Consider the following 113,808-nt stretch of genomic DNA (forward strand, 5'->3'; position numbering starts at 1 on the left):
CAGACTCCCTGCCCTACGTCATCGCCCAGGTCCAGCTCGACGACGCACCCGGCATCCGCATCCAGACCAACATCGTCCAGGCCGACCCCGCCGACCTCAAACGCGGCGACCCCCTCGAAGCCGTCTACGAACAACGCGGGGACATGACACTGCCCCAGTTCCGCCCCACCCAGCAGAACGGAACCTGAACCGTGGCCATCGGAACCCGTGCCACCGCCGTCGTCGGCGTCGGCTACTCCACCATCCACCGCGAGACGGGAGTCGACTCCCGGCCGCTCGCGGTGACAGCCGCCAAGCAGGCGATCGGGGACGCCGGTCTGACGACGGCCGACATCGACGGGATCTTCGAATACCCGGGACAGGGCACTCAGATCGCCGTCGAGATGCAGCGGATGCTGGGTATCCGCGACCTCGCTGTGTTCGGTGACAACTCGGCCTCGGGCCCCTCAGGCCTCGCGGCGGCGCAGAACGCCGTGATGGCCGTGGCGTCCGGTGCCTGCGAGACCGCCCTGGTGTTCAGGTCGGTGACCCGGGAGTGGGGCCAGCAGAGCGGCAAGGCGGAGTTCCCGCCGGCCGACGGTCCGGCCCAGTTCCTGGCACCGTACGGCGACTACGGCGCGGTCATCCCGTCCATGGGAATGCGCAAGTACCGGCGCTTCGTCGACTTCGGCGGCAGCGAGGAGGACTACGGCCACATCGCCGTCAACGCCCGCCGCTGGTCCGCCCTCAACGACCGGGCCGTCCTGCGGACCCCGATCACCATGGACGACTACCTGTCCTCGCGCTACATCGCGGAGCCGCTGCGCCTGTTCGACTGCGACTACCCGGTGACCGGTGCCTGCGCCACGGTGATCACGTCGACCGAGCGGGCGGCGGACCTGCGCAGGAAGCCGGTCGTCGTCGACGCGATGGCCCAGGGGACGGGCTCCCGCCCGAGCTGGAGCTTCGCCGACGACCTCGTCTTCGGCGGCACCATCGGCTGCGGCAGCCGGCTGTGGGAACGCTCGTCGGTGACACCCCAGGACGTCAAGGTGGCCGAGCTCTACGACGGCTTCACCCACATCACCATCTCCTGGGTGGAGGCCCTGGGCCTCTGCGGCCTCGGCGAGTTCGGAGACTGGGTGGACGGCGGCCGGACGATCGGTCCGGGCGGCCGACTGCCGCTCAACACCAACGGCGGTCAGTTGGCCGAGGGCCGGCTGCACGGTCTCAGCTTCCTCAACGAGGCGGTCCTCCAACTGCGTGACGAATGCGGCGACCGCCAGGTCGCCGGTGCCGACGTGGCGGTCGTCGCCAACGCGCACGGACCGCAGTGCGGGGCCATGGTTCTCACCTCCTGACGGTGACCGACGAAGAAGGAGGCCGAGTCATGCCGTTCGGTTCGGAAACGGGCAGGCAGGCGCCGGGCTCCGTGGGCGCGCCCGACGGCCGTTCCGCGCCGGGGAGTCCGGCGCCGATCAGTGGCGGCTCGATCCGTCGCACCACCACCGTCGACGCGCGCCCCGACGGCACCTGGCACGCGGGGACACTGATCGACGCACGGGGCAGGGATCTCGTTGCCGATGGCGGGGGACACACCCGCGAACACGCCACCCACCGGTTCCGTGCCCGGGTGGACCAGGACGGCACGTTGCGGGACGCCGACGACACCACGGGTGACGCGGCCGACGGCCGGTTGCCGGCCGAGCTGGTCGGGATCGACTCCCGTCGCGGGTTCCGCCGCGCGCTCACGGCGCACTTCGGTCCGGCCGGCGGCGTCGGCCTCCAGGCCGCCCTGCTCGACGACCTGCCGGGTATGCGGATCATCTCCGGCTACGCACAGGTGCAGCAGTTCGCACCCGCGCGGCCCGCCGACCGGCGGCCATCCCCGGTCATCGGGGTGTGCGTGGGCTGGGCCGCCGACGGCACCGCGGCCACCTCCGACGATGCGCTCCCCGGCATGCTCACGTCGCGTCCGCCCGCCCCCGACCTCGTCGGTGGGGACGAACGGGTCTGGCACACCGACCCCCCTCCGCCCCGGGCAGGGATGCGGCGCCGGCGCCTCATCGAGGTGACCCCCGACACGGTCACCGGCGTGTACGGATACTTCCGCGACACGTACTGCCGCCCGGACGGCATCGAGGTCGTCGTCCACGAGTACGAGATCACGGCGACCGTCGCGGCCGGGGTCGGCGGCCTCCCGGTGGTGCGGGAACTGACGGCACGTCCCGGCGCCCTGCCGTTCCCGGAATGCCCGGCAGCCGCCGCAACGGCCGTGAGCCTGCACGGAGTTCCGCTCGGCGAGATCGAGCCGGAGGTCCGCCGGAGACTCGTCGGCCCGCACGGCTGCACCCATCTCAATGACCTGCTGAGGACACTCCGCCTGGTCGAGCCGATGACCACCCTCTTCCGTGCCACGCGCGGGGAACCGAACCAGTGACCGAAGGAGCCGCGTCGTGACCACGACAGACGAGCTGCGCCACTACCTCGACGCCCACCTGCCCGCCTTCCGCGAACAGTGGGGCGAGCAACCGGAGTTCGAGGGGAAGCTGGCCTGGCAGCGCATACTGCAGAAGGGCCGCTGGGTGGCACCCCAATGGGCCGAGGAGTTCGGCGGCCGGGGCCTGGACGTCGTGGAGGCGCTGGCCTGCAGCGAAGTCCTGGCGGAGTACGGGGCTCCCGGCACCGCCGGCATCTACGGAGTGGCCAACGTCGGCCCCACCATCGCCCAGTGGGGAACCGAGGAGCAGCGCCGCCACCTGCCCGCCATCCTCGACGGCAGCGAGATCTGGTGCCAGGGGTTCAGCGAACCCGGCACCGGATCCGACCTGGCCGGCCTCCGGACCAGGGCTGTCCTCGACGGCGACGAGTTCGTCATCGACGGCCAGAAGATCTGGACCTCGGACGGTGTGCGCGCCTCGCACATGCAGCTTCTGGTGCGCACCGACCCGGACGCGCCGAAGCACAAGGGCATCTCCGCGCTGCTGATCCCGCTCGACACCCCTGGCGTCGAGCGCCATCCGATCCGGCAGATCACCGGGGAGTCCGAGTTCGCGGAGGTGTACTTCACCGGCGCGCGCGTCCCCGTCAGCAGCCTGCTCGGGCCGCTCAACCAGGGCTGGGGCGTCACCATGACCACGCTCGGCCACGAGCGCAGCGGCGTCGTGACGTACGCCTCCCAGGTCCAGCGGCAGGTGGAGGCCGTAGTGGACTCGCTGCGCTTCGACCGGACCGGACAGGAGCTCTCCCTGCTGCTGCGCGACGAACTCGTGCGGCGCTGGGTGGAGGGCCGGGTCGTGGGCGTCCTGGGGCAGCGGTCCCTGGCGTCGATCCGGGCCACCGGCCAGCCGGGACCGGAGCAGTCGATCATCAAGCTGGAGTGGAGCCAGTTCGGGCAGCGGCTCGCGCAGACCCAGCTCGCCCTCGGTGGACTCGGCGCCGTCGCCGGCCTGGACGACACGCTGATGACGGACTATCTGCGGGCCCGGGCCTCCACGATCGCCGGGGGCACCACCGAGGTGATGAAGAACATCCTCGCCCAGCGCGTCCTCGGTCTGCCGTCCTGACCACGCCCCGCCGACCGTCCCATACCTTACGGAGAACCGATGGATCATGAACTCGCCCCCGAAGTGAGCGAGCTGCGTCGCACCGTGCGGGCGTTCCTCGAACGCAAGGCGCCGGAGAGCGCCGTACGCCGGGTCGTCGACGAGGGCCTCGGCCGCGATGCCGAGGTGTGGGACCAGCTTGCGCAGCAACTCGGCCTGCACGGCCTCCTCGTCCCCGAGGAACTGGGCGGCCAGGGCACCTCGTTCGTCGAAATGGGCGTCGTGCTGGAGGAGATGGGCCGGAGCCTGTTGCCCGGCCCCTTCTTCTCCAACGCCGTCCTCGCCGTCGGCGCGCTGACGGCGTCCGGTGACGACAGGATCGCCGCCGAGCTGCTTACGGCCATCGCCGAAGGCACGACGATCGCGACCGTCGCGTTCTCGGAAGGGCTGACCGGGCGGCCCGGCGAGTCGACGGCAACCGCTCGGTTCGCCGAAGGAACGTGGCGGTTGAACGGTCAGGTCGAGGCGGTGCTCGACGGCCGGGCCGCCGACATCCTCCTCGTCGTCGCCCCGGCCGGGGGCGAGCTCGGGCTGTTCGCCGTGACGGCGGACAGCTCCGGGCTGGAGCGCACGCTGTTGGCCGGGCTCGACCTGACGCGCGAGATCGCCCGGGTCCGTCTCACGGACGTCGAGGCGCGGCGGGTCGGGGGCGATTTCACCTCGGGGCAGCGCCATGTGCTGGCGCTCGGGACGGTCGGCATCGCCGCCGAACTCGCCGGAGCGACGCAGAAGATCCTGGAGATGGCCGTCGACTACGCCAAGCTCCGCGAGCAGTTCGGGAAGCCGATCGGGTCGTTCCAGGCCGTCAAGCACCTGTGCGCAGACATCTTCGTCACCGCCGAGTCCGCCCTCGCGGTCGCCCGGTACGCGGCCCGCGTGGCCGCGGAGGACCAGGAGGGGCTGGCGGAGGCGGCCGCGCTGGCCAAGGCGTACTCCAGCGAGGCGTGCACTCTGGCGGCGGAGCGGAACATCCAGGTCCACGGCGGCATCGGGTTCACCTGGGAGCATCCGGCCCACCTGTATCTGCGCCGGATCAAGTCGGGGGAGTTGCTGTTCGGCGACTCGGCCCACCACCGGGGAGAGCTCGCCGCGCTGCTCGGCCTCACCGCGGGACCCGCCGTGGACCCCGCCGCACGGTCCGCGGTCCGGGCCGGGTCGGCCGAGCCCGTGCGGGTGTGACCATGGACGCCCAGGAAGTGGCGCTCGTCGCGGTCCGGTTGGTGCTGGGCGTCATCATGATCGCCCATGGGTACAACCACTGGCGCGGTGGCGGCCGCATCGCCGGCACCGCGCGCTGGTTCGAAGGCCTGGGCCTGCGGCACGGAAGGCTCCAGGCGTGGGCCAGCGTCGTCACCGAGATCGGAGCCGGTGCAGCCCTGGCGGCGGGATTCCTCACCTCCTTCGCCTGCGCCGCGGTCATCAGCGTGATGGCGATCGCCGGCCTCCTCGCGCACCGGGCGAACGGCTTCTTCGTGTTCAAGGAGGGGTACGAATACGTCCTGCTGATCGGCGTGGTGGCAGTCGCGCTGGCGGCACTCGGACCGGGCACCGCGTCGGTGGACCACTTGATCGGCACGGAACTGACCGGTTGGGGCGGCGGCGGTGTCGCCGTACTGCTGGGAGCCTTCGGCACCGCCACGCTGCTCGCGCTGACCTGGAGGCCCGGCCGGGCGGGCGACGTCTCCTGACGAACCGCCATGGCGCCGTCCCTCAGGGGCGGCGCCGGCGTGTGACCTGGCAGGGAAGCCGGTCAGAACGAGATGCCGACCAGCTTGGTGTCGAGGTACTCGTCGATTCCCTGCGGGCCGCCCTCACGGCCCAGGCCGCTCTCCTTGATCCCGCCGAACGGTGCCGCGGCACCCGTCGGATTGATGTCATTGATGCCCACGATCCCGAACCGCAGCGCCTCCGAGACCCGCAGGGCGCGCGACAGATCGTTCGTGTACACGTAGGCGGCGAGGCCGTACGCGGTGTCGTTCGCCATCGCGATCACCTCCTCCTCGTCGTCGAACGGGATCACTGGGGCGATCGGGCCGAACGTCTCCTCGTAGTAGACATCCATGTCGGGCGAGACCCCGGTGAGCACCGTCGGGGCGAAGAACTGCCCGTCGGCCAAGCCCTCGTCGAGCAGTCGCTCGCCGCCGGCGAGGACCTTCGCTCCCTTGTCCAGCGCGTCGGAGACCTGGCGCTGCATCTTCGCCATCGCGGCGGCGTCGATCAGCGGTCCGATGGTGACGCCGTCGGCCAGCCCGCTGCCCGCCCTCATCGCCCGCACCCGCTCGACCAGCACGTCGAGGAAGTCGTCGAGCAGTGGACGGTGGACGAAGACGCGGTTCGGGCAGATGCATGCCTGCCCGGTGTTGAGGAACTTGACCAGGCTCAGCCCCTTCGCGGCCCGTGCGGGATCCGCGTCGCCGAACACGATGAACGGCGCGTGGCCGCCCAGTTCCAGCGAGACCCGCTTCACCGTTCGAGCCGCCTTGGCGTTGAGCGTCCTGCCGACGTCGGTGGACCCGGTGAACGTCAGTTTGCGTACCTCCGGGGCCGCCAGCAGGGCGTCGGCCACGGGACCCGGGTCGCTCGTGGTGACCAGATTGACCACGCCCGCCGGAACGCCGGCCGCGTGCAGCAGGCCGACGACCGCGGCGGCGCACAACGGCGTCTGCTCGGCGGGCTTGAGCACGACCGTGCAGCCTGCGGCCAGCGCCGGAGCGACCTTGCGGGTGATCATCGACATCGGGTAGTTCCACGGTGTGATCGCGGCGACGACGCCGACCGGCTGGCGCATCGTCAGGAACCGGTGACCGGCGCGGGACGAGGGGATCGTCGTGCCGTAGACCCGCTTCGCCTCCGCCGCGTACCAGCTCAGGAATTCCGCGGCGTAGCGCACCTCGTTGCGGGCCGCCCGGATCGGCTTGCCCTGTTCCCGGGTCATCAGCCGGGCCAGCCGCTCGGCGTCGTCGGTCATCGCACGGTGCGCGCGCTCAAGGACGGCTGCTCGCTCGTAAGCGGTCGCCGTCGACCAGGACGGGAACGCACGGCTCGCCGCCTCGATCGCCCGGCGGGTCTCGGCGGCACCGGCGTCGGCGGCGCGCCCGAGCATGGTGCCGTCGGCGGGGTTCGTCACCGCGAACTCCTCGCCCGAGTCAGCGGCACTCCACGCGCCGTCGAGATAGAGAGTGCTGGCCGAGGGCACGGCGTCGTCGGGCATCTGGAGGACCTCCGCGAGGAATGACGTGTCCGATCGGATCAACCGGACAGAATGATTCGGTACTTCTATGCTTGCCGGGATGCGAAGCCCCGTCACGAGCGGGAACGGCCACCACCAGCGATTCCGGTGCTGTACACGGCGCTACCATGGGCAGCGGAAAAGACGGAAGGGAAGGGCGGCACCCATGGCCAGGATCGCCGGAACCAGCAGGTTGCGGCAGGCCGCGGCGTCGCCGGAACTCCGTCCCGCGGATGTCTTCAAGGCCCTGGGCGATCCGGTGCGTTGGAGCATCGTCTCGCAGGCCGCCGCGGTCGGCGAACTCGCCGCCAGCACCTTGGAGGACACCCTGGAGGTGTCCAAGCCCACGATCTCCTACCACACGAAGATCCTGGTGCAGGCGGGCCTGCTCGCCGTCCGCAAGGAGGGCCGGAACTTCTACTACACCCTGCGGGACGACGTGCTGCACGCTCTCATCGACGACATGCGGGCGCTGACTTCCGGACCCGGCGCCGACGCCGGACAGGGTCCGGGTACGGCCGTGTCGGCCGGTCACGAATCCGACGGAACGCTCCCGACCTGGTAGTGCAGCGTGGATCGGCACCGCGCACGCCACGGCCCCGGGGCGGCTCAGCCGAGTTCCGGCGGGGCGTCGAGGATCGGGTGCCAGGCGTCGACATCGACCCCCTTGTTCACGACGGACCCGGTGCGAGCCAGGTGGACGAGGTGCGCATAGGCCTCGCCAATCGCGAAGCGGCGGGCCGTGCCCTGCATCCGCGACCAGGGCCGACTCCATCGCAGTCCCGCTGTGACGGCGGCCGTGTCCGCGCCGGGCTCGGCGCGGACCACGTCGATCACCTCGGCCAGGCGGTCGGCGTGGTGGCGTCTGAGGTCGTGCACGCGCCGGTTCAGACCGGCGAACCGGTACTCGTGTGCCGGCAGGACCTCGGCGTCGCCGTACTCGGCCAGTAGCAGCAGCGAGGACAGGTAGTCGCCCAGCACGTCGTCCTCGACGCCCGGCAGCGGGCTGATGTTCGGGGTGATCCTCGGCAGGACGTGGTCCCCGGTGAGCATCACGTTCCGCTCCGCGTCGAAGAAACAGACGTGCCCCGGCGTGTGGCCGGGGGTCCAGATCGCCGAGAGCGAGGACCGCGCGCCCAGCGGCCGGTCACCGTCCTGGATCAGCCGGTCGGGCACCACGTCGAACCGCTCGAACATCTCCGGACGCGGTTGTTCGGCGTCAGCCGGTCCGTCGAGCGGCACGCCGCGGCCAGCGAGCCAGACCTTGTGGGCCCGGTCGTAGGCGTCGGGGCCGGTCTCGGCGAACTCCCGTTGCGGACGCGCGTCCGCCTCGTGCATCGCAATCCACGCTCCACTGGCCTCGCGAACCCGGCGGGCCAGGCCGAAATGGTCGGCGTGCCCGTGGGTGACCAACACGGCCCGGACATCGCCGATCTCCCAGCCGGCCTCGCCGAGGCCGGACACCAGTCCGTCCCAGGCGTCCTCGCACGGCCATCCGGTGTCGACGAGCGCGACTCCGCCGGCGTAGTCGACCGCGTAACTCAGCACGTAGCGCAGCGGATTGTTCGGGAACACCGTAGGGATCGACCACAGGCCCGGCCTGACCTGCTCCACGGGGGGCAGAACACGGTCCAGCCAAGCCTGGCGCTGGACCTTCCCGGTGACAGTGACGCTGTCCGGCTCGTGCGGCACGCGTGACCCCTTCGCTCGGTACACCGGACTTCAGATCCGCGGAACCCATCTGGAAGTACGTCGCACGGTTTCCTATCAACATACTTACCGTAAGGCTTTCCGTCCACGCTGCCGAAGCGCCCGGTCTGTCTGTTGCGTCACAGCCTTCGCCGCCGCCCCGGCTGTCGGACCGGGACGGCGGCGAAGAGGTGGGGCGGCCACGTGTCAGTCGGTCACCGCCGCGCCGCCCGTCGCCTGCGCGCGGCCGTGCCGCATGAACACGCTCAGCACGACTGCGATCACGCCGAACACCGCCGCGCCCAGGAAGACGTAGGTATAACCCTTCCCGGCGTAAGCGGGGCTGGCGCCCCCCACCACGTAGAGAGCGAGCACCACGGTTGCCAGCACCGGCACGGCTCCCGACGTGAGCGCGGATGTCGTCGCCTGGAGCCCGCCGCTCACACCGGTGAGACGTGGCGGAACGGCCTCGATGACCAGGTTCACCGTTCCCGCGTAGTAGAAGCCCGACGCGACCCCGAACAGCATCATGCTGATCGCGTACTGCCACAGGTGGTCGTGCGCCAACGCGACGACCACCGAGGCGACGGTCCCGATCGCGGAGCACATCAGGACGACCAGCCGCGGCGAGTGGCGACGGCACAGGTAGCCGCCGAGCGGTCCGCAGATCATCGTCACAACACCCGTGAACAACCCGAACAGGCCGGTGTGGAAGGACGACATGCCCATTCCGTACGACACTCCGTCTCCGGTGCGGCTCTCCAGCATCTGCGGGATCAGGAATCCGGAGGACGACGTGGGGACCGAGGCGAACAGCGCGATGAGCAGTGAGGTCCGCAGCGCCGGACTGGCCAGCAGCTTGATGTCGATCAGCGGTTCGGGCAGGCCGTTCTCCAGGATGACGAACCCGATGAACGACAGCACCGCGATCGCGAAAGGCAGAAGCGTGGCGACCGACGTCCACCCCTCGCTCGAACTCTGGGTGAAGCCGAACAGCAGCATGCCGATGCCGAGGGTGAGCAGGAACGCGCCCCCGACATCGATCCTGTGCTTGTTCCGGCGTCCGACGTCGGGTACGCCGAAGTACAGGACGGGCGCGAGGGCGAGCATGTAGAGGAAGCAGAACCAGAAGACGGAGTGATAGCTGAACGAGCCCACCAGTGCGCCGCTGATGATCGGCCCTATGGCGACGGCCACGCCGATTCCCGTCGCGCTCAGGCCGATCACGATGGGGACCATCCGCTTGGGCAGGTACTCGCGGAAGAACGCGTAGTTGACGCCGGGCATCGCGATGACGGAGGCCTGGAGGACCCGTGCCACCATCATCATCGGGAACGAGGACGTGAGCGCCCCGAGGAGCGAGCCGGCGAGGAAGAGCACCGCCGCCGCCATGAACAGCCGCTTGTAGCCGAACACGTCGGAGAGCTTTCCGGCGAGCGGCTGGAGAGCGCTGCCGACCAGGAAGGTGATGGTCACGATCCATGGCAGCTGGCCCGGGGTGAACGGCGGGATCATGTCGTGCAGGATGTTGGTGAACATGACGGCGGAGAAGACCGTCGCCTCCATCATCAGCATCACCGCGACCGTGACCAGCAGATAGTGCGCTGTGGAACGCTGCTTCGGCTGAGGGGGATCTTCCGCGTCGGGGTGGGTCAGCTTGGCGACATCGGTCATGGCCTCTCCTTTGAGTACATGCGGTGCGGACGGTGCCGGCGGGCCGTACGGGACAGCGGATTCCGCTGAGGAGTGCCGTTTCCCCGGGGCGGACGGCTTCGTGGCGGGGTACGGCGGGGCGTGGCGTGGCAGGTCGGGCACGGGGTGCCGACCGTCGGCAGGGGCTATGAGCCCCGGACGGGCAGGGCGGTCGGCCGCGGGGTGTCCGGGCCGGGCGGGCTGGGGTGCGACGAACTCGGCAGGGGAGGGTGCGCGCCCGGAGGGCGAGGACGAACTCGTTCGGGGCCGCGTGTTCGGTGAGATCACCGGATCCGTGCAGGGATGCCGCACGGAGCGGGATCGGACATCCCCGCATCATTTCGATACTTCGAGAGATTTACGTCGGTGAGGCACAGTATTAGCCCACGGCAGCCGGACGCGCTAGTGTCGTGCGCATTACCGCAAGGCGTCCGATAACTCCGACGAATCGACTCCCGACTCGCGGCCCGCCGGAGGATCAGCCGGTGCGGCCGTGGCGCACGTACGACCGGAGAGGAGTTCCCATGCAGGAGACCGGATCCGCCGCGCAGCCGACCGGCATGGACAACGCCCCGTCAGATCGCCGGGCGGAGCAGGCCGACGGTCACCCGCCCGACCTGAACGGCCTGTTCGACCTGCACCGGTCGTCGCCGTCCGGCTTCCGTGCTGTCGGCGCCAACATCGGCACGGCGCGGCTCTTCGGCGGCCAGACCGTGGCACAGGCACTCTGCGCGGCGGGACGAACGGTCCCCGAGGAGTTCAGGGCGCACAGTCTGCACGCCCACTTCCTGCGCTCCGGCGAGACCTCGGGCGCGGTCGACTACCAGGTGGAGATCGTGCGGAACGGCACCACGTTCGCCACCCGCCGGGTTGCCGCCGTCCAACAGGGGACGGAACTGCTCCAGCTGACCGCCTCGTTCCACCGGCCGGAGCCAGGGCTCACCCACCAGGCGGCGGTGCTCGACGTACCCGACCCGGAGTCGCTGCCCACTCCGGAGGAGTCACTCCCGGACGCGCGGGGGCGGGAGTGGTACCGAGGCATCCGAGCCCGCTTCCCGTTCGACATGCGTTTCGTCGGCGCCCCACCGGGAGTGGCCGCCGGCACCACCGCTCCGCCGCGCCACGGCGTGTGGTTCCGAGCACGCGAACCCCTGGGTGCCGATCCCCTCCCGCACGCCTGCACCCTCGCCCTGGTGTCGGACCTGTTCCTCCTCGCCGCGGCCCTGCCTCCGCACGGTCTTCGGATGGGTACATCGGGGATGCTGGCGGTGAGCCTGGACCACGCCGTGTGGTTCCACGACGCCGCCTTCCGCGGCGACGACTGGTTCTTCTGCGCGCAAGAGGGGTCGTGGGCCGGCGGTGGCCGGGCGCTGTGCCGCAGTACGGTCTTCGACCGCCGCGGCGCCCTTGTCGCGACGGTCGCGCAGGAAGGCCTGATCCGAGTCGGTTCGCAGCCGGTCCGGTAGGCCCCGGTCCGCTTACCGAACGTCCGGAGCGGGCCCCTCAGTCGCCCATGAACAGCGGGTTGCGGTGCTCCCTCTTGGCCCGGATCCCCTCGTGGATGTCCGAGGTCGCCATCGTCACCGGCTGGGCCAGCGCCTCCCACTGAAGCGACGCGGCAAGCCCGTTGGCCGACTGCTCAAGCCCGGCCTTCGTCAGCCGGGTCGCGATCGGCGCGGCGCTCGCGATGCGCCGGGCCACTTCGAGGGAGCGTTCCAGGGCGTTGTCCGCCACTTCGGTGACCAGTCCCCACGCGGCGGCCTCGTCGGCCCGCAGTTCGCGCCCCGTGTAGAGGAGGTCGCGTGCGCGCGGCACGCCGACCGCTTCCTGGAGCAGCCAGGTCGCGGCCATACCGCCATGGGTTCCCAGGTAGACGAACGGTGTGCTGAACCTGGCGGAGGTACTTGCGTACCGTAGGTCGCACGCCAGGGCCAGGCACAGCCCCGCCCCGACAACGGGTCCGTTGACCGCGGCGATTACGGGGAAGGGCAGCTCCCTGGGCGCGAGCCAGGTCCGGTAGAACGGCAGCATCCGCTGCCTCATCCGGTCCGGCGTGTTGTCCCGCGCCGATCCCTGGTCGAGCCAGGAGAGATCGGCGCCCGAGCAGAACGAACTCCCGGCTCCGGTGACCACGAGCACCCGCACGTCATCGTCCTCGATGACCACGGCCAGCGCGTCCGACCAGGCGGCAGTCACCTCGGCGGTCATGGCGTTGCGCACGGCCGGGCGGTTGAGCGTGATCAGCCGTACGCCTGGCGCCGGTTCTCCCAGAAGCACGGCGTCGTCCGAGCTCATCTCGACTCTTCTTTCTCGCGGTTGCCCCGCAGGTGGACGCGTCGCTGACCAGGGGCGGCGGGCCGACCTGCCCGGCTCGGTGCCGCGCCCGCTCAGGCGCTCGGCGCCGGCTCGTACAGGGTCATCACCGGAGGTCGGCTGTCCATCGCCGGCGACATGTCGAGCTTACCGGCGGCCGCCGCCTCCCCGATGGCACCCAGCACCGCGCCCGGGTCCTCGGCCTCGATCTCGTACAGGGCCAGGTGGCGGTGCTCGGCGGGCGGTCCGGCCGGGGAGGCCGTGAAGCGGGTGGCACTCACGATGCCGGGTACGCGCTCCAGCAACTGCGGGATGTGCACCTGCTCGTACCAGGTGTCGAACGCGGCTTCGTGTTCGGGGCCGGCGGCGTTGGTATGGACGAGGAGGATGGCTTTGCGCGGCATCGTCGAATCCTTTGATGGATGTCAATGTATCGACGCAAATCTAAGTGGGGGCTTGCTGTCGCGTCAATGAACCCCTGATTCCGGCGACAAGCAACAGGGCTTCACCGTCGGTGGCAGCTGACCGGAGCACACCGCGCCCCCGCAGAGGTCACCATCAGTGTCCGCGGGGGCCGGGGGAAGGTACGACATGAGCCAGACCGTCCCACCGGCGGCCGCGCGCCGCGTCCCGCCGCCGGTCGTCCCCAAGTCCCGCCGCCCGTGGCGGAGTTCCACCCGCGAGGCGCTGACCGCGTACGGGTTCGTCGCCCCCTTCATGATTCTGTTCTCCGCGCTGCTCGTGGTCCCCCTCGGCTACGCGGGCTATCTCAGCCTGTTCCGGTCGCAGCTGGTCGGCGGCGACGTCTTCGCCGGACTGGGCAACTACCGGCGGGCGCTGGACGATGCGCTGTTCCGGGAAGGCGTGCGACGGTGGCGCGGTTTCTGGTCATCCAGGTGCCGGTCATGCTGGCCGCCTCGCTGCTCTTCGCGCTGGCCCTGGACAGCGGCCGGCTGCGCTTCCCGCGGCTCATCCGGCTGGGCATCTTCGTGCCGTACGCGATCCCGATTGTGATCGCCGCGCTCATGTGGGGCTATCTGTACGGCCCGGACTTCGGCCCGTTCGCCCAACTGGCCCGGGGCGTCGGTCTGGGCACCCCCGCATTCCTCAGCCCGCACTGGATTCTCGCCTCGCTCGCCAACGTCGTGACGTGGGAGTTCGTCGGCTACAACATGATCATTATGTTCGCCGCACTGCAGTCGGTGTCGCCCACGCTGTACGAGGCGGCGGCCGTGGACGGCGCGGGCGCGCTCCGGGTCGCCTGGCACATCAAGATCCCCGCCAGCCGGCCGGCGTTGCTGCTCAGCGTGATCTTCTCGGTGATCGGCACCTTCCAGCTCTTCAAGGAGCCCAAGCTGCTGTCCGCGCTCGCGCCGCAGGCCATCAGCACCTCGTACACCCCGGACATGTACGCCTACACGCTCGTCTTCACCAACCAGGAAGTGAACTACTCCTCGGCCGTCTCCTTCCTGCTCGGCGCGGTGATCGTCGTCGTCTCCTACGTCGTCCAGCTCGCGTCCCAACGGAAGACCCGCCGGTCGTGACCAGCAAAACCGCTCCCGCTCCCGCTTCGGCATCCTCCTCGATGCCCCGCCGCAGCAATTTGCTCACCCTGGCGATGCTGGCGTGCCTGGTGTACTCCTGTTGCCGCTGTTCTGGCTCGTGGTCTCCGCCACCAAGGACAACGGGTCCCTCTTCTCCACCTTCGGGCTGTGGTTCGGCGGCGGCTTCGACCTCTTCGGCAACCTCCGCGACGTATTCACCTACAACGACGGCATCTACTGCCGGTGGCTCCTCAACACCGCGCTCTACGCCGGGATCAGCTCCGTCGGCTCGGCCTTCCTGGCGGCGCTGGGCGGATACGCCTTCGCCAAGTTCCGCTTCCCGGGTCGCAATCTGCTCTTCTCGATCGTGCTGGGCTCGACCATGGTGCCCAGCACGGTGCTGACCTTCCCGGCGTATCTGCTGTTCAGCAAGATCGGCCTGGTCAACACCCCGCTCGCGGTGATCATCCCGATGCTGATCAGCCCCTTCGGCATCTACCTGATGCGGGTTTACGCGGACGGAGCGGTGCCGGACACTCTCATCGACGCCGCACGGATGGAAGGCGCCGGTGCCCTGCGTACCTTCTGGCAGGTGGGGTTCCGGCTGATGCGCCGGGCTTCGTCACGGTCCTGCTCTTCCAGCTCGTGGCCAGCTGGAACAACTACTTCCTGCCGCTGATCATGCTCAACAACCCGAAGCTGTACCCGGTGACCATCGGACTCGCCCAATGGCAGGCCCAGGCAGGTGGGTTGGGCGGCGCCCACGCCCTCTTCTCCATCGTCATCACCGGATCCCTCATCTCGGTCCTCCCTCTCGTCGCGGGCATTCCTCCTTCTGCAGCGCTACTGGCAGGGCGGACTGGCCACCGGCGCCCTCAAGGACTGACCGAGGCGGGGAGATGAGGGGGTCAGCGGACGGCGGACGGATGCCGGGCCAGCGGGGTCACCGTGACGTCCATGTACGGGAAGAGCGGTAGGCCCCACAGGAGTTCGTTGAGCCGGTCGTTGTCGATGACGTCGAAGACGCTGAGGTTGGCGTACTGACCGGCGCAGCGCCACAAGTGCAGCCATTCGCCGGAGTGTTGGAGCTTCTGGGCGTACTCCTTCTCGGTGGCGACGGTCGATGCCTGGAGCGCGGGGTCGAGATCGGGCGGCAGGTTGACGGTCATGTGGACGGCGAAGAGCAAGACGGTCTCCGGTCAGGAAGCGGGATCGAGGACGAGGTCGTGGGTGACCTGGTTGCCACGGTCGCCCGTCGGCTGCGGGTCTATGACAAGTTCAGGCTTGACGGCGGAGGCCACGTCGTCCTCGACGTGTTCGCCGCCGCGGAAGTACAACTGGGCGGTGAGCGTCTCGTAGCCCGGCGCGGAGACCTTCAGGTGCAGATGGGCCGGGCGCCAGGGGTGCCAGCCGGCGGCGGCGATGAGCTTGCCGCAGGATCCGTCGGTGGGGATCTGGTACGGAGCGGGCTGGATGGTGTGCACCGCGAAGCGCCCCTCGTCGTCGGTGGTGATGGCACCGCGGAGGTTCCACTGCGGGATGCCGGGTGCGAACTGCGCGTACAGGCCGTCGTCGTCGGCCTGCCACATCTCCAGCAGGGCGCCGGACAGTGCCTCACCCGAGACCCCCGTGACCTGGCCCTGGAAGAGGAGTGGGGTGCCGGACTCTTCCTTGCGCATCGGCAGGGTGCTGACACTGGGGAGGTCGGGAGCGCCCGGTACGTAGTACGGCCCTTCGATGGTTCCCTTGCTTCCCTTGCGGTCGGCGCTCGCGACCTCCTCGACGACGTGCTCGATCCACACGTCCAGGAAGAGCGGCCACTCGCCGTCCTCTCCGACAGAGATCAGCCACGACTTGAGGGCGTTGTACTCCTTGTACGTCACCTGGTTCCGGCGGATGACGTCGTGCACGGCGGATATCAGTTCGGTGGCAAGGGTGTTGACGCGCTCCGTGTCGGCGACGGGCCGGCCGGTCGAGGTGGCCTTGTCGGTGCGGAAGCGGTCGGTGGCGGAAGCACCGGATGCGGCGGCGGTGGCTTTCAAGGTGGTGTCGGACATGGTGCGCGGCTCCTTTGCCGGTCGGGAAAAAGCGGTTCAGCGGTCCTGGCGGTAGCGGGTGAGCTTGTCCGGGTCGATCGCGACGCCCAGACCGGGCAGGTCCCGCACGGCGAGCGTGCCGTCGGTGATCGTGACCGGTTCGGTGAGCAGGTCGTCGCTCATGTCCAGGAAGTTGGACAGTTCGCCGGCGCGGTGGGAGGCGGCGGCGTACGCGGCGCCGAAGGCGACGGTGCACACCGTGCCCAGCTGGCCGTCGATCTGGTTGCCCATCACCACCTCGGCGCCCATCCCCTCGCACTGGAACAGCACGCGCTGGGACTGGGTGAAGCCGGTGCGGGCGGTCTTGACGCTGATCGCGGTGGCCGCGCCGTCCAGCAGGGAGCGGGTGACCTCCGCGGGAGTGGTGACGGACTCGTCCGCGACGAACGGCACGGGACACTGCCGTACGAGCCGACGGCGTCCCAGCACGTCGTCGGCGGGGCACAGTTCCTCGGCGAGTGTGATGCCGACGGGTTCGAGTGCGCGCAGGGCGGCGGCGGACTCCGAGGCGGTCCAGCCGCGGTTGCCGTCGACGTACAACTCGGCCTCGCCGCCCAGGACGTCGCGGAGCGCCCGGCACACATCGAGGTCGAGCGTGATCGGCCGCCGCCCGACCTTCACCTTGAAGGTGGTGATGCCGTATGTGTCGCGGATGCGCTCGGCTTCGGCGGCCATCCGCTCCGGGGCGTCGAAGCCGAGCATGTGCGAGACGCGCATCCGGTCGGTGTAGCCGCCGAGGAGTTGGGTGACAGGTTGGCCCAGAGCCTGGCCGGCGACGTCCCAAAGGGCCATGTCCACGGCCGACTTGGCGGCCGGATTGCCGACGGTGCGGTGGAGACGGGCGTGCACCTGCTCGCGGGCGAACACGTCCATGCCGATGAGCTGCGGGGCGAAGATCTTCTCGATGACGGCGATCACGGACTGCTGAGTCTCGCCGTAGGTGAAGGGGCGGGGCGGTGCGTCGGCGACTCCGAACAGCCCTTCGTCGGTGCGGACTTGGACGAGCACGTGCTCGGCGCTGTGCACCTCACCGCTGGCGAAGCGAAGGGGTTTCAGATAGGGGATCGAGTACGGGATCGTCTCGATCGCGGTGATCTTCATCGGGTGCCGCCCGAGATTTCCTGGATGACCGCCTCCGTGTGCCGGGCGATGCCGAGCAGGCGGGCCACGCGGTCGCGGTGGCCGATGAGTTGGAGGCCGAGCGGCATACCGTGCGGGTCGCGGTGGCCGGGGACGGTGACGACGGGCAGGCCGAGCAATTGCCACGGGCGGCTGAGCACAGGGGTGCCGGTGGCCTCCAGGCCGAACGGGGCGGGGCCGGGGGCGGCCGGAGCGAGGATCACGTCGACCCGGGTGAGCAGGTCCAGGACACGGGCACGGGCGGTGCGGGCGGTGTCCTGCGCCCTGCGGTACTCGCCCTTGGAGGTCCGGCGACCACGCTCCAGCAGTTCGCGCAGGGGCGTGCTCAGCGACTCCGGGTGCTCCGCCTCGGCGGCCAGGGATCGCGCGGCCTCCCACGCCATGACGGTGGCGTGGGTCTCGGCGAGTTCGGGTGTCCGGACCTGGTCGCCCAGGTCGTTCGTCTCGGCGCCAGCTGCTGCCAGGGCCCTGGCGGTGTGGTTCAGCGCGTCGAGCATCGCCGGGTCGATGTCGGCCAGTTCGGTGCCGGGCCAGACCAACACCCTTATTCTCTCCGGGAGTTCGGCCCTGGTGCCGCCGACTGCCTCGACCACGAGGGCCAGTTCGGTGACTCCGGCGGTGATCAGTCCCGGCGCGTCCAAGCTCGGGCTGAGCCCGGTGAACCCCCGGGTCGACCAGGCGCCGACCGGGGCGACAAACCCGGCGACACCGCAGAAGGACGCCGGCCGGGTCAGCGAACCCGCCGTCTGCGAGCCCAGCGCCAACGGCACCACGCCGGCCGCGACCGCCGCCGCGGACCCACTGGAGGAACCGCCCGGAGTGTGGGCGAGGTTGTGCGGGTTGCGGGTCGGACCCGGTTGGAAGTACGCGAACTCGGTGGTGACCGTCTTGCCCAGCGGTACGGCGCCCGCCCGGCGCAGCCGGTCGACCAGCCAGGCGTCGGATGTGGCGATCCGCCCTCGCCGGAGCGTGGACCCACACTCGGTGGGCAGCCCGGCGACGTCGACGATGTCCTTGACGCCGACCGGCACACCCCGCAGCGGCCCGTTCGTGACGCCCTCGGCCGCCTTGCGCGCACCCTTCGCGTCGACGAGAGCCCAGGCGCGGATGTCCGGCTCGGTCTCGGCCAGGCGCCGCAGCGCGCCGTCGACCGCTTTGCGTGGATCCTCCGCGGCGGAGATCAGTGAGGGCACGTCAACCTGCTTTCGGAGTAGGGATGTTCCTCAACAGGCTGTTTCTCAACAGGCGACCGGCGGCGCCGGGTCCAGCCGGTGGAAGCTGCGGTTGAAGTAGACGAGGCTGTGGCCGCCCGGCCGGGTGCGGATCTGCTCGATCTCGACGAACAGCACGCTGTGGGTGCCCATGGCCTTGGAGTCCTTGATGGTGCCGACTACGGTCACCACCGCGTCCTTGAGCACCGGCACGTTGTGAGTCCGGTCCCAGACGTCCCAGGTGAAGCGCTCGGCCATGGACGCCTCGGTCGCGCCGGCGAAGTGCAGCGCCAGCTCCTGCTGGTCCCCGCCGAGTACGTTGACGCACACGCGGCCGTTGGCGCTGAAGACGTCGTGCATGGCGCTCTTGCGGTTGACGCAGACCAGGACGGTCGGCGGAGCGTCGGTCACCGAGCAGACCGCACTGACGGTGATGCCGCAACGGCCGTTCGGTCCGTCCGTCGTCAGGATGTTGACGGCCGCGGGAAGGTGCGCCATCGCCTCCCTGAAGTCCGCCTGAGTCGCGGCGCGTTGGGTGTCGTACGCGTTCATGGTCGTCTGTTCCTCTCTGCGCCGGTCTCCGGCGCGGCGCATCGCTCGGCGTGCCGGCTCACCACAGCTCGACCACCAACCGAGGTGACCTGGAGCGTGAGACACACGCGGCGATCTGGTCGCCTGCCGCCTTTTCCCTGGCGGTCAGGCAGTGGTCGCGGTGGTCGGGCTCGCCGTCGAGGACCCGTAGGACGCAGGTGCCGCAGATGCCTTCGCGACAGGAGGTGTCGAGTGGGACCCCGTTGTCCTCCAGCACTTCGGCGATGCTCTTGTCGGCGGGCACGGTGTAGACCTCGCCGGTGTCGAGCTCGACCTCGAAGCTCTCGCCGGGGGCGGCGTCCGGCTGGTCCACCGCCTGGAACAGCTCGGAGTGGATCTGGTCCTCCGGGACACTTCGGGCCGCGAGCGCGGTGACCTGTTCCATGAAGCCCTGCGGCCCGCAGGTGTAGACGTGTGCGCTCGCCGGGAGATCGGTGAGCGCGGCGGAGAGCGCTTTGACCGCCGCCTTCCGCCCGTGCCCGAGGTGGAGGACGACCCGGTCGGCGAAGGCGGACTCCTCCAGCCGGTCCGCGAAGGCCGCCTCGGCCCGGCTCCGCGCCACGTAGTGCAGCTTGAAGTCCGCACCGGTGGCGAGGAGTTCGTACGCCATGGCCAGTAGGGGCGTGATGCCGATGCCGGCCGCGACCAGGTGGTGCTCGCTCGCGTCGGCGTCGAGACCGAAGAGTTGTCGGGGTGCGCCAATGCGCAGCTCCGTGCCGGGTTCCGTCTTGTCGTGCAGGGCGTGGGAGCCGCCTCGGGACGTCTCCTCGCGTTTGACGGCGATGGTGTAGGCGCCGGGGTCGTGCGGCGGTCCGCACAGCGAGTAGGGGCGGGTGATCCCGGTCGGTCCGGTCACGTCGATGTGGGCACCGGCCGGGTAGCCCGGGAGCGGGCTGCCGTCGGAGCGGGCCAGCCGGAGGACCTTGACCGCGTCGGTGATGTCGACGGCCTCGGTGACGGTGACTGTGAACATCCGTCTGCCTTCACATTCGGGGCGGAACCAGTAGGAACCCAAGGGGCTGGGGACTTCAACTCATGTAGGGCTTCAGCGCATGAAGAGGCCGCCGTTGGCGTCCCAGCACGCCCCGGTCACCGTGTCCGCGTTGTCCGCCGCCAGCAGCACGGCCATGTCGGCGATGAACTCGGGGCGCCCTAGGCGGCGTACGGGAATCGAGGCCTCTATCTGCGCGAGCCTGTCCGGGTCGACGCTCTCGCGGACGGACGGCAGTTCCTGCGGGCCGGGGGAGATGGCGTTGACCGTCACGCCCTGCGGTCCGAGTTCGCGGGCGAACACCTTGGTCAGTGTGATGACGCCGCCCTTGGCCGAGGCATAGTGCGCGCCGGTCGCCGTGCCGCCGTTCTGCCCGGCGAGCGAGGCGATGTTGACGATGCGGCCGTATCCGCGTTCGGCGAAGTACGCGCCGAGCACCTGGCAGCCGAGGAACGTGCCGTCGAGGTTGGCCGACACGACCGCGCCGAAGCTGTCGGGGGTGATGTCCATCAGCGCCTCGACCTTGGAGAGGCCCGCGTTGTTGACCAGGGCGTGGACGGCGCCCCAGCGTGCAATCAGGTCGTCCAGTATCCGTACGAACGCGGTCTTGTCGCGGGCGTCCAGGCCGAGCCCGACCGCGGAACTCCCGGTCGGGTCCAGGGCGGCGGCGGCCTTGACCGCGGCCTCCTCGTCCAGGTCGGTGACGGCGACGCGGTATCCGCGGTCGTAGAACCGGGAGGCGATACAGGCGCCCAGGCCGCGGGCCGCCCCGGTGACCAGCACGACGCGCGGCTGGTCGTCCTCCCACGCTGCCGGGCTCACAGGAGGAACCCCGACGCCGTCACGGCGTCCTCGGAGTTGATCAGACGGACGACCTTGCGCGCGATCCGGGGACCGTCGGCGGTGAATGCGATGCGGTGCGTGACATCGGCCGCCAGGACGAAGGTCTCACCGCGCTTGTAGCCCACGACCACCTGCGCCGAACAGATCTCGATGGAATCCCCGAACTCGTCACGGGCGGCGACCGTGAAGCGGGAGACGGTACGGACCGTACGGGCCGCGGCCGTCGCCGAGATGGAGAAGCCACCGGTCAGCCGCTCGATGCGCATCCGGCGCATCCGGTCGTCGTCGTACACCAGGTTCAGCGAGCCGGCGAAGTCCGTCGTCTCCGGGTCGATGGGGACGACGTACTCGCCGCCCTCCGCCCACAGCGTGTCCCACTCCTCGTACCGCTTGGCGTCCAGGAGGCGGGCCTCGCGCCAGATCAGGGACAGCGCGGCGAGGGCGCGCGGATCGTCGAGCGGCAGCTCGGCATCCATAACCGCCGTACTGAGAACGTCACCAACTGTCGTACGGAGAACGTCACTTGACATCGGTCATCATCCTTTTCCACATCGCGTAGGCCGCGCGCATGCCGGTCTCGTCGGTCGCGTGGGAGGTCGGCTGGCCCAGGTCGTTGGGCTTCTCCCGGCCGAGGCCCCGGTTGACGAGGATCGGCATGTCGACGCCGCCGGTCACGCCGCGCTGGACGCGGTTCCAGGCCTCGGCGTCGTCGGGGCTGCCGAAGCCGAACGGGCCCTGGAAGTGCTCGTGGATGCGTAGCCGTTCGCGGTTGACGATCTCGGGGCCGCCGTCCAGGCCGAGGGCGACGTGCCGGATCTCCGTCTCCGCGACCGAGATCGGCCGCAGGACCCGGAAGAAGGACATCGACATGGCGACGTTCGGGAACAGGTTGAGGTTGAAGCCGGCGCCGTGCAGCGAGCGCACGATCCGCCGCACGCGCTCCGGAGGCAGGTCCTTCGACAGCTCCTCGATGACATGGCCGAAGCGGTCCTGGAGCTTCTCGGTGCCGTCGTCGACGTCCAGGTCGACGTGCTCGGCGACGGAGACGGACACGCTGTGGCCGTTGCCGAGGGCGTGGGTGACCGCGCTCTCGTCGGTCATGATCGACAGCATGCTCGCGGTCTCGGCGTCCACGGACGACATCCAGGAGCGGTGCACGATCGGGAAGTGGTACCAGTCGGTCGTGTTCTCCAGCTGGATCTTCCAGTTGCCCTGGAATCGGAACTTGTGCTCGCCCTGCACCTTGATCGGGAAGCCGGCGCCCTGCTTCATGAAGCGGTCGATCCACAGCCGCGCCCCGCCGAGGAAGTCCTCCAACGGTTCGATCTGGTCGTTGAAGCTGGCGAAGATCATGCCCGCGTACGTCCCCACCTTGAGGCGTTGCAGCGGCAGGTCCTTCTTCTCCGTTACGTTCTCGTAGCCCTCGGGATAGGGGATGCCGCGCAGCGTGCCGTCCAGGGCGTACGACCACGCGTGGTAGGGACAGGTGAAGCCGTTGCCGTTGCCCTTGGGAACGTCGCAGACGCTGGCGCCACGATGGCGGCAGCGGTTGAGGAGCACGTTGATGCCGCCGCGGCGGTCGCGGCTGACGATGACGGGACGGCGGCCGATCCAGGCCGTCTTGAAGTCGCCCGCCTTGGCGATCTCGCTCTCGTGGGCCACCCACACCCAGGTGCGGTGGAAGATCCGGTCCATTTCCAGCTCGAACAGCTCCGGGCCGGTGTAGAGGGTGCCGGCGACGCGGTCGTCCTCGACGAGCGCGGCGATGTCGGGAATCTCCGGGGACACGGTCATCGGGTGGCCTCCGGCTCCGGCAGCGGACGGCCGACGCGCGCCTCGATTTTCATGTACCGCCACAGCCCGTGCTCGCCGACCTGGACAGTGCGGAAGAGGTTGCAGGCCGCGGCCACCGTCGGCTGGTCGACCACGTCGGCGAGGACGTACGACGTCCAGGGCCAGGAGCCCGAGGGGCCGACCATGTGCTGGTCGTCGTCCATCGTGCCCAGGACGCTCACGCCGGGCAGCTCCCAGAGCTGGGAGAGCATGGTGGTGAAGCCGTCCCAGACCGCCTTGCCCTGGCCGGTGGGCAGATCGAAGAAGTTCTGGTTGACGCCGATGCAGAAGAGCACGCGCAGGGGTTTGCCGCCGGAATCGGGCATGGTGGAGTTCCCGCCTTTCAGGGGTGGGCCGGACAGGGGCTGCTCGGAGATGGCCGGGAGGGGCTAGAGGTAGCCGGGGAAGGGCTCGACGCCCATGAGGACCGCGCCGGCGCCGTCGTACATGCCCTCCTGGAGGAAGGCGTGCTGCGGGACGACGGACGCGTCGCGCAGGAAGCGCTGCATCGGGTGGCCGTCGGTGATGGCCGGGATGCCGCTGAGCTGGTAGGCGGCGCGGACGACCTCGAACGAGTTCTTCGCGAGATGGGCGGAGGCGAGCCGGAGCATGCTGGCCTGCTCGGAGGTCGCGGGGTCTCCGGCCTCGACCGTCGCCCACACCTCGTCGGTGGTCTCGTAGAAGAAGGCGCGTGCGGACCGGAGTTGGGCCTCGGCCTGGCCCACCGCGATGCGGTAGGTGGCGCGTTCGGCGGGCTTCGGGGCGCCGGTGAATCCGGCGCGTCCGCCGCTGGTGATCGCCTGGTCCAGCGCGGCGCGGGCGACTCCGAGACCGACCACGGCAAGGACCTGGGCGGCGTACGGGACGGTCGGGTAGCGGTACAGCGGTTCGTCGACGGTGGGTTGGCCGCCGCGTACGAACGTCCACTCCTCGGGGATGAGCGCTCCGTCGGCCACCAGGTCGTGGCTTCCGGTGCCGCGCAGGCCGATGACGTCCCAGTTCTCGACGATCTCCACCTGCTCGGGGCGCAGCACGGCGGTCAGCGGACGACCGGCGTTCTGCTGACCGGCCTTGTCTCCGTTCGCCTTGATGCCGACACCGAGAACGTCCGCACCCTTGCAGCCGCTGGCGAACTTCCACCGGCCCGACACCCGGTACGTGCCGTCGACGAGTTCGGCCGGCTGTACGGGGAACAGGCCCCCGGCGAAGACCACATCGGGCCCGTCGGCGTACAACTCGGCCTGGGTCTCCAGGGGCAGCGCGGCCAGATAGACGAGGGCCGAGCCGAAGCTGGCCACCCAGCCCGCCGATCCGTCGACCTCCGATATCCGCTCGATGAGCCGCAGGAACTCGGCCGGCGGCAGTGCGTCACCGCCGAAGCGCTTGGGGGCGCCCGCCCGGTAGAGACCGGCTCGCTTGAACTCCGCGATCATGTCCCGCGGAACGTGGCGCTTCTCCTCGAACTCCGCGCGCCGCTCGGCCACTTGGGACAGCACGCGGTCGAAGGCCGCTCGGGTGTCGGAATCGACAGGTGCCGGGGGATCCAGCGACTGCGTCATGGGATGAAACTCCTCGTATTGCCGGGCGGTTGTCGATCCCGCCGTGCTTTCACGCTAGGCGTGGCAGGAGCGGGCCGACAATTGGGAGTTGGCTGGAGTGTGTAGGGGATTCCTTTACCCGGTCCGGGGCGCCAGGAGGCTTTACGTGGGTTCGTTCGCCAGAAGTGCCCAAGGCTCGGCGCCGCCGTGCGGCGCAGGCCCGGTCGGACGGTCGCTACTGGACGAAGTGGAGCTCCACCGGGCCGCGCAGTCCGGAGACGAGTTGGGAGGGGAAGACGAACCGGGTGGGGCTGACCGCGTGGAGATAAGGAGCCAGGGTGTTGTACACCCGGACCACGATGTCGTTCTCGCCCTCCGTCAGGAGTCCGCTCGTGTCGGCGCTCCACGGGCGGCAGAACAGCAGTGCCGCGGATCGGCCGTTGACCAGGACCTCCACGCTGCCGCGCAGCTCACCCAGGCGCAGTTCGGCACGTGCCGACGCCTGTTCGGCGGTGAGCCGGACCCGCGTGCGGTACTCCATGCCACCGCTCCAGGTGGTCAGGCCCAGTGTCGTAGCCCAGTCACCGAGCGGGATCGGCCCCGGGGCGATGTCCATCTCCACCGGGCCGTCCCAGGCGGCACCACCGCGGGCCAGTCCCGCGCCCTCCACCCTCACCAGCAGCTCCGACGAGCTGGTCAGCGGTAGGTCGAGTACCATCTGCCCGTCTTCGCAGGGGAGTTGACGGTCCATCAGCCGTACCGTCGCGGTTCCCCGCACCGGGAGGCGCACACGCGCCGTGCCGACCGGCAGGCGCATGCGGAACCACTGCGGAGCGTCCACGGCCCCCGGAGCCGCGTCGGTGCGCAGCGTCTCGGCGCCCACCGCGGGAGGACCGTTCAGCCAACTGGTGGCGGGCAGCGGATGGGGGCGGGCGATCCGTTGGATCGCGGCCGGCTCGCCCCACTGGCCCCTGTGCAGCCGCACCGGGAACGACTGCCCGTCGACGAAGCTGCGCCAGGAGGCGTCGCTGACCACCGTCCGCACGTCGCCGGCCCGTTCCATCGCCAGGTCCACGAGGACGACCGCGCGCGGATCGGAGCTGTGCAGGACGACTTCCAGGGTGTTGCGGCCGGGGTGCAGCGCCGGGCGGACATCGTGGACGAAGAAGGCGGGACGGGCTCCCCAGTCCGCGTAGTACTCGACCTTGGCCTGGCGGGCCACCGGTTCGCCGTTGACCAGCAAGGAGAGTTCGACTGCCGCGCCCACCAGGGCCTCGGCGAGGTCCGGTACCGCGTCGAGGGTGAACTCGCGGAGGAAGTGGGTCTCCCGGCCGCCCTCCCGGGCCGTGGTGGTCAGGTACTCGGGACGGTCGGGGAAGCCGCCGGGCTCGGCGAGCGCCCAGAACGCGTCGGCGGAGGTGCCCTTGCCCTCGGGCATACCGGTCGCCCGGCTCCAGTCGGCGAGCCGGATCTCCAGCACGTTGCGGGCGCCGGCGGTGACCGGGGCGCGCAGCAGATAGCCCTCACCGGCCCCCGGCTCCGCCTCGGGCGTGACCTCGACCCCGTTCCACCACACGCGCTTCGCCGCTCCCGCGCCGACCAGGAGCTCCACTGTGCCGCGTACGTCGGTGCCGACGACTGTGCGGTATTGCACGCCCTCTCCCGGGGCCGGGCCGGGGAAGGACAGGAACTCCTCGGGGACGCGCCCCTTGGGGCCGAGTGAATGCCGTGGGTCCTTGTGGATGCCGCGGCTGTCGGAGTACTCCACCGGGTACCAGGCGGCCTCCTCCGCGAGGGCGTCCTCGCCCCGGGCCACTGCCGCGGTCCGGTCGGGGAGCAGCGGGGTGGGCAGTTCGGCCAGCGGCGCCGCGGGGTGGGCGAGCCCGTGCGGCCCGAAGGTGGCGTGCACTGTGGACCACGGGCCGTCCGGCGCCTCGGCGGCCTCGAACTCCCAGATCTGCGGCGCGGGTTCGGACCTGTCCGGCTTGGCGACGTCGCCCCGTGCGTTGACCGCGCCCAGGGTGGGCAGCAGGGTGCCGTGCCAGGGCCCCTCGATCGCGAGGGCGCTGGATTCCCCGCCTGCCGATTTCCAGCCCGCGGGCGGCAGGAGCGCGGCGGCCGGTGACGGTTCGTCGGACCAGACGACGAGCTGGGCCGGGGCGCCCGCGAAGTCGACCTCGACCCGGGTCTGCCCGCCCTCCCGGGAGAAACGCGCCGGGCGGCGTTCGCTGGTGGCCGGGTTCCACAGTTCCACGGCGGCGGGCGTTCCGTTCAGCCACAGGGTGGTGGAGTCGGCGTAGCGGGCCGGGTCGAAGTCGTGGTCCTTCCACCACCAGTTGCTGCCGTCGCGCAGGGGGTAGCGGGAGGCGTTGGGGGAGGCGGCCGGGACGAAGGCCACACCCTCCGAGCCCTTCGCGCGGGCCAGCACCGGGACGGAGGAGCGCAGCGGCCGGGTCCCTTCGGCCAGCCGACGGACGAGTTCGGCGGGGTCGTCGGTGGTCAGGACCCGCGGGTGCGCGGCGATCCGCCGGACCAGCTCGTCGTCGCCGCCGCGTTCCGCGGCTGCCGAGGGCGGTTCGCCGAGCAGCGCCACCCGGCCGCCGGCGTCCAGGAGTTCGAGCAGATAGCGGGCGGTCGCGGTCTCCAGGACCGCGCAGCCGGGCAGTACGACCCACCGGTAGCGCAGCGCGTCGATCGCGGTCCATCCGTCCTCGGGGACGGCCCGCTGCAGCGAGTCCTCGTCGACGATGTCGTACTCGACCGCGGCCTCGCGCAGCGCGCCGGGGCGGTGGTGGAACCAGTTGTTCTGGCCGACCAGCTCCAGGTACTGGATCTGGAGCCGGGCGAGGGGGCCGTATTCGGGGCCGGGGTAGGCGGCGTCGAAGTTGTGGTCGACCGGGGCGTCCAGCGGAAGCCGGGCCCGGACCGTGCCCGCCGGATGCAGCACGGCGACGTCGCACACCGGCGTGCCCCAGCTGAGCATCGAGCAGATCCGCGAGACGGCCCGGGCGAAGGGGCCGTACTGCCCCCAGTAGGGCTGGCGCCAGTCGGTGGAGGGCGGCGCCCATTCGAACCAGCCGCCGCGCATGCTGTAGTAGACCGCGTGCGGGTTGTAGAGGGTCGCCCCGGACTGGAAGAAGGGCAGCAGCCAGTCGTAGGTGTCCTCCAGCGTGCCGCCCCAGCCCGAGGAGTGGAAGGACTCGCACCAGACCCGGTCGTGGCCGTAGAGGTGCGCCATCGAGCTGTGCACCTTGGCATCGCCCTCGTGGTCGCTTCCGGCGGCGCCGAACCAGCGGTGAGTGCGGAAGTAGTCGGAGTAGAACTGGGTCGCCTGGATCGGCTGCCCGCCACGAGCCGGGTTCAACTGGTCGGCGCCGACCAGCATTCCGTACTGGGAGTGCCACTCGCCCAGCGGACGGAAGAAGGCCTCCTCGGCGAGCTCCGCCCGGGTGCGGTAGTAGTCGCCGAGCACCTTGGCGCCGTCCTCGGTCGCCTCCGGTGCCCAGAGCGCGGGCAGCACGTCGAGCAGGTCGTAGCCGCAGCGCTTGGTGAACTCCTCGGGCAGCCGCGGGGTCCAGGAGTTGTGCATCGGCAGCTCGTCCTGGAAGCTACCGGCGATCACCCGGCCGAGCCGCTCGGGCATCCGGCGCTCGAACTCGCCGTGCACCAGGCCGCGCAGGGCGTCGCAGGCCGCGGGGGACAGGTAGTCGTAGGCGGTCTGCAGGGTGTAGGCCAGGGTGACCGGGGTCTCGGGGGCGGCTTCCCCGTCGGCCAGGCGCCCGTCGTCGCCGAGGGCGATCCGCTGCCCGTCGGCGTCGTACGCGGCGACCGGAGTGGCCAGCGGCGGTACGTCGACCCGCCCGTCGACACCGACCTGGAGCACGGTGCGGTGCAGCGTGGCACCGGCGTACTCGGGATGATCCTGCGTCAGTCGCCCCTGCAGATTGGCTCCGGAGAACCCGATCTGGTCGTAGAACCAGATCCGCATCCCCAGCCGTTCGCAGACCTCGCAGGCATCCGCGAAGCGGTCCCACCACTCCTCGCTGAACCAGAGCGGGTCGTCGGACGCGGCTCCGACCATGGGGCCGGCCGGAGCGAGGTTGATGACGACGACGTTCTTCACGCCCTGCCCGGCCAGCCGCTCCAACTGCTCGATGAGCCGCTCCCGAGTGACCTTCTCCCCGCTCCACCACCACAACGGCGCGGGGGAGAACTCGGGGGACGGTTCGTCGAACAGCCGGGTGAGCTCGGAGTTCATGCGGTGGCTCCCTTATACGGTCTCGGCGGGGGTGGGCACTTCGGTAGGCAGCCCGGCCTGCGGGGCGATCCTTCTCATAATCGGGATGCCGATGGCGCCGGCCGGGCCCATGGCCACGTAGAACAGCCGGTCCCGCCGACGGGTGTCGGCGAGCGGGACGAGCTCCTCGCATTGCCGGCGGTCCTCCCCGCGGTGCTTTCACGCTAGGCGTGGCAGGAGCGGGCCGACAATGGGGAGTTGGCTGGAGTGTGTAGGGGATTCCTTTACGCGGTCCGGCGCACCAGGAGGCTTACGTGGGTGCGGCGCGCCCGGAGTCGTTACGTGGGCTCGTTCGCCAGGAGTCGTGCGATGCCGGGTGGGCTGAAGATGTCGCGGGTGGCGAGCGCGATCCCTCCGTGGATCCCGGCTGCGGCGCCGAGCTGGGTGGTGGTGATGGTGAGTTTGCGGGTGGCCAGTGGCAGGGCGCGCTGGTAGACGACCGCGCGGACGCCGGAGAGCAGGTCGTCGCGGAGTTCGCTCAGCGGGCCGCCGAGCACCAGGGTGCGCGGGTTGAACATGTGCACCAGCATCGCCACCACCTCGCCGATCTCGGTGGCGGCCTGGCGCAGTGCGTGCAGGGCGGGTGGATCGCTGTTGGCCACCCGCTGTGCCAGTTCGTGGGCGCCGTGCAGCGGGTCCTCGCCGGTCGTCTCGGGGATGCCGAGGCTGCGCAGGATGGCCCGGTGGGAGGCGAGTGCTCCGACGCAGCCGATGTTGCCGCAGGCGCACAGCACGTCGCCGCCGCCGACCGCCCGGATGTGGCCGATGTCGCCGGCCGCCCCGTCGGCTCCGCGGTACACGTCACCGTTCGCGGTGACGATCCCGGCACCGATACCGCTGGCGATCTTGATGCACAGCAGCGGGGTGTCCGCCTCGGCCTGGCCGGCCTCGCCGAGCGCCATGAGGTTGACGTCGTTGTCCACCACGACCGGGCAGCGGAAGGCGGTGCGCAGGTGCTCGGCGACGGCGTAGCCGTCCCATCCGGGCATGCCGGTCGGACGTACCGCGCAGCCGTGCTGGAAGTCGACGGGGCCAGGCAGACCGACCACCGTCTCGCGCACCCGGCCGGGGTCGCGGTCATGCTTCTCCAGCAGGCTCGACAGGCGCTCGGTCACCGCGTCCAGCACCGCCCGGGGGCCTTCGTCGATCCGGATGTCCACGGTCTCGTGCGCGATCACCCGCTGGGTGAGGTCGGCGATGGCGACCTGGCTCGACAGGGTGTCGATGTCCGCGACGGCGATGGTCCCGGCCTGCGGGCTGATCGTCAGGACCCGTGGCGGGCGTCCTCTGACCGACTCCCTGCTCTCCAGCTCCTGGAGTATGCCGCGCGCCACGAGATGGTCGACCTGCTGGCCCACGGTCGAGCGGGCGAGGCCGCTGCGCCGGGAGATCTCCGCACGGCTGGTCGCCTCACCGGAGACCACGAGGTCCAGCACCCTGCGCAGCGCGACCGGCACCGGGGAGGACGGAGCCGTCCCGGCGGTGCGTTCCTCGCTATATCCGTCGCCTTTATGCATTCCAGTGACCTTAATGATGCCATCTTCCGCTCGTCAACGGGGTCTTCAGGTCAGAGATGTCGGGATCATGACGAGATCGTTTCGGCAAGGCCCAGAGATTTGACCGATTTTAGGCCTTGAAGAAAATTAAATGGGGCCTCTTGTGCTTTTCCGGCGAACTAAACGATGGTGATGCGCAACGCGGCGTTCAGGCCGCGGTCGGTCGGAAGACGGCGGAGGTGCACCGGTGAGTGGTTCCCTGCGGGCGGTCGTGGTCGGGACCGGAATGATCGGCGCGGTACACGCCGCGGCGATCCGCTCGGCCGGAGGAGTCCTCGCCGGAGCGGTCGCATCGACTCCCGAGCGCAGCGCACAGGTCGCCAAGGAGTGGGACGTACCCGCCCGGTATCCGGACTTCGATGCCGTACTCGCCGACGAGAGCGTCACGGTGGTGCACCTCTGCACGCCCAACGCCCTGCACGTCCCGCAGGCCGAGGCGGCCCTGCGCGCCGGGAAGCATGTGATCTGCGAGAAGCCGCTGGCCACGTCCGCCACCGACGCCGAGCAGCTGACCGAACTGGCCGAGCGCGCCGGGCTGTTGCTGGCCGTTCCCTTCGTCTACCGCTATCACCCCCTGGTCCGGGAGATCCGCGACCGTCGCCTGCGCGGTGAGTTCGGGGCGTGGCAGCTCATCCACGGCAGCTACCTCCAGGACTGGCTGCTGGCCGAAGACGCGACCTCCTGGCGGGTGGACCCGGCCGAGGGTGGGCCCTCACGGGCCTTCGCCGACATCGGATCCCACTGGTGCGATCTGGTGGAGTGGGTCGCCGGAGTCCGCTTCACCGAACTGACGGCTCGCATCGGCACCACGTTCGGGAACCGGCCCACCGAGGACGTGGCCGCCGTGCTGCTGCGCACCGATGACGGTGTCCTCGGAACGCTGACGGTCTCCCAGGTCTCCGCGGGCCGCAAGAACCGGCTGTGGTTCGAGCTCGACGGCGCCGACGGCAGTGCGGTTTTCGACCAGGAGAATCCCGAGACCGCCTGGCTGGGCGCCCAGGACGGCGCACGGATTCTCGTGCGCGATCCGCAGCACGGCTCGGCCGAACAGCGACGGCTCTCCCGGCTTCCCGCAGGCCACGCCCAGGGCTACGCCGACTGCTTCAACTCCTTTGTCACCGACGCCTATACGGCGATCGAGGGCGGCGTGCCCGAAGGCCTGCCCACCGGCGCGGACGGCGTGCGCTCGGCCCGGCTCGTCGAAGCCGTGCTGCGCTCAGCCGGCTCCCTCGCCTGGACCGACGTGGACGCCCCCGCCCTCAACCACGACGAGAACCACGAGGCCCCGATATGAAACTCGGCATGCTCACCGCCTGCCTCCCGAACCTCTCCCTCACACAGATCGCCGCCTGGGCGAGCGAGGCCGGATACGAGGCGCTGGAGGTCGCCGCCTGGCCCGTCACCGGCGGCCGTGACTTCGAGGCCGCTCACTTGCCCGTGGCCGGCTTCGGCACCCAACAGGCCGACGAGACACGGGAATTGTTCGAGCGCCACCGGCTCCAGCTCTCGGCGCTCGCGTACTACGAGAACAACCTCCACCCCGATGCCGGGCGCCGGGAAGAGATCCACGCCCACCTCAGGAAGGTCATCGACGCCGCGGCCTCCCTCGACGTTCCGTACGTCGGCACCTTCGTCGGCCGGGACTGGACCCAGCCGGTGGCGCACAGTCTCCGCGAGGCCGAGAAGATCTTCCCCGAACTCGTCGAGTACGCGGGCGAACGCGGCGTACGCGTCATCATCGAGAACTGTGTGATGGAGGGCTGGCACCCGGACGGCTATCCGGGCAACCTCGCGTACTCGCCCGAGCTGTGGGAGTGGATGTTCTCCCTCGGGCTCTACCTCAACTGGGATCCGTCGCACCTGACTTGGATCGGCGTCGACCCGGTGAAGACCATCGCGCCGTACGCCGACCGGATCGTCCACGCCCAGGCCAAGGACGCCGAGATCCTGCCCGGCGCCATCGACCGCTACGGCGTCTTCGGCAAGGCGGTCGGGCGTAACGACCCCTGGGACAACGGCTGGTGGCGCTACCGCGTCCCGGGTCGCGGCCAGGTCGACTGGAACGCCGTCGTGGACGCCCTGTACGAGAACGGCTTCACCGGCACGCTCTCGGTCGAGCACGAGGACCCCGTGTGGAGCGGCACCGAGGAGAAGGTCAAGACGGGCCTTGAGATCGCCCACCGCACGCTGAGGCCACTGATCGCCGCCTGACGGGCCGCGCCCGCCCCGTGACCTGCACGCCCCCCCAACTGACAAGAAAGCGCAGGAGATTCATGGCTCTGGAGAACACGCGGCACCGCATCGGGATTCTGGGCGCGGGCAACATATTCGGCCGGTACGTCGAAGGCCTGCGTAATTTCCCGGAGCTCGAAGTGGTCCGCGTCGCCGACATCGACCCGGCCCGCGCCAAGCAGGCCGCCGCCGAATTCGGCATCCCGGAATGGGGGGACGACACCGGACTCCTCGCCGACGACGGTGTCGAGATCATCATCAACATCACGCCGCCGCAGTTCCACGCGAAGACCACCATCGCCGCGCTGGAGGCCGGAAAGCACGTCTACGCCGAGAAGCCCCTCGCCGTCACCGTCGAGGAGGGCCGGAGCATCCTCGAAGCCGCGGCGCGCAGTGGGCAGTTGCTGGGATCGGCACCCGACACGTTCCTGGGCAGCGCCGTGCAGACCGCCCGGCACGCGATCGACGCCGGGCTGATCGGCGAGGTCGTCGGTACCACCGCCTTCGTACGCTCCAGCCGTGCCGAGACCTGGCACCCCGATCCCCGTTCCTTCTTCCAGCCGGGCGCCGGGCCCGTGTTCGACATGGGCCCCTACTACCTGGCGGCGCTGGTCAACTGCCTCGGCCCGGTGAGCTCGCTCTCCGCCGCCACCCGCATCGGCGCGAAGACCCGCAAGGTCACCAGCCCCGACCGCGTGGTCGACGAACTCACCGTCGAGGTACCCACCCACGCGTCCGCGGTGCTGACCTTCGCCTCCGGAGCGATCGGCACCGTCCTCATGAGCTTCGACGTCTGGGACACCGAACTGCCGCGGATCGAGATCTACGGCACGGAGGGCACCCTCGCGCTGCCGAACCCCAACTTCTTCGACGGTGACGTACGGATCAAGCGCCACCAGGACAGCGACTGGGAGGTACTCACCCCGGTGACCGAGCTGTTCGGCGCCGTGGGCACACCCGAGCAGCACCGCAGGGGCCTGGGCGTACGGGATCTCGTCGGCGCGCTCGCCGGCGAGCCGCACCGCGCCAACGCCGAGTTCGCCTTCCACACCCTGGAAGTCCTCGCGAGCTTCGAGATCTCGCAGCAGGGGAGCCGGGTCGTCGCGCTGGAGAGCAGCTGTGAGCGGCCCGCGCCCCGCTACGCCCACTGATCCCGAGCCCTGCACCGCACGCTGAAAGGACACGAGAACATGAAGATCAGGCAGGACCGCCTCGCCATCAACCCCCTGCAATGGGTCGCGAGCCCGGACGGCTGGATCGATCCCACCCTCGCCCCGCCGCTGGAGAACCGGCTGGAGGCCATCCGCGACGCGGGCATCACCGCCGTGCACAGCGACGTCCCCGGCGACATGACGGCCGCCGCGTACGCGGCGCTGCTGGCCGAGTACGGACTCAGCGCCGCGCCCGGCTACGTTCCCGTACGGCTCACCGAGGACGAGGGGGAGCGGCAGCAGTACCGGGACAACGCCGCGCGGATCGCCGCACAGCACGCGGAACTCGGCGTGCCCACGATGTTCCTCGCCATGGGGATGGCCAAGGACGCGGTACGCGTGGCCCACCCGGCGGTCGGCCAGGACGCCGACCGGGACCGACTGGAACGCGTACGGGACCTGCTGGCGGAGACGGCCGGGATCATCCGCGCCGAGGGCATCACCCCCGCCTTCCACCCGCACGTGGGCACCTGGGCCGAGACGGAGGAGGAGACCCGCTTCGTCCTCGACACCGTCGACGCCTCGGTCCTCGGGTTCGGCCCCGACATGGGCCACCTGGCCTGGGCGGGTGCCGACGCCGCCCAGCTCGTCCGCGACTACGCCCACCGCGTGGCGAGCGTCCACATCAAGGACCTGGACCTCGACCTTGCCGCACGGGCGAGGGAGGCGGGATGGGACTACCGCAGGACGGTGAAGGCGGGCCTGTGGTCGGAACCCGGCCGCGGAAACGCCGACATCGAAGGCTTCGTCGACGCGCTCCCGGACGGGTTCGACGGCTGGCTGATCATCGAGGTGGACCGCGGGGCCCGGCCGACGCCCGAGGAGAGCGTCCGCAAGTGCGGGGAATGGGCTGCCAAGTACGTGCAGTGATCCACAGGCTCGGAACGTCGAATGACTGGTTGTTCACACCCGGGGAGCAGGACGACCACGGGGAGCCGAGGAGACAGTGGTAATGGAACAGATGGAGAGATCATGCGCAAGACAGCGGCGTTCATCGGCGCCGGATTCCTGACCGTCACAACCGCCGCCTGCGGCGGTACCGCCTCGACCGGTGCCGCCGACAAGACGCTGACCATCTCCGAGTCGGTCACGGCAACGCCGTGGGACCTCGCGAAGGCCAACATGGGCCCCGAGGCCCCGTACTACCAGCCGGTCTACGACACGCTGATCCGGCTGAACACGAAGAACGAGCCCACCCCGAACCTGGCCACCTCGTGGACGTACGACAAGGCCGAGACCACTCTGACGCTGAAGCTACGCAGCGGTGTGAAGTTCACCGACGGCACGGCGCTCGACGCACAGGCCGTCAAACAGAACCTCCTGCACACCAAGAGCGGTACGGGCACGGCCGCCGGCGAGATCCAGGACATCTCCAGCGTGGACGCCACGGACGCCCGGACCGTCGTCATCAGGCTGAGCCACCCCACCGCCGCCCTCCTCCCCGCCCTGGGCCAGGTCTCCGGCATGATCGCCAGCCCCAAGTCACTGGACAACCCGAAGGCTCCCGTCGGCTCCGGTCCGTACCAGCTGGATGCCTCGGCGACGACGGCCGGGCAGACGTACACCTACACGCGCACCTCGAACTACTGGAACGCGAAGGCCTTCCCGTACGACAAGATCGTCATCAAGTATCTGGCCGACCCGACGGCCCGCATCAACGCCCTGCTCACGGGTCAGCTCGACGGTGCCTCGCTCAGCCTCAGCAAGGTCAAGACCGTCAAGAGCCGCGGCCTGAACGTCGTCACCTATCAACCCGGCGACGTCGAGGGCCTGTTCATCTGGGACCGGGCCGGCAAGCTCGTCCCCGCGCTCGGCAAGCTGAAGGTCCGGCAGGCGCTCAACTACGCCTTCGACAAGCAGGCCATCATCAAGACCGCCAAGACCGGACTCGGCGAGCCCACCACGCAGCTGTTCGCCCCGTGGGAGGAGGGCTACGACGCCTCGCTGAACTCCACGTACTCCTACGACCCGGCGAAGGCCAAGAAGCTCCTCGCCGAGGCCGGTTACCCGAACGGTTTCTCGGTGACCCTGCCGGACCTCTCCGCCCTCTTCCCGCAGGAGCAGGAGGCCCTCACCCAGTCCCTCAAGAACATCGGGATCAAGGTGAAGCTGGACAACCTGCCGAGCGACCAGATCTTCAGCAGCATGTTCGCCGGAAAGTACGCCCTGTCCTACTTCAAGATGGGCGCCCCGACCTCGTGGGACAAGGTTCAGCTGGAGCTGACCAAGACCGCGAACGGGAACCCCTTCAAGTACGACGACCCCAAGGCCGAAAAACTGATCTCCGAGATCTCGAAGGCGACCGGAGCCCAGCGCACCGCGCTGTTCAAGCAGCTCAACACCTACGTCGTCGACCAGGCGTGGAATGCCCCCTGGGACCCGATCGTGAACGCCTACGGGACCGCCAAGGACGTGAAGGTGACCGCGCAGCCCGGCATCACTTTCCCGCCGATCTACAACTTCGCGCCGGCCAAGAGCTAGTGGCCGGGCCACCGCGACCCGCGGAAGGAGGAACTGACCGTGCTTGTCTTCTTGTTCCGGCGCATCGCCGCCGGTGTCGTCCTGGTGGTCGTGGTGGCCACCGCGACGTTCCTGCTGCTCAGCGTGACTGGTACCGACGTGGCCCGCAACATCCTCGGCGAGACCGCCTCGCCGGCCCAGGTGTCCGCCAAGGCGCATGAACTCGGCCTCGACGAACCCCTGGTGGTCAGGTACGGGCACTGGATCGACCATGCCGTGCACGGCGATCTGGGCCAGTCCTGGTTCACCGGCGACTCGGTGAACCAGTCCCTGGCGAACACCCTTCCGATCACGCTCTCCATCGTCCTCGTCGGCATGTTGATCGCCCTCGTCCTCAGCATCGCGCTGGGGACCGTGGCGGCGCTGCGCGGCGGCTGGGTGGACCGGGTCGTGCAGTTCGCCGCGGTGCTCGGCACCGCGATCCCCAGTTTCCTGATCGCCCTGGTCCTCGCGGTCGTCATGGCCGTCCAGCTCAGACTGCTGCCGGCCACGGGCTATGTCCCCCTCGGCACATCCGTCTCAGGATGGTTCCAGTCGGTCATCCTGCCCGCCGTGGCGCTGGCGGTCGCGGCCACCGCCGCCACGGCGATGCAGGTGCGCGGGGCACTGATCGACGTCCTGCGAGCCGACTTCGTCCGCACGCTGCGCAGCCGGGGACTCGGCACCCGCAGAGTCGTGTACCGGCACGCGTTGCGGAACGCCGCCCCTCCCGCCCTGACCGTGCTCGCCCTCCAGTTCATCGGCCTGATCGGCGGCGCGGTCGTCGTGGAGAAGGTGTTCGGGCTGCCGGGCATCGGCACGCTCGCCAACTCGGCGGCCGTCCGGGGCGACGCGCCCGTCCTGCTCGGCACGGTCGTGGTCACCGTCACCGTCGTCGTCGCCGTCAACCTGTTGCTGGACATCGCGTACGGCTGGCTCAACCCGAAGGTGCGTGTCTCATGACCGTCCTGGAGACCGCGGCGCTCCCCGCACGGGACCGCCTCCTGCGCCGGACCCTGCGCGACCCACTGGCCGTCGGCTGCCTCGTGGTCCTGGCGCTGGTGATCCTCGCGAGCCTGGCCGCCCCGCTGCTCACCGACTCGGCACCGGACCACAGCGTCATGTCGGACACCCTCGCACCGATGTCGGGCGCCCACCCGCTCGGCGGCGACGGCGTCGGCCGGGACGTGCTGTCCCGGCTGCTGTACGGCGGCCGGACCAGCCTGCTCGGCGGCACGCTCGCGGCCCTGGTCGCCTTCCTGGTAGGCGGACCGCTCGGCCTGGTCAGCGGCTTCTACCGGGGCTGGTTCGACGCGGTCGCCGGCTGGATCATCAACGTGATCATGGCCGTGCCCGCCATCATCGTGATGCTGGTGGTGATGGCGGCCCTCTCCCAGGACCTCAACGTCGCGATGATCGTCCTGGGCGTCATCATGGCGCCGATGGTCTTCCGCCTGATCCGCGCCTCGGTGGTCTCGGTGCGCGAGGAACTGTACGTCGACGCCGCGCGGGTCTCCGGGCTCGGCGACCCCCGCATCATGCGACGGCACATCCTGCCGGTGGTCATCGCCCCCTCGGTCATCCAGGCGACCCAGCTGTTCGCCGTGGCGATCGGCATCCAGGCCGGTCTGTCCTTCCTCGGTCTGGGAAAGGCGTCCCAGGCCAGCTGGGGCGCGATGCTCAACGACGGCTTCACCAACGTCTACACCAAACCGACGCTGCTGGTGTGGCCGGGCCTCGCGATGGCCGTGACCATCCTGGCGGCCAGCCTGCTCGGCAACGCGGTGCGCGACGCACTGGGGACGACCGAGACCCGGGTGGTCCGCCGGCGTCGGCCGGCGCCGAGGAAGACCGCCGCCGGGACGCCGTCGCCGTCCGATCGCCTGCTCACCGTGGAGGGCCTGCGCGTCAGCTACCCGAAGCCCGGCGGTTCCGGTGGCTCTGGCGGCTCCAGCGGCGACAAGGTCGTCGTCGACGGAGTGGACCTGACCGTGGAACGCGGTGAAGTCCTGGGCCTGGTGGGGGAGTCCGGCTCCGGCAAGAGCCAGACGGCGTTCGCCGTGCTCGGACTGCTGCCGGACGAGGCGGAGGTGACGGCGGATCAGATGTCCTTCGCCGGCAAGGAGTTGCTCGGTGTGAGCCAGGCCGCACTCGACGCCCTGCGCGGTCGGGGGATCGGATACGTACCGCAGGAGCCCATGTCCAACCTCGACCCCTGCTTCCGTATCGGCTCCCAGCTCGTCGAACCCATGCGCAAGCATCTGGGGATCTCCAGGAGCGAAGCCCGTACCAAGGCGCTCGAACTCCTGGCGCGCGTCGGCATCCCCGACCCGGAGCGGGTGTTCACGTCGTACCCCCACCAGGTCTCGGGAGGCATGGCCCAGCGCGTACTGATCGCGGGCGCGGTGTCGTGCGATCCGCAACTCCTGATCGCCGACGAGCCGACCACCGCGCTCGACGTCACCGTCCAGGCCGAGGTGCTCGACCTCATGCGCTCCCTCCAGCAGGAACGCGAGATGGGCATGATCCTCGTGACCCACGACTTCGGCGTCGTCGCCGACATCTGCGACCGGGTCGCCGTCATGCAGACCGGACGCATCGTCGAGACGGCACCCGTCGAGAAGATCTTCGCGTCGCCCGAGCACGCGTACACGCGGATGCTCCTCGATTCCACGCTCGAAGGCGGCCCGGCGCGCGGCGCCCTGAGCGCCCCCTTGAAGGAGATGACGTCATGACCGCCGGCCCTGCGGCCCCGACCCCGCTGCTCGAACTCGAAGACGTCGTCGTCGAGTACCCGGGCAAGGGCCGCCGCGCGCAGCCGTTCCGCGTCCTGCACGGAGTGTCCCTGTCGATCGCACCCGGCGAGACACTCGGCCTGGTCGGCGAGTCCGGCTCCGGCAAGACGACCCTGGGCCGCGCGGTCCTCGGCCTCGCTCCCGTCACCGGCGGTCAGGTCCGCTACGGCGGAAGGCCGGTCTCGGGGCTCGGCAAGCGGGAGCGGCGGGCGCTGAGCAAGGACATCCAGGTCGTCTTCCAGGACCCCTTCACCTCGCTGAACCCGGCCATGACCGTCATGGACATCCTCACCGAACCGATGCTCGTGACCGGTGTCCCGCGCGCCGACGCGGAACGCCGCGTCCAGACCCTGCTCGACCAGGTGTACCTCCCGCACGACGCGGCGCAGCGGCTGCCGCGGGAGTTCTCCGGCGGCCAGCGGCAGCGGATCGCCATCGCGCGCGCCCTGTGCCGGGATCCCAAGTTGATTGTGTGCGACGAGCCGGTCAGCGCCCTGGACCTGTCTACGCAGGCACGGGTGCTCGACCTGTTCATCGAGATCCAGGAGGCCACCGGGGTGGCGTATCTCTTCGTCACGCATGACCTCTCCGTCGTACGGCACATCAGCCACCGGGTGGCCGTGCTGTACCGCGGCGACATCGTGGAGACGGGCGACGCCGCCCAGGTCACCGAGCACCCCGAACACCCCTACACCAAACGGCTGTTGCTCGCCGCGCCCGTGCCCGACCCCGAGCGGCAGGCACAACGCCGGGCGGAGCGGCTGCGGTTGGCGAGTCAACGGGACGCGTCATGAGCGAGAGGCCGTCCGAGGGGCCGGCCGTGGACACACGGTCCCTCGTCGTGGACACCCTGGCCCGCTATCTCGCCCTCTGCGACGTTCCGGCCCGTGCGGAAGGCGAGTTGGGAGACCTCTTCACCGAGGACGCGGTCTGGGAGGGCGGCGGCAGCGAGTACGCCGAGAAGTTCGGCCGCACCGAGGGCCGCGCGGCGATCGTGGAGATGCTGTCGGCCTACCTGCCGCCCACCCCTCACTTCCGTACGAATGTGCACCTGCTGTTCCCCGGCGTGGTCTACGTCAACGGCGGTACAGCTCAGGGGAGTTGGTCGATGCAGCAGCTCTCGCGCTACGCGTCGGGCGCGGCCGAGGTCATGGTCGCGCAGCTCGACGTGACCTTCCGGATCGGTCCGGACCGGCCCCGCATCTCGGCCTTCCGCACGGAACGGCTGTTCAGCGCACCGTTGACGGGAGAGCGATGAGCGCGGACACCGACGACCGGACGATGTTCCTGACCTGCTACGCGGACACCCACCACTATGGCTGGCACCACGTCGACCTGTTCGTGCACGACAGCGCAGGCCGGGAGGTCAACTGGGTTCACTGGCAGGTCGATCAGGACGGCCCCGACGGTGCCGACGCGGCGACCGCGCGGGTCGAACCCGCCCTGCGACGCACCAGCGAGTGGAAGCGCGGCGTCAGCGCCGACGGCAGCGAGTACTGGATCGCCCAAGCCGCCTGGGGCGATTGAGATGTGCCTCGTCTACATCCTGGACGACGACGAGGAGTTGTGCACCTCGCTGGCCTGGCTCCTGGAGTCGGTGGGCATCCGTTCGGAGTGCTTCTCCGACGCCCGGGACTTCCTGCGCTCCTACGACCGGGACCGCCCCGCCTGCCTGGTCCTCGATGTGCGGATGCCGGAGATCAGCGGCTTCGGCGTCCAGGAGCTGCTGAACGAGGCGGGGGCGGCGCTGCCCGTCGTCTTCGTCTCGGCGCACGGGGACATCCGGATGTCGGTACGGGCCCTCCAGAACGGCGCCGTCGACTTCCTGGAGAAGCCCTACGACCCCCAGCACATACTCGACGTCGTGCAGGCGGCGCAGCGGACGGCGCGGGAACGCTTCGACGAACTGGCCCAACAGCGCGACCTGCTACGGCAGTTGGAGAGCCTGACCGCCCGCGAACGGGAAGTGCTGCACCTGGTGCTGGACGGCGTGCCCAGCAAACAGATCGCCGGGCGGCTCGGCATCAGCACGAAGACCGTCGACGTACACCGCACCCGGATCCGGGAGAAGACGGGCGCGGAGAGCATCGCGACGCTGGTCCGTGACGTACTCCGGCTGGGACTGCGGCTCCCGGCCGCCCGATGAGAGCGAGGGCAAGGCCGCATGAACGATCTAGAACCGGCCGACTTCCGGGCCCTGACGCAGGCGTTGAAGTACTGCGTGCTGCTCCACGACGCGAGGACGTACGACATCCTCTGGGCGAACCAGGCGGCCTGCGAACTGCTGGAGTGGACCGTCGACGAACTGAAGCCGCTCAAGGCCCCCGACATGAGTAAGAACGCCCGCCAGTACAGCCGGGAGTTGGGGCACCGCTGGCTCGGGCAGGCGGTCGAGGACGGGGTCAGCGCCACCGAGTGGTGCTACCGCTCCAAGAGCGGTGAGGAGTTCCTGACCGAGGCCATCGCGATCCGCGTGGACCTGCCCTCTCGCCCCGTCGTGATGGTCCAGTTCCGCGACATCGCCGAGGAGAAGGCCGTCCGCCACGATCTGTTCCGCACCGAGGGACGACTGCGCACCTTCCTCGGCAATCTGGCCGAGGGCATCGTCGTCCTCGACGACGACGGCGGTGTGGTCTTCGCGAGCGAGTCCGCCGCCAATCTGCTCGGCGTCGACCAACCGGCCCTGCACGGCGCCGACTTCGCGGACTACTGCCGCGGCGGCGCCGTCCCCGAGCGCGAGGGCCGCTACCGCCTGGGCGCCCCCGGCGGCGAGGCCCGCTGGTACGCGGCCACCTGCCAGCGCATCGACATCGAGAGCGATCTGCGCGGCCGGCTCGTGCTCTTCTACGACATCACCGACCGGGTGCGGGGCGAGGAGGAACACCGCCGGGACACCCAGCACTTGAACCACCTTGCCCGCTACAACGCCATGGGCGACATGGCGATGGCGATCGCGCACGAGGTGAGCCAACCGCTCGCCGCCGCGTACAACTTCGTGGAGGGAGCGCGCGGTCGGCTCGCCGCCGGTGACGAGTCCGTCGCCTGGGGGCTGGACAACGCCGTACGGCAGATCGAGCGGGCCCGGCGGATCCTGGGCAGCCTGCGGCAGTACGTGGGCCGCCTGGAACAGTCCGAGCAGCTGACCGACCTCAACTCGATCGTCGAGGACTGCGCCTACTTCATCGACGTCAGGGCTCAACAGCACGCCGTGGACGTTGAGTTCGACCTCACAGACTCGCCCCTCCCGGTGCGCTGCGAGAACGTCCTCATCGGGCAGGTCGTCATGAACCTCGCCTTCAACGCCCTTGAGGAGATGGCCAGTTGGCCGCCCGGGGAGCGCAAGGTCGAACTCGCCACGCGGCGGACGGCGGACGGAAACGCCGAACTCGCCGTCCGTGACCACGGCCGGGGTCTGCCGGCCGACCTTCCCGGCGACCGGATCTTCGACGGCGTCTTCACCGCGAAGGAGAACGGCAGCGGCATCGGCCTGGCCCTCAGCCACCGGATCATCACCCGTCACGGCGGCCGTATCCACGCGGCTGGGAACCAGCCAAAAGGAGCGGTCTTCCGCTTCACCCTCCCTCTCATCCCAGAGGAGGATCATGCCTGACCAGGACATCCACGTGACTGGACTACGGGCCGAGCATCACACGGAACCGCTAGGGATCGGAGAGCCCCGCCCCCGGCTGACCTGGCAGACCGTCACCACCCGTCCGGGCTGGACCCAGTCGGCGTACGAGATCCGGCTCACGGACGGCGAGCGGGAGTTGTACACCGCCCGTCGCCTGTCCGCGGACTCGGTCCTGGTGCCCTGGCCCGGCGACCCCCTGCACTCGCGGCAGCGAGTCGGTGTGTCCGTACGGGTATGGGGGCCGGACGGCGCGGGCCCGAGCCCGTGGTCCGCGCCGCTGACCGTCGAGGCCGGACTGCTCGAACCGGCCGACTGGCAGGCCCGCTTCGTGTCTTCGGCCTGGCCCGAGGCCACCGACCGGCAAGTCCCGCCACCCGTCCTGCGCGGCTCCTTCCCACTGCGCGCGCCGGTGGCCTCCGCCCGCCTCTACGCCACCAGCCACGGCCTGTACGAGGCGGAGCTGAACGGCGTACGCGTCGGCGACCACGTCCTGGCCCCCGGCTGGACCCACTACACCGAGCGGCTGCGCCACCAGACGTACGACATCACCGAAGCGCTGCACCCGGGGACCAACACGGTCGGCGTGCTGCTGGCTGACGGCTGGTTCCGCAGCCGGATCGGTTTCGGCGGCGGACGCCGCAACATCTACGGAGACCGGCTGGCCGCCCTCGTCCAGATAGAGGTGCGCTACACCGACGGCACCACCGAGACCTTCGGCAGCGACTCGGGATGGCAGGCCGCGCACGGCCCGATCCTCACCTCCGGGATCTACGAGGGCGAGGAGTACGACGCGCGCCGCGTACCCGCCGACTGGAGTCCGGTCGAGGTCCTGCCGTACGACCTGGCCCCGCTCGTCGCCCCGGACGGCCCGCCCGTCCGCCGTACCGAGACGCTGGCTCCCGTCGCCGTCCTCACCGCACCGTCCGGCCGCACGATCCTCGACTTCGGCCAGAACCTCGTCGGCCGCCTCCGGATCCGGGTCACCGGCGAGCCCGGACACACCGTCACCCTGCGCCACGCCGAGGTGCTGGAGGACGGCGAACTCGCCGTGCGCCCGCTGCGCGAGGCCCGCGCCACGGACACGTACACCCTGCGCGGCGATGCGGGCGGCGAGGAGTGGGAGCCACGCTTCACCTTCCACGGCTTCCGCTACGCCGAAGTCACCGGCTGGCCTGGGGAGATCGGCGACGGCGACATCCACGCCGTCGTCCTGCACACCGACATGCGCCGCACCGGCTGGTTCACCTGCTCCGATCCGCTGCTCAACCGGCTGCACGAGAACGTGGTGTGGGGCATGCGCGGCAACTTCGTCGACATCCCCACCGACTGCCCGCAGCGCGACGAACGCCTCGGCTGGACAGGCGACGTCCAGATCTTCGCCCCCACCGCGACCTTCCTCCACGACTGCTCCGGCCTCCTGCGCTCCTGGCTGACCGACCTCGCCGCCCAGCAGTACCCGGACGGCCGGGTCCCGATGTATGTCCCCTTCTTCCCCGACCGCTTCCCCGAACTGCGCGCCGCCGCCTGGGGCGACGCGGCGGTCGTCGTGCCCTGGGTGATGTACGAGCGCTACGGCGACCTCGGCATCCTCGGCGCGCAGTACGACAGCATGAAGGCCTGGGTCGACGGCATCACCGCTGTAGCCGGTGACCGGCACCTGTGGAACACCGACCGGCAACTCGGCGACTGGCTCGACCCCGCCGCCCCACCGGACCACCCGGGCGACGCCCGCACCGACAAACAGTTGGTCGCCACCGCCTACTACGCCCACTCGGCCTCCCTACTCGGCCGCACCGCCCAACTCCTCAGCAGGGACGACGACTTCGCTCACTACACGAAGCTGGCCGAAACGGTACGGGCCGCCTTCCGCGACGAGTACGTAACCCCGGACGGCCTTCTGACGAACGAAGCGCAGACCGCGTACGCCCTCGCCCTGCGCTTCGGCCTGCTCGCCGACGCCCACCGGGCCCAGGCGGGACGCCGGCTCGCCGAACTCGTCCGCGAGGGCGACTTCCACATCGGTACCGGTTTCGTCGGCACGCCGTTGATCTGCGACGCGCTGTGCGACGCGGGGGAGTACGACACGGCGTACCGACTGCTGCTGACGACGACGTGCCCGTCGTGGCTCTACCCGGTCACCATGGGCGCGACCACCGTCTGGGAACGCTGGGACAGCATGCTGCCGGACGGCACGGTCAACCCCGGCGAGATGACGTCCTTCAACCACTACGCCCTCGGCGCCGTCGCCGACTGGCTGCACCGCACCGTCGCCGGGCTCGCCCCCACGGCCCCCGGCTACCGTCGCCTGCTGGTCCGCCCCCGCCCCGGCGGCGGACTCACCCACGCCTCCGCCGCACACGAAACGCCGTACGGCCGCGCCGCCGTGTCCTGGACCCGCACCGACGGAGTGCTGCGCGTGACGGTCACGGTCCCGCCCGGCACCACCGCGCTGATCGACCTGCCGGGCATGACGGAGCGCCCCGAAGTCGGTTCCGGCGAACACCGCTTCCTCACGGAGATGCCATGAACACCCGCTACCAGCACGCGACTCTGATCGACGGAACCGGGGCAGATCCCGTACCGGACGCGGTCCTCGTCGTGGACGACGCGGGTCTCATCGTCTATGCGGGACCAGCCGCCACCGCGCCCCCGACACCGGCGGCGGTGACGGTGGACCTGCGCGGACGTACCCTGCTCCCGGGCTTCTTCGACTGTCATACGCACCTGTGCATGACCCCGGGACGCGGGCTCACCGCGGGCCTGACCATCGACCCGACCGTGGAGACCTTCGAGATCGCGCGGCGGCTCCGCACGACCCTCGACGCGGGGGTCACGACCCTGCGCGACCTCGGCGGCCTGCCCGCGGGCTATCGCACGGCCGTCGAACGGGGCCTCGTCGAGGGCCCCCGGCTCCAGACCGCTGTCAAGGTCATCGGCCACACCGGCGGACACGCCGACTGCTCGCTGCCCGGCGGTGTGAACGCCGCCCCGCATCTGACGGAGATCGCCGACACCCCCGACGGGGTACGGATCGCGGCCCGGCGCATGCTGCGCGACGGCGCGGACCTCATCAAGGTCTGCGCCACCGGCGGCATGGGCAGCCCGCACGACGACCCGGACGACGAGGGGCTGACCCCAGAGGAGCTGAAGGCTGTCGTCGACGAGGCCCGGCGGCATCGCGGGAAGACGGTCGCCGCGCACGCCCAGGGCACCGCGGGCATCCGCAACGCCCTCCAGGCGGGCGTCACCAGCATCGAGCACGGCTACGGCATGACCGACGAACTGTGCGATCTGGCCCTGGAGCGGGGAGCCGTCCTCGTCCCCACTCTCGCCACGGTCTTCGCCCCACTCGACCAGGCGGCCATGCCCGGCTACCACTTCCGCAAGAAGAGCCGTTGGGCCGGCATCAGCAAGGAGAACATCGCGCACGCCATCGCCCGCGGTGTCCCGATCGCCCTGGGCACGGATGCCGGAGTCGTCGAACACGGCGGGAATCTCGGCGAGTTGTCGCATCTGGTGGAGCTCGGCATGGACCCGCTGGCCGCGATCACCGCAGGCACGCTCACCGCGGCCCGACTCCTGGGCGTCGACGACCGACTGGGCTCCCTGGAGGCGGGCAAGACCGCGGACTTCGTGGCTGTCGGCCAAGACCCGCTGCGCGACATCGGCAGCCTCGGCCGACCGGAGAATGTCGTGCTGGTCGCCCAGGCGGGAGCGCTGCGGAAGGACCTTACGAGACTCTGACGCGGTGTCCGAACGCCTTCATACGTTGCTGCACAGTGGCAACTCTGGTCCCACACACCCCGGGTCAGAGGAGCCGCACATGAGCAGGCACAACAAACGCCGGTCGAAGCTTCAGAAGAGGCTGACCGTCCTGGGCGGCGGCGGGGTGGCCGTCGCGGCGGCTGTGTTCGCGGTCAACGTCGCCTCCGCGGCGCAGGTTTCACCCACCCCGCACGCCACCCCGCGCGCCGCCTCGAAGGCCGACCACGCGGTCTTCGTCCAGGCCAACGAACTGGCCGGGAACACCATCCGTGTCTTCCACCGGGGCAACGACGGTCAGTTGACCGCAGCGGGCACGTACGCGACCGGCGGCAAGGGCGGCGACCAGACCGACGCCCCCACCGACTCGCTCGCCTCGCAGGGTTCGCTCGTCTACGACCACCGCTCCGGCCGCCTCCTGGCGCTCAACGCGGGCAGCGGCACCCTGACGTCTTTCGCCGTCCACGGCCAGAAACTGACAGACCGTCAAACTCTCTCCACAGGCGGTGACTTCCCCTCGTCCATCACCGTCTCGGGGGATCTCGCCTATGTCATGAACGCGGGCGGCGCTGGAAGCGTCCAGGGCTACCGGATCACCGCCGAGGGGCTGAAGCCGCTGAGCGGTTCGAACCGCGGTCTGGCGCTGAAGAACGACAAGGTGCCGCTGTTCAGCAGTTCGCCGGGGCAGGTCGCGTTCACGCCGGACGGCCGGAACCTGGTCGTCACCACCAAGTCGGCGAACACCATCGAGGTCTTCCCGGTGGGGAAGGACGGCCTCCCGGCGGACAAGCCGGTCGTGAACAAGTCGGTGGGCATGGTGCCGTTCGCCATCGCCTTCGACAAGTCCGGGCGCATGCTGGTCGCCGAGGCCGCCAAGTCCACCGTCACCACCTACAAGGTGCGCCACGACGGCGAGTTGACGACCGTACAGGCGTCCCTGCCGAACGGGCAGATGGTCCTGTGCTGGCTGGAGCGTGCCGGTGACTTCTTCTACGGCGGCAACACCGGCAACTCCACCGTCAGCGGCTACCGCCAGGACGCGCACGGCAAGCTCGCCCTGACGAACGAGGCGGGCATCGCCGCCGCGCCATCCGGAATGTCCCAGGGTGTCATCGACCTCGCCGTCGCCGCCGACAAGTTCGTCTACGTCCAGAACGCGACCTCCGGCACCGTCGACGGCTTCCGGGTCGGGCGCACCGGCGCCCTCACCAAGATCACGACGGTCACAGGACTGCCCGCCTTCGCCGACTCCGGCATGGAGGGCATCGCCGCGGTGTAAGAAAGCGGCCACCGCGGCGGAACGTCCCGGGCACGCGAGGCGCGCCCGGGACGTCGTGTGCGGGGCGGGTCAGAGGAGTTGCTCGCCCGGAACCGAGAGGCCCAGATGTACGGGCGGTTGCAAGGAGCGGACGGCTGGACGGGCTGAACCCCTGGGCGGTTTCTGCCTGGAGCACAGTTTCATCCGGGGCGTGAGCCAGCCGAGGAGGAGATGGGCGACGTGCAGCGCGGCCAGGACGTAGCCGCGTGTTCCGGCGCCGATGATTACGGTGTCGGCGACAGCCGAGACGTAGGAGTGGTGGCGGAATTCCTCGCGCCTGTGCACGTTGGTGATGTGGAGTTCGACGGTCGGCAGGGCGACAGCGGCGATCGCGTCCCGGAGTGCGACGGAGGTGTGCGTGAACGCGGCGGGGTTGATGACGATCGCGCCGCATTCGGTGCGCGCTGCATGAATCGTGTCGATCAGCACGCCTTCGTGGTTGCTCTGCACGAAGCGCGCGGCCAGACCGTGCGTGGACAGGGTCTTGGTCACGGTCTCCTCGGCCTCGCGCAGCGTGGTGGAACCGTACTGGTCGGGCTCGCGCGCGCCGAGGAGATTGAGGTTGGGGCCGTTCAGGAACAGGACGGTCCGTCCGGGTTCGTTCTCGGTGGTGGTGTCGAGCATGTGCGGCTCCTTCATCGGTACGGGTTACGGGCGCGCGGGTCGGGTGGGCAGGCCGTCTCCAGGCGCGTGCGCAGAGGCAGCCGTGGGGGTGGGGCATCCGCTCTGGCTGGCCAGGCGACGCGTACGCACCCATATACCTCGCCCCTGACAGCGCTGACGCGGCCGAAGCGGGCGCTTGCGCCCCGTCCGGTTCCCCCGTCCTGCTTCATCGATGTGTCCCGCTGAACGGAACATTCCTGACTCCGGTGTCGCGCGGGTCGCCGCCGTCCTCGGGGCCTTCGACGCGCTTCACGCCGTGCTTCGGGTGTCGGAGATCGCCCGCCGGGCCGGGCTGCCGAAGTCCACGACCTCGCGCCTGGTGCGCGACCTCGTCGGCTACGGCTTCCTGGAGCGCGACGAGAACGACAGCACGCTCCTGCACATGGGAACGCGCCTGTTCGAGTGCGGCGAGCTGGCCTCCCGGCACCGCAATCTGCGGGCGATCGCCCTGCCGTACATGGCCGATCTGCGCGAGGTGACCCGGCAGAGGGTGCATCTGGCCGTGCGTGCTGGACGGAACCGAGGTGGTCTACGTCGAGATCCTGCGGAGCAAGGACGCGCCGAGGATGGGGCCGCGGGTGGGCGGCCGGCCGCCCGCGCACGCCGCGGCCGTGGGCAAGGTGCTGCTCGCCTTCGGTGACCCGGAGGCCGTCGACGCGGTCTGTGCCCATGGGCTCGCACCGGTGGGCCCGCGCACCATCACCGTGCCTGGCCTGTTCCGGCGTGAGCTGGAACGAATCCGGGGCGCGGGAGTCGCGTACGAGAACGAGGAGACCGGCCCCGGAGTGGGGTGTGTCGCGACCGTGATCCTCGGGGCCGACGGCCGGGCCGTCGCGGCGATGTCCATCTCGGGCTGGAGCGGAAGGCTGAACCTGCGCCGGGTGGGCCCCGCCGTGCGCACGGCGGGGCTGGCCGTGAGCCGCGAACTGCGGGGACCGAGTCCCTCCGCGCATCGCGCAGGACAGCGCCAGAACTCGCCCCAGCCCGTGGTTCCGCCCGAGTCGGCCCGTGTTCAGCTGCTGCCGCGGGTGCCCCTGCGGCGCAGGGCGATGAAGCCGCCCGCGATGGCGAGTACGCCGGTGGCAGCCGCGGCGGCGATGCCGCCCGCGCCGGTGGCGGCGAGGTCCTCGCCCTGGCCGCCCTGCGGCTGGGCTCCACCCGAGGCGTCGGCCGCGGGGGTCGCGGTGGCCGTCGAGGTGTCGGAGGAGGACGCCGTGCCGGACGTACTCGCGGAAGGCGTCGGTGTGGTGGCGGAGACGATCGCCTTGTCCCGGGTGAACGTCAGGGTGCCGAAGCCGAGGTGGTCGAGGCCGCCGCCGGTTCCGTAGTCCCCGCCGCCGCCCTCGGGCCTGACCTTGGCGGCCATGGCGCTCACGTGCGGGGCGTCGAGGCCGCGGCGGTTCACATAGTGGTTGTAGAGGCCCTCCCAGATCGGGCGCACCCCGCCGCGGCCGCTCTCGGACGCGGCCGTCAGGGTCTGCGACCCCGACCACACGCCGGGGGCCCCGTAGTTCCAGGTCCAGGACGTGAAGGGGACGTCATGGCCCAGGTTCCACTTGGCGGCGTACTCGACGCCCTTGAGGACACGGCTGTCGTCGTAGCCGTACAGGTCGATGCCCTGGTTCCACGCCATCTCGCAGATGGTGCCCAGCAGGCCCACGCTCAGCAGGGCGTGTCCCTGGTCGCGTCCGACCTCCACCAACTGCCCGAGGCCACCGGGGAGGAGGTACGGGATGGCGTTCTTGATGGAGCCCATGCCCTTGCCGGACTTGAAGTACGTGACCGCCTCGTCGACCTTGGCCCGGTCGTCGCAGAGGATGCCGACGGACAGGACGCAGGCCACGCTCAGCAGGTCCCAGCTGCTCCAGTAGTTGGAGTCGTAGGCGCCGTTGTGCTTGGCGAGGAAGCTGCTGCTCATCGGGTAGAAGATGTTGAGCATCATCTTCTTGAACCGGGCCAGGTCGAAGCCGTCGTAGTCGCGCATGATCTCGGCGGCGTTGGCGAACTGGTAGCCCTGGAGACCCGCCGCGATGAACCGGTCGCCGCTGCCGTCGAGCGTGGTCATCTTGGCCGACCAGGCGTTGAGGATGTCGCGGGCCGCGTCCGCGTGAGCCGTGTCGCCGGTGACCTTCCAGCGCAGCGCGTTCTGGTAGGCGGCGGCGTTGTCGAAGGCGAGCGTGGCGATGTTGTCGCCGTCGGCGCCGCGGATCACCGTCGCGAGCGGGTTCGGCTTCCAGGTGCTCGCACCGCGCGGATTCGCCGCCAGCTTGGCGTAGCCCTCCTTCCAGAGCCCGACGCCCGCCTTCACCTTGGCCGCCATGCGGTCGAAGTCGGCCTGCGTGTGCAGCATTCCCGGATGGACGAACGCGGCGCCCGCCTTGGCGGGGGCGGCCAGCGCGGGCACGGCTCCGGCACCGACGGCTGCCGCCCCGATGCCCGCCGCTCCGGCTGCTCCCGCCACCCGCAGCACGCTGCGCCGGCTCATCATCGGTCGGTTGTTGTCCTGGCTCAGTGACACTGATTGGCTCCTGTCGGATTCGGCCGTACGCAACAGGAGACGTGCGGGCGGGGCGCGGATAACAGAACCGCGGAAGGGAATCTCAATCGCTTCTGGCACACTGCCAACCTTCGGAACGTCGGCATCAGGCGTTCATCGACGAAGTGGGGCGGGACAAGTGGGACGGGTTCGCTCGCAGGACGTGCGGGAGCGACCGGACGTCGCGGTGGTCGTGGCGGCGCGGGCCGGTGACCCGCAGGCGTTGGAGCACCTGGTGCGGGGCTGTCTGCCGTTGGTCTACAACATCGTCGGGCGGGCCCTCGACGGGCACAGCGACGTCGACGACGTGGTCCAGGACACGATGCTGCGAGCCCTGGACGGGCTGCCGGACCTGGAGCAACCGGAGCGGTTCCGCTCCTGGCTGGTCGCGATCGCCGTACGGCAGGTCCGCGACCGGTGGCGCAGTCGGCAGGCCCGGCCGCAGCCGGTTCTGCCGGACGAGACCGTCCAGGAGGTCGCCCCGGAGGCGGACTTCGCCGATCTGGCCATCCTCCGTCTCGCGCTGTCGGGGCAGCGGCGCGAGGCGGTGGAGGCGACCCGCTGGCTGGAGGACGAGGAACGCGAGGTCCTCTCGCTGTGGTGGCTGGAGGCCGCCGGGGAGCTGACGCGAGCCGAACTCGCGGCGGCCTGCGACCTCGCGCCGCAGCATGCCGCGGTACGGGTGCAGCGGGTCAAGGAGCGGCTGGAGTCCGGGCGGGCCGTGGTGCGGGCGCTGGCCGCATCGCCGCGCTGTGCGGAACTGGACGCACAGTTGGCCTCCTGGGACGGCCGGCCGAACGCGCGGTGGCGCAAGCGGCTGGCGCGTCATGTCCGCGACTGCCCGCAGTGCCTGTTCAACACCTCCGAACTGGTGCCCACAGAAGGGTTGTTGGGTGGCTTCGCGCTGGTGCCGGTACCGATTGGCCTGGCGGGCCTGCTGCTGGCCAAGTCGATGCCCTCGGCCTCGGCGGCGGGTGGGGTTGCTCACGCTCCCGGCGGTGCGGGCCGGGTAGGACACCTGCTGGGCAAGCTGGCGGCCAAGCCGGTGGTGACGTTGACGGCCGGGGCGGTGGCCCTCGCGGGTGGCGGTGCTCTGTACGCGTACACGCGGTCCGACACGCCTGTACGACCACCTGCGGCAAAGGCCCAGTCCCATGCCCCGGCATCGCCCACCGCTTCATCGCCACCGCCGACCTCGACGACGTCCGCCACGCCGAGCCCGACGCCGACGGCCGTCCCAACGCTCCTGGGCCGCCACGCCCTGCGATCGGCCGAGCAGTCCGGCCGCTATGTGCGGGAAGTCGGCAATCTTGGATTCCTCAGTCCCGTCGCCGCAACCAGTCCAGGGTCCGCGAAGCAGGAGGCCACCTTCCGATTCGTCGCCGGGCTGGCCGATTCCCACTGCTACTCGATCGAGGACGCCTCCGGCAGATACCTGCGCCACTACGCCTTCCGCATCCGGCTGGATGCCAACGACGGATCGGCCGTCTTCCAGAAGGACGCCACCTTCTGCGCCCGGCCCGGTTCCACCGACGGGTCGGTCTCCCTGGAGTCGTACAACTACCCCGGCCGCTACCTCCGTTACCGCGACAACCTCGAACTCTGGGTCGACCGCGCTCAGAACACCGCCGCGTTCCGCGCCAGCCGTTCCTTCACCGTGGTCGCGCCCTGGACCTGATCGCTCCCGCCTGCCATCGCAGGCGAGGGCGCACGTGGTGGACCGATGTCCCGGCTGCCGTGAAGGCCGTGCGTACGAACCCGCCGGGCAGGGGCGTGCTGTCCACCGAGACAGGGCGGCCCTCGCTGTCCGAAACCCGCAGGAGGCCTCCACCGGTGGGGGCGGTCAGCACGTAATTGCCGGGGTTGGTGAGAGTCAGCCGGGCGCTGGTGAGCAGGCCGTGCTGCCAGTCGAGGTCCACGCCGACGCCGCCCCTGGCCCGCAGCCCCCGGACGCTGCCACCCGCCCAGGCTGACGGCAGTGCGGGCAGCAGCCGCAGTTCGCCGGTGTGGCTCTGGAGGAGCATTTCGGCCATGGCTGCCGTGGCACCGAAGTTGCCGTCGATCTGAAACAGCTCCGGCGGGTGCAGGTCGAAGAGGTTGTCCGAAGTGGAGCCCGTCAGAAGGGAGTTGACACTGCGCCCGGCGAGGTCCCCGTCGCCGAGTCTCGCGGCCAGCGCGGCGACCCAGGCAAGGCTCCAGCCGGTGCCCCCACCGCCGTGCGCGAGGCGCTGGTCCAGGGCAGCGCGGGCGGCGGCGAACAGCTCCGGAGTCCCCTCGGCGTCGATCAGTGAACCGGGGTAGAGGCCGTAGAGGTGGGAGAGATGACGGTGCCCGAGGTCCTCGGCTTCGACGTCCTCCCACCATTCGGGCAACGGCTCCCCGGCCACGTACGCCACGGGCCGCAGCCGTTCGCGGGCGGTGCGCAGCGAGTCCTCGATCTCGTCGCGCAGGCCCAACTCGCCAATGGCCGCGAGGCAGTTGGCGAGGAGTTCTGCGGTGAGCCAGAGGTCCATCGTGCTCGCCGCGCCGGTGGCGACCAGTGACCCGTCGGCCGCCCGGAAGCGGTGCTCGGGTGAGGTGGAGGGACAGGTGACAAGGTGTCCTTCGGTGTCCTCGACGAGGAAGTCCAGGAGGAAGACGGCGGCCTCCCGCATCGCCGGGTACGCGCGCTCGGCGAGGAAGCGGCGGTCGGCGGTGAACCGGTAGTGCTCCCAGAGGTGCGCGCACAGCCACGCGGCGGCCATCGGCCAGTTGGCCCAACTGGGGCTGCCCTGAACCGGGTTGGTGGAGCGCCAGATGTCGACGTTGTGGTGGGCGGTCCAGCCCCGGCATCGGTAATAGGCCTGAGCGGTGCGCCGGCCGGCCTTGGCGAGGTCGTCGATCAGGTCGAAGAGCGGTTCATGGCATTCCGGCAGACCGGTGGTCTCTGCATGCCAGTAGTTCATCTGGAGGTTGATGTTGGTGGTCCAGTTGGACTGCCAGGGCGGCTGGACCGCGGTATTCCAGATGCCCTGGAGATTGGCCGGCTGGGAGCCGGGACGGGAGGAGGCGATGAGCAGGTAGCGGCCGTACGCGAAGTGCAGCGCGGCCAGGCCCGGATCGTCGGCGCCCGCTCTGACCGCGGCGAGCCGTTCGTCGGTCGGCAGGTCGTCGAGCGCCGGGTCGTGGTCCAGGCGTAGGTCGGTTCGTCCCTGGAGGGCCCGGTGGTCTGCGGCGTGCTCGGCGCGCAGCCGCTCGTACGGCATGGCCGCGGCGGTCTCCAACTGCCGTACGACGTCGGTGTCCAGGCCCGACTCCGGGCCGAGCGGGGTGCGGTTCCAGCCCCGGTAGCCGGTCGTGGTGGCAACGAGCAGGGTGGCCGTCGTCGCTCCGGTGACGCGCAGGCCTCCGTCCGTGGTGCGCTCGGCGGTGCCGTTCCGGTCGGTCCGGACATGCAGTCCGGCGGCGAATCCGGTCCCCGCGTCGGGCGCGTAGGTGACGGCGTCGGGGCCGGTGGCCTCGAACCGCACATGCGCGGGGGCGCGGCCCGTGATGACCGCGCCCGGTACCGATCCCGGGTGCGCAGAGTGAAGGCGGGCCGTGAACGTCAGGGCCGCCGGGCGGTCACAGCTCAGCCGTACCGCGAGGACGCCCGCGACCGCCGACACGAACAGCTCGCGGGTATGGCGTACGCCGTCGGCGGTGTACGCGACCGTGGCGACGCCTTCGGACAGGTCCAACTCCCGCCGGTAAGCGGTGACTTCACCGGTGTGGTCCAAGTCGAACAGGAGGGTGCCGAGCGGTTGGTACGCCTCGGTGAACGGACCCTGCATCCGCCTGGCCAACTCCTCGGCGCGCACGTGGTCGCGGTCACGGAGCACTGCCTCGCGCAGGGCGGGAAGGTGCTCTGCGGCCCCGGCGTCATTGTGGTCTCCGGGACCGCCGGACCAGAGGGTGTCGGCGTTGAGGTCGATCCGCTCCCGCAGGCGGCGCCCGTGCACCATCGCGCCCAGGGACCCGTTGCCCAGCGGCAGCGCCGCGAGGAAGTCCGCCGCGGGCTGCCGGTACCAGAGTGTCAGCACGCGCGGAAGCCTAGCGTCAACGTGACAGGCCTGGCGTCGAGTTGGAACTGGGGCTGGGTGCGCGGACCGCAGGCGCCGCTGCCGATGCCGTGGTGCGCGGCGTCGAGGTTGACATACACACGGTCGCGGGGCAGCAGATCGCTGGTGTGCCGTGCGGCGTCGAGGTCCTCGCTGGTCCAGCGGCGCACGGTGAGATCGGTGTACGGGTACCCGGTGACGGTCAGTCCGGCGCCGTCCGGGCCGGTGAGGCGGGCGTGGCGCACCTGGCGCCGGTTGCCGTTCTCCTGCGGCAGGACGTACGGCGTCTGGAGATCGTCGACGGCGGCGCCGAACTGCCCGACGCGGACGGCGGCGGTCGTGTCGGAGTACGCCTCACCGGGTCCGAGCCCGAACCAGTCGACCGTCTCGATGTCACCCGGGAGCGCCAGGCGGATGCCGATGCGGGGGAGCGGGCAGGGCCAGGTGCCCACGGGCTCGGTGGCCAGGGCGAGTTGGAGCAGGCCGGGGTCATCGGCGTCGGCGGCCCAGCGGAAGACCGTACGCATGGCGAAGTCGGCGCCCGCGGGAGCGGTGCGCGTGATGACGTCCAGGCCGCCGTCGTGCGGGTGAAGGTCGACCAGCCGTGTTTCCAAGCGGTCGAGGCCCGCCTTGCGCCATGCCTCGGCGAGAGGACCGTTCCAGGTGCGCAGGTCGTTGTCGATGGGGGCGCGCCACAAGTCGAGCCGGGGGCCGTCGACTTCGAGGCCGCCCAGTCCGGTCAGCGTTCCGGATACGGCGTCGAAGACCGCGGGTCCGAGGGCGTAGGCGCCGTCGGTGAGGGCCGGGGCCACCGGCCGGAGCAGCGGTGGGGCTTCCGGCGAAGGGCCTACGACAGCAGCCTGGGCCCAGGCGATCTCGTGGCCGTCCGGCGCCCACGGCTCGTCCTCCGCGAGTTCCGCGACGACCGTGACCCACCGCTCGTCGCCGTCCTCCAGGGGTGCGTCGCAGAGTTTGGTGAGCGCCTCGGGCCAGGGCAGCTCCCCGTCGGCGCCCGCGGGCACCGGCTGGACCGCCAACTCCCCGTCCTCGCACGGCTGTCCGCTGTCCTCGACCGACCAGCGGAACCGCAGATGGGCGGTGTCCAGGGTGTGCAGCAGGTTCCGGACGCGTACCGTCCTCGACGTGGTGTCGACGGTGATCCGCACCGGCTCCACGGCCTTCTTGTACTCCGTGAGGCCGGGGGAGGGGGTGCGGTCGGCGAAGACCAGTCCGTCGCAGCAGAAGTTGTCGTCGTGCACCGGCTCGCCGAAGTCGCCGCCGTACGCGAAGTGTTCGCGGCCCTCAGGGGTCCGGCGCCGGACGCCGTGGTCGATCCACTCCCAGACGAAGCCGCCGTGCAGCCGGGGGTGGGCCTCGAAGAGTTCCTGGTACTCGCTCAGACCGCCCGGGCCGTTGCCCATGGCGTGCGCGTACTCGCAGAGGATGACCGGCAGTTCGCGGCGCCGTGCGTCCAGCGCGGGGTCCTCGGCGACCGCTTCCTGGCCCCGGCCCAGGAGGCCCACCTCGCCGTGGTCGGCGTACATCAGGCTGAAGACGTCGGTGTACGGGCAGTTGTAGTCGCCCTCGTAGTGGATGAGCCGGTCCGGGTCGCGATCCTTCGCCCAGGCGGCCATGGCCGCGAGGTTGGTGCCGGTGCCCGCCTCGTTGCCGAGCGACCACATGACCACGCTGGGGTGGTTCTTGTCGCGCTCGACCATGCGGCGCATCCGGTCCAGATAGGCCTCGCGCCAGCGCGGGTCGTCGCTCGGATTGCCCATCCAGCCGACCAGCCCGAAGCCGTGCGTCTCCAGGTCGCACTCGTCGACGACCCACAGGCCGTAGGTGTCGCACAGGTCGAGAAACGCGGGGTCCGGCGGATAGTGGCTCGTCCGGACGGAGTTGACGTTGTGACGCTTCATCAGCAGCACGTCGGTGAGCATGTCCTCGTGGCTGAGGGTGCGTCCGGTGTCGGGGTGCCACTCGTGGCGGTTGACGCCGCGGAAGAGCAGGGGCCGCCCATTGGCGAGGATGACACCGTCCACCACCTCGATCCGGCGGAAGCCGATCCGCAGGGGGATCCGCTCGCCGTCGGTCACCAACTCGCCCTCGTAGAGGCGTGGTTGCTCGGCGGACCAGGGGACGACGCCGGGAGCGGGGTGCGGTCCCGACGGGTCGGCGTCGACGATGCCCAGCGCGGGGACGTTCAGCCGGGCCGTGCCGTCGGTCCGCACGGAGAGGGTGCCGTCGCCGGTGAGGTGGTCGTAGTCGGCGTGCACGAAGAAGTCGGTCAGCGCGCCGACCGGGCGGGAGACCAGGGTGACGGGCCGGAAGATCCCCGACAGCCACCACATGTCCTGGTCCTCCAAGTAGCTGCCGGAGGACCACTGGTGCACCCGGACCGCGAGGACGTTGCGACCCGGCCGCAGGGCGTCGGTGACGTCGAACTCCGTGGGCAGGCGGCTGCCCTTGCCGTCGCCGAGCGGCGTGCCGTTGAGCCAGGCGGCGAAACAGGAGTCGACCCCCTCGAAGCGCAACAGGGCGCGTCCCTCGGGCCAGTTGTCAGGGAGGAGGAACTCGCGGCGGTACTCGCCGGTCGGGTTGGAATCCGGTACGTGGGGCGGATCCACCGGGAACGGATAGACCTGGTTGGTGTACGCGGGCGGTCCGAAGCGCGGCTCACCCGGCAGCCCTTGCATCTGCCAGCAGGACGGCACCGGGATCGTGTCCCAGCCGCTGTCGTCGAAACCGGCTTCCTGGAATCCCTCGACGACCTGCGGCAGCCCGGCGGCCAGATGGAAGCGCCAGGGTCCGGTCAGATCCAGTTCCGGGGCGTCGGAGGTGAAGGCGGCACGGGGCCGTTCGCGACCGCGGCCCGGTGAGTAGCTCTCCAGGTAGTCGTGGGTGATGGGTTCACTCGTCACAACAGGGGCCTTCTCTCGGTGAGTTGAGGGTGCACGGTCCCGGGCGACACGTGCGCGGGGGAGTGCGTGGGCATGGCGGTGCACGCGCCGAGCGGGGAGTGATCGACACGTGGGGTTTCCAGGCGGCCGGCGCTCTCGACGCCGTACCGGAATGTCAGTGGACGCGGGGCGGTGCCGAACTCGCGCGGGGGACGACTTCGGGCCGCAGGAGGGTCAGGGACGGGGCCGCCGGCCTGCTGTTGGCGATTCCCCGCCACAGCAACTCGGTGGCTTCCCTGGCCATTTGACGCTTCGGCAGGGCCACTGTGGTCAGGGGCGGATGGGCGTGAGCTGCCTGGGGGATGTCGTCGATGCCGACGACCGAGATGTCCTCCGGCACCCGGAGTCCCTGGTGCCGGCAGACTTCCATCACCCCCAGGGCGATGGCGTCGGTGGAGGTGAACACAGCCGTCACGGGCTCCGGTGCACGGAGCTGCGGCAGGGCTCGTAGCGCCGCCTCATAACCGGACTCGGGGGTCGCTCCCGGTGCGGTGAACACCAGGTCGTCGGGGACCGTGATCCCGTCCTCGGCGAAGGCCCGCCGGACGCCGGCCACCCGGACACGGTGTGCGGGGAGGTCCGCGATCACCGCCAACCGCCGGTGGCCGAGCGCCCGGAGGTGCCGTCCGGCCAGATAGCCGGCCTTCTCGTAGTCGATGGTGACCACGGGCAGCGTGTCCGGGGGATCGATCTCCCAGGCGCACAGAACGACCGGCAGCTCCAACTCGCTCTGGGGGGAGAGCTGTTCGTCCAACTCGAAGTCGCCGGCCACCAGCAGCGCGTCCACCGACCGGTTGGAGAGGGTGGCCAGTTGACGCCGGGCGCGGTCCCCGTCGCCCCGGGTGGTGGCCAGCAACAGGTGATAACCGCGCTCCTCCAGCAGCATCTCCACCTCCTCCACCACCTCCGAGTAGAAGGGGTTGGCAATGGTGGGCACGATGAAGCCGATGGTCATGGTGGTGCCCGTGGACAGGCTCCGGGCCACCAGGTTGGGTGTGTAACCCAGTTCCGTGATGGCGGCCTCGACTCTCGCCCTGGTCTCGGGGCTGACGACGGTGCGCCCCCGGACCACGTTGGAGACGGTCTGCTTGGTGACGCCGGCGCGCTTCGCGACGTCGGCCATGGTGACCACGGGGCGGGTCCACCTCTCATTTGACCGGTAAAACTTACTGTGTTCTGGATTGTTGCAGCGACGTCGAAGGCCGGTCAAGGTGCCGCACAACCCCTTGCGGAGTCCACCCGATGGCAATAGAAACCGGTTGTGCGAGACCTCTTGACGCTCCTGACACACGTAGTTAACGTCACTCCGCAACGGCATTTGACCGGTCAAAAACCGTGCTGTGACAGTGCTTTGTCGCTTTGTCCCTTCACCGGGTGAGGCGGAGCCGACCCCGACGGCCCGCGATCCCCCACCGCCCCCACCACAGTCAGGCGGGAATTCCACGCGCCCTCCCCACGGCCGCGCCGTGCCCGCTCCCCGTCAACAGAAGTCCTGCGAAAACAGAAGTCCTGCGAAGAAGCCGGAAAGGCAGGAAGCAGTCATGCGGTCCACAACTGGTGCTCCGATGTCACGGCGTCGGTTCCTCACCACCTCCACCGGGGTCGCCGCCGCGGCCACCGCGGGCGGCCTGCTCTCGGGCTGTGCCGGCTCGGTGTCGTCGGGCAAGTCCGGGGGCAAGACCACCGTGACGATCATGTCGAACGGCACCGAACTGGGCACGGCCGCCGACATCAAGGCGGCCGAGAAGGCGCTCGGCCTCACTCTCAAGGTGGTCAAGTACGACCTCACCCGGCTGACCGCCATGCTCACCGCCGGCAGCCCTCCTGACATCGTCCGCGGTCAGGGCGCCGTGGACACCCCCTACCTCGCGGCGCACGGTGTCGCCCAGGACCTGGACGACTACTTCGCCAGGAGCAGCATCCTCAAGGTCGGCGATCTGGACCCGGTCAACGACGTCTGGCGCTACGACGGCAGGGCACAGGGCAAGGGACCCCGCTACGGCATGGCGAAGGACTACTCCCAGGACAACATGATCTGGTACAACACCGGGCTGTTCGACCAGGCCGGTCTGGACTACCCCAGCGACACCGAGCCGATGACCTACGACGAGGCCTTCGACAAGGGCAAGGCCCTCACCCGGACCGGCAAGAAGGCCAAGGTCTACGGGATGAGCTTCGCCGGCAACACCGCGAACTTCCTGACCATGATCGCCTCTCAGGGGGGTCGGCTCTTCACCGACGACTTCTCCGCCGTCGACTTCTCCAGCCCGGAGGGGATCAACGCCCTCACCTGGTATCTGAAGCTGGCCAAGGCCGGCATCACGCCCAGCATCGCCAACCCCGACCCCAACGGATGGGACTGGCCCACCTTCCAGGCCAACCGTATGGCGATCGCCACCGACGGCTACTGGTTCGGCGGCATGGTGGCCACCGACACGAAGAGCGCCAAGATCGCGCGCTTCGCCCCCGCCCCGCAGTTCGGCAGCACCCGGGTGAGCTCCTGCTCCGGAGCGACCGGCTACTGGATGCCCAAGGCGGGCAAGAACAAGGACGCGGCCTGGGAGGCGTACGAGTACTTCCTCGGCGGGGCACCCGCCAAGGCGCGTGCGAAGAGCGGCGGCGGACTGCCTGCACTGAAGTCCCTGCGCCCCCTGCTGCCGCAGACCGAGGCCTACCAGAAGCAGGCGTACGCGGTGCAGGAGAGGGAACTGCCCTACTTCTCGGTGATCTCCTTCACGCCGTACGCCCGGCTCGACGCCCTCGACGCCGTGATCAACCAGGTGATGCCCGCGGCGATCAAGGGGAACGTGGCCCCGGGAAAGCTGGCGGACCAGCTCAACTCCGGAATCAACAAACAGCTCGCGAACGGCAAGAAGCTGGTCAAGTGAGTACGGGCCAGCTCGCCGGAGCCTCCGTCAAGCCCGCGAAGCCCTCCGGGACCACGCGGGTGACCGCGGGCCGGGGCAGCGGCCGGCGGGCAGGCCGCAGGGGCGCGATGGCCCGCCAGCGGTCCCGGGTCTTCTATCTCTGTGTCGCGCCATGGGCGCTCGGGTTCGTCGCCCTCACGCTGTATCCCCTGGGGTACGCGCTGTGGCTGAGCCTGACCGATTCCGACGGCATCTCGGGGAACGCGAGTTTCATCGGCCTGGACAACTACAAGGAACTGCTCGCGGACCCGGTCACCCGGGAGACCCTGGTCCGCACCGGAGTCTTCGTCGCGGTCGTCGTGCCGCTGGGCATCATGGCGGGACTCGCCCTCGCGGTGCTGCTCAACCGCCCGATCCGGGGCCGGGGGGTCTTCCGTACCCTGCTCTATCTGCCGGCGGTGTTCCCGCCGGTGGGTGCGGCGATGGCGTTCAAGATGATCTTCGACCGTGACGCCGGCGCGGCCAACGGCCTGCTCGCCTTCGCCGACATCAACCCGGTCACCTGGCTCACGGATCCCTACGCCCGGTACGTGCTGATGATGCTCACCCTCTGGGGCTGCGGAAACGCCATGATCATCTCCTTGGCGGGGCTGCAGGACATGCCCAAGGAACTGCACGAGGCCGCACGCATCGACGGTGCCAACGCCTGGCAGGTGTTCCGAAGCATCACCGTTCCCCTGTTGTCGCCGGTGATCTTCTTCCAGGTCATCACCGGCGTCATCGGGGCCCTCCAGAGCGCGCTGCCGCTGCTCCTGGCGGCGAATCCGGGTACCGCCGGGGTCACCACAGTGCCTCAGGGCGACTACCTCTACATGATCAACGTGTTCGCGCAGTACCTCGCGTACGGCCGCTTCGGCTACGCCTCCGCGCTGCTGTGGGTGCTGTTCGCCGTGATCCTCGTCATCACCGCTGTGATCTTCAAGTTGAGCTCCGGTGCGGTGTTCTACAACTTCGAGCCGGAGACGAAGAAATGATTCTCGCTCGTCGCACCAGCATGTATCTGATCCTCATCGCGCTGGTCACGCTGTTCATCAGCCCCTTCGGCTGGCTGGTCATCACCGCCCTCAAGGACAGCTCCGAGCTGGCCGCCTACCCGCTGCACTGGACGCCCCACGAATGGGAGTGGAGCAACTTCTCCAGGGCCCTCACGGACATCCCCTACCTCGCCTACGCCAGGAACTCACTGACCATCGCCCTCATCTATTCGACGCTGGTCACGCTCAGTTCGGCATGGGCGGGCTTCGGGTTCGCCCGGCTGAGCGCCCCGGGCAAGCGGGTCCTCTTCGGGATACTGCTGTCCACGATGATGATGCCGGCGATGATCACCCTCATCCCCACCTACATCATCTTCGCCAAGGTCGGGATGGTGGACACCTACTGGCCCTGGGTCCTGTGGGGACTGTCCGGGGCCCCCTACCTGATCTTCCTGTTCCGGCAGTTCTTCGCGAACATGCCCCGGGAGCTGGAGGAGGCCGCGATCGTCGACGGCTGCGGTTACGGCCGGATCTTCTGGCGGATCTTCCTGCCGCAGTCCTGGCCGGTGCTGGCCACCAGCGTGGTGCTGTCGTTCACCTGGACCTGGGGTGACTACATCGCCCCGTCCCTTCTGCTCAGTGCGGACCACACCACCCTGGCCGTCGCGGTGGCCACCGAGTACGTCGTCCCCTCGACCGGCGCCCCGATCAACAACCTCCTCGCGGCCGGCGCGGTCATGTACATCATCCCCGTCCTGCTGCTCTTCCTCGTCCTCCAGAAGGGGTTCGTAACCGGGGTGTCCACCTCGGGCCTGAAGTAGAGACGGTCTCCCCGAAATCCAAGGACTCTCCATGTCTTCGCCTCGCCCTGCCCGTTTCACCCTCGACCCCGCCTTCGGCATCGGCACCGTCCATCCACGGCTGTACGGCTCCTTCGTCGAGCACCTGGGCCGCTGCGTGTACAGCGGTCTCTACGAGCCCGGACACCCCGACGCCGACGAGAGCGGCCTACGGGAGGACGTCCTCGCGCTCGTCCGCGAACTCGGCGTCACCACCGTCCGCTACCCGGGCGGCAACTTCGTCTCGGGCTACCGCTGGGAGGACGGCGTCGGCCCGGTCGAGCGCCGGCCCCGGCGCCTGGAGCCGGCCTGGCGCTCCACCGAGACCAACGAGTTCGGCCTGGCCGAGTTCATCGGCTTCTGCGCCAAGGCGGACATCGAGCCGATGATGGCCGTCAATCTCGGCACCCGTGGGGTGGAGGACGCCGGCCGGCTCCTCGACTACGCGAACCACCCGGGTGGCACCGAACTCTCCGACCTCCGGGCCGCGCACGGGAACAAGGAGCCGTTCGGCATCCGCATGTGGTGCCTGGGCAACGAGGTGGACGGCCCCTGGCAGATCGGACACAAGAGCGCCGGGGAGTACGGCCAGGTCGCCCGCGAGACCGCCAACCTCATGAAGATGATCGACCCCGGCCTCGAACTGGTCGTCGCCGGTTCCTCCAGCTTCGCGATGCCGACGTTCGGCACCTGGGAGTCGACGGTCCTGACCGAGTGCTACGACAAGGTCGACCACGTCTCCCTGCACGCCTACTACGAGATGAAGGGCGAGCACCCCGACCGCGACTCGTTCCTCGCCTCGGCGGTGGAGATGGAGCGGTACATCGAGGCGGCGCTCGCCACCTGCGACCACGTGGGCGCCACGCTCAAGTCCCAGAAGAAGATGATGATCTCCTTCGACGAGTGGAACGTCTGGCACAGCGAGCCCGCGTCGCCGCCCGCCTTCCGTCCCGAGGACGACTGGCCGCACGCCCCACGGCTCCTGGAGAACAACTACACGCTCACCGACGCCGTACTCGTCGGCTCACTGATGATCGCCCTGCTGCGCCACGCCGACCGGGTCACCGCCGCCTCCCTCGCCCAGCTGGTCAACGTCATCGCCCCGATCCTGACCGAGCCGGGCGGCCCCTCCTGGCGGCAGACCACCTTCTTCCCCTTCGCCCAGGCGTCGAAGTACGGCCGGGGCCGGGTGCTGCGCGTCGAGGTGGACAGCCCGACCCACACCACCGGGCGCTACGGCGAGGTCGACCTGCTGCATGCCACGGCCGTCCACGACGAGCAGGCCGGCACGATCACCGTCTTCGCCGTCAACCGCAGCCTGACCCGGCATCTCCCGCTGGAAGTGGACCTCCGCGGTCTCGGCGCCGTCCGGGCCGTCGAGCACCTGCTGCTCACCGGCGACGACCCCGACGCCCGCAACACCCTGACGGACCCCGAACGGATCGCTCCGCGCACGGCCGACGTCAGTGGCGTCACCGGTGACGTACTGACCTCCACGCTGCCGCCGCTGTCCTGGAACGTCATCCGCCTGGCCATCGACAGCGCCAACGCGCCCTCCACCGCCCAGAGTTGAGAAGGAGGCCACGGAACCCATGACTGTCTTCACCACCCAGGACGGCGCCCTCGAACGGCGCGCCCCGCACGAGATCCTCGTCATCGAACCCTGGGGCCCGCACGCGGTACGGGTCCGCGCCCGAGCCCTCCGGAACCCGGACGACACCATCGCCGGCCGCAGCCTGGACGGCAGCAGCGTCACGCACTCCGACGACGGCGACACCGTAGAAGGAATCGACGAAACCCTGCCCGGCGCCCTCGACATCCCTCCGCCCGACTCCACCCCCACCGCGACCGCGCACCCGGACGGCACCGCCCGGCTCGTCAACGGCCGCATCACCGTCGAGGCCGACCAGGACGGCAAGCTGCGTTTCCTGCACACCGCGACCGGTCGCGAACTCCTCGCCGACAAGCGCCCGTACACCTGGTATCCGGAGCCCCGCACGTTCGCACCGCTCGGCGACGACGGCACCTACCGCATCGAGCAGAGCTTCGAGGCGTACGACGGTGAGCGCGTCCACGGGCTCGGCCAGCATCTGCACGGCCGCCTCGACCAGAAGGGGCTGGTGATCGACCTGGTCCAGGGAAACACCATCGTCACCATCCCCTTCCTGCACTCCTCCCGCGGCTACGGTCTGCTGTGGAACAACCCCGCGACGGGCCGGGTCGAACTGGGCGGCGACACGACCCGCTGGGTCGCGGACCAAGCGCGACAGCTCGACTACTGGATCACCGCGGGCGACACCCCCGCCGAGATCATGCGGGCGTACGCCGACGTCACCGGCCGTCCGCCCCTGGTGCCCGAGTGGGCCACGGGCTTCTGGCAGTCGAAGCTGCGCTACCGCAGCCAGGACGAACTCCTCGCCGTGGCACGGGAGTACAAGGAGCGCGGCCTGCCGCTGGCCGTGATCGTCTGCGACTTCTTCCACTGGACCCACATGGGGGACTGGGACTTCGACCGGACCGACTGGCCCGATCCCGAGGGCATGGTCAAGGAGTTGGAGGCACTCGGCGTCAAGCTCGCCGTGTCCGTCTGGCCCACGGTGGAGCCCGGCAGCGACAACTACGCCGCCCTGCGCGACGCGGGACTCCTCGTCCGCGACCGCCACGGCGGCCTGCTGACCTTCCCCTGGCCGTCCCGCGGCCACGGCGGGAACCATCGGCCGATGGCGTACCTCGACGCCACCGAGCCTGGTGCCCGCCGCTACCTCTGGCAGCAACTGCGCGAGCACTACCGCGAGTTGGGCGTCGCCGCCTTCTGGCTGGACGCCTGCGAACCCGACCTCACCCCGGAGCTGGCCGCCCGCGCGGTCTACGCGGCGGGTCCCGGCGTCCAGGTCGGCACCATGTACGGCCTCGCGCAGGCACGTGCCGTCGCCGAAGGGCTTCAACAGGACGGTGACGACCGCCCGTTCAGCCTGATCCGCTCCGCCTGGGCCGGCAGCCAGCGCCACGGCGCCGCCCTGTGGTCCGGCGACATCCGCCCCACCTTCGAGTCCCTCGCACAGCAGGTACGGGCCGGCCTGAACGTCGCGATGAGCGGCATCCCCTGGTGGAACACGGACATCGGCGGCTTCGGCGGCGGCGACCCCACCGACCCGGCGTACCAGGAGGTCATGGTCCGCTGGTTCCAGTACGGCACCTTCAGCCCGGTCATGCGGATGCACGGCGACCGGCAGCCCAACTGGCCCACTTTCTCAGCAGACATGACCGGCGGGCCGAACGAGGTCTGGTCCTACGGACAGGAGGCGTATCCGATCCTGTGCGCGCATCTGCGCCTCCGCGAGCGCCTCCGCCCGTACCTGCTGGAACTCTCCGAGGCCACGCACCGCACCGGCGCCCCCGTCATGCGCCCGCTGTTCTTCGACTTCCCGGACGACGGGCAGGCTTGGAGCGTCGACGACCAGTTCCTGCTCGGCCCCGACGTCCTCGTCGCCCCGGTCACCGAGGCGGGCGCCAGAAGCCGCACGGTCCACCTCCCGGCAGGCGCCCGCTGGACCGACACCGCCACCGGCGAACTCCACGCGGGCGGCACGGTGTTGGAGGCGCCCGCGCCGCTGGAGCGCATCCCGGTCTTCGTCCGCGAAGGTGCCGCTGTGGCCGCCGCGTTCACGGGGAGCGCCGGATGACGACGGATACGACGGCCAGTACGGCAGCCTGTACGACGATTCGTGTCGATGCGCGTCCCGGCGCCGGGCGGCCCATCAGCGCGGATCTGTTCGGTGCCTGCGTCGAGGACATCAACTACGCGGTGGACGGCGGGTTGTACGCCGCGCGCGTCCAGAACCGCTCCTGCGAGCACAGCGCCGAGGACGCGCCCGGCCGGCACTCCTTGGCGGCCTGGGACGCGGTGCGACTCGGGGGCGGACGAGGCGAGTTGCGCACTGAGACGGTCGATCGGCTCCATCCGGTGAACCTCATCGACACCGCCTGCGACCGCGGGCTGCCCGTGGCGACGAACTGCCGCTGACCGACGAGCAGTTCGCCCTCCGAGCCGAGCGCCGCCGACAGCTCGACATCTTCTGCCCGTAATCGCCGCTGCCTCCGCCCGCCCCGCACCGACAAGGAGCCCCCAGCAGTGACCTCGCCCCTCGCCCCCGCCGCCCCGCTCTTCCGGGACCCGGTCCATGACGGTGCCGCCGACCCCACCCTGATCCGCAACCGGGACACCGGCGAGTGGTGGATGTTCTACACCGCACGACGTGCCGACCTCGCCACCGAGGGTGTGGGCTGGGTGCACGGCACCGACATCGGCGTCGCCACCAGCGCGGACGACGGCCGCACCTGGAGCTACCGCGGCATCGCCCAGGGCCTGGCCCACGAGCCGGGCCGCAACACCTACTGGGCACCGGAGATCCTCTGGCACGACGGCTGTTACCACATGTACGTCTCCTACGTCTCCGGCGTACCCACCGACTGGGACGCCGACCGGCACATCCTGCACCACACCTCCCGGGACCTCGTGAACTGGCGCTTCGAGTCGGTCCTTGACCTGTCGAGTGACCGGGTCATCGACGCCTGCGTCTGGCCGCTGCCCGACGGGAGTTGGCGCATGTGGCACAAGGACGAGGCCGACGGCAACCGTATCCACGCGGCAGACTCGCCCGACCTGTTCACCTGGCGGCCCATCGGCCGCGCACTGGACGACCAGGCGCAGGAAGGGCCCAACGTCTTTCGGCACCACGGCAGTTACTGGATGGTCACGGACTTCTGGTCCGGGCTGCTGGTCTACCGCTCCGACGACCTGGCCCACTGGACGCGGCAGGACGAGCCGCTCCTCGCGGGCAACGGTCTGCGCCCCGGCGACGACGGTGCCGGCCACCACGCCTTCGCGCTCTCCCAGGGCGAGGACGACGCCTACCTCTTCTACTTCACACACTCCGCCGGCGGGCAGCGCTCCTGTGTTCAGGCCGCCCCGCTGGCGGTGCACGACGGCCGACTGCGCTGCGATCGCGACGCCGCCTTCGGTCTGCGTCTGCGAGCGGACCGGACGCCCGCTCTCCGGGGCGGCAACCAGCCGTCCTGACGGACCCCCCCCACAGCAGCAACCACAGGGCAAAGGAGCCCGACGTGACAGAAAGAGCCGCACCGCCACCGAAAGGCACCACCCGCCGCAACGTACTCAAAGCCGCCGCAGGGGTCGGCGCCGCCGCCCTGGCGAGCCCGCTCCTCACCGCGGGCCCGGCCTCGGCCGCGAGCCTGGTCCACCCCGGAATGCTGCACACCCAGGCCGACTTCGACCGCATGGCCGCCAAGGTCAGTGCCGCCGCCCAGCCCTGGCAGGACAGTTGGGCCGTACTGATCGCCAACTCCCACTCCCTGCCCACGTACACGGCCAACCCGCAGTCGGTCATCTACCGGGGCGACGGCAGCGTCGAGAACTACCCCGTCCTGTACAACGACGTGGCAGCCGCCTACCAGAACGCGCTGCGCTGGAAGATCCAGGGCGCCGGCGAGCACGGCAACGCCGCCCGCGACATCCTCAACGCCTGGTCGTCCACGCTCACCGAGATCTCCGGCAGCGCCGACCGCTTCCTGGCCGCCGGGATCTACGGCTACGAACTCGCCAACGCGGCCGAGATCATGCGCGGTTACAGCGGCTTCGACCTCACCGCGTCCCAGAACCTGATGCGGAACGCCTTCTACCCGCTCAGCAGCGACTTCCTGGCCAACCACAACGGCGCCTACGACAGCAACTACTGGGCGAGCTGGGACCTCTGCAACATCGCCTGCGTCCTGGCCACCGGCATCCTCTGCGACGACCAGGCCAAGGTCGACGAGGCCATCACCTACTTCAAGTCCGGTGTGGGGATGGGCTCCATCGAGAACGCCATCCCCTACCTGTACGACGACCAGGGCCTGGCGCAGTGGGTGGAGAGCGGCCGCGACCAGGGCCACACCATGCTGGGCATCGGCCTGGTGGCCACCATCTGCGAGATGGCCTGGCACCAGGGCTACGACCTGTACGGCTACGACAGCAACCGCTTCATGAAGGCGTGCGAGTACGTCGCCCGCTACAACCTCGGCGAGGACGTCCCCTTCACCTCCTGGACCTGGCACTACGGCGCCCCCGGCGTCTGGGAGGGCTGGCAGACCTTCACCGCGCCGGCCACCGACAGCAGGGGCCAGGTCCGCCCGATCTGGGCGCAGATCCACAACCACTACGCGGTCCGCAAGGGCCTGTTCGTACCCAACACGGCCGCGTACGCCAAGATCGTCGAACCCGAGGGCGGGGGAGGCGACTACGGCTCGACCAGCGGCGGCTACGACCACCTCGGCCTGACCCAGCTGACCTCCACCGAGCAGACCCGCACCACCCTGCCCACCGGGGTGACCCGCTCCCTCCAGTCGGTCAACTATCCGACGTACTACGCCACTTACGGCTCCGACAGTCTCGGCGTGCTGACCCAGGTCACGTCCTCCAGTTCGGCCACGCAGAAGACCGAGGCCAGCTTCACCATCGTGGCGGGGCTCGCCGACTCCAAGGGCTACTCCTTCCGGTCCTCCGACGGCCGCTATCTGCGGCACTACGCGTTCCGGATCGAGCTGGACACCAGCGACGGCACGGACGCCTTCAACGCGGACGCCACCTTCTACGCCCTGCCCGGCTCGACGAGCGGGTCGGTGCGGCTGGTGTCCCACAACTACCCGGGCCGCTGCATCCGGCACCGCAACTACCAGCTGTGGGTGGACACGTACGACCTCGTCGGCGGCACCTTCCCGGCCGACAGCTCCTTCGTCCCCGTCACCGCCTGGGCCTGACCGACATCCAACCACCCCCGTAATCGGCCGCCGCCCGCGCTCCTCCGCGGGCGGCGGCCACCCTCAGAAGGGACACCCCCGATGGACCGCCCCGCATCACGCTTCTCCCGCCGGACCCTGTTGCACGCGGCGGGCGCCACCGCCCTCGCCGGTTACGTGTCGAGCCTGACGACCCCGGCACAAGCGGCCACGGCGTCGGACACCTCCGCCAACCAGCTGGCGACCTACCCCATCCCCGACGGGATAGCGACGAACGACAGCTTCGCCGTGAAGGTACGCACCCCAGGAGGCTCGTGGCAGAAGGTCGCCATCTACCAGGCGAAGTCCATGGTCATCGATCCGAGAACGGGCAACGGCACCACCCAGAACTCCTCCATGGCGTACTTCGACTTCACGGGAGAGGTCCAGGTCTCCGTCACCTACACCGCGGACACGGTCAAGAAGGCCCGGATCCGCCCCAGTTCGTACGACATCGCACACAAGCTGGACAAGAGCAGCGGCACCCTGACCTTCACCCTCACCGAACCGCGCGACCTGTCCATCGAGTTCAACGAGGACATCTTCGACAACCTCCAGCTCTTCGCGGGAGCGATCGACACCAATCCGCCGAGCGCCGACGACCCGGACGTCATCTACTTCGGCCCCGGCGTGCACTCAACGTCCGACGGGCTGCTCACCGTGCCCAGCGGGAAGACGGTCTACCTGGCCGGCGGCGCGGTGCTCACCTCCCGGGTCGTTTTCGACCACGTCGAGAACGCCAAGCTGCTAGGCCGGGGCCTCGTCTACCAGGCGCCCAACGGCGGTGGCTGCGGAGTCAATTACTGCGAGAACATCGAGATCGACGGCGTGACGATACTGCTGCCCTGGGGGCACTCCATCAGCGCCGGCCAGACGCAGGACCTCACCATCCGCAACCTCCGCTCGATCTCCGCGACGACCTGGGGCGACGGGATCGACCTGTTCTGCTGCAAGGACGTCGTCATCGACGGGGTGTTCATGCGCAACTCCGACGACTGCATCGCCGTGTACAACCACCGCTGGGACTTCGTCGGGGACTCCACCGACATCGTCCTCAAGAACTCCACCCTCTGGGCGGACGTGGCCCACCCCATCAACGTCGGCACCCACGGCAACACGGACAACCCCGAGACGATCGAGAACCTCACCATCTCGAACATCGACATCCTCGACCACCGAGAACCGCAACTCGACTATCAGGGCTGCATCGCCCTGAACCCGGGGGACAGCAACCTGGTCCGCAACGTCCGCATCGAGGACGTCCGGGTGGAGGACTTCCGCTGGGGCCAACTCATCAACATGCGCGTCATGTTCAACACGTCGTACAACACCTCGGCCGGCCGCGGCATCGAGATGGTCTACGTCAAGAACCTCAGCTACACCGGCACCCACGCCGCAACCTCGCACATGGTGGGCTACGACGCGAACCACTCCATCAAGGACATCACCTTCGAGAACCTCGTCATCAACGGCACGCTCGTCTCCGACACCGACGGCCACGCCTCCTGGTACAAGACCTCGGACTTCGTGCCGATGTACACCAACGAGCACGTCTCCAACCTGAAGTTCGTCGACGCCGGGGCCTCACTGACGGCCGTACTGCCCGCGATCAGCAGTGCGAACTCCGCGACGGCGAGCGCCGGTTCCGACTTCTCGTACACCATCGAGGCGTCCAACCACCCCTACGCCTTCGACGCCGCCGGCCTGCCGGACGGCCTGACCGTGGACAAGTCCACCGGGGTCATCTCGGGCAAGCCGAAGGACACCGGCACCTCGTCCGTCGAGCTCAGCGCCACCAACGCCGTCGGCACCGGCACCCAGACCCTCACCCTGGTGGTGGGCTGACATGGCGAGGCACGTGAGCCGTCGGTGGTTCCTGGGCGGCACCGGCACCATGACCGCAGCCGCGATCACCGCCGCCGGTCCCACCACACTCCTCGCGGCCGGTACGGCGCACGCAGAGATACCCGTGGAGGACGGGGCCGCCGGCTTCACCTTCGCCCACCCGGGGATCCTGCACACCCAGGAGGACCTCGACCGGATGAGAACCGCGGTCGCGGCCAAGGAGGACCCGGTCTACTCGGGGTACCAGGCGATGGCCGCGGACGGCCGGTCCTCCTACGACTACACGGCGGCCAACACCGGCCAGATCACCACCTGGGGACGCGGCCCGTACAACTACCAGGACCAGGCGCCGAACGACGCCGCCGCTGCCTATCAGAACGCCCTGATGTGGTACATCACGCAGGATGTCCGGTACGCCGACAAGGCGCGGGACATCGTCAACATCTGGTCGAGGACGCTGGAGGGAATCACCGGCGCGGACGGCGAACTCGGGGCGTCCCTCCAGGGGTTCAAGTTCGTCAACGCGGCCGAGATCCTGCGCCACACCGGCTACGACGGCTGGGCCGCCGAGGACATCGCGCGGTGCGAGAAGTCCCTCAAGGACGTCTGGTACAAGGCCCAGTCCGGCTACGCCCTGTTCGCCAACGGCGGCTGGGACGCGGGAATCATCCAGACCGTCCTGGCCATCGGCGTCTTCTGCGACGACCGCGTGATGTTCGAGGACGCGGTGCGGTATGCCGCCGCCGGGGCCGGCAACGGCAGCATCAGGCACCGGATCGTCAACGCCACCGGACAGGGCCAGGAGAGCGGCCGGGACCAGACCCACGAACAGCTGGCTCTCGGCCTGCTGGCAAGCGCGGCCCAGGTGGCCTGGAACCAGGGCGTCGACCTGTTCGCGTTCGCCGGCAACCGCATCCTCGCCGGGTACGAGTACGACGCGAAGTACAACCTCGGCAACGACGACGTGCCCTTCGTCGCGGACCTCGACCGGACCGGCAAGTACATCAAGACGGCGGTCACGACGCTCGTCCGCGGGCTGTCCCGGCCCATCTTCGAGTTGGCCTACGCGCACTACGTGAGCGTCCTCGGCCTGTCGGCGCCGTACACGAAACAGGCGGTCTTCCGGGGCACGGACGGGGCCCGGTTCGTCGAGGGCTACGACCAGGACCACCCGTCCTGGTCCACGCTGACCTGCGCGCGCGAGGCGCCGGCCTCGTCGACTCCCCTCGCGCCACCCGGCGCCCCGGCCGGGCTGACCGCGAGCAACGGATCGGACTCCGTCGACCTCGCCTGGGTCGCGTCGGTGGACCCGGCAAGCGCCACCTCGGCGGCGACGTACTCGGTCGCGCGGGCCAAGACCAGCGGCGGGACGTACCAGACGATCGCCACCGGGCTGACGTCCACGACGTACTCCGATCTCGAAGTCACCGTCGGCACGACGTACTACTACACGGTCACCGCCACCAACGCCGTGGGCACGAGCGTGGCCTCCCTGGAGGTCTGCGCGACCGCCGGTCTCCCCAGCAACTGGTCGTCGCGGAACGTGGGGAGCGTCCAGGCGTCGGGGCTGACGACCTTCGACGGCGAGCGGTTCACGCTGGAGGCGAGCGGCACGGACATCGCCGGCACCGCCGACAGCTTCCGCATCGCGCAGATGTCGCTGAGCGGCAACGCGACCATCACGGCGCGGGTGGTGTACCCGCTCAGCTCGCAGTACGCCAAGGTCGGCGTGATGATGCGCAGTTCGACGGCTGCGGGCTCGGCGCATGCGTCGATGCTGCTCCAGGGCCTGACGCTCAGCACCTGGAGCGGAGTGTGGACCACCCGCGCCACCACCGGGGCAGAGACCTCGGCGACCGGCAGCACACCGGTCCCGCCCGCCCAGCAGACCGCGATCTCGACGGCCGCCTCGTACCCGATCTCCAATCTGGGGTCACTGCCCGATTCGGCGACTCCGCTGGCGGCCCCGTACGTGGAGGCGGCGGGCGACGGCTACCGGATGCGGCTGCCCTACTGGGTGCGACTCGATCGCGTGAAGAACACGTTCACCGGCTCGATCTCCCCGGACGGCGTGCACTGGACCGAGGTCGGCTCCACCGAACTGGACCTCGGCACCACCGTCTACGTCGGCCTGGTGAACTGCTCGTGCCTGGGCGTCTCGGAGTCCTACGCGGAGACCGGGACGGCCGCGTTCGACAACGTCACCGTGGTCCGCAAGTCCTCCACGCACTGGCAGGTGGCCGCGCCCAAGGGAACCGTCACCCTGCCGACGGCGACCACCGGAACCAGCGCGATCGAGCTGACCTGGAGCGACACGGACCTGTCCGGCCGCTACACCGTCAGGCGCGCCACCTCACCGGGCGGCCCCTACGAGACGCTCGCCACCGACGTGGGCCCGGTGGGCTTCGGCGTCCACACCGGCTACCGCGACCCCACCGGGACACCCGGCACGACCTACTACTACGTCATCGCCAAGACCAACGTGGGTGGCACGGGCCCCGTCTCGGCCGAGGTGAGCGCGACGATGCCGACACCGCCCGCGCCGAAACTGAGCAGCGCGTCAGCCGCGTACGCCAACACGGGTGTGCCGTTCGCGTACCTGATCGGCGCCTCCAACGATCCCGCGTCCTTCACCGCCACCGGACTGCCCACCGGGCTGAGCGTCGACACCAGCACCGGCCTGATCTCCGGCACCCCCACGCGCACAGGGGACTTCACCGTCCGGATCTCGGCCACCAACGCCGCCGGCACCGACACCGCCACCGTCAAGCTCGCCGTCGGCACCCCGCCGCCCGCGCCCTGGTCGTACCAGGACATCGGCGACTACGTCCTGGACGAACGGCAGTTGGGGATCTACGGCGTGGTGTCCGTCCGCACGCCGGGCATCACCAGCTACGACGCCACGGACAAGAGCTTCACCGTACGCGGCGCCGGAACGGACCTGAACGTCAACGGCCAGGGCATGACCGCCCAGTACGCCCACCTCCCGGTCACCGGTGACATCACCTTCACGGCCCGGGTCGCGAGCCGGGCCAACGCGGGCAACGACGACCAGGTCGGCCTGCTGATGACCCAGTCGCTGTCGCCGTTCGGCCAGATGGCCGGCGCGATCCTCACCAGCACCGGCAGCGGCGACACCGGCGTCCGGCAGTTCGTCCGCCGCCAGGTGGTGGCCGGGGGCACCTCGACCACCAACGGCAGCGGCAGCAGCGTGGCGACTCCGACCTGGCTGAGACTGGAGCGCGCGGGCAACAAGTTCACCGCCTCCACCTCCGCCGACGGGACCACCTGGTCGGTCATCGGCCGAGACACGATCGCCACCTTCGGCAAGGCCGCGTACTACGTCGGGCTCGCCGTCACCTCACGCAGTCCGTTCGCCCTCGACACCACCGTCTTCGACAACATCACCGTCACCCAGGGCGCGACCACCGTCCTCGGCCAGCCGGTCAAGGACCCGTACCGCACCTTCAGCTCCGCCACCGCCACCACCGCGGTCTACGGCCAGTCGGGCACCGACCTCGCCATCCTGGGCGACGGCGCGGACGTCTGGGGCAGCACCGACGAGTACACCTCCATCTACCAGCCCGGCGCGGTCACGGACGGCTCGACCGTCACCGTCGCGGTGACCTCGCAGGACGCCACCAACGGCTGGACGAAGTCCGGGATCATGGTGCGCAACGACATCACCGGCACCGGTACTTCGGCCGGGTACCTCATCCTCGCGGTCACCCCCGGCCACGGTGTCGCCCTCCAGTGGGACAGCGACGGCGACGGCGGCGTGGACAGCAACATCGAGACGGGCGGCACCACGGCCTACCCGACCTGGCTCAGGCTCGTGCGCACCGGCACGTCGTACACCGGCTCCTACTCCACCGACGGGGGCAGCACCTGGACCAAGGTCGGCACCGCCACCGTGAGCTCGGCCGCCGCGACCCAGGACGCGGGCGTCTTCACCACCACCCATTCCTCCGGCGTCGCGGGGGAGGCCGACTTCAGCGAGTTCACTGTCAGTTGACCGTTGTACCTGTCCTCTGGAAGCCGCCGCCGGGCACCGAGGTCCCGGCGGCCGCCGGTGCAAGACCACCCGTGCGGACAGGCCCACAGTTCCTGGCGCCCGTGTTCCGCGTCACGAGCCCGACGGGAAGGTCTCCGTCGCCCAGTCTTCGAGGAGCCGGTTCGTCCGCTCGGCCCGCTCCTCGTGGAGGTAGTGGCCGGTTCCGGTCCAGTGCTCCACGCGGGAACCCGGTACGTGCAGGGTGGTGCGCTCCCAGGCCGCGGCTTCCTCGGACGTCCACACGGTCAGCGCGGGCTGGGGGCGTCGGCGCAGGTATTCCTCGCTGTACGGGCGGATACCGACCGCACCGGGGTCGGTGTACATGCCCGCGTACGCCTGGGCGATGACGTGGTCCGGCGTACCGAGCAGGGTGCGGACATGGGCCGTACGCAGCCCCGCCGGCGCATCCGGCGCGAAGGCCCCGGCCACGAAGGAGGCCGCCGAGCGGGCGCCGTTCGCCCGGTACTCGGCCAGTCGGCAGGGAATGGTGTCGACCTCGGTCCCGTGTGCGCCGTGGGCCGGGTCGAGGGCGACGACCGAACGCACGGTCTCCGGCCGGCGGACAGCGAGCAGGTTGACCACCTGGCCGCCCATGGAGTGCCCGACGGCGACCACCGGTCCGGCGCCGAGGAGGTCGATCAGAGCAGCGAGGTCGTCGGCCATCTCCGCCGGGGTATTGCCCTCCCGAGGAACCGGGGAGCGCCCGTGGCCGCGTAGATCGGGGACGATGACGCGGCACGTTCCGGCCAGTTCCTCGGCGTGCCGTGACCATTCCCTGCCGTCGCCGCCCCAGCCGTGCACCAGGAGTAGCGGGGGAGCGGCTGCCGGGCCGAGGTCGGTGTAGAAGAGCGGGACATGGCCCAGGTCCTTCACGGCGGTTCTCCCGGTGAGTGGCGTAAGCGGAAGCTGCGTGAGCGCCCGTCCCGTCGAGATCCTGCGCCCACAGCCCAGCATGGCGCCGGCGCAGCCGAGGACGCGCGACTGTCAGTCGCGTGCGGCATCGCTGGTCCGTTACTTGAGGCTGCCCATGAGGATTCCGCTGCGCCAGTACTTCTGGAGCGCGAACATGAAGACGGCCAGCGGGATGATCGACAGCAGGGAACCGGTGAGGACGAGCGTGTTCATGTCCCGGGAGGTCTGCGCCTGCTGCACCCAGGAGAAGAGGCCCAGGGTGACGGGGAAAGTGCGCTCGCCGTTGAGCATGAACAGGGGCAGGAAGAAGTTGTTCCAGATGTTGATGAAGTCGAGCATGAAGATCGTGACGCCGCCGGTGCGCATGAGGTTCAACGCGACCGAGAAGAAGATCCGCGTCTCACCGGCCCCGTCGATGCGGGCCGCCTCCATCAACTCGGTGGGCACGGAGGTGTCGGCGTAGACCTTGCCGAGGTACACGCCGAACGGGTTGATGAAGTACGGGATCAGCACGGCCCAGACCGTGTTGGTGAGCCCGATGTCGGAGAAGACGAGGTAGAGCGGGAAAGCCAGCAGTGTGCTCGGCAGCAGCGAGGCTCCGACGATGACCGCGAACAGGGCGCCCCGGCCCCGGAACCCGAACTTCGAGATTCCGTACCCGGCGGCGAGCGAGATGAAGGTGGAGCCGGCGGCACCGACCGTGGAGTAGAGGACGGAATTGCCGATCCAGCGTCCGAACACGCCGTCGTGGTAGTCCCAGATCGCACGGAAGTTGTCGACGAAGTGGTTGCCGGAGAACCAGAGGCCGAAGGTGGAGTACAGGTCGGTCTGGTTCTTGGTGGACGACACCAGGAGGAACCACGTGGGCGCGATCGAGTACAACAGGAAGAAGATCAACAGCCCGGTGGTCAGGGCCATCGCGCCGCGGGTGGGACGTATCCCGCCGCCGGAGGTACCGGTGGCCTTGTTCGGGCGGGCCGCCCGGGTGGTGCTGCTCATGACATCTTCCTGTTCGTGACGCGGTAGAAGACGAAGGCGAGGATGCCGGTGACCACGGCCAGGACCAGCGACTCGGCTGCCGCGTACTGGTAGTTGCCGGTCTTGAACGCCTTGTCGAAGATCTCCATCATCGGCGTGAAGTTGGTGCTGATGGACTCCGGTGCCACATACCTCAGCAGCAGCGGCTCCGCGAACAGCTGAAGTCGGCCGATCAGCGAGAACATGCCGGTCAGCACCAGGATCCCGGTGATGTTGGGCACCTTGACCGACCAGGCGATCCGCCATTCACGGGCCCCGTCGAGCCGGGCCGCCTCGTACAGCTCGCGGGGCAGCGCCTGCAGCGACGCGGAGATCAGGATCATGTTGAAGCCGATGCCCTGCCAGGTGAGCAGATTGCCCAGGGAGAGGTAGGTGTTGAGGCCGCCGAACAGTGACAGGTGCACCCCGGCACGGTCGGCCACGTCGACGATCGGGCTGATCGTCGGGCTGTAGAGGAAGAGCCACATCAGGGTGGAGACGACGCTCGGGACGACGTACGGGATGAGGAGCCCGGCGCGGAAGAACCGCACCGCCCGCGCCGCGACTCCGTCCAGCAGCAACGCCAGGAGCAGGGAGATCCCCAGCATGACGGTGATCTGCACGGTCCCGAAGAGCAGGGTGCGCAGCATGCTCGACCAGAAGGCACCGTCGGAGAGGATCGCCGAGAAGTTGGAGAAGCCCGTGAAGACGACCTTGGTCGGGCCGAAGCCGAGGCCGCTGCTCTTCTTCTCGTGCAGGCTCTGGCCGAAGGCGTAGCCGATCGGCAGGACGTACGTGAACAGAAAGCCCACGAGGAAGGGCAGGGCGAACAACACGCCCTTGTAGGCTCCCCTCTTTCCGGTCCGGAGGCGGGAGGGCCGTCGGACCGGTGAACCGGCGGCGACTCGGGGCGGTCGCGTCAGGGTGGACACGGATGTCTCCAGGTGAGGTACGTGCGGGGCTTCGAATCCGCGTGCGGGGGCGGTCAGTTGCCCGCGACGGCCTTGACGCCCTTGTTCTTCAGGTCGGCGAGGACCCAGTCCTGAAGGTGCGTCAGCATCGCCTTGACGGTGAGCTGCTTCTTCATGACCTTGCCCCACTGCTTCTGCATCTCGGAGTACATGGCGGCGTAGTCCGGCCCGTACTGCCACTGGCCGCCCACGCGCGAGGCCGCCGTGGTGATCACGTTCGCGCTGTCCGACTTCCCGTTGAACATCTCGGTCGGGATGATCTTGTCGACGTACGGGGAGACGTCATTGACCGCGGGGAAGAGGCCGGACTTGGACGCGGGGTCGGTGAGTGCGGTCAGCGACTCCTTGCTGCTGGACAGCCAGGACGCGAACTGGGCGGCGCGGTCGGGGTACTTGCAGCCCTTCAGTACGGCCGTCACGTCGAAGTTGCTGGAGGTCTGCGGGTGCGTGGTGTCGAAGACAGGGGCATCCGCGAGCTGCCATTTGCCCCTGGACTTGGGGAAGTTGGTGTCGTAGATCGGCAACTGCCAGGTGGACGTGGTCATCAGGATGGTTTTGCCGAGATCCCAGGTCTTGAAGACGCCCGGATCGGAGTACGAGGCGTTCGAGGCGAGGTTGTTGTCGACGAGCTCCTGCACGATGCCGGCGGCCTTGAGCGCATTGGGCGAGATGAAGTCGACGACCCAGTGGTCGCCGTCGGCCTTGTACCACTCCGCGTTGGCCTGCCAGGACAGGTCGACCAGGGTGCTCGGGTCCTCGCCCGCCATGTTGAAGATCTTGACGTCCTTGTCCTTCTTCTGCACCGCCTTGCCCGCCGCGATCAGGTCGTCCCAGGTCTTGGGAGCCGCGATGCCGTACTTCTGGAACAGGTCGGCCCGGTAGGCGGTGAACAGGGGCGAGGAGCCGGTGGGGATGCCGTAGGTGGCGCCGCCGGGACTGACTGAACTCCAGGCCGGGGCCGTGTAGTTCGACTTGTACTTCGCGGCGATCTTCGTGATGTCGGTGAGCAGCCCGTCGGCGGCGAAGTTCGCCAGGTTCATCCCGTCCATCTTGGACAGGCAGGGGGCGTCGCCGGAGGTCACCGCGGCGCGGAGCTTCTGGTAGACCGTGTCGCCGGCCGCGTTGACGAACTTGATCTGCGTCTCGGGGTGTTCCTTGTTCCAGACCTTGGTCTGGGCCTCGATCCCCTCGGTCCAGCTCCAGAACTCCAGACTCACCTTGCCCCGGGTGCCGGGCTGGGCGGCGGAGCCCGGATCACTGCTGCTGGAACAGGCGCCGAGCACGAGGGAGAACGTGAGTGCCGCGGCCGCACCGGTGACGGATCTCTTGAGGAAGGTATGCATCAGGTCCTCCGAGGAAGGACGGGACAGCGCTGGGATGGGGGACGGCGCGGTCGGCTCAGGGGAGGGAAAGGGCTAGGGCCCGAAATGATTCGGTAACCGTTTGCTGTGAGACCGTAGAGCGTGGAGGCGGAGGACCACAAGGGGCGGGAGCGAATGTGTATCGTCGGCCCTTCCTCCAGGTCTCTCCGCATGGGCTCTGAACTGGTGGTTTGTGAAAACCATCGATTCGGTGAGCGATCGTGGGGGCGCTTCAGCCGTCGATGGCAGCGCGACGAGGCCCATTGACCCGTCGGCAATCTCGTCAGTAGCGTGGAATACGTTTACTCCCTCCATTCCACTTCCCACGCCGAAGCGGGAGCCCCATGCCTATGTCACCGTTGCCACGTGCCCTGTTCGTCATGGACCCGGTGCACCTGCCTGAGCTGTTCCCGCCTCGGCTGATGGCCCGGCTCCAGGAGCTGGCGCGGATCGACCCCGCGCTGGTCGTGCGGGACTTCACCGATCCGGAAGCGGTACGCGCGCTGGCCGAGGCGGAGATCCTGATCACCGGTTGGGGGTGTCCGCGCGTCGGCACGGACGCGCTGGCCTCCGCTCCCCGGCTGCGGGCCGTCCTGCACGCCGCGGGCAGCGTGCGGGGCATGCTCGGCGACGCGGTCTGGGAACGCGGCATCGCCGTCTCCAGCGCGGTACAGGCCAACGCGCTACCGGTCGCCGAATACGCCCTCGCGGCGATCCTGTTCGCCGGGAAGGACGCCTTCGGCCTGCGAGAACGTTTCCGGACCGAGCATGCCTACCCGGCGCCGGGGGACCACGGGCCGATCGGCAACCTCGGCCGGCGCATCGGAATCATCGGCGCGTCCAGAGTCGGCAGACGGCTCCTCGAACTGCTGCGCCCCTTCGACTTCGAGATCACGCTCTACGACCCGTACGTCGACGATGCCGAGGCCGCCGCACTGGGCGTCGTGCGCCTGCCCCTCGACCAGCTGATGCGGACCAGCGACATCATCAGCCTGCACGCCCCCGACATTCCCGAGACCTACCGGATGCTCGACCGCGCGATGCTCGCGCTGATCCCGGACGGCGGTGTGCTCATCAACACCTCACGGGGCGCCCTCGTCGACCCCTCGGCACTTACCGACGAACTGGTCAGCGGCCGGATCGGCGCGGTGCTCGATGTCACCGAACCCGAGCCACTCCCCGCCGACTCGCCCCTGTACCGGCTGCCGAACGTGTTCCTGACGCCGCACATCGCCGGTTCGCTCGGCAACGAGCTGGAGCGCCTCGGCCGCACGGTGGTCGACGAGTTGGAGCGCCTCGCCGTAGGGGAGGAGCCCGCCCACCGGGTCTCGCAGGCGGACCTCGTCAAGAGCGCCTGAGGCCGGCCTTCCTCGTCCTCCGGGGGTGGATGGGCGCACCGGCCGGCCGGGACGGGATCGCGTGATCGCTGCGGCTGCCGCTGATCGCACGGTCCGCCAGGGGGGTGAGCGGAACCGTGAGCAGTGTCAGAAGACGTTTACTGAGTCGGTGGCGGCAGTTCTCGCCCCTCCCCGCTTCGAGGGAGTCCCTGATGCAGTAACGTCGAGGCGTGGCGGATCAGGGAAACGGAGCTCGCACGGTGAGCCCTCAAGCCGGGAACGGCCGACGTCGGCGCGGGAGTGCCGGGCAGGACAAGCCCAGTACGATCCGGGAGGTGGCCGCACAGGCCGGCGTGTCCGTAGCAACCGTTTCCCGAACCCTGGCCGGGAACTACCCGGTCTCAGCGGAAACCCGGGCGCGTGTCATGACGGCGGTCGAGTCACTTCACTACGTCGTGAACGTCCATGCCAAGGCGCTGTCCGGCCGGGTCGCGGGTCCCATCGCACTGGTCATCCAGGACATCACGGGTCCCTCGCTCGCCCACGTCGCAGCCGGGGTCGAGGAGGAGGCAGCCACCCGCGGCAGATTGAGCCTCGTCTGTGCCACCCACGGCGATACGGACCGTGAGGACGATCTGGTGCAGCTCATGCGGGAGCAGCACGCGGCGGCAGTGGTCCTCGTCGGCGGAGCCGTTCAGAGCGAGGCCTATCACCGGCGCATGGCGCAGTACGCCACCGCCCTGGACGCCGCCGGATCCCGGCTGGTGCTCTGCGGACGTCCGCCGTTGCCCGAGGGGTTGCCGGTCACGGTGGTCGAATACGACAACAAGGGAGGCGCCTTCCAGGCAGCCGACCACCTGCTCACGGCGGGACACCGGCGCATCCTCTTCCTCGGCGGCGAGCCGTTGCAGAGCAGTTCGGAGGAGCGCCGGGCCGGTTACCGCCAGGCCCTGCGCGCCCACGGCGTGGCGTATGCCGAGGAACTGGACGGCTCGGGTCTGTACACCCGTGTCTCGGGCTATCAGCGGACCCGCGACGCCCTCCGCTCAGGACTGGACTTCACGGCTGTGTTCGCCGGGACCGACATGGTGGCCGTCGGAGCGCTCGCCGCCCTCCGCGAGGCCGGCCTGGACGTCCCCGGCGACGTGTCGGTCGTGGGCTTCGACGATGTGCCCTTCGCCGCCGACCTGTCGCCGTCCCTGACGACGGTCCGCGTGCCGTACGAGGAGCTGGGCCGCACCGCGGTGCGTCTGGCGCTCGGGCGCGAGGAACGTCTGGCTCAGGATGATCACGTCGTGCTCAGCACCCAACTGGTCATCCGTCAGTCCGTACGCCCGATGCCCTGAGCGTGCGGTGTGCCGGGCTGTCGGAGGTCGATCGCCGGTGGGACGCGACGGATGCTCGCCGACAGGACCGGCACGGCCCCCGCTCCCGACCGGATCGGGTGGCGGGGCGTGCCGCGGTGTCGGAGGCCCTCTCCCGTGGCAGTACCCGCGCTTACGGCCGCCCGAGCACGCGCAGTTCGCGGAGGGCCTTCGAGACCAGGACCGGGACCGCCGCGCCGGCGCCTTCGTAGCCGTCGCTCACTGTCTGGCCGCCGAGGTACCGGGCATGGACGCCTTCGAGGATCACGGCCAGTTTCATCGCACTGAAGGCCAGGTAGAAGGGCAGCAGGCTCAGGTCACGACCGGTCAACCTGGCGTATTTCTCGGCCACTTCGCGGCTGGTGGGGAAGCCCTGCTGGGTAGTGACGCCCACCGCGACGGGAATCAGCTCGCGGTCCGTGTCGTCGCGGTCGTGCCAGTACGTCAGCGTCATGCCGAGATCGGCCAACGGGTCGCCCAGCGTGGAGAGTTCCCAGTCGAGGACACCGGCGATGCGGGGCGGCCCGTCGAGGTCGACGATGGTGTTGTCGAGGCGATAGTCGCCGTGCACGATCGAGGCGTCGGAGCGCTCCGGCACATGGTCGGCGAGCCGGTTCAGGAGTACGTCCATGTCCGGGAGCCGGCGCGTGTGCGAGCGGCGCCACTGCTCGCCCCACCGGGAGACCTGGCGTGCGCAGTAGCCCTGCGGCCGTCCGAAGTCCGCCAGGCCGACGCTCGCGGGGTCGATGCCGTGCAGGTTCGCGAGGGTTTTCGCCAGACCGTCAGCCAGCCCGGAGCGTGCCTCGGGGCTGAGCCCGGCGGTGTCGTCCGCCGTGCGTATCACCACGCCGGGCACCTCGGCCATGACGTAGAAGGGACAGCCGACGACGTCGGGGTCCGTGCAGAGCGCCAGCGTCCGGGGCACGGGCACCGCGCTCCCCGCGAGGGCGGTCTGGACGCGGTACTCACGCTTCATGTCGTGTGCGCTGGGGAGTACTTGGCCGAGGGGAGGCCGCCTGAGGATGACGGTTCCGTGGGGGAGTCGCAGCCGATAGGTGATGTTCGACAGCCCGCCGGAAATCAGCTCGGCCCGCCAAGGACCGCCGTCCAGCAGGTCCGGCAGCGTCTCCCGCAGCCACTTCTCGATGTCCGCGGCCGGCAGGCCGGGCAGATCGGTGCTCACGACCGGATCCCGCTTCCTTGTTCGGCGGCACCGGCACGGCGCGCGGCCCGCTTGGCGATCGACATCCGGTGCGCCTCCGAGGCCCCGTCGTAGATACGGAAGGCGCGGATGTCGGCGTAGATACGACCGATGACCAGGTCCTCACTGGTGCCTAGCCCGCCGGCGAGCTGCACCGAGCGGTCGACGACGCGTCCGACGGCCTCGCTGATGAACACCTTTGCGCGGGAGGACGATTCGGTGCCCTTGCCGTCTTCGGCGATCTCCCAGGACGCCTGCCACAGCAGTGCCCGGGCGGCGGCCAGGTCGATCTCGTTGTCGGCGATCATCTGCTGTGCCATGCCGAGGTCGGCGAGCCGCTGCCCGAACAACTCCCGGTCGACCGCACGGGAGAGCGCGATCTCATGTGCGCGCCGGGCGGCGCCGAGCCACCGCATGCAGTGGGTGAGACGGGCGGGCGCCAGCCTGACCTGCACGTACCGGAAACCCAGCCCGGCCTCGCCGAGCACAGCGTCGTCCGGTACGAAAACGTCCTCGAACAGCACCCGGCAGTGACCCCCGACCATGGTCGAGTCGATGGTGCGGGCGTGCTCCTTCACCGCGAAACCGGGGGTGTCGGTGTCGACCAGCAGCATGGTGGCCCCGCCGCTCTCGCCGTCACGTGCCATGACGATGGTGAACGCGGCGCCCTCGGCCCCCGTGATCAGATGCTTCTCACCCGAGATGCTCCAGCCGCCGGGGACTTTCGTCGCCAGGGTGCGTACGGCGGACGGGTCGGAGCCCGCGCCGGGCGCGTTTCCGACCTCGGTGGAGGGTGGGGACCGACTCCACCGCGACCTGGCCACCGGCCACTGATCCATCAACGGTTGGTGACGCGGCCGGCTCGGGTTCGTCCGCCAGGACGCGCTCGCCGGTGATGCCGTGGGCGGCGAACCAGGCGGCGGCCCGGGTCGGGAAGCTCGCGCAGGTGTCGGCCCTCTCGCCGGGCGCGATCCCGGCGTAGGCCAGGTGGGAGTGGTCGTCCAGCGCGGTGTGCAGGTCGAACAGGCGGCTCGACACCTGCCCGGCGGAGAGCAACTTCCCGTTTCCGGCGCAAGGGTCTTGAATCCTGCGTCTTGTTAACGTTAACGTCCAGCGCAACATCCCAGAAACGCAAGGGAGCGATCTCCAAGTGATGCCCAGTGATGCTCTATGACGCCGTCCACTGACCGGGCCGGGCGCCCAGCGGTTCTCGGTGACGTGGCGCGGCTGGCGAAGGTGTCGATGATGACCGTGTCGCGGGTGCTCAACGAGAACCCCGGGGTCAAGGCCAGCACACGGGCGCGAGTGCTGGCGGCGGTGACGGAGCTGGGGTACCGGCCCAACAGCGCGGCGCGGACGCTGGTGACCGGCAGGTCGCGGGTGCTCGGGGTGGTCGCGTTCGACACGAGGCTCTACGGTCCCGCGAGCACGTTGTTCGGTATCGAGCAGGCGGCCCGCGACGCCGGGTACACCGTGCGGGTCACCACGCTGGAGTCCGCGGGTCAGCACTCGGGCGAAGAGGTGATGCGCAGTTTGATGTCGGAGTCGTTGGCCGGGGTGATCCTGGCCGCGCCGCACGACTGGGCGGCGGACGCGCTACGGCATCTGACCAAGGGGACGTCCGTGGTCGTGGTGGATGTGGACATCGAGCAGGAGTCCGCCCCCGTGGTGGGTATCGCGCAGTACGCGGGCGCCCGGAAGGCCACGGAGCATCTGCTGTCCCTCGGCCACCAGACCGTCTGGCACGTCGCGGGACCGGTGGACTGGCCGTCGGCGCAGGTCCGCGAGACCGCCTGGCGGACGGCGCTCACCGAGGCGGGACGCAAGGCGCCGCCTCCGCTGCGCGGGGACTGGACGGCGAAGTCGGGTTATGAACAGGGACGTCGCCTGCTCCGGCGCAAGAACGTCACCGCGATCTTCGCGGCCAACGACCAGATGGCGCTCGGTGTGCTGCTCGCGCTGCGCGAGGCGGGCCTGGACGTGCCGGGCGATGTGAGCCTGGTGGGCTTCGACGACATCCCGGAGGCCGCGTATTTCTGGCCGCCGTTGACGACGGTGCGGCAGGACTTCGACGAGGCCGGCCGGCTCGCCCTCGACCTGCTGGTGGAGCAGATCGAGGGCACGGCGGAGCGGGACGGACTGACCGTGGTCGAGCCCGAGTTGATCGTACGCAGCAGCACGGGCCCGGCGGCCCGGAACTGACACGGGGGAACAGATCTCATGAACGCGCCGCAGCAGCCGCACCAGGCCAAGAATGTTAACGCTACCAATATCAATTCACCCGGCAGAATCCTCTTCGGAGCCGCCTACTACGCGGAGTACCAGCCTTACGAACGGCTCACCACTGACCTCGACTTGATGAAGCAGGCCGGATTCTCCCTCATCCGCGTCGGCGAGTCCGTGTGGTCGACCTGGGAGCCCGAGGACGGCCGCTTCGACCTCGACTGGCTCCAGCCGGTCCTCGACGAGGCCCACGCCCGGGACATCTCGGTCATCGTCGGCACACCGACCTACGCCGTCCCGCCGTGGCTGCGTCACAAGTACCCGGAGACGGCGGCGCATTGGAAGTCCGGTCAGCCCGTCCCGTACGGCGGCCGCCAGGACGCGGACTTCACGCACCCCGCCTTCCGTCACCTGTCCGAGCGGGTCGTCCGGAAGATCGTCGCGCGCTACGCCCACCACCCGGCGGTCATCGGCTGGCAGGTCGACAACGAACCTGGTATCCATCTGCTGCACAATCCGGCCGTGTTCCAGGGCTTCGTCGACCATCTCCGTACGACCTACAAAGACGTCGAGACCCTCAACGACCGCTGGGGGCTCACCTATTGGTCCCACCGCATAGCCGACTGGTCCCAACTGTGGACACCGGACGGCAACTCCACCCCGTCCTACGACCTGGCGTGGCGCCGCTACCAGGCCCGGCTGACCAGCGACTTCATCGGCTGGCAGGCCGACATCGTGCGGGAGCTCGCGGCGCCCGGACAGTTCGTCACGACGTGTATCGACATGGGCCGCAGCGCCCTCGACGAAGTCGCGCTCGGGCAGCGGCTGGACGTCACCGCCACCAACATCTACTTCCCGATGCAGGACGGCATGCGGCACCCGGCCCCCACCAACCCGCCGTCGGCCGGCCGCCCCTGGTGGCTGCCCTGGTCCGGTGCCTGGGCGCTGTACCTCAAGTCCGACCTGTCCTACGGGATACGCCGCGAGCCCTTCCTCGTCACCGAGACGCACGCCCAGTCGATCGGCGAGTCGCACGTCAACTACCCGGCGTACGACGGCCAGTGGCGCCAGGCCGTGTGGGCGATGGTGGCCCGGGGTGCAGCGGCGGTCGAGTACTGGCACTGGCACACCCTGCACTTCGGCCATGAGACGTACTGGGGCGGAGTCCTCGGGCACAGCCTGGAACCGGGCCGCTGCTACGAGGAGTTGAGCCGCACCGGCGCCGAACTCCAGCAGGCCGGGGACGTGCTCGCCGGCCTGGAACCCGACGCCGACGTCGCGATCCTGTACTCGCTGGAGAGCAAGTGGGCGCTGGAGTTCCAGCCGCCCATCGCGACGGGGAACGGCGGTGACCCGGACCGCGGGACCTACGACCGCGTCGTCGCCACCCTCCACCAGGGGCTGTTCCACGCCGGTCTCCAGGCCGCCGTACTGAGCCCGGAACAGCTCGGCACGGACCCGGCGGCCCTCGCTGCCCGCTGGCCGGTGCTGGTGGTGCCCGCCCTGTACGTGGCAGGTGACGAACTCCTGGAACTGCTGGAGCAGTACGCGCACCACGGCGGCCACCTCCTCCTGACCTTCCGTTTCGGGTACGCGGACCATGACGCCCGGCCGCGCCCCCAGGTCATGCCCGGAATCCTGCGCGAGGCCGTCGGGGCGCACTACCTGGAGTACACCAACCTCGCCGAGCCGGTGCCCGTAAGGGGGTTCGACGGCCACGCGACGGCCTGGGCGGACGCCCTCGTACCGGACACCGCCACACCGCTGGCCTGGTACGAACACCCGCACGCGGGCCGCTGGCCCGCCGTCGTGACGAACGAGCACGGAGCCGGCCGGGTCACCTATCTCGGCACGCTGCCCGACGCCGCCCTGGCGAGGGAACTGGCCCGCTGGGTGGCGCGGACGACGCTGCCCGAGGATCCGTGGGGCGCCATCCCCGGCTCGGTCACCGTCACCGGAGCGCGCGCGGCCGACGGACGGCGGCTGCGGTTCGTCACCAACTGGTCGTGGGAGACGGCGCCTGTGCGCCTCCCCGTGGCCGCCATGGATCTGCTGTCCGGCGAGACGCTCGACGCCGGATCGGAGTTGTCACTCAGCCCCTGGGATGTCCGGGTGCTCATCGAGCGGGACACCGAACGACAGGAGGAGAGACGATGAAGTCTCTGACAACGGGCCGGCGTTCGCGCCTGCTCACCACGGCTGCGGGCGGGCTCGCCCTGCTGGTGCTGACGGCTTGCTCCGGGGGTACCTCCGGAGCGGACGCGGGCAGCGGCAGCACCAAGACCGTCGACATGGCCGCCGAGTTGAAGAAGCCGGCCACCATAGAGTTCTGGAGCTGGGTGGACGGCATCCAGGACGAGGCCAAGCTTTTCGAGAAGAAGTACCCCAATATCAAGGTCAAGGTCGTCAACGCGGGCCAGCCCGCCGCCGAGTACCCCAAGCTCCGCACCGCCCTGAAGGCGGGCAGCGGCGCCCCCGACGTCGTACAGCTCGAAGCGCACGAGGTCCCCTCCTTCACCATCACCAAGAGCCTGCTCGACCTGGCCCCGTACGGAGCCGACAAGATCAAGAGCAAGTTCCAGTCATGGGCCTGGGGCCAGGTCTCGCAGGGCTCCTCCGTCTACGCCATCCCGCAGGACACCGGTCCGATGGGCATGCTGTACCGCAAGGACATCTTCGACAAGTACCACATCCAAGTCCCCACGACCTGGGCGGAGTTCGCGACCGCGGCCGAGAAGCTGCACAAGGCCGACCCGAAGGCGTACCTGACCAACGCGTCCCCGAGCAACGGCGCGGTCTACACCGGTCTGCTCTGGCAGGCGGGATCACGGCCGTTCAAGAGCAGTTCGGCGACCAGCCTCGACGTGAACATCGCCGACGCGCCCGCCAAGAAGGTGAGCGACTACTGGAGCGGCCTGGTGAAGTCGGGCGCCGTCTCGACCGACCCGGACTTCACCGACCAGTGGTACCGCGGCCTGGCCGACGGCAAGTACGCCACCTGGCTCACCGCCGCCTGGGGCCCGATGTTCCTCCAGGGAACCGCGAAGGGAACGTCGGGCAAGTGGCGCGTCGCCCCGCTTCCCCAGTGGAGCGCGGGGGAGTCGGCTTCGGGGAACACCGGCGGCTCCACGAGCGCGGTCGTCCGCACCAGCAAGTACCCGGCCGCGGCAGCGGCGTTCGCCCAGTTCCTGAACAGCGACCCCGCCTCGACGAAGATGCTGAACTCCAAGCAGTCCCTCTTCCCGGCCACGACGGCGCTGCTCGACGACAAGACCTTCCTGGACGCGTCCCTGCCGTTCTTCGGCGGTCAGAAGGTGAACCAGGTCTTCTCCGACATCTCCAAGACCGTCAAGACGGACTTCACCTGGAGCCCCGTCCAGGACTACGTCTTCAGCGACTTCAACGACACCGTCGGCAAGGCGATGACCCGCAAACAGGACCTCACCACCGCTCTCACCCAGTGGCAGGACTCGGTCACCGCATACGCCAAGAAGCAGGGCTTCACCGTCGGCGGCAGCTGACCGGAGCACACCCAGCCCCCGCGAACACCGGCACGGTGCACCACACACGGACACCACGACCGGCGTCCGCGGGGGCGGAGGGAAGGTACGACATGAGCCAGACCACTCCGCCGGCAGCCGCACACCCCGTCCCGCCGCCGATCGCATCGACCGCCGTCCGCGCGACCCGGCGCGCATGGCGACGCTCCGCCCGCGAGGCACTGGGCGCCTACGCCTTCGTCGCCCCCTTCATGATCCTTTTCGTCGCCCTGCTCGTGATCCCGCTCGGCTACGCCGGCTACCTGAGCCTCTTCCGCGAGCAACTGGTCGGCGGCAGCGTCTTCGCCGGCCTGGACAACTACCGCCAGGCACTGGACGACCCGCTCTTCCGCGACGGCGTGCTGCGCATGGCGCGCTTCCTCCTGCTCCAGGTCCCCGTCATGCTCGGCGCCGCGCTCTTCTTCGCCCTCGCCCTGGACAGCGGCCGACTGCGCTTCGCGCGCCTCATCCGGCTCGGCATCTTCATCCCATACGCGATCCCCAGCGTCATCGCCGCCCTCATGTGGGGCTACCTGTACGGCCCGGACTTCGGCCCGTTCGCCCAACTGGCCCGGGGCGTGGGCCTGGACGCCCCCGGGTTCCTCACCCCGCACTGGATACTCGCCTCCCTCGGCAACATCGTGACCTGGGAGTTCATCGGCTACAACATGATCATCCTGTTCGCCGCCCTCCAGTCGGTTCCGCCGGCCCTCTACGAGGCCGCCGCTGTGGACGGCGCCGGCGCGCTGCGCGTCGCCTGGCACATCAAGATCCCCGCCATCCGGCAGGCACTCATGCTCTGCGTGATCTTCTCGGTGATCGGGACCTTCCAGCTCTTCAACGAGCCCCAACTGCTGTCCACGATCGCGCCGCAGGCCATCAGCACCTCGTACACCCCGAACATGTACGCCTACACGCTCGTCTTCACCAACCAGGAAGTGAACTACTCCTCGGCCGTCTCCTTCCTGCTCGGCGCGGTGATCGTCGTCGTCTCCTACAGCGTGCAACTAGCGTCCCATCGGAGGATCCGCCGGTCATGACCAGCCACACCGCTTCCGTCCGCCGCCCCAGCAATCTGCTCACCCTGCTGATGCTGGCCTGCCTGGTGTACTTCCTGCTGCCGCTGCTCTGGCTCGTCGTCTCCGCCACCAAGAACAACGGCTCCCTGTTCTCCACCTTCGGGCTCTGGTTCGGCGGCGGCTTCGACCTCTTCGGCAACCTCCACGACGTATTCACCTACAACGACGGCATCTACGGCCGCTGGCTGCTCAACACCGCGCTCTACGCCGGGGTCAGCGCCGTCGGCTCAGCCTTCCTGGCGGCACTGGGCGGATACGCCTTCGCCAAGTTCCGCTTTCCCGGCCGCAATCTGCTCTTCGGGCTCGTGCTGGGCTCCATCATGGTCCCCAGCACCGTCCTGACCATCCCCACCTACCTGCTGTTCAGCAAGATCGGCCTGGTCAACACCCCGCTCGCGGTCATCGTCCCCATGCTGATCAGCCCCTTCGGCCTCTACCTGATGAGGGTCTACGCCGACAGCGCCGTCCCCGACAGCCTCATCGACGCCGCGCGCGTGGACGGAGCCGGCCCCTTCCGCACCTTCTGGCAGGTGGGCTTCCGACTGCTGCTGCCGGGATTCGTCACCGTCCTGCTCTTCCAGCTCGTGGCCAGCTGGAACAACTACTTCCTGCCGCTCATCATGCTCAACAACCCGAAGCTGTACCCGGTGACCATCGGACTCGCTCAATGGCAGGCCCAGGCAGGTGGGTTGGGCGGCGCCCACGCCCTCTTCTCCATCGTCATCACCGGATCGCTGGTCTCGATCCTCCCGCTGGTCGCCGCGTTCCTCCTGCTCCAGCGCTACTGGCAGGGCGGACTCGCCACCGGATCCGTGAAGGACTGACCGCCGAGGTCCTTCAACTGGCTTCCGTCGATGCCGGATCACCCTGGCCCGAGAGGATCGCCCGGATCCGCTGCGCCGCTTCGGTGTCGGCCGCCGGCGGTTGCGGTTCGCCCGCGGGCTCCGCCGGGATCAGTGCGTCGACGAGGCCGTCGGCCAGGGGCTCCACGGGTTCCTGCGCCTGTGCGGCACTGGGCAGGGTGTGCTGTAGCGCGATCAGATCGTGCAGTCCCGCCCACAGCGTCTGCGCCGCCTGCTCATCGGGCATGGACAGCGGATAGCCGGCCTCCCGGCACCCGGCGAACGCCTCGCCCAGGGAGAGAGACACGCCGGGACGGGTGCAGGTGGAGGCGGGCCGTAGGGACGGACGGCTGACGTACCTCGTACATCAGCCGACAGTGACCGGGGTATTCGCGGGCGAACAGGGCATGGCCGTCGCCCGCAACATCCTGGCCGCGCCCGGCGAGGCGGTGCCCTTCGAACCGGTGCCGTACGTCTGGTCCGACCAGTACGACCTGAAGTTCCAGATCTACGGCCGTACGCGCGGCGCGGACGAGGTGCGGATCGTCGAGCGCACCGTCGAGGACCGCAAGCTCGTCGCGCTCTACGGCAAGGACGGCCGGGTGTGCGGTGTCGTGTGCGTCAACCTGCCCCGCGCGACCCGCACTTACCGCGCACTGGTCGCCGAAGCCGCCGAGTGGGACCAGGCCGTCGGCACCGCTCTCATCGGAAGGACCGCGTGATGACGAACACCCAGGCACTCAGGGCCGGAGTCGTGGCCTCGGCATGATCGGCGGGGGAGTCGCCGTCAGTCTCGCCCGCAGCGGGCGCGTCCCGGCGGTCTACGACATCAGGCCGGACGCCTCCGACAAGCTGGAGGGCGTACCCGCCCCGCTCGCCTCACCCGCCGCCGTGGCCGAGGGCTCCGACGTGGTGATGGTCGCGATGGTCAACGCCGCCCAGGCCCGTACCGTGATCGCCGGAGACGGCGGTCTGCTGTCGGGCGCCCACCCGGGCCTCACGATCGTGCTGCAGTCCACCGTCGCGCTGCCCGTCGTCCACGAGCTGGCCGAGCTGTGCGCCAAGGAGGACGTCGGCTTCCTCGACTGCGGTGTCACCCCGGGCGACAAAGCCGCCGAGCACGGCATGGTCGCCATCGTCGGCGGCGAGCAGTCCGTGGTCGACCACGCCCGGCCCGTGCTGGACGACTGGGCCAAGAAGGTCGTCCACTGCGGCCCGCTGGGCGCCGGAATGGCAACCAAGATCGCCCGCAACGTCGTCACCTACGGAACCTGGCGCACCGTCACCGAGGCCGCCGCGCTGGCCGCCGCCGCGGGGGTCGAGTCGGCTCGGCTGGCCGAGGTGATCGACACCGCCGATCCCGAGGGTCGGACCCTGCTCCAACTGCTGCGCATGCGCGGCGCCGACGGCACCTTGCCAGAGCCGGCCGCCCGGCAGATCGAGCCGCTCATGACCAAGGACCTGGACGCCGCCCGCGATCTGGCCGCCACGCTCGGCGTCGGCACCCCCTTGGTCGACGTCACCCGCGCGGAGGCCGAGCGCACCCTCGGACTGGACCAGGAACCGGTCCTGTCCGCCGCCGACGCGGACCCGCTTCAGCGTGGCCTGGCGATGATGGACACGGTCTACGGCCCGGGATTCAGCGCGAGCATGCCGGAGCAGCTGGACCCGTACACCAGCGAAACCGTCGAGCACCTTTTCGGCGACATCTGGAACCGTCCGGACCGGTCCGTGCGCGACCGCCGACTGCTGGTGATCGGCGCCACCGCCGCCCGCGGCCGCGACGACCTGATGCAGATCCAGGTCCAAGGCGCCCTCACCAACCAGGAACTGACGGCCAATCAGCTCAAAGAGGCGGTCCTGCACCTCGCCCTCTACGTCGGCTGGGGCAACGCGACCGCCGCCCACCGCGGCATCGGGCAGGCGGTCTGTCAGGACGTCCCGACAGGGTTTTCGGTGCCTGGACTCCAGGTCGACCGAGGACCGCTCCGGGCCGTTGAACGGTGGCCGCCTGCCCGAAGAGCGCCCGCTCCCAGGGCCGTGACACGGTCATTTGAACACGCGGCCATCCTCGACGCCTGCACGGGTTGCGACGGCTTCCACATGAACGTCAACGTCCTGGCCCGGACCACTCTGGAGGAACTGCCGATCATTGTTGACCCTGCTGTTCCCGATTCGCCGTTGGGGGGCGCATCGTGACGCGCTCGCCGACACCCTGGCCGCCGTGGCGGACCACGCCCGCCGGCTGCGGTACGACCCGACCGCTCCGTTCGACCCGGAACCGTTGATGACGGCCGGGACGCGGCCGCCGTGACGCCGTCACAGGCCCGCACCCGTCCTCCCGTCCTCCACGGCCCCCGGTGGATCACCGCCGAATGGTGGGCTGATGGGCAGCGTGGTGAGGAGGCGGAGCGCTTCGTCCCGACCCGGCAAGACAACTTCAACCGCAGATCTCGGGATGAGACAACGCAGATCTCGGGATGAGACAACAGGGAGACGCGACCGCTTCCTTCTTTGTAACGACTGCGGACCCGGGACCGTCCGAGGACCGGACGGTCCCGGGGTTCTGCCTCATGGGTGTGCCTTCGATACGCTCAAGGTCCGGGCCGGCGCCGACCCCGGCCCGGACCTTGAGCGGTGTCGAGCAGCACACCGAGGCGGAGTTCAGGCCGCAGGTGCGCTGCCGACCCGCCCGCGGCTGTCGGGGGGCGCCGACGGGCGGTGACCGGCCCGAAGGGTGGAGATGGGCCGGCCGATGTCCGCGCGGCGGACCTCACGAGCGGACGCGCGAACTCCAGGAATCTAGCCCGTGGTGGCCGCCGCGCACGATCCACTGAGCGCGGCTGCTGTCCGCACAACGCGGGGCGATGGCGTGGGCCGGCGTCACCCGGAGCGCAGTGTCTGCGAGGGCAGCTCGCCGAAGCGCGCTCGGTAGCGGGACGCGAAGCGGCCCAGGTGGTCGAAGCTCCAACGATGGGCGACCTCGCTCACGTTCACTTCGCCCGGTGTGCCGCGGCGCAGCTCGTCGTGGGCGCGGGTGAGGCGGACGTCGGTGAGGTAGGCCAGCGGGGTCATGCCGACGTACTGCTGGAAGGCTTCTTGGAGTCGCCGCACGCTCACCCCGGCGAGCACGGCCAACTCTCCTACCGTGAACGGGTGTTGCGGCATGCTGTGCATGGCCTCGACAGCACGCTTGACGGGGCCCGGGCGCAGGGCGGGTTTTGGCTGGTCGAGCTCGTCGCGGTAGCGGTGCCCGGTGGCGAGGAGGAGCCCGGTCAGCAGGGCCTCCTGGAGCGGGCGGGCGACCGTCGGCCGGGTGAGCAGCCCGCCGGCCCGCATCTCGTCGAACACCCCGCGGATCATCCGTACCCAGCTCAGGCCCGCGCCGTGCGCGACGTCGAGTTCGGGCGTGAGGACGACGGGGGTGCGCAGCGGTCGGCCGAGAAGGCGTTCGAGCTGATCGTTGAGGGCCTTGGGGTCGATCTTCACTGCCAGCATGGAGCAGTCGGTACTCACGCGGTCCAGGGCCGTGTCGCCGTGCGGCTGGAAGACGGCGGCGTTCGCGGTGGTCGCCACCGCATTGGTGTGCCTTCCCTGACGCCAGGCCAGGTGGCCGCCCAGAGGGATGTCCACGTGGTAGGAGCCGAGTTCCCCGAACCGTATGCGTACCTCCTCGCCGAAAGAGAGTCGTCCGAGTGTGAGCGGACCTAGTGCGGCGATGTCGTACCGGGCCATGAACTCGGCGCTGCCGTCGGGCACGTCGATGAAGTTGGCGTAGAAGCGCTCTTGGAGGACCTGCCGAGCCTCGTCCACATCCGTCGTCCGGAACTTCAGCACATCCTGGCCCTGGTTGGGCGAGTGGTGCATTCCGCAGCCTCCTGCGCCTTTGGACCGTACGAGGGACGGTGCACATTATCGCCAGCCACTGCCTGCTGCCGTGCCCCTGTTTTCCCATCTCACGGCGGATCTGGCCGGAACGAGACGACGCCTCACTGGGCGTTCGGTCCTGTCTCACCGGCGAAGCCACCCTGAACTGGCGCGGAACCTGCCCTGGGCATGCCGACCGAGTACGACAGCCACCGGCCGCGCTTGGTGAGCCAGGCTGTGAACTCGTGGGTGCCGTGCCCGGAATCGCGGCGGGTCAGCGTCCGGAGTCCGCGCCGGTACGTCTTCGGCGGCTGGACCATGGCGAGTTGGGCGGTGGTGATGTGGTCGGCGGCGGTGTTGCTGCCCGCGGTGCCCGGTCGCGGCAGGCCCGCGACCGGCTCCCCGCTGCCGCCCCCTCCATGGTCGACGAAGGCCGTCAGCGGGTGGTGCCCGAAGGTCTTCCAGGTCCGGCCCCGCTTGCCCGGCCAACTTCCGGAGATGTGGGCGGACCCTCGACGCGGACACATTTTTGCTGTTCAGAGGCACTTTTCGGTTGTCTGACCCTCCGTCGGACGCCAGACTTGATGAAAGCATGAGGCTCGTGGCGGGCCGGGGACTGGTACGTCTGGTGCAGTCCGACTTGTGAGGGCGGCGGCAGGGCTCGGTGCGGTCGGCCCGGAGGGACTGCAGGAGGCAGCCGACCAGCCGGCGGCCGACTCGCGCCACACGGTCCGTTCCCTGCTGCGGCTCGCCCGCGGCCACGAGCGCCATGACCCCCGGATCACGGCTCTGATCGATGAACCCAGTGCCGAGAGTTCACCGGCTGTGGGAGCGTCAGGACGTCGGCCGCCTGGCACTGCTCCGCGTCGCACGGCCGCTGGATGCCCGACCGGCGTCCACCGCCGCTGAGTAACGGACACAAGCGTTTGCGTTTAGGGTGGGGCTTCTCCCGCAACGGATTCCACGCGACGTCGATGGACCACGTCATCGCCGCGACCGGCATGTCCTCCAGCGCCGTCTACCGCTACTTCCGGAGCAAGGACGACCTCATCGATGCCGCCGCGGACGAGGCCCTCGTCCTGGTCCGGGACTTGTTCGAGCGGCTCATGGAGCGGCGGCCCACCCCTTCACCGTCCGAGGTGCTGACGGCGATGACGGCAGAGGCCCGCGATCGCGGCGAGGGACAGTCGTACGACCTGACCCGCATCGCCATCCAGGCATGGGGCGAGGCACTGCGCAGCTCCGAACTCGAAGCTCGCACCCGGGCGTTCTATCTGGCCGTGCGCGACAGTCTCGCGGAACTGGCTCGCCGCTGGCACGACGAAGGAATCACTCCGCCGCAGGCGGACCCGGAGCAGATCGCGACCGTGCTGATGACGCTCATGCCCGGGCTTCTGGTCGGCCGTCATCTGGTGGCGCCGGTCGCGGCGGAGCAGTTGATCGGCGGGCTGGGCTCCCTCGCCTCGGCCCTGGACGGCTCGCCGGATTCGTAGCGGCTTGTCGGTCCGGGCTGCGGGGCGTCCGCCGCTGTCACCCGGAAGCGAGTGAGTGGACGAGCACTTCGTCCAGCCCGATCTCGTGCAGGATCTCGCGGGTGAGCGCGCTGATCGCGGGGGCGGTGCGGCCGGAGTGACGAGGTAGCACGGAGCGGGGCCGGGACGCGAACACTCCCTCCACGTGTGCGCTCATGGCGGGCCACGCCAGGGTGTCCGTTCGGGTCGCGGAACGGGGGCTGGCCGGTGAGACGCAGTACACGCAACAGGGCGCCGTAGAACGGTGGATGGAGGTTGCCCGTGGCCATGTGACCGCCGTCGGACATGCGGTAGGTGCGGGTAGACGGGCGCCGCACCGTCGACCGGGCTCGTGCCCCTGTCGACTTCAGGGCGGTCGGCAACCAAGTGCAACAAGACTGACCGTAAAGGGCACCACGAAACCGCTGTGCTCGTCGCGGCCGTCAGCGAGTGGCTGTGACCAGCACAGCCGCAACACTCCCTAGACCATCTGCACCCTTCGGTCCAGGACGGCCGAGTGAATACCGGCGGACGTGTCCCGCATCTCCTCCTCCGACTCGAAGCCGATCCGCACGATCGCGTCGATCGGCTCCTCCTCCGTGTCCGTCGCGAGGTCCGTCAGGTAGTACTGCACGTACTCCTTGACCTGGGGAAGTGCCACATAGGTCGGTCCGTACTCCAGTTCCATGAACCGGCGGAAGTCCTCCGTGGAAACCTCCGGGCGCTTCCTGATCACCGTCATCAGCCTGAGCATGTCGCCACCACCTGTTCAATGAATCAGTGACCAAGGCAGACAGCCGCGACCTGCGCTCCGAACTCGTGGCCGCGATCGCCATGCTGGCGGAGCCCCAAGCGGTGGCCGTTCCGTCGCTGCGCTCGATCGCCCGCGCCTGCGGGGTGGCCCCCTCGGCTGTGTACTGGCACTTCCCCTCCGAGGCGGACCTGCGCTCGGCGGTGCTCGATGCCGAATACGCCTCGCTGGTCGAAGCGGTCGAGTCGGCCCTCGGCTCCTCGGACGAGGCCGACGACCAGCTGGTCGTCGCCGGCGACGCCTACATCGCCTGGGGCGCCGCCCACCCGGGCGCGTACCAGCTCCTGTTCGAGAGCGATGACGCACTGCCGGAGACCAGAGCCGCGCACGGCCCCCGACTCCAGGCGCGCATCGTCGAACTCGCGCGGCTCGTCGACCCCGCCGCGCCCTTCGCCCCCGCGCTCCTGTTGTGGTCGGTGTGGCACGGTGTCGTCTCCCTGCGGCTCCACAAGGCCGAGTGGAACTGGGGAATGACCGCGCAGGAAGCGAATCGCCGACTGGTTCGAGCGTTGGTGGCCAACGGGACCAAAGCCGTCGATACGGACAGTCGTACCACTCCCTAGGGAGCGGCCGTACTGGTCGTGGCTGTCAACGAAACGCGCCTACCGGGCCGGGGCCGGTGTCGCGGTGATGCCCGCGATGAGCATGTCCGCGACGGTTTCGGCGTGGGCGCGGACGGTGTCGGTGTCGGGGTGCGCGGGCGCGCCGAGCAGTGCTGCTTCGACGGGGTTCGCGTAGAGGGCGCCGCCGCCCGCGACCACGAGGTAGTGCAGTGTGGCGTAGGGGACGTGGCGGATGCGTCCGGCCTCGGCGAGGCGGGAGAGCAGGGCTTCGACACCGGGACGCAGAGGGTTGGCGAACCGTTCGATGACGAAGCGCACGCGCGGGCTGTCGATCGCCCCTTCATGGTTCATGATCCGCAGTACCTGCGGGTACGCCGCTGAGAACAGCACTTGCTCGATGATGGCGCCGCGCAGTGCGTCGAGGTCGTCGAGTTCCGGTGACTGGGCACTGTCGCGCCATGCCGGCTCGATCAGGGTGAGCGCGTGTTCCATCGCGGCGAACCAGAGCCCTTCTTTGGAGCCGAAGCGCGCCGTGAGCAGGGCATGGCTCACTCCCAGTCGTCGGGCCAGTTCGCGCACGGAGGTGCCGTCGTAACCGGACTCGGCGAAGGCGTCCAGCGCCTCGCGCAGCAGGTGGGCCAGGTCGAGCCCCTCCCCGGCGCGCGGGCGCCCCCGGCCTCGCGCGGCTGGAGCCTGGGCCATCTGAAGCCTCCTGTTGTTGCTCGAACCGGACAAGCGGCGCATACTGATCCTAGCATTAAATAGACGACTGGAAAATAATCGGTTCGGCCGTCTCCGCCGTCTCCGCCGACAAAGAGGTATGCCCATGTTTCGCACCAGCACCGCGGCCCTGCCCGCCCGCCTGGGCGACACGCCCGAGGACTACGCCCGGCTCGGCATCGAACCCCACGCGATCAAGCCGTTCGAGGACGGCGCGCGGACCGACGGGGCGCCGGGCACCTACGAGTGGTGGTACTTCGACGCGCACCTGGACGACGGCGCCAAGCTCGTCGTGGTCTTCTTCACCAAGGAGTTCACCGACCTGGGCAAGCCGCTGAGTCCGCGGGTCCAGATCGACCTGACCCTGCCGGACGGCACCGCGCTCGCCGAACTCGCCGAGTTGGCCCCGGCCGCCTACAGCGCCTCGACCGAGTCCTGCGACGTGCGCATCGGCGACAACGTCTTCACCGGCAATCTGCACGACTACAAGATCCGCGCCCGAAGCGGGGACCTCGCGGTCGACGTCAGGCTGACCGGGCAGGTTCCGTCCTGGCGCCCGGAAACCGGGTACTGGCTGTACGGGGAGCACGACGAGCACCATTTCGCCTGGTTGCCGTCGGTCCCGCAGGGCAAGGTCGAGGTCACCTACAGCGTCGGCAGCAAGACCACCACGACGTCCGGCGTCGGCTACCACGACCACAACTGGGGCAACGAGCTGATGCTCAAGCTCATGCACCACTGGTACTGGGCGCGCGGCGCCGCGGGCCCGTACTCGGTGATCGCGTCCTACATCACCGCGGAGAAGAAGTACGGCTACACCACCTTCCCGGTGTTCATGCTGGCCCGCGACGGCAAGATCATCGCCGACGACGCCGCCAAGGTCACCTTCGAGGAACTCGGCCGGTACACCGACACCGACACCGGCAAGCCCGTCGCCAACGTCACCCGCTACACCTACACCGACGGTGACGAGCGCCACGTCGTGACCTTCACGCGGCACTCCGACCTCATGGGAGTGAAATTCATCGACGAGCTCAAGGGCCCGAAGAAGGCCGCCGCGAAATTCGCCGGGTTCGACGGCACCTACCAACGGTTCGCCGGCGAGCTGCGGATCGAGCACTACCAGGGTGAGCGGCTTGTCGACAGCCACACCGACGACGCACTGTGGGAACTGATGTACTTCGGCAAAGCCCTCGCCTGATACGACACTGCGCGAGCGTGGAACCGACGGTGAGCCCTGATCACGGACGTCGTCGGTCGGCCGCGTGGAGGGACCCCAGGAGCGCGAGGGAGTCCGCGTCGGTGCTTCCTGCCTCCGCGGTGCCGACCAGGAGGTACTGGCCGGAGGCGGCCTGTACGTCGAACGCCTGGTAGGTGAGGGCGATCAGGCCGACGTCCGGGTGGTTGAAGACCTTGGTCTTGCGGCCCAGGCCGCTGACGCTGAGGTCCTGCCACATGGCGGCGAACTCGGGGCTGTCGGCCAGTAGTTCCCGCACCAGCGCGGCGATCTCGGGATCGCGGCGTTCCTGCCCGGCGGCCAGACGCAGTGCCTCGACGGAGTCGCGGGCGACGGTCTGCCAGTCGGCGAACAGCTTGCGGGCCGCCGGGTCGCGGAAGAGGGAGCGGACCATGCGGCGTGGGTCGGCCAGTGGCGAGAGCAGGGCATCGGCCAGCGTGTTGCAGGCGAGGATTTCCAGCCGGTGGTTGATGACGTAGGCCACGGCGGTGGGGAAGGCGTCCATCAACTGGAGCAGGGCCGGGTGCACGGGGTCGTGCGGAGCGGCGGGCGTCGATTTCGGCAGCAGGCCGGCGAGCCGGTAGGCGTGCCAGCGTGCGTCGGTTCCCAGCCGCAGGGCCTTCGTGATGGCGTCGACGACCTGAGCGGAGGGGTTGGTCTCCCGCCCCTGTTCCAGACGCGCGTAGTAGTCGGCGCTGACCCCGGCCAGGACAGCGACCTCCTCGCGCCGCAGTCCGGCGACGCGGCGCGTGCCGGACGTGGCCATGCCCACGTCTGCGGGACTCAACCGAGCACGGTGTGCGCGGAGGAACTCGCCCAGCTCGTGGTCGCTCATCCTCGCATCGTACGCCGCGCCTCCCGGGCCGCCCGGGCGCGCCCAGAAGCGAGGAGCGGTGTCCTGATGACCGCAGTGGCTCTCGGACCGTAGCGGCTGTCTCCGGAGGGACCCGAGCAGTCGTTCCTGGGTGTGGCACTCCTAGGCAGACCCGGCCTTCCTGGTCGGTGGCGGGAGACCGATAGTCGGGGGTGTGCCTTCCCCGCGACCGCGGACGTCAGGGGGACCTGACACCAGGGCCGATCCGACAGGCCGATCCGACACCAGGCGGATCCGTCGTCCCCAAGGCCACCGGTACCTCCGACAGTATCGATCCTCACTCCAGGAGACTTCCATGACCACTGGCTTCACCATGACGATCGCGGGCGACGCGATAGCGGGAGCGAGCGAATACGACGTGCTCGATCCGGCCGACGAGACGGTCGCGGGGCGGGCGCCCGTCTGCTCCCCCGAGCAGTTGGACCAAGCCGTGGCCGCAGCCCGGGCGGCGCTTCCCGGCTGGTCGGCCACTCCGTTCGAGGATCGCCGCAAGCTCGTCCTGGCGGTCGCCGACGCCGTCGAGGCACAGCTCGAACCGCTCAAGCGGCTCCTCACCCGGGAGCAGGGAAAGAGCCTGGACGACGCTGCCGGTGAGATCCTCGGTTTCGGGTACTGGCTGCGCGGGACGGTTTCGCTGTCGCTGCCGGAGACGGTCAACGAGGACAGCGCGGAGCGCCTCTCCGTCACCCACCGTGTCCCGCTGGGTGTCGTCGGGGCGATCGTGCCGTGGAACTACCCGCTGGGCAACGCCGGGTTCAAGCTCGCTCCGGCCCTGCTCGCGGGCAACACCGTGGTGTGGAAGCCGTCGCCGTTCACCCCGCTGACCACGCTGAAGGTCGGCGAGATCCTGCGCGACGTGCTCCCGCCCGGCGTGCTGAACGTCGTGTCGGGCGACGCCGGGCTCGGGCCGCGGATGACCGGACACCCCGGCATCGACATGATCAGCTACACCGGCTCCACCCGGACCGGCCGCCAGGTCATGGCCGGCGCGGCGCCCACCCTGACCCGCGTCACCCTGGAACTGGGCGGCAACGACCCCGCCATCGTCCTTCCGGACATCGACGTCCCGGCCGTCGCCGAGAAGCTGTTCTGGGGGGCCTTCGCCAACAGCGGCCAGGTCTGTCTGGCGATCAAACGCCTCTACATCCACCGAGACGTCTACGAACCGCTGAAGCAGGCCCTGGCCGCCTACGCCGGCACTGTACGGATGGGCCCCGGCACCGAGGCGGGCGTGTGCCTCGGCCCGGTCCAGAACCGTCCGCAGTACGACCGGATCCTCAGCCTCCTCGACGACTCGCGGGCACAGGGCCACGCCTTCGCCATCGGCGGCCTCCCGCAGGGCGAGGGCCAGGGCAGGCCCGGCTACTTCGTGCCGCTGACGCTCGTGGACAACCCCCCGGAGGAGTCGCGCATCGTCCAGGAGGAGCAGTTCGGTCCGGTCCTGCCGCTCCTCCGGTTCGACGGCATCGAGGACGCCGTCACCCGGGCCAACGCGGGCGAGTACGGACTCGGCGCGTCCGTCTGGTCGGCCGACCCCGAAGCGGCCCTGGCCGTCGGGCGACGCCTGGAGGCGGGCACGGTCTGGATCAACGAGGTCCAGCACCTCACCCCGTACGTCACCTTCGCGGGCCACAAACAGTCCGGCCTCGGTTCCGAGAGCGGACCCGAGGGCCTGATCGAGTTCACCGCGCCCCGGACCATCACGGTTCGGCGCGACGGAACGGCTTCGACGGCTGTGTCCTGAACTCCGGTCGCGGGCCCGCGACCGCGCACCGACGACATCGAACGACATCGAGCGAGACCGAAAGAGGAGCCGACCGTGCCCACGAAGCAGCAAGTGGAGGAATGGGTGGCCGCCTACCTGCGCGCCTGGCGCAGCAACGCGCCGGAAGACATCGCGTTCCTCTTCGCCGCTGATGCCGAATACGACGAGTGGCCGTACGAAACGCACTGGATCGGCCGCGAGGAGATCGTGAAGGGCTGGCTGAGCCGGGAGGCCTGGCAGCAGGGCGGGTGGGACTTCGACTGGACCCTCTTCATGATCAACGGAGACACGGTCGCCATCGGCGGCACAGGCGTCTACAAGGAGCTCGGTACCTTCGCCAACCTCTGGACGGTGACCTTCGACGAGCACACCAAGTGCAGTGTGTTCCGCATGTGGAACAACCAGGTCTGAGTCCGGGAACCGGAACCACCCAGGAGAGACGATGGTCGACTACGCAGAATTCAAAGCCCTGGCCCCCTTCATCAAGCTCGTCGAGGACTCACTCGCAGGGCTCGCCGACGGGGACCGCTACTTCGACCTGTTCGCGGACGACGTCGTCATGGAGTTCGTCTACGCGCCTCCGGGCACACCACCCGAGCTTCGGGGACGTCGGGCGATCATCGACTCGTTCCGCGGCTACGGGCGCATCATCAGCCTCGACCGCATGAGCGACGCCAAGGTCTACACGACGGCCACAGCCGGCGTGGTGATCCTGGAGTACGCGAGCCACGGCACCGGGGTCACGACGGGCAGGCCCTACCACCAGCACTACGTCTCGATCGTGACGATCCGCGACCGTCGGATCGTCCACTGGCGGGACTACGCGAACCCGCTGGTCGTCATCGACACGATCGGTGACGGACAGGCGATGGCGAAGGCCATGTTCTCCGCCATGTGACGTTCTCCGGCATGTGACGGCCCGGGCTGCCCGCCAAGGGGCCCGGCGCTCACTCCGGCGGTTCGTAGCGGCCGTCGACGGCCGTCCACCCGCCGTCGACGGTGAGCACGCTCCCGGTCACGTAGCTCGCCGCGTCGGAGGCCAGGAACACCAAGGCGCCCGCCATCTCCTCGGGCTGGGCCCAGCGGCCCAGCACGGTCTTCGCCGCGTAGGCGTCGTACCGCACGGAATCGGACTGGGCCCAGGTCGTCATCGGCGACTCGACGACCCCGGGGGCGAGCACGTTCACCCGCACACCCAGCGGACCCAGTTCCGCAGCGGCCGTACGGAGCAGGGCGCCGAGGCCGGCCTTCGTCGCGGAGTAGATCCCCTGGGCGGGCTCGACGGTGACGGCCCGGACCGAGGAAACGCCGATGATCGAACCGCGGCCGCGAGCGGCCATGGGCCTTCCGAAAGCGCGCAGGAGGTCGAACGGCGCCCGCAGGTTGAGATCGACGATGCGGTCGAACTCGGCGTCGGAGTAGTCGACCAGCCGCCTGCGGACGTTCGTCGCCGGGGTGAAGACGAGCACGTCGATCTCACCCAGCGCGTCGGGAGCCGCCCGCACGGCCTCGCGGTCGAGGAGATCCAGTCGACAGGGCTCGCCGCCGATCGCGGTGGCGGTGCTGGTGGCCGCGGCGAGGTCGAGGTCGGCGCAGACCACCGCGGCGCCATGTGCGGCAAGGGCCCGGGCGCCGGCGGCACCGATGCCGCTGCCCGCGCCGATCACCACTGCCCGTCGGCCGTCGAGGCGGAAGAGGCGCGAGGGCCCCTGTGACGACTGCGCGTGTCCGCTCGCTGTGTGCGAGGCGGGCCGGTCCGTGTACTCCGTCGTCATGGCACTTTCCTCCCTGACGTGTCGAGTATCGTCCCCTCGATCATGCGCAGGCCCGGAAGGCCGAGGAAGGCCGTGCCCTCCTCGGTACGCCACACCTGGGAACAGGTGTCCAGGAACCTCTCAGGGCGGGCCCAGCCGCCGTAGCCGATCAGGACCCCCGACCGTCGGACGCGCTCACGCTCGTCACGCCCGAGTACGAGGGCACCATGCCTGCCGTGCTGAAGAACGTCATGGACCCGGCTGTCCCGCCCGATCGGCGCCGGCGCCACGATCCTTGAGGACGTCAAGCTTGCGATGCCCGGCTCAGCGGCCTGGCGGTACGACGACGGACATCAGCCAGTTGGAGTCCTTGAACGCCATCAGCGCACTCGTGCCGGTGACGTTGCCGGACAGCTCCTCGACGCGGTGCAGGAGCAGCGGGTCGCGCAGGGTGAGGGTGAAGGACTCCCACCTGGCCTCGTTCACATTGCCGTTGAAGGCGGGGGGCCGGCCGAAGTCGTCGGCCTTGGCGGCGAGGGTCTCCCGGAGCCGCCAGCCGCCGTCCTTCTTGTCGCGGACCAGTTCGGGCGCGCTGTCGTCGCTGCCGCAGGCGGCGTCGGCGGTCGAGGACGCCGAAGTCCGGAAGACCGACATGAAACTTCGACCGATGAAGATGGATGTCCAGGAACAGCGGCAGCGCGGCAGGTCGTGCCTCTGAAAACGGACCACAGCTACGAGGTGCTGCCCATCGGATCATTCCTTGCCGATACGTTCTCGCGCACATGGCTCGGCGGTCCTGGCGATTGAAGGCCCTGTGGTCCTCGCGGCCTCCCGGGCTCGCCAGGACGCCCTGACCGGTGCAGAAGAGCAACGGCTTGTCGAGGTCAGCCGACTGTGGGTCGCGGAGTGGTCGGCGGACGGCGAGGTCCTCGACGAGGGGATTGCCGTGTGGATCCTTAGCGGTCTGGCCGGCCTGGCCCGCGCCATCGGCCGCTAGCCAGAGGGCCTGTACTGCTGGATGGCGTAGATCGATGACCCTCTATGGCTTGCGCACACGCCGCTGGCCCCGCGTTCTGTCGCCTACGACGCGTCAGTCACGGTCCTGCCATGTGCACACGCAGACTTCATTGCCCTCGGAGTCTGCCAAGACCCAGAATGCTCGCGCACGGTCGTCGCTGACGAGTCGACCGCCGGCCGCGAGGGCGGCTTCGACTCGGGCCACGGCATCGTCGTGCGGAACAGTCAGATCAAGGTGAATTGTGTTGCGCTGCGTGCGCGGTTCGTCCATCTGCTGGAACCAGAGAGACGGACCGCCATAGGACGGGTCCACCAGGTCGGCGGGCGCGGTGACGTCGTCATACCCGAGTACCGCCTTCCAGAACGGGCGCACTGCGGGGATGTCCATCGCATCGATCGCGATTGCAAGCGACTGAACCGGATGATGAGCAGGGTGCGCGACCGTCTGGTAACCGGCCGTGCGAACTGCCTTCGTGATAGAGCGGGCCAGATCGACGTCCTGCGTCGTCACCCGAAATGTGCCACGTGTCTCCAGCGTGAGTTCCACTCGGTCGGCGGTCGCGCGCAGGCGCAGATGGTCGTTCGCGTGTGGGCCGGCGATGTCGACCGCAGCGCGGATGACTTCGCACGCGTCGAAGAGAGAGTCGACCGTGACAGCGGTGGTGAGGCAGTCGAGGAGGTACCGCCAGCCGAGGTCTTCAACTGCCAGCGACGCTTCGCTTTCCGTCAGAATCGTGTCAGCCATATGGTCATGCTCTCCAGTGTCGTCGTGGCTTCTCTGTACCCTGTTCGGTCGTTTCGTGGAGGCGTGGCAGCAGGCAGAAGGACACGGGCCACCATTGATCATCGTTGGTTGTGTGGACAAACGAAGATCAGCCGGCGGCCGTGAGCCACAGCGTAGACCCTGCCCGGTGGCAGCCGGTGTTCGAGGACCTGATGGCGCGGATCGCGGGGCGGCTCGCTCGGGTGGAGCCGCGGCGCCGGGCTCGGGCGTTCGTGCCGGGCCTGCTCGCGGAGTTGCCGCGGAAGAACTGCTGGACGATCGCCGAGCATGCCGGTGACACCACTCCAGCCGGCGTGCAGCACCTGCTCAGCCGTGCGTCCTGGGACGCCGACGAAGTCCGTGATGACATACGCGACTTCGTGGTCGAGCACCTCGGCAACGAGAACGCCGTCCTGGTGGTCGATGAGACCGGCGACCTGAAGAAGGGCACAGCGAGCGTCGGGGTGCGGCGCTGTACGTCCCGCGTTCTTGGACACAGGACCTCGACCGGTGCCGGGCAGCGGAGATCCCCACCTGAGTGCCGAACCGGAGAGGCGTGAGGTGGCTACATCCTGGCCGTCTCGTGCAAACGGCCGATCCCCGCGCGCGGGTGTCCTCGATGCGGGCGTGCTGGCTTGCTGCCTGCCGAAGAAGGCCTGGCAGCGGCTCTCGGCCGGAGACGGTGCCAAAGGCCGCCGCTATTACGAGTGGGCCCAGGCCGAGATCAACGACCCGAAGGAGGGCGCTGGCAACAGGTCGCTGTTGGTGCGGCGCAATCGGCGCACGGGCCAACTTGCCTTCCACCGTTGTTACTCGGCCGCTCCGGTTCCGTTGACCACCCTGGTCAGGGCGGCTGGTCGCCGCTGGACCTCCTGGCACCGCTGGACCACCCTGGCGATACTCGCGCACGCCTACCTCGTGGTCACGGCCGCCATCGAACGAACCGCCGCGATGCCTACCGTTGGCTCTGACCAGGTTCTTTTTGCCTGGCCGGGGTCACGGCCGTTCGGCGATGTGCCGGTTGGTGAGGACCTTCCCGCGCTCGCCGTCGACGACCAGCGCGGGACCCCTGGCGGTTGCCTCAGCGAGAGGTGAGCTTCCACAGGTGGTCGGCGGTGCCGTTGTCGGACCACTGCAGGACCTGGGCGCCGGAGGCGGTGCTCATCTGGTCGACGCCGAGCAGGAGACCGCTGTTGTAGTTGGCGATCTTGGCATAGCCGTCGCGGGCCGGGATGACCTGCCAGAGGTGGTCGGCGGTGCCGTTGTCGCCCCAGATCAGGGCTGTGCCGCCGTTGGCGGTGCCCGCGTTGGTGATGCCGAGCAGCAGCCCGCTCTTCTGGTTGACGATCTTGTAGAGGCCCTGGCCCGCGGCCACGAGGGTCCAGTTCTGGTCGGTGCCGGTGGTCGACGTGGCCTGGACGACCGAAGTGCCCTGCGTGGTGGCCGCGTTGAGGGTGTCCAGGGCGAGGCCACTGTTCTTGTTGGTGATCTGGTAGCGGCCGGCCAGGGACGTCGAGGTGCCGCTGGGAGTGATCGTCAGGTGGTAGCCGTCGGCGGCGTTCATCGTGACCGGCACCGTGATGGAGCCGTTCGAGACGGAGTAGTCCGTGTCGGAGATGGTGATCGGGCCCGGGGAGGCGGTGGTGCGGCCCGTGTCGGGGCTGTATTCCAGCTTGACGTGGACGGTGCTGCCGTACGCCGACAGCGACGAGAGCCCGTTGACCGTGACGGCGCAGGAGCCGGTGCAGCCGCCGGCGATGACGCTGATCTGGTTGCCCGCGCCGTTGAGGGAGGCCAGACCGTCGATGCCGGTCTGGGCGGGCGGTGTGGTGGTGAGCATGTTCCCGGACATGCCGCCGTACCACTTGTACGTCCAGTAAGAGCCGTTGGGCGAGCCGCCGGTGTCGGTCAGGGTGTCGCCGAGAGTGCCGTAGTGGTTCCAGAAGGCCAGTTCGGCGTCGCGGACGCCCGCGCGCTCGAACTTGGCGGCATAGCCGATGAGTGCACCGGAGTTGCCCATTTCGGTGGGCGTGCCGTACTCCTCGATGGCGATCGGACGCGGGCTGATGCCGAGGCTGCTCTCCAGCGAGCGGTAGGCCGCGACATGGGCGGCGATGCCCGAGCTGCCCTGGAGCTCGTGCCAGGCGATGACGTCGGGGACCGTACCGCTGGCCTTGGCGTCGGTGAGGAAAGTGGTCATCCAGGACTGGTTCCACGCCGAGTGACTCGGGCCCTGGATCGGGGTGGTGGCGTCCTTGGCGCGGACCTCCTTGAACGTACGGACCCAACCGGCGTCGAAAGCACCCGCGTTGGTGGTGTCCCAGGTCCAGTCCGGCTCGTTCCAGAGTTCGTACGCGCCGATGTTGGTGGCTCCCGAGGACTTCACCGCGGCGACCTGCTGGTCCACCGCCGAGAGCCAGTTGCTCCAACTGACCCACTGGTAGGGGAAGTTCGGGTACCAGTCCGGCATGCGTACGACGACCTTGGCTCCCGCTGCCGCGGCCTTCGGGGCGACGACCAAGGCGTCACCCGCGGGCGCGGGCTCTCCGTTGGGGAGTTGGCTGCCGCCGGGCGCCATCTGGACGAACGTGTTGGGTTTCAGGGCCTGTACGAGGCTGTCGCTGGGGGTGCTCGCAGTGGCGAGGCCGTAGAGGCTGCCCGTGCCAACGTGCGTGACGGAGCGCAGGTTCTGCGCGGCGTTGACGACCAAAGTGGTGGCCGACGTGGGGGTGGCCTGGGCGGGTGCGCCGGTCAAGGCGACGGCTGTGGCGGCCAGGGCGGTGGCCGACACGATGGCGCCGACGCGGGCGAGGGGCGCTCTGGAGCGGTGACGGTGGCTCAGGTATGACATCAGCGGCTCTCCTGAGTGAGGGAGGGGGACTTGCCAGGTGCGGTGCGGGGAGTTGCGATGCGGTGCGGAGGCGGCTCGGGGAGGCATCGGCGGTCCGCGGCCCCGCCCGACCGGTGGGTCCGGGGCGGCGGGCACCGTGGATCAGTCCTTGACCGTGCCGGCGGTCACGCCCGCGGCCACGTAGTGCTGGGCGAGGACCAGGAGGGCGGCCGCCGGGATCGACGCGACGACGGCGGTGGCCATGATCGCGTTCCACTCCTGGTTGTTGTTGCCGATGTACTTGTAGATGCCGAGGGTGATCGGCCGCCAAGTGCCGCCGCCGTCAAGGGTGTTGGCGAAGACGAAGTCGGACCAGGCCCAGAGGAAGCTGAAGAGCGACACGGTGACCACCGCGTTGCGGCTGACCGGCAGCACGACGGACCGAAAGGTGCGCCAGGTGCCGGCGCCGTCGATGCGGGCCGCGGAGATGAGCTCGCCGGGGATGCCCGACATGAAGGCCGTGAAGATCATCACGCCGAACGGCACGGCGATGGTGGAGTCCGCGACGATCAGCCCCCACCAGGAGTTGAGCAGGCCGAGGTCGAGGAAGATGCCGTAGAAGCCCATCGCCATGACGATGCCGGGGATCATCTGGGCGACCAGCAGGGCGAGTCCGAGGGTTCCGCCGCCCAGTGGGCGGAGTTTGGCCAGGGCGAAACCGGCCGGGGCGGCGAGGACCAGGGTGAGGGCGACCGTGCCCAGGCCGATGAGCAGGCTGGTGCCGAGGTAGGGCAACTGGTCGTTCAGGACGGCCCGGTAGCCCTCGAAGGTGGGGTGGAGCGGCAGCAGATCGGGCGGGGTCTTGCGCATGTCCTGCTGCGGGGTGAGGGACACGTTGATCATCCAGTACACCGGGAACAGCATCAGGGCGGTCAGCAGGACGCCGATGACGGTGTAACGGCGCTTTCCCGTACGGGACTTCATGCTTCCTGCCTCCTCTGGACGCGGATGTAGAGCAGGCCGAAGACGAGCGCGATGAGGATGAGGATGTTGCCGACGGCCGCGCCGGGGCCGAACTTCGGCAGCAGCGTGCCGAAGCCGAGCTGGTACGACCAGGTCGCGAGGGTGGACGACGCGTCGCCCGGACCGCCCTTGGTCATGATCCAGATCAGGTCGAACACCTTGAGCGTGTAGACCAGCCCGAGGAGCAGGGTGATCGCCGACACCGGGCGCAACAGCGGGAAAGTGATGCGTCGGAACTGCTGCCAGGCCCCGGCCCCGTCCAGGGACGCGGCCTCGTACAGCTCCCCGGGGATGTTCTGCAGCCCGCTGTAGAGGATGACGAGGTTGAACGGGATGCCGATCCAGATGTTCGCGATGACGACCGAAGTCAGCGCCCAGTCAGGTGAGTTGAGCCAGTCCACCGGGGACACGCCCACGAAGTGCAGGGCGTAGTTGATGACACCGGACTCGCTGTTGAACATCCACGACCAGGTCGACGCCGACACGATCAGCGGCAGCAGCCAGGGGATCAGGAACAGGGCGCGCAGGGTCCCGGCCAGCCGGAAGTGCCGGTTGAAGAAGACCGCGAGGGCGAGCCCGGCCACGTACTGGAACGCGATCGACGCGAAGGTGAAGAGCAGGGTGTGGCGCATCGCGGGGCCGAACGTGGGGTCGTCCAGGACGGTCGTGAAGTTGGCGAGGCCGGAGAAGGGCGCGTCCCCCTGCACGAACGACCGGACGGTGTAGTCGCGCAGGCTCAGGTCGAGGTTGCGGTAGAGCGGATAGAGGTAGAAGGCGGCGAGGTAGATGATCAGTGGCGCGATGAAGGCCAGCGCGGTGAGCCGGCTCCTACGGCGCTGTCGGCGCCGCAGGTTCGACGGGTCCGTCCGTTGTCCGGTGCCGGTCGCCCCGGACCTGGCCGGGGACCGCTGCGAGCGGCGGTCGACGCGGGCGATGGTCATGGGTACTCCTGGATGCGGGTGGCGTGTCCGGGCCGGCGGCGGTGTCCGGGCGGGCGCGGTGGCTATGCGGTTTCCGGAGAGGTGCGGAGGCCGGTGTCAGCCCTTGCTCGCGGCCGTCTGAGCGGCGTCTAGGGCCGCCTGCGGGCTCTTGCCGCCGGACAGGGCGTTCTGCACGGCGGTCCACATCGGCTGGGAGACCGTCGGGTACTTGGTGCCCAGACCGCCGCTGGTGCGACCGCGCGCCGCGGCCACCGCGCCGACCCACGGCTTCAACTCTGGGTTCTGCTTCACCTGTTGGGCCTGCACCTGGGCGGTGGGCGCCACGTACGTCAGGGTCGTGTCGGTCGTCAGCAGGTTCGTCGAGTTCGTCAGACAGGTGACGATCTTCTTGCTGACGTCGTAGCGGGAGGAGTCCTTCTGCACGGGGACGGTGACGAACTCGCCGCCGGTCGGCACCGGCGCGGAGCCGCCGTTCTGCCCGGGGATGCTGATGACGCCGTACGGGAAACCGGCCTTGTCGGCGTTGCCGAGCTGCCAGGTGCCGTTCTCGCTGAACGCGTAGTCGCCGGTGGCGAACTCCTGCCAGCTGGTGGTCTGGGTGTTCTGGAGCACGTCCTTCGGCGCGTATCCGCCGTCGACCCACTGCTTCCACAGCGACAGCGCGGCCACGCCCTTGTCCGAGTCGAGCTTGGTGAGGTCGCCGCCGGCGCCCCAGAACCACGGCAGGAACTGGAAGCTGCCCTCCTCCGTGTTGATCGCGGAGAACGTGATGCCCTTCTTGCCCGCGGACTTGACCTTCTGCAGCGCCGCCGTGAGCGAGGCCCAGTCCTTGACGGACGCGGGGTCGACGTGGGCCGCGGTCAGGATCTTCTTGTTGTAGTAGAGCGCGAGGGTGTTGGCGCCGATCGGCACACCGTAGGAGGCCTTGTCGATGACGCCCGCGCCGAGGATGTTCTTCTGGATCGACGACGTGTCGAGGCCGAGGTCGCTGGTCTTGTTGAGGATCCCCGCCTCCACGAGCGTGGAGACGACCGGGTTGTCCACCAGCATCACGTCGGGGGCGTTGCCCTGCTGGGCGGCGAGCAGTGCCTTGTTGCCCAGGTCCGTGGTGTCCATGCTGGTGCGCTTGACCTTGACCCCGGCACCGGTGCCGCACTTGGTGACGAGCTTGCCCCACGCCGAGGAGGCGTCGAACTGCGGGTACGGGTCCCAGAAGTTGTACGTCCCGCCGGCCTTCCCGGAACCGGACGCGGAGGAGTCGGAACCGCCGCCGCAGGCGGCGACAGAGGTGAGCGCGCCGACGGCGGCTATGGCGGTGAGGAGGGTGCGGCGGGTGTTTCTCACGGTGACCTCGTTGTCTTGGTGCGGCTCGTAGGAAGCAGGAGTTGGGTGTGGCGGGCTCAGGAGGTGGGCAGCCAGACGCGCATGCCGCCGTCCTGACGGTTGGCCCACGCGTAGTAGGGGATCGCGGTGAGCTCGACCAGGTCGCCGGCCGGGGCGGCGTCGGGTGCGGGGGCCCGGTACGGCCACCAACTCCCGTCGTCCGCTAGGCGCCTGCGGTACCCGGCGGCGATGACGGTGGTGACACCGCCGAGCAGATCCGGGCGGTGCTTCACGGCGAGCGGGCGGGTGGGGTCGAGGACGATGTCGTCCAGACCGCCGCCGGGGACGTCCACTTGCTCCAGGCAGTACACCAGCGGCCCGCGCTCGATCGCCGCACAGCCGCGCACGGCGTCCACCCGAGGGTCGGCGCCGGTCAGCCGGGGTTCGAGCACCAGCTCCAGGACGACCGAGTCGCCCCGCGCCCAGGTCCGTTCGAGGCGCAGCCACCCGTCCTCGACCGGCGCGTCCGTCTGGTCGTACGACAACTCCCCGACCCGCACCCGGAATGCGCGGCACCACTGCGGGACGCGCAGGGACAGGGTCCACGGCCGGTCGGGGGTGTCCTCGACGGTGAGGACGATCGTGCCGTGCCAGGGGTAGTCGGTCTCGGCGCGGACGGACATCCCGCCGTGGGAGTAGTGGCCGGTGGTGAACTGGTGGATCTGCAGGCCCTGTTCGTCGCCGGACGCGAGGTAGTGCTCCAGCGAGGCCAGCAGCCGCATGACGTTCGGGGGGCAGCAGGCGCAGCGGAACCAGCGGGTGCGGCGGGCCGACTGATCGCCGCCGGGGTCGGTGTGGCCGTCGCGGACCTGGAGCGGGTTGACGTACAGCCAGCGCTCGCCGTCGAGCGAGACTCCGGCCAGGAAGCCGTTGTACAGGGTGCGTTCGATCAGGTCGGAGTAGCTGGCCTCGCCGGTGAGCAGGGCCATGCGCCAGCTCCACTGGACGGAGGCGATGGCCGCGCAGGTCTCGCAGTAGGCGCGCTCGTTGGGGAGTTCGTACGGGTCGCCGAAGTCCTCCTCGTCGTGGTGTGCGCCGAGGCCGCCGGTGAGGTGGGTCTTGGTGGCGGTCATCGCCCGCCACAACCGCTCGCCCGCGGCCCGGAGTTCGGCGTCCCCGGTCTCGGTCGCGAGATCGGCTGCGGCGGCCAGCAGGTACAACTGCCGTACGGCGTGGCCTTCCACGGTGTCCGCCTCGCGCAGCGGCACCCGGTCCTGGCAGTACGCCTCACCGCCCAGCAGACCGTGGCCGAAACGGTCGACGAAGTAGCCGGCCAGATCGAGGTAGCGGCGCTCGCCGGTCTCCCGGTACAGCTCCACCAGGGCGGTCTCGACCTCGGGGTGGCCGTCGATGCCGTCGATCTCCTTGCCACTGCCGGGAAGGCCGAACACGGAGTCGATGTGGTCGGCGAACTTGCGGGCCACGTCCAGGAGTTGGGGCCGACCGGTGGCCCGGCGGTGGGCGACGGCCGCCTGGATGAGATGGCCGGCGCAGTACAACTCGTGGCCCCAGCGCAGGTCCTTGTACCGCTCGCCGCCCTTGAGCAGCTGGAACCACGTGTTCAGGTAGCCGTCGGGCCGCTGCGCGCCGGCGACCA

At 69.7% G+C, this 113,808-nt stretch carries 94 protein-coding genes and 8 pseudogenes (1 of these 102 only partly in view); 57 read left to right on the plus strand and 45 right to left on the minus strand.

The window, feature by feature from the left end; all coding sequences use genetic code 11:
- From ACGFY9_RS33775 to ACGFY9_RS33800, 6 genes are all read left to right on the plus strand, one after another.
- Positions 1–188 (plus strand): Zn-ribbon domain-containing OB-fold protein (locus ACGFY9_RS33775; RefSeq protein ID WP_393760512.1); only part of this gene is annotated, 188 nt, incomplete at its 5' end.
- A 3-nt stretch (positions 189–191) separates the two neighbouring features.
- Positions 192–1,340: a thiolase family protein gene (locus ACGFY9_RS33780; RefSeq protein ID WP_393760514.1), complete on the plus strand. Its 1,149-nt coding sequence runs from the start codon at positions 192–194 to the stop codon at positions 1,338–1,340.
- 29 nt (positions 1,341–1,369) lie between these two features.
- Entirely contained in the window at positions 1,370–2,419 is a 1,050-nt protein-coding gene (locus ACGFY9_RS33785) for a DUF2889 domain-containing protein (protein ID WP_393760516.1), read from the plus strand.
- Positions 2,420–2,435: 16 nt separating this feature from the next.
- Complete coding sequence (locus tag ACGFY9_RS33790) at positions 2,436–3,545, plus strand: acyl-CoA dehydrogenase family protein (RefSeq protein WP_393760518.1); 1,110 nt, start codon at positions 2,436–2,438, stop codon at positions 3,543–3,545.
- Positions 3,546–3,584: 39 nt separating this feature from the next.
- Positions 3,585–4,763: an acyl-CoA dehydrogenase family protein gene (locus ACGFY9_RS33795; protein ID WP_393760520.1), complete on the plus strand. Its 1,179-nt coding sequence runs from the start codon at positions 3,585–3,587 to the stop codon at positions 4,761–4,763.
- A gap of 2 nt (positions 4,764–4,765) precedes the next feature.
- Positions 4,766–5,272, plus strand: a complete 507-nt coding sequence (locus ACGFY9_RS33800) for a DoxX family protein (protein ID WP_393760522.1) — start codon at positions 4,766–4,768, stop codon at positions 5,270–5,272.
- A 62-nt stretch (positions 5,273–5,334) separates the two neighbouring features.
- On the opposite strand, the gene ACGFY9_RS33805 is transcribed toward ACGFY9_RS33800, so the two are convergent.
- Positions 5,335–6,795, minus strand: a complete 1,461-nt coding sequence (locus ACGFY9_RS33805) for an NAD-dependent succinate-semialdehyde dehydrogenase (protein ID WP_393760524.1) — start codon at positions 6,793–6,795, stop codon at positions 5,335–5,337.
- A gap of 184 nt (positions 6,796–6,979) precedes the next feature.
- Between ACGFY9_RS33805 and ACGFY9_RS33810 the strand changes: the two genes are divergently transcribed.
- Positions 6,980–7,378: an ArsR/SmtB family transcription factor gene (locus ACGFY9_RS33810; protein ID WP_393760526.1), complete on the plus strand. Its 399-nt coding sequence runs from the start codon at positions 6,980–6,982 to the stop codon at positions 7,376–7,378.
- A 44-nt stretch (positions 7,379–7,422) separates the two neighbouring features.
- On the opposite strand, the gene ACGFY9_RS33815 is transcribed toward ACGFY9_RS33810, so the two are convergent.
- Together ACGFY9_RS33815 and ACGFY9_RS33820 are read right to left on the minus strand one after the other, a co-directional pair.
- Positions 7,423–8,505 carry an MBL fold metallo-hydrolase gene (locus ACGFY9_RS33815; protein WP_393760528.1) on the minus strand — a complete coding sequence of 361 codons (1,083 nt, stop codon included), beginning with the start codon at positions 8,503–8,505 and terminating at the stop codon, positions 7,423–7,425.
- Between the two features lie 204 nt (positions 8,506–8,709).
- Positions 8,710–10,176 carry an MFS transporter gene (locus ACGFY9_RS33820; RefSeq protein WP_393760530.1) on the minus strand — a complete coding sequence of 489 codons (1,467 nt, stop codon included), beginning with the start codon at positions 10,174–10,176 and terminating at the stop codon, positions 8,710–8,712.
- Between the two features lie 542 nt (positions 10,177–10,718).
- Between ACGFY9_RS33820 and ACGFY9_RS33825 the strand changes: the two genes are divergently transcribed.
- Positions 10,719–11,660, plus strand: a complete 942-nt coding sequence (locus ACGFY9_RS33825; protein WP_393760532.1) for an acyl-CoA thioesterase — start codon at positions 10,719–10,721, stop codon at positions 11,658–11,660.
- A gap of 37 nt (positions 11,661–11,697) precedes the next feature.
- Here the strand turns inward: ACGFY9_RS33825 and ACGFY9_RS33830 are convergent, their stop codons facing one another.
- Positions 11,698–12,489, minus strand: coding sequence for an enoyl-CoA hydratase/isomerase family protein (locus ACGFY9_RS33830; protein WP_393760533.1), 792 nt, complete (start codon positions 12,487–12,489; stop codon positions 11,698–11,700).
- A gap of 92 nt (positions 12,490–12,581) precedes the next feature.
- Positions 12,582–12,911, minus strand: coding sequence for a hypothetical protein (locus ACGFY9_RS33835; protein WP_393760535.1), 330 nt, complete (start codon positions 12,909–12,911; stop codon positions 12,582–12,584).
- A 187-nt stretch (positions 12,912–13,098) separates the two neighbouring features.
- Between ACGFY9_RS33835 and ACGFY9_RS33840 the strand changes: the two are divergent.
- A pseudogene (locus ACGFY9_RS33840) lies at positions 13,099–14,051 on the plus strand (carbohydrate ABC transporter permease).
- A 41-nt stretch (positions 14,052–14,092) separates the two neighbouring features.
- A pseudogene (locus ACGFY9_RS33845) lies at positions 14,093–14,937 on the plus strand (carbohydrate ABC transporter permease).
- Between the two features lie 22 nt (positions 14,938–14,959).
- Here the strand turns inward: ACGFY9_RS33845 and catC are convergent.
- The 13 genes from catC to ACGFY9_RS33910 form a co-directional block, all read right to left on the minus strand.
- Positions 14,960–15,238, minus strand: a complete 279-nt coding sequence (gene catC, locus ACGFY9_RS33850; protein ID WP_393760537.1) for a muconolactone Delta-isomerase — start codon at positions 15,236–15,238, stop codon at positions 14,960–14,962.
- 12 nt (positions 15,239–15,250) lie between these two features.
- Positions 15,251–16,108: a catechol 1,2-dioxygenase gene (catA, locus tag ACGFY9_RS33855; protein WP_393760539.1), complete on the minus strand. Its 858-nt coding sequence runs from the start codon at positions 16,106–16,108 to the stop codon at positions 15,251–15,253.
- A gap of 36 nt (positions 16,109–16,144) precedes the next feature.
- The gene (locus ACGFY9_RS33860; protein ID WP_393760541.1) at positions 16,145–17,248 is read right to left on the minus strand and encodes a mandelate racemase/muconate lactonizing enzyme family protein; all 1,104 of its coding nucleotides are present in this window, start codon (positions 17,246–17,248) and stop codon (positions 16,145–16,147) included.
- The gene (locus ACGFY9_RS33865; protein WP_393760543.1) at positions 17,245–18,480 is read right to left on the minus strand and encodes an amidase; all 1,236 of its coding nucleotides are present in this window, start codon (positions 18,478–18,480) and stop codon (positions 17,245–17,247) included. The genes ACGFY9_RS33860 and ACGFY9_RS33865 overlap by 4 nt, the downstream gene beginning before the upstream one ends.
- Positions 18,481–18,525: 45 nt before the next feature.
- Positions 18,526–19,050 (minus strand): 4-hydroxyphenylacetate 3-monooxygenase, reductase component, encoded by a 525-nt coding sequence (gene hpaC, locus ACGFY9_RS33870; RefSeq protein WP_393760545.1) that lies wholly within the window; start codon positions 19,048–19,050, stop codon positions 18,526–18,528.
- Between the two features lie 58 nt (positions 19,051–19,108).
- Positions 19,109–20,062: a PDR/VanB family oxidoreductase gene (locus tag ACGFY9_RS33875; RefSeq protein ID WP_393760547.1), complete on the minus strand. Its 954-nt coding sequence runs from the start codon at positions 20,060–20,062 to the stop codon at positions 19,109–19,111.
- Positions 20,063–20,134: 72 nt separating this feature from the next.
- Complete coding sequence (locus ACGFY9_RS33880; protein WP_393760549.1) at positions 20,135–20,902, minus strand: SDR family NAD(P)-dependent oxidoreductase; 768 nt, start codon at positions 20,900–20,902, stop codon at positions 20,135–20,137.
- Positions 20,899–21,453 (minus strand): aromatic-ring-hydroxylating dioxygenase subunit beta, encoded by a 555-nt coding sequence (locus ACGFY9_RS33885; protein WP_393760551.1) that lies wholly within the window; start codon positions 21,451–21,453, stop codon positions 20,899–20,901. Before ACGFY9_RS33885 ends, ACGFY9_RS33880 begins: the two co-directional genes overlap by 4 nt.
- A complete protein-coding gene (locus ACGFY9_RS33890; protein WP_393760553.1) occupies positions 21,443–22,717 on the minus strand; it encodes a Rieske 2Fe-2S domain-containing protein in 1,275 nt (424 codons plus the stop codon). The genes ACGFY9_RS33885 and ACGFY9_RS33890 overlap by 11 nt, the downstream gene beginning before the upstream one ends.
- A complete protein-coding gene (locus ACGFY9_RS33895) occupies positions 22,714–23,082 on the minus strand; it encodes a hypothetical protein (RefSeq protein WP_393760555.1) in 369 nt (122 codons plus the stop codon). The genes ACGFY9_RS33890 and ACGFY9_RS33895 overlap by 4 nt, the downstream gene beginning before the upstream one ends.
- A gap of 63 nt (positions 23,083–23,145) precedes the next feature.
- A complete protein-coding gene (locus ACGFY9_RS33900; protein WP_393760557.1) occupies positions 23,146–24,315 on the minus strand; it encodes an acyl-CoA dehydrogenase family protein in 1,170 nt (389 codons plus the stop codon).
- Positions 24,316–24,529: 214 nt separating this feature from the next.
- Positions 24,530–28,552: a glycosyl hydrolase gene (locus tag ACGFY9_RS33905; RefSeq protein WP_393760559.1), complete on the minus strand. Its 4,023-nt coding sequence runs from the start codon at positions 28,550–28,552 to the stop codon at positions 24,530–24,532.
- Positions 28,553–28,869: 317 nt separating this feature from the next.
- Positions 28,870–30,108: an ROK family protein gene (locus ACGFY9_RS33910; RefSeq protein WP_393760561.1), complete on the minus strand. Its 1,239-nt coding sequence runs from the start codon at positions 30,106–30,108 to the stop codon at positions 28,870–28,872.
- Between the two features lie 226 nt (positions 30,109–30,334).
- On the opposite strand from ACGFY9_RS33910, the gene ACGFY9_RS33915 reads away from it, so the two are divergent.
- From ACGFY9_RS33915 to ACGFY9_RS33985, 15 genes are all read left to right on the plus strand, one after another.
- Positions 30,335–31,441 (plus strand): Gfo/Idh/MocA family protein, encoded by a 1,107-nt coding sequence (locus ACGFY9_RS33915; RefSeq protein ID WP_393760563.1) that lies wholly within the window; start codon positions 30,335–30,337, stop codon positions 31,439–31,441.
- An 8-nt stretch (positions 31,442–31,449) separates the two neighbouring features.
- Complete coding sequence (locus tag ACGFY9_RS33920; RefSeq protein WP_393760565.1) at positions 31,450–32,358, plus strand: sugar phosphate isomerase/epimerase family protein; 909 nt, start codon at positions 31,450–31,452, stop codon at positions 32,356–32,358.
- Between the two features lie 62 nt (positions 32,359–32,420).
- On the plus strand, positions 32,421–33,530 hold the full coding sequence (locus ACGFY9_RS33925; RefSeq protein WP_393760567.1) for a Gfo/Idh/MocA family protein: 1,110 nt from the start codon (positions 32,421–32,423) through the stop codon (positions 33,528–33,530).
- A 39-nt stretch (positions 33,531–33,569) separates the two neighbouring features.
- Entirely contained in the window at positions 33,570–34,460 is an 891-nt protein-coding gene (locus tag ACGFY9_RS33930; RefSeq protein WP_393760569.1) for a sugar phosphate isomerase/epimerase family protein, read from the plus strand.
- 102 nt (positions 34,461–34,562) lie between these two features.
- The gene (locus ACGFY9_RS33935; protein WP_393760571.1) at positions 34,563–36,071 is read left to right on the plus strand and encodes an ABC transporter substrate-binding protein; all 1,509 of its coding nucleotides are present in this window, start codon (positions 34,563–34,565) and stop codon (positions 36,069–36,071) included.
- A gap of 39 nt (positions 36,072–36,110) precedes the next feature.
- Positions 36,111–37,052 (plus strand): ABC transporter permease, encoded by a 942-nt coding sequence (locus tag ACGFY9_RS33940; protein ID WP_393760572.1) that lies wholly within the window; start codon positions 36,111–36,113, stop codon positions 37,050–37,052.
- Complete coding sequence (locus ACGFY9_RS33945; RefSeq protein WP_393760573.1) at positions 37,049–38,824, plus strand: dipeptide/oligopeptide/nickel ABC transporter permease/ATP-binding protein; 1,776 nt, start codon at positions 37,049–37,051, stop codon at positions 38,822–38,824. Before ACGFY9_RS33940 ends, ACGFY9_RS33945 begins: the two co-directional genes overlap by 4 nt.
- Positions 38,821–39,678, plus strand: a complete 858-nt coding sequence (locus ACGFY9_RS33950; RefSeq protein WP_393760575.1) for an ATP-binding cassette domain-containing protein — start codon at positions 38,821–38,823, stop codon at positions 39,676–39,678. The genes ACGFY9_RS33945 and ACGFY9_RS33950 overlap by 4 nt, the downstream gene beginning before the upstream one ends.
- 26 nt (positions 39,679–39,704) lie before the next feature.
- A complete protein-coding gene (locus ACGFY9_RS33955) occupies positions 39,705–40,142 on the plus strand; it encodes a nuclear transport factor 2 family protein (RefSeq protein WP_393760577.1) in 438 nt (145 codons plus the stop codon).
- Entirely contained in the window at positions 40,139–40,411 is a 273-nt protein-coding gene (locus tag ACGFY9_RS33960; protein WP_393760579.1) for a hypothetical protein, read from the plus strand. Before ACGFY9_RS33955 ends, ACGFY9_RS33960 begins: the two co-directional genes overlap by 4 nt.
- 1 nt (position 40,412) lies before the next feature.
- Complete coding sequence (locus tag ACGFY9_RS33965) at positions 40,413–41,030, plus strand: response regulator transcription factor (RefSeq protein WP_393760581.1); 618 nt, start codon at positions 40,413–40,415, stop codon at positions 41,028–41,030.
- An 18-nt stretch (positions 41,031–41,048) separates the two neighbouring features.
- Positions 41,049–42,494 carry an ATP-binding protein gene (locus ACGFY9_RS33970; protein ID WP_393760583.1) on the plus strand — a complete coding sequence of 482 codons (1,446 nt, stop codon included), beginning with the start codon at positions 41,049–41,051 and terminating at the stop codon, positions 42,492–42,494.
- The gene (locus tag ACGFY9_RS33975) at positions 42,487–45,042 is read left to right on the plus strand and encodes a glycoside hydrolase family 78 protein (RefSeq protein ID WP_393760585.1); all 2,556 of its coding nucleotides are present in this window, start codon (positions 42,487–42,489) and stop codon (positions 45,040–45,042) included. The genes ACGFY9_RS33970 and ACGFY9_RS33975 overlap by 8 nt, the downstream gene beginning before the upstream one ends.
- Complete coding sequence (locus ACGFY9_RS33980) at positions 45,039–46,259, plus strand: amidohydrolase family protein (RefSeq protein ID WP_393760587.1); 1,221 nt, start codon at positions 45,039–45,041, stop codon at positions 46,257–46,259. Before ACGFY9_RS33975 ends, ACGFY9_RS33980 begins: the two co-directional genes overlap by 4 nt.
- Positions 46,204–47,556, plus strand: coding sequence for a lactonase family protein (locus ACGFY9_RS33985; protein WP_393760589.1), 1,353 nt, complete (start codon positions 46,204–46,206; stop codon positions 47,554–47,556). Before ACGFY9_RS33980 ends, ACGFY9_RS33985 begins: the two co-directional genes overlap by 56 nt.
- A 204-nt stretch (positions 47,557–47,760) precedes the next feature.
- Here the strand turns inward: ACGFY9_RS33985 and aroQ are convergent.
- A pseudogene (gene aroQ / locus ACGFY9_RS33990) lies at positions 47,761–48,219 on the minus strand (type II 3-dehydroquinate dehydratase); the annotation flags it as partial.
- Between the two features lie 211 nt (positions 48,220–48,430).
- Between aroQ and ACGFY9_RS33995 the strand changes: the two are divergent.
- Together ACGFY9_RS33995 and ACGFY9_RS34000 are read left to right on the plus strand one after the other, a co-directional pair.
- The gene (locus ACGFY9_RS33995) at positions 48,431–48,898 is read left to right on the plus strand and encodes a helix-turn-helix domain-containing protein (protein WP_393760591.1); all 468 of its coding nucleotides are present in this window, start codon (positions 48,431–48,433) and stop codon (positions 48,896–48,898) included.
- Positions 48,825–49,121: pseudogene (locus tag ACGFY9_RS34000) on the plus strand (IclR family transcriptional regulator C-terminal domain-containing protein); the annotation flags it as partial. The gene ACGFY9_RS33995 and the pseudogene ACGFY9_RS34000, both read left to right, overlap by 74 nt.
- Before the next feature lie 149 nt (positions 49,122–49,270).
- Here the strand turns inward: ACGFY9_RS34000 and ACGFY9_RS34005 are convergent.
- Entirely contained in the window at positions 49,271–50,746 is a 1,476-nt protein-coding gene (locus ACGFY9_RS34005) for an alginate lyase family protein (RefSeq protein ID WP_393760969.1), read from the minus strand.
- Positions 50,747–50,957: 211 nt separating this feature from the next.
- Between ACGFY9_RS34005 and ACGFY9_RS34010 the strand changes: the two genes are divergently transcribed.
- Positions 50,958–52,472, plus strand: a complete 1,515-nt coding sequence (locus tag ACGFY9_RS34010; RefSeq protein ID WP_393760593.1) for a sigma-70 family RNA polymerase sigma factor — start codon at positions 50,958–50,960, stop codon at positions 52,470–52,472.
- Here ACGFY9_RS34010 and ACGFY9_RS34015 read toward each other — a convergent pair.
- From ACGFY9_RS34015 to ACGFY9_RS34025, 3 genes are all read right to left on the minus strand, one after another.
- Complete coding sequence (locus ACGFY9_RS34015) at positions 52,447–54,855, minus strand: glycoside hydrolase N-terminal domain-containing protein (RefSeq protein ID WP_393760595.1); 2,409 nt, start codon at positions 54,853–54,855, stop codon at positions 52,447–52,449. The two genes, ACGFY9_RS34010 and ACGFY9_RS34015, sit on opposite strands and share 26 nt — an antisense overlap.
- A complete protein-coding gene (locus tag ACGFY9_RS34020) occupies positions 54,849–57,794 on the minus strand; it encodes a glycoside hydrolase family 2 TIM barrel-domain containing protein (protein ID WP_393760597.1) in 2,946 nt (981 codons plus the stop codon). The genes ACGFY9_RS34015 and ACGFY9_RS34020 overlap by 7 nt, the downstream gene beginning before the upstream one ends.
- A gap of 154 nt (positions 57,795–57,948) precedes the next feature.
- Positions 57,949–58,956: a LacI family DNA-binding transcriptional regulator gene (locus tag ACGFY9_RS34025; RefSeq protein ID WP_393760599.1), complete on the minus strand. Its 1,008-nt coding sequence runs from the start codon at positions 58,954–58,956 to the stop codon at positions 57,949–57,951.
- A gap of 442 nt (positions 58,957–59,398) precedes the next feature.
- On the opposite strand from ACGFY9_RS34025, the gene ACGFY9_RS34030 reads away from it, so the two are divergent.
- From ACGFY9_RS34030 to ACGFY9_RS34075, 10 genes are all read left to right on the plus strand, one after another.
- A complete protein-coding gene (locus tag ACGFY9_RS34030; protein WP_393760601.1) occupies positions 59,399–60,721 on the plus strand; it encodes an extracellular solute-binding protein in 1,323 nt (440 codons plus the stop codon).
- Positions 60,718–61,734: a carbohydrate ABC transporter permease gene (locus ACGFY9_RS34035; protein ID WP_393760603.1), complete on the plus strand. Its 1,017-nt coding sequence runs from the start codon at positions 60,718–60,720 to the stop codon at positions 61,732–61,734. The genes ACGFY9_RS34030 and ACGFY9_RS34035 overlap by 4 nt, the downstream gene beginning before the upstream one ends.
- On the plus strand, positions 61,731–62,555 hold the full coding sequence (locus ACGFY9_RS34040; protein WP_393760604.1) for a carbohydrate ABC transporter permease: 825 nt from the start codon (positions 61,731–61,733) through the stop codon (positions 62,553–62,555). Before ACGFY9_RS34035 ends, ACGFY9_RS34040 begins: the two co-directional genes overlap by 4 nt.
- Before the next feature lie 31 nt (positions 62,556–62,586).
- A complete protein-coding gene (locus tag ACGFY9_RS34045; RefSeq protein WP_393760606.1) occupies positions 62,587–64,146 on the plus strand; it encodes an alpha-N-arabinofuranosidase in 1,560 nt (519 codons plus the stop codon).
- A gap of 19 nt (positions 64,147–64,165) precedes the next feature.
- Positions 64,166–66,256: a TIM-barrel domain-containing protein gene (locus ACGFY9_RS34050; RefSeq protein ID WP_393760608.1), complete on the plus strand. Its 2,091-nt coding sequence runs from the start codon at positions 64,166–64,168 to the stop codon at positions 66,254–66,256.
- Positions 66,253–66,597 (plus strand): hypothetical protein, encoded by a 345-nt coding sequence (locus tag ACGFY9_RS34055; RefSeq protein ID WP_393760610.1) that lies wholly within the window; start codon positions 66,253–66,255, stop codon positions 66,595–66,597. Before ACGFY9_RS34050 ends, ACGFY9_RS34055 begins: the two co-directional genes overlap by 4 nt.
- Positions 66,598–66,705: 108 nt before the next feature.
- Positions 66,706–67,653, plus strand: a complete 948-nt coding sequence (locus ACGFY9_RS34060; protein WP_393760612.1) for a glycosyl hydrolase — start codon at positions 66,706–66,708, stop codon at positions 67,651–67,653.
- 44 nt (positions 67,654–67,697) lie between these two features.
- Positions 67,698–69,389, plus strand: coding sequence for an AbfB domain-containing protein (locus ACGFY9_RS34065; protein ID WP_393760614.1), 1,692 nt, complete (start codon positions 67,698–67,700; stop codon positions 69,387–69,389).
- An 81-nt stretch (positions 69,390–69,470) separates the two neighbouring features.
- Entirely contained in the window at positions 69,471–71,252 is a 1,782-nt protein-coding gene (locus ACGFY9_RS34070) for a putative Ig domain-containing protein (protein WP_393760616.1), read from the plus strand.
- A gap of 1 nt (position 71,253) precedes the next feature.
- Positions 71,254–75,267, plus strand: a complete 4,014-nt coding sequence (locus ACGFY9_RS34075) for a putative Ig domain-containing protein (RefSeq protein ID WP_393760618.1) — start codon at positions 71,254–71,256, stop codon at positions 75,265–75,267.
- Between the two features lie 111 nt (positions 75,268–75,378).
- On the opposite strand, the gene ACGFY9_RS34080 is transcribed toward ACGFY9_RS34075, so the two are convergent.
- The 4 genes from ACGFY9_RS34080 to ACGFY9_RS34095 form a co-directional block, all read right to left on the minus strand.
- Positions 75,379–76,179, minus strand: coding sequence for an alpha/beta fold hydrolase (locus ACGFY9_RS34080; protein WP_393760620.1), 801 nt, complete (start codon positions 76,177–76,179; stop codon positions 75,379–75,381).
- Between the two features lie 138 nt (positions 76,180–76,317).
- Positions 76,318–77,217 (minus strand): carbohydrate ABC transporter permease, encoded by a 900-nt coding sequence (locus ACGFY9_RS34085; protein WP_393760622.1) that lies wholly within the window; start codon positions 77,215–77,217, stop codon positions 76,318–76,320.
- On the minus strand, positions 77,214–78,167 hold the full coding sequence (locus ACGFY9_RS34090; RefSeq protein WP_393760624.1) for a carbohydrate ABC transporter permease: 954 nt from the start codon (positions 78,165–78,167) through the stop codon (positions 77,214–77,216). The genes ACGFY9_RS34085 and ACGFY9_RS34090 overlap by 4 nt, the downstream gene beginning before the upstream one ends.
- Before the next feature lie 53 nt (positions 78,168–78,220).
- Positions 78,221–79,549: an ABC transporter substrate-binding protein gene (locus ACGFY9_RS34095; RefSeq protein ID WP_393760626.1), complete on the minus strand. Its 1,329-nt coding sequence runs from the start codon at positions 79,547–79,549 to the stop codon at positions 78,221–78,223.
- 362 nt (positions 79,550–79,911) lie between these two features.
- Between ACGFY9_RS34095 and ACGFY9_RS34100 the strand changes: the two genes are divergently transcribed.
- Both ACGFY9_RS34100 and ACGFY9_RS34105 read left to right on the plus strand, forming a co-directional pair.
- Positions 79,912–80,925 (plus strand): hydroxyacid dehydrogenase, encoded by a 1,014-nt coding sequence (locus ACGFY9_RS34100; RefSeq protein WP_393760628.1) that lies wholly within the window; start codon positions 79,912–79,914, stop codon positions 80,923–80,925.
- A 305-nt stretch (positions 80,926–81,230) separates the two neighbouring features.
- Positions 81,231–82,250 carry a LacI family DNA-binding transcriptional regulator gene (locus ACGFY9_RS34105; protein WP_393760970.1) on the plus strand — a complete coding sequence of 340 codons (1,020 nt, stop codon included), beginning with the start codon at positions 81,231–81,233 and terminating at the stop codon, positions 82,248–82,250.
- 151 nt (positions 82,251–82,401) lie between these two features.
- Here ACGFY9_RS34105 and ACGFY9_RS34110 read toward each other — a convergent pair whose 3' ends face one another.
- The 3 genes and pseudogenes from ACGFY9_RS34110 to ACGFY9_RS34120 all read right to left on the minus strand — a co-directional run.
- Positions 82,402–83,451 carry a phosphotransferase family protein gene (locus ACGFY9_RS34110; RefSeq protein ID WP_393760630.1) on the minus strand — a complete coding sequence of 350 codons (1,050 nt, stop codon included), beginning with the start codon at positions 83,449–83,451 and terminating at the stop codon, positions 82,402–82,404.
- Complete coding sequence (locus ACGFY9_RS34115; RefSeq protein ID WP_393760632.1) at positions 83,448–84,308, minus strand: acyl-CoA dehydrogenase family protein; 861 nt, start codon at positions 84,306–84,308, stop codon at positions 83,448–83,450. The genes ACGFY9_RS34110 and ACGFY9_RS34115 overlap by 4 nt, the downstream gene beginning before the upstream one ends.
- 31 nt (positions 84,309–84,339) lie before the next feature.
- Positions 84,340–84,486, minus strand: a pseudogene (locus ACGFY9_RS34120) (IS481 family transposase); the annotation flags it as partial.
- Positions 84,487–84,639: 153 nt separating this feature from the next.
- Here ACGFY9_RS34120 and ACGFY9_RS34125 point away from each other — a divergent pair.
- The 5 genes from ACGFY9_RS34125 (at position 84,640) to ACGFY9_RS34145 (ending at position 91,134) form a co-directional block, all read left to right on the plus strand.
- Positions 84,640–85,671 (plus strand): LacI family DNA-binding transcriptional regulator, encoded by a 1,032-nt coding sequence (locus ACGFY9_RS34125; RefSeq protein ID WP_393760634.1) that lies wholly within the window; start codon positions 84,640–84,642, stop codon positions 85,669–85,671.
- A gap of 18 nt (positions 85,672–85,689) precedes the next feature.
- Positions 85,690–87,849 (plus strand): beta-galactosidase, encoded by a 2,160-nt coding sequence (locus ACGFY9_RS34130; protein ID WP_393760636.1) that lies wholly within the window; start codon positions 85,690–85,692, stop codon positions 87,847–87,849.
- A complete protein-coding gene (locus ACGFY9_RS34135; protein WP_393760638.1) occupies positions 87,846–89,213 on the plus strand; it encodes an ABC transporter substrate-binding protein in 1,368 nt (455 codons plus the stop codon). The genes ACGFY9_RS34130 and ACGFY9_RS34135 overlap by 4 nt, the downstream gene beginning before the upstream one ends.
- 92 nt (positions 89,214–89,305) lie before the next feature.
- A complete protein-coding gene (locus tag ACGFY9_RS34140) occupies positions 89,306–90,271 on the plus strand; it encodes a carbohydrate ABC transporter permease (RefSeq protein WP_393760640.1) in 966 nt (321 codons plus the stop codon).
- Complete coding sequence (locus ACGFY9_RS34145) at positions 90,268–91,134, plus strand: carbohydrate ABC transporter permease (protein WP_393760642.1); 867 nt, start codon at positions 90,268–90,270, stop codon at positions 91,132–91,134. Before ACGFY9_RS34140 ends, ACGFY9_RS34145 begins: the two co-directional genes overlap by 4 nt.
- A gap of 13 nt (positions 91,135–91,147) precedes the next feature.
- Here ACGFY9_RS34145 and ACGFY9_RS34150 read toward each other — a convergent pair whose 3' ends face one another.
- Positions 91,148–91,459: a hypothetical protein gene (locus ACGFY9_RS34150; RefSeq protein WP_393760644.1), complete on the minus strand. Its 312-nt coding sequence runs from the start codon at positions 91,457–91,459 to the stop codon at positions 91,148–91,150.
- Between the two features lie 70 nt (positions 91,460–91,529).
- Here ACGFY9_RS34150 and ACGFY9_RS34155 point away from each other — a divergent pair, with 70 nt between their 5' ends.
- The 3 genes and pseudogenes from ACGFY9_RS34155 to ACGFY9_RS34165 all read left to right on the plus strand — a co-directional run.
- Complete coding sequence (locus ACGFY9_RS34155) at positions 91,530–91,874, plus strand: oxidoreductase C-terminal domain-containing protein (RefSeq protein ID WP_393760646.1); 345 nt, start codon at positions 91,530–91,532, stop codon at positions 91,872–91,874.
- A 43-nt stretch (positions 91,875–91,917) separates the two neighbouring features.
- On the plus strand, positions 91,918–93,351 hold the full coding sequence (locus ACGFY9_RS34160; RefSeq protein ID WP_393760648.1) for an NAD(P)-binding domain-containing protein: 1,434 nt from the start codon (positions 91,918–91,920) through the stop codon (positions 93,349–93,351).
- A pseudogene (locus tag ACGFY9_RS34165) lies at positions 93,299–93,513 on the plus strand (FUSC family protein); the annotation flags it as partial. The gene ACGFY9_RS34160 and the pseudogene ACGFY9_RS34165, both read left to right, overlap by 53 nt.
- Positions 93,514–94,035: 522 nt before the next feature.
- Here ACGFY9_RS34165 and ACGFY9_RS34170 read toward each other — a convergent pair.
- Both ACGFY9_RS34170 and ACGFY9_RS34175 read right to left on the minus strand, forming a co-directional pair.
- Complete coding sequence (locus ACGFY9_RS34170; RefSeq protein ID WP_393760650.1) at positions 94,036–95,019, minus strand: AraC family transcriptional regulator; 984 nt, start codon at positions 95,017–95,019, stop codon at positions 94,036–94,038.
- A gap of 188 nt (positions 95,020–95,207) precedes the next feature.
- Positions 95,208–95,486 (minus strand): annotated as a pseudogene (locus ACGFY9_RS34175) (IS1380 family transposase); the annotation flags it as partial.
- A gap of 414 nt (positions 95,487–95,900) precedes the next feature.
- Here ACGFY9_RS34175 and ACGFY9_RS34180 point away from each other — a divergent pair.
- Positions 95,901–96,512 carry a TetR/AcrR family transcriptional regulator gene (locus tag ACGFY9_RS34180; protein ID WP_393760652.1) on the plus strand — a complete coding sequence of 204 codons (612 nt, stop codon included), beginning with the start codon at positions 95,901–95,903 and terminating at the stop codon, positions 96,510–96,512.
- A 37-nt stretch (positions 96,513–96,549) separates the two neighbouring features.
- Here ACGFY9_RS34180 and ACGFY9_RS34185 read toward each other — a convergent pair whose 3' ends face one another.
- Positions 96,550–96,708, minus strand: a complete 159-nt coding sequence (locus ACGFY9_RS34185; RefSeq protein ID WP_393760654.1) for a hypothetical protein — start codon at positions 96,706–96,708, stop codon at positions 96,550–96,552.
- 303 nt (positions 96,709–97,011) lie between these two features.
- The gene (locus ACGFY9_RS34190) at positions 97,012–97,272 is read right to left on the minus strand and encodes a hypothetical protein (RefSeq protein WP_393760656.1); all 261 of its coding nucleotides are present in this window, start codon (positions 97,270–97,272) and stop codon (positions 97,012–97,014) included.
- A gap of 38 nt (positions 97,273–97,310) precedes the next feature.
- Here ACGFY9_RS34190 and ACGFY9_RS34195 point away from each other — a divergent pair, with 38 nt between their 5' ends.
- Entirely contained in the window at positions 97,311–97,904 is a 594-nt protein-coding gene (locus tag ACGFY9_RS34195) for a TetR/AcrR family transcriptional regulator (RefSeq protein WP_393760658.1), read from the plus strand.
- A 39-nt stretch (positions 97,905–97,943) separates the two neighbouring features.
- Here ACGFY9_RS34195 and ACGFY9_RS34200 read toward each other — a convergent pair whose 3' ends face one another.
- A complete protein-coding gene (locus ACGFY9_RS34200) occupies positions 97,944–98,606 on the minus strand; it encodes a TetR/AcrR family transcriptional regulator (RefSeq protein ID WP_393760660.1) in 663 nt (220 codons plus the stop codon).
- 124 nt (positions 98,607–98,730) lie between these two features.
- On the opposite strand from ACGFY9_RS34200, the gene ACGFY9_RS34205 reads away from it, so the two are divergent.
- Positions 98,731–99,825 (plus strand): lipocalin-like domain-containing protein, encoded by a 1,095-nt coding sequence (locus ACGFY9_RS34205; RefSeq protein ID WP_393760662.1) that lies wholly within the window; start codon positions 98,731–98,733, stop codon positions 99,823–99,825.
- A 40-nt stretch (positions 99,826–99,865) separates the two neighbouring features.
- On the opposite strand, the gene ACGFY9_RS34210 is transcribed toward ACGFY9_RS34205, so the two are convergent.
- Positions 99,866–100,696 (minus strand): helix-turn-helix transcriptional regulator, encoded by an 831-nt coding sequence (locus ACGFY9_RS34210; protein ID WP_393760664.1) that lies wholly within the window; start codon positions 100,694–100,696, stop codon positions 99,866–99,868.
- Between the two features lie 334 nt (positions 100,697–101,030).
- On the opposite strand from ACGFY9_RS34210, the gene ACGFY9_RS34215 reads away from it, so the two are divergent.
- The 3 genes from ACGFY9_RS34215 (at position 101,031) to ACGFY9_RS34225 (ending at position 103,398) form a co-directional block, all read left to right on the plus strand.
- Complete coding sequence (locus tag ACGFY9_RS34215) at positions 101,031–102,479, plus strand: aldehyde dehydrogenase family protein (RefSeq protein ID WP_393760666.1); 1,449 nt, start codon at positions 101,031–101,033, stop codon at positions 102,477–102,479.
- A 75-nt stretch (positions 102,480–102,554) separates the two neighbouring features.
- Positions 102,555–102,911 carry a nuclear transport factor 2 family protein gene (locus tag ACGFY9_RS34220; protein WP_393760667.1) on the plus strand — a complete coding sequence of 119 codons (357 nt, stop codon included), beginning with the start codon at positions 102,555–102,557 and terminating at the stop codon, positions 102,909–102,911.
- A gap of 31 nt (positions 102,912–102,942) precedes the next feature.
- Positions 102,943–103,398, plus strand: coding sequence for a nuclear transport factor 2 family protein (locus tag ACGFY9_RS34225; protein ID WP_393760669.1), 456 nt, complete (start codon positions 102,943–102,945; stop codon positions 103,396–103,398).
- 49 nt (positions 103,399–103,447) lie between these two features.
- Here ACGFY9_RS34225 and ACGFY9_RS34230 read toward each other — a convergent pair whose 3' ends face one another.
- Positions 103,448–104,275 carry an SDR family NAD(P)-dependent oxidoreductase gene (locus tag ACGFY9_RS34230; RefSeq protein ID WP_393760671.1) on the minus strand — a complete coding sequence of 276 codons (828 nt, stop codon included), beginning with the start codon at positions 104,273–104,275 and terminating at the stop codon, positions 103,448–103,450.
- Between the two features lie 95 nt (positions 104,276–104,370).
- On the opposite strand from ACGFY9_RS34230, the gene ACGFY9_RS34235 reads away from it, so the two are divergent.
- Entirely contained in the window at positions 104,371–104,553 is a 183-nt protein-coding gene (locus ACGFY9_RS34235) for an NAD(P)H-dependent oxidoreductase (RefSeq protein WP_393760972.1), read from the plus strand.
- Between the two features lie 25 nt (positions 104,554–104,578).
- On the opposite strand, the gene ACGFY9_RS34240 is transcribed toward ACGFY9_RS34235, so the two are convergent.
- The gene (locus ACGFY9_RS34240) at positions 104,579–104,908 is read right to left on the minus strand and encodes an oleate hydratase (protein ID WP_393760673.1); all 330 of its coding nucleotides are present in this window, start codon (positions 104,906–104,908) and stop codon (positions 104,579–104,581) included.
- A 106-nt stretch (positions 104,909–105,014) separates the two neighbouring features.
- Here ACGFY9_RS34240 and ACGFY9_RS34245 point away from each other — a divergent pair, with 106 nt between their 5' ends.
- Positions 105,015–105,251 (plus strand): hypothetical protein, encoded by a 237-nt coding sequence (locus ACGFY9_RS34245; RefSeq protein ID WP_393760675.1) that lies wholly within the window; start codon positions 105,015–105,017, stop codon positions 105,249–105,251.
- A 93-nt stretch (positions 105,252–105,344) separates the two neighbouring features.
- On the opposite strand, the gene ACGFY9_RS34250 is transcribed toward ACGFY9_RS34245, so the two are convergent.
- Positions 105,345–106,016 (minus strand): VOC family protein, encoded by a 672-nt coding sequence (locus ACGFY9_RS34250; protein ID WP_393760677.1) that lies wholly within the window; start codon positions 106,014–106,016, stop codon positions 105,345–105,347.
- Between the two features lie 191 nt (positions 106,017–106,207).
- Between ACGFY9_RS34250 and ACGFY9_RS34255 the strand changes: the two are divergent.
- Positions 106,208–106,973 (plus strand): annotated as a pseudogene (locus ACGFY9_RS34255) (transposase); the annotation flags it as partial.
- A gap of 142 nt (positions 106,974–107,115) precedes the next feature.
- On the opposite strand, the gene ACGFY9_RS34260 reads toward ACGFY9_RS34255, so the two are convergent.
- From ACGFY9_RS34260 to ACGFY9_RS34280, 5 genes are all read right to left on the minus strand, one after another.
- Positions 107,116–108,885 (minus strand): RICIN domain-containing protein, encoded by a 1,770-nt coding sequence (locus tag ACGFY9_RS34260; protein WP_393760679.1) that lies wholly within the window; start codon positions 108,883–108,885, stop codon positions 107,116–107,118.
- 141 nt (positions 108,886–109,026) lie between these two features.
- Entirely contained in the window at positions 109,027–109,848 is an 822-nt protein-coding gene (locus tag ACGFY9_RS34265) for a carbohydrate ABC transporter permease (RefSeq protein WP_393760681.1), read from the minus strand.
- Complete coding sequence (locus ACGFY9_RS34270; protein ID WP_393760683.1) at positions 109,845–110,828, minus strand: carbohydrate ABC transporter permease; 984 nt, start codon at positions 110,826–110,828, stop codon at positions 109,845–109,847. Before ACGFY9_RS34270 ends, ACGFY9_RS34265 begins: the two co-directional genes overlap by 4 nt.
- Before the next feature lie 96 nt (positions 110,829–110,924).
- On the minus strand, positions 110,925–112,172 hold the full coding sequence (locus ACGFY9_RS34275; RefSeq protein WP_393760684.1) for an extracellular solute-binding protein: 1,248 nt from the start codon (positions 112,170–112,172) through the stop codon (positions 110,925–110,927).
- 56 nt (positions 112,173–112,228) lie between these two features.
- Positions 112,229–113,808 carry the 3' portion of a glycoside hydrolase family 127 protein gene (locus tag ACGFY9_RS34280; protein WP_393760686.1) on the minus strand. The gene runs 382 nt beyond the window's last position, so the window shows 1,580 of its 1,962 coding nt (coding positions 383–1,962); the start codon falls outside the window, past its right edge; its stop codon occupies positions 112,229–112,231.

The sequence above is a fragment of the Streptomyces sp. NPDC048504 genome (assembly GCF_043200035.1).
In the GTDB taxonomy this organism is placed as follows: domain Bacteria; phylum Actinomycetota; class Actinomycetes; order Streptomycetales; family Streptomycetaceae; genus Streptomyces.

What these genes read in the sequence shown, in the direction of transcription:
- ACGFY9_RS33980 (WP_393760587.1), top strand. Translation starts at nt 45,039, where the DNA reads ATGAACACCCGCTACCAGCACGCGACTCTGATCGACGGAACCGGGGCA.
- ACGFY9_RS33830 (WP_393760533.1), bottom strand. Translation starts at nt 12,489, where the DNA reads ATGAGCTCGGACGACGCCGTGCTTCTGGGAGAACCGGCGCCAGGCGTA.
- ACGFY9_RS34200 (WP_393760660.1), bottom strand. Translation starts at nt 98,606, where the DNA reads ATGGCCCAGGCTCCAGCCGCGCGAGGCCGGGGGCGCCCGCGCGCCGGG.
- ACGFY9_RS33975 (WP_393760585.1), top strand. Translation starts at nt 42,487, where the DNA reads ATGCCTGACCAGGACATCCACGTGACTGGACTACGGGCCGAGCATCAC.
- ACGFY9_RS33970 (WP_393760583.1), top strand. Translation starts at nt 41,049, where the DNA reads ATGAACGATCTAGAACCGGCCGACTTCCGGGCCCTGACGCAGGCGTTG.
- ACGFY9_RS34180 (WP_393760652.1), top strand. Translation starts at nt 95,901, where the DNA reads ATGCCCGACCGGCGTCCACCGCCGCTGAGTAACGGACACAAGCGTTTG.
- ACGFY9_RS34085 (WP_393760622.1), bottom strand. Translation starts at nt 77,217, where the DNA reads ATGAGCAGCACCACCCGGGCGGCCCGCCCGAACAAGGCCACCGGTACC.
- ACGFY9_RS33835 (WP_393760535.1), bottom strand. Translation starts at nt 12,911, where the DNA reads ATGCCGCGCAAAGCCATCCTCCTCGTCCATACCAACGCCGCCGGCCCC.
- ACGFY9_RS34005 (WP_393760969.1), bottom strand. Translation starts at nt 50,746, where the DNA reads ATGATGAGCCGGCGCAGCGTGCTGCGGGTGGCGGGAGCAGCCGGAGCG.
- ACGFY9_RS33900 (WP_393760557.1), bottom strand. Translation starts at nt 24,315, where the DNA reads ATGACGCAGTCGCTGGATCCCCCGGCACCTGTCGATTCCGACACCCGA.
- ACGFY9_RS33950 (WP_393760575.1), top strand. Translation starts at nt 38,821, where the DNA reads ATGACCGCCGGCCCTGCGGCCCCGACCCCGCTGCTCGAACTCGAAGAC.
- ACGFY9_RS34160 (WP_393760648.1), top strand. Translation starts at nt 91,918, where the DNA reads ATGATCGGCGGGGGAGTCGCCGTCAGTCTCGCCCGCAGCGGGCGCGTC.
- ACGFY9_RS34050 (WP_393760608.1), top strand. Translation starts at nt 64,166, where the DNA reads ATGACTGTCTTCACCACCCAGGACGGCGCCCTCGAACGGCGCGCCCCG.
- ACGFY9_RS33925 (WP_393760567.1), top strand. Translation starts at nt 32,421, where the DNA reads ATGGCTCTGGAGAACACGCGGCACCGCATCGGGATTCTGGGCGCGGGC.
- ACGFY9_RS34100 (WP_393760628.1), top strand. Translation starts at nt 79,912, where the DNA reads ATGCCTATGTCACCGTTGCCACGTGCCCTGTTCGTCATGGACCCGGTG.
- ACGFY9_RS33960 (WP_393760579.1), top strand. Translation starts at nt 40,139, where the DNA reads ATGAGCGCGGACACCGACGACCGGACGATGTTCCTGACCTGCTACGCG.
- ACGFY9_RS34260 (WP_393760679.1), bottom strand. Translation starts at nt 108,885, where the DNA reads ATGTCATACCTGAGCCACCGTCACCGCTCCAGAGCGCCCCTCGCCCGC.
- ACGFY9_RS34230 (WP_393760671.1), bottom strand. Translation starts at nt 104,275, where the DNA reads ATGACGACGGAGTACACGGACCGGCCCGCCTCGCACACAGCGAGCGGA.
- ACGFY9_RS34190 (WP_393760656.1), bottom strand. Translation starts at nt 97,272, where the DNA reads ATGACGGTGATCAGGAAGCGCCCGGAGGTTTCCACGGAGGACTTCCGC.
- ACGFY9_RS34250 (WP_393760677.1), bottom strand. Translation starts at nt 106,016, where the DNA reads ATGGCTGACACGATTCTGACGGAAAGCGAAGCGTCGCTGGCAGTTGAA.
- ACGFY9_RS33795 (WP_393760520.1), top strand. Translation starts at nt 3,585, where the DNA reads ATGGATCATGAACTCGCCCCCGAAGTGAGCGAGCTGCGTCGCACCGTG.
- ACGFY9_RS34170 (WP_393760650.1), bottom strand. Translation starts at nt 95,019, where the DNA reads ATGCACCACTCGCCCAACCAGGGCCAGGATGTGCTGAAGTTCCGGACG.
- ACGFY9_RS33920 (WP_393760565.1), top strand. Translation starts at nt 31,450, where the DNA reads ATGCTCACCGCCTGCCTCCCGAACCTCTCCCTCACACAGATCGCCGCC.
- ACGFY9_RS34140 (WP_393760640.1), top strand. Translation starts at nt 89,306, where the DNA reads ATGAGCCAGACCACTCCGCCGGCAGCCGCACACCCCGTCCCGCCGCCG.
- ACGFY9_RS33805 (WP_393760524.1), bottom strand. Translation starts at nt 6,795, where the DNA reads ATGCCCGACGACGCCGTGCCCTCGGCCAGCACTCTCTATCTCGACGGC.
- ACGFY9_RS34075 (WP_393760618.1), top strand. Translation starts at nt 71,254, where the DNA reads ATGGCGAGGCACGTGAGCCGTCGGTGGTTCCTGGGCGGCACCGGCACC.
- ACGFY9_RS34265 (WP_393760681.1), bottom strand. Translation starts at nt 109,848, where the DNA reads ATGAAGTCCCGTACGGGAAAGCGCCGTTACACCGTCATCGGCGTCCTG.
- ACGFY9_RS33825 (WP_393760532.1), top strand. Translation starts at nt 10,719, where the DNA reads ATGCAGGAGACCGGATCCGCCGCGCAGCCGACCGGCATGGACAACGCC.
- ACGFY9_RS34270 (WP_393760683.1), bottom strand. Translation starts at nt 110,828, where the DNA reads ATGACCATCGCCCGCGTCGACCGCCGCTCGCAGCGGTCCCCGGCCAGG.
- ACGFY9_RS33810 (WP_393760526.1), top strand. Translation starts at nt 6,980, where the DNA reads ATGGCCAGGATCGCCGGAACCAGCAGGTTGCGGCAGGCCGCGGCGTCG.
- ACGFY9_RS33905 (WP_393760559.1), bottom strand. Translation starts at nt 28,552, where the DNA reads ATGAACTCCGAGCTCACCCGGCTGTTCGACGAACCGTCCCCCGAGTTC.
- ACGFY9_RS34185 (WP_393760654.1), bottom strand. Translation starts at nt 96,708, where the DNA reads ATGAGCGCACACGTGGAGGGAGTGTTCGCGTCCCGGCCCCGCTCCGTG.
- ACGFY9_RS34115 (WP_393760632.1), bottom strand. Translation starts at nt 84,308, where the DNA reads ATGGATCAGTGGCCGGTGGCCAGGTCGCGGTGGAGTCGGTCCCCACCC.
- ACGFY9_RS33965 (WP_393760581.1), top strand. Translation starts at nt 40,413, where the DNA reads ATGTGCCTCGTCTACATCCTGGACGACGACGAGGAGTTGTGCACCTCG.
- ACGFY9_RS33820 (WP_393760530.1), bottom strand. Translation starts at nt 10,176, where the DNA reads ATGACCGATGTCGCCAAGCTGACCCACCCCGACGCGGAAGATCCCCCT.
- ACGFY9_RS34025 (WP_393760599.1), bottom strand. Translation starts at nt 58,956, where the DNA reads ATGGCCGACGTCGCGAAGCGCGCCGGCGTCACCAAGCAGACCGTCTCC.
- ACGFY9_RS33800 (WP_393760522.1), top strand. Translation starts at nt 4,766, where the DNA reads ATGGACGCCCAGGAAGTGGCGCTCGTCGCGGTCCGGTTGGTGCTGGGC.
- ACGFY9_RS34055 (WP_393760610.1), top strand. Translation starts at nt 66,253, where the DNA reads ATGACGACGGATACGACGGCCAGTACGGCAGCCTGTACGACGATTCGT.
- hpaC (WP_393760545.1), bottom strand. Translation starts at nt 19,050, where the DNA reads ATGAACGCGTACGACACCCAACGCGCCGCGACTCAGGCGGACTTCAGG.
- ACGFY9_RS34215 (WP_393760666.1), top strand. Translation starts at nt 101,031, where the DNA reads ATGACCACTGGCTTCACCATGACGATCGCGGGCGACGCGATAGCGGGA.
- ACGFY9_RS33895 (WP_393760555.1), bottom strand. Translation starts at nt 23,082, where the DNA reads ATGCCCGATTCCGGCGGCAAACCCCTGCGCGTGCTCTTCTGCATCGGC.
- ACGFY9_RS34145 (WP_393760642.1), top strand. Translation starts at nt 90,268, where the DNA reads ATGACCAGCCACACCGCTTCCGTCCGCCGCCCCAGCAATCTGCTCACC.
- ACGFY9_RS33890 (WP_393760553.1), bottom strand. Translation starts at nt 22,717, where the DNA reads ATGACCGTGTCCCCGGAGATTCCCGACATCGCCGCGCTCGTCGAGGAC.
- ACGFY9_RS33985 (WP_393760589.1), top strand. Translation starts at nt 46,204, where the DNA reads ATGTCGTGCTGGTCGCCCAGGCGGGAGCGCTGCGGAAGGACCTTACGA.
- ACGFY9_RS33930 (WP_393760569.1), top strand. Translation starts at nt 33,570, where the DNA reads ATGAAGATCAGGCAGGACCGCCTCGCCATCAACCCCCTGCAATGGGTC.
- ACGFY9_RS34135 (WP_393760638.1), top strand. Translation starts at nt 87,846, where the DNA reads ATGAAGTCTCTGACAACGGGCCGGCGTTCGCGCCTGCTCACCACGGCT.
- ACGFY9_RS34095 (WP_393760626.1), bottom strand. Translation starts at nt 79,549, where the DNA reads ATGCATACCTTCCTCAAGAGATCCGTCACCGGTGCGGCCGCGGCACTC.
- ACGFY9_RS33885 (WP_393760551.1), bottom strand. Translation starts at nt 21,453, where the DNA reads ATGTCAAGTGACGTTCTCCGTACGACAGTTGGTGACGTTCTCAGTACG.
- ACGFY9_RS33860 (WP_393760541.1), bottom strand. Translation starts at nt 17,248, where the DNA reads ATGAAGATCACCGCGATCGAGACGATCCCGTACTCGATCCCCTATCTG.
- ACGFY9_RS34030 (WP_393760601.1), top strand. Translation starts at nt 59,399, where the DNA reads ATGTCACGGCGTCGGTTCCTCACCACCTCCACCGGGGTCGCCGCCGCG.
- ACGFY9_RS34045 (WP_393760606.1), top strand. Translation starts at nt 62,587, where the DNA reads ATGTCTTCGCCTCGCCCTGCCCGTTTCACCCTCGACCCCGCCTTCGGC.
- ACGFY9_RS34130 (WP_393760636.1), top strand. Translation starts at nt 85,690, where the DNA reads ATGAACGCGCCGCAGCAGCCGCACCAGGCCAAGAATGTTAACGCTACC.
- ACGFY9_RS33785 (WP_393760516.1), top strand. Translation starts at nt 1,370, where the DNA reads ATGCCGTTCGGTTCGGAAACGGGCAGGCAGGCGCCGGGCTCCGTGGGC.
- ACGFY9_RS34240 (WP_393760673.1), bottom strand. Translation starts at nt 104,908, where the DNA reads ATGTCGGTCTTCCGGACTTCGGCGTCCTCGACCGCCGACGCCGCCTGC.
- ACGFY9_RS34040 (WP_393760604.1), top strand. Translation starts at nt 61,731, where the DNA reads ATGATTCTCGCTCGTCGCACCAGCATGTATCTGATCCTCATCGCGCTG.
- ACGFY9_RS33910 (WP_393760561.1), bottom strand. Translation starts at nt 30,108, where the DNA reads ATGCATAAAGGCGACGGATATAGCGAGGAACGCACCGCCGGGACGGCT.
- ACGFY9_RS34225 (WP_393760669.1), top strand. Translation starts at nt 102,943, where the DNA reads ATGGTCGACTACGCAGAATTCAAAGCCCTGGCCCCCTTCATCAAGCTC.
- ACGFY9_RS34205 (WP_393760662.1), top strand. Translation starts at nt 98,731, where the DNA reads ATGTTTCGCACCAGCACCGCGGCCCTGCCCGCCCGCCTGGGCGACACG.
- ACGFY9_RS34125 (WP_393760634.1), top strand. Translation starts at nt 84,640, where the DNA reads ATGACGCCGTCCACTGACCGGGCCGGGCGCCCAGCGGTTCTCGGTGAC.
- ACGFY9_RS33945 (WP_393760573.1), top strand. Translation starts at nt 37,049, where the DNA reads ATGACCGTCCTGGAGACCGCGGCGCTCCCCGCACGGGACCGCCTCCTG.
- ACGFY9_RS34070 (WP_393760616.1), top strand. Translation starts at nt 69,471, where the DNA reads ATGGACCGCCCCGCATCACGCTTCTCCCGCCGGACCCTGTTGCACGCG.
- ACGFY9_RS33875 (WP_393760547.1), bottom strand. Translation starts at nt 20,062, where the DNA reads ATGTTCACAGTCACCGTCACCGAGGCCGTCGACATCACCGACGCGGTC.
- ACGFY9_RS33935 (WP_393760571.1), top strand. Translation starts at nt 34,563, where the DNA reads ATGCGCAAGACAGCGGCGTTCATCGGCGCCGGATTCCTGACCGTCACA.
- ACGFY9_RS34210 (WP_393760664.1), bottom strand. Translation starts at nt 100,696, where the DNA reads ATGAGCGACCACGAGCTGGGCGAGTTCCTCCGCGCACACCGTGCTCGG.
- ACGFY9_RS33995 (WP_393760591.1), top strand. Translation starts at nt 48,431, where the DNA reads ATGTGTCCCGCTGAACGGAACATTCCTGACTCCGGTGTCGCGCGGGTC.
- catA (WP_393760539.1), bottom strand. Translation starts at nt 16,108, where the DNA reads ATGTCCGACACCACCTTGAAAGCCACCGCCGCCGCATCCGGTGCTTCC.